This is a genomic window from Paenibacillus sp. FSL R7-0652 (assembly GCF_038595045.1).
Lineage (GTDB): Bacteria > Bacillota > Bacilli > Paenibacillales > Paenibacillaceae > Paenibacillus.
In genome coordinates this window covers 5027000-5142342 of record NZ_CP152001.1, presented here as the reverse complement: position 1 = coordinate 5142342, position 115343 = coordinate 5027000, and the positions used below count along the sequence as shown (strand labels likewise).

General features: G+C 47.8%; 92 protein-coding genes, 1 pseudogene and 1 riboswitch (2 of these 94 running past the window's edge). Of the genes and pseudogenes, 77 read left to right on the top strand and 16 right to left on the bottom strand.

Going from position 1 to position 115343, the window contains the following annotated elements; all coding sequences use genetic code 11:
• The 10 genes from MKY97_RS22490 to MKY97_RS22445 all read left to right on the top strand — a co-directional run.
• Positions 1-99, top strand: the 3' end of a protein-coding gene (locus tag MKY97_RS22490) for a hypothetical protein (protein ID WP_342552484.1). 348 nt of this gene lie to the left of the window's left edge; only the last 99 of its 447 coding nucleotides appear in the window; its start codon lies beyond the left edge, outside the window; its stop codon occupies positions 97-99.
• A 950-nt stretch (positions 100-1049) separates the two neighbouring features.
• Complete coding sequence (gene hisS / locus MKY97_RS22485) at positions 1050-2315, top strand: histidine--tRNA ligase (RefSeq protein ID WP_342552483.1); 1266 nt, start codon at positions 1050-1052, stop codon at positions 2313-2315.
• A gap of 71 nt (positions 2316-2386) precedes the next feature.
• Entirely contained in the window at positions 2387-4165 is a 1779-nt protein-coding gene (gene aspS, locus MKY97_RS22480) for an aspartate--tRNA ligase (RefSeq protein ID WP_342552482.1), read from the top strand.
• An 18-nt stretch (positions 4166-4183) separates the two neighbouring features.
• On the top strand, positions 4184-4942 hold the full coding sequence (locus tag MKY97_RS22475; protein ID WP_342552481.1) for a tRNA threonylcarbamoyladenosine dehydratase: 759 nt from the start codon (positions 4184-4186) through the stop codon (positions 4940-4942).
• A gap of 216 nt (positions 4943-5158) precedes the next feature.
• A complete protein-coding gene (locus MKY97_RS22470) occupies positions 5159-6457 on the top strand; it encodes an NCS2 family permease (protein ID WP_342552480.1) in 1299 nt (432 codons plus the stop codon).
• 38 nt (positions 6458-6495) lie between these two features.
• Positions 6496-8307: an ABC transporter ATP-binding protein gene (locus MKY97_RS22465; protein WP_342552479.1), complete on the top strand. Its 1812-nt coding sequence runs from the start codon at positions 6496-6498 to the stop codon at positions 8305-8307.
• A 191-nt stretch (positions 8308-8498) separates the two neighbouring features.
• Entirely contained in the window at positions 8499-9161 is a 663-nt protein-coding gene (locus MKY97_RS22460) for a TetR/AcrR family transcriptional regulator (RefSeq protein ID WP_342552478.1), read from the top strand.
• Between the two features lie 2 nt (positions 9162-9163).
• Complete coding sequence (locus MKY97_RS22455) at positions 9164-10081, top strand: DUF4097 family beta strand repeat-containing protein (RefSeq protein WP_342552477.1); 918 nt, start codon at positions 9164-9166, stop codon at positions 10079-10081.
• Between the two features lie 13 nt (positions 10082-10094).
• Positions 10095-10265 carry a hypothetical protein gene (locus MKY97_RS22450; RefSeq protein WP_342552476.1) on the top strand — a complete coding sequence of 57 codons (171 nt, stop codon included), beginning with the start codon at positions 10095-10097 and terminating at the stop codon, positions 10263-10265.
• Between the two features lie 184 nt (positions 10266-10449).
• Complete coding sequence (locus MKY97_RS22445) at positions 10450-12630, top strand: UvrD-helicase domain-containing protein (RefSeq protein ID WP_342552475.1); 2181 nt, start codon at positions 10450-10452, stop codon at positions 12628-12630.
• A gap of 174 nt (positions 12631-12804) precedes the next feature.
• On the opposite strand, the gene MKY97_RS22440 is transcribed toward MKY97_RS22445, so the two are convergent.
• Complete coding sequence (locus MKY97_RS22440; protein WP_342552474.1) at positions 12805-13755, bottom strand: DMT family transporter; 951 nt, start codon at positions 13753-13755, stop codon at positions 12805-12807.
• The gene (locus MKY97_RS22435) at positions 13752-14495 is read right to left on the bottom strand and encodes an SDR family NAD(P)-dependent oxidoreductase (protein WP_342552473.1); all 744 of its coding nucleotides are present in this window, start codon (positions 14493-14495) and stop codon (positions 13752-13754) included. Before MKY97_RS22435 ends, MKY97_RS22440 begins: the two co-directional genes overlap by 4 nt.
• A 217-nt stretch (positions 14496-14712) precedes the next feature.
• On the opposite strand from MKY97_RS22435, the gene MKY97_RS22430 reads away from it, so the two are divergent.
• The 4 genes from MKY97_RS22430 to crcB all read left to right on the top strand — a co-directional run bounded on the left by MKY97_RS22430 (position 14713) and on the right by crcB (position 17763).
• The gene (locus tag MKY97_RS22430) at positions 14713-15594 is read left to right on the top strand and encodes a LysR family transcriptional regulator (protein ID WP_342552472.1); all 882 of its coding nucleotides are present in this window, start codon (positions 14713-14715) and stop codon (positions 15592-15594) included.
• Positions 15595-15655: 61 nt separating this feature from the next.
• Positions 15656-16963, top strand: a complete 1308-nt coding sequence (locus MKY97_RS22425; RefSeq protein ID WP_342552471.1) for a replication-associated recombination protein A — start codon at positions 15656-15658, stop codon at positions 16961-16963.
• Between the two features lie 42 nt (positions 16964-17005).
• Positions 17006-17407, top strand: a complete 402-nt coding sequence (locus MKY97_RS22420) for a CrcB family protein (RefSeq protein ID WP_342552470.1) — start codon at positions 17006-17008, stop codon at positions 17405-17407.
• A complete protein-coding gene (gene crcB, locus MKY97_RS22415) occupies positions 17404-17763 on the top strand; it encodes a fluoride efflux transporter CrcB (RefSeq protein ID WP_342552469.1) in 360 nt (119 codons plus the stop codon). The genes MKY97_RS22420 and crcB overlap by 4 nt, the downstream gene beginning before the upstream one ends.
• A gap of 142 nt (positions 17764-17905) precedes the next feature.
• Here crcB and mnmA read toward each other — a convergent pair whose 3' ends face one another.
• On the bottom strand, positions 17906-19030 hold the full coding sequence (gene mnmA / locus MKY97_RS22410; protein WP_342552468.1) for a tRNA 2-thiouridine(34) synthase MnmA: 1125 nt from the start codon (positions 19028-19030) through the stop codon (positions 17906-17908).
• Between the two features lie 353 nt (positions 19031-19383).
• Between mnmA and MKY97_RS22405 the strand changes: the two genes are divergently transcribed.
• The 16 genes from MKY97_RS22405 (at position 19384) to MKY97_RS22330 (ending at position 36769) form a co-directional block, all read left to right on the top strand.
• Positions 19384-19803 (top strand): Rrf2 family transcriptional regulator, encoded by a 420-nt coding sequence (locus MKY97_RS22405; protein WP_342552467.1) that lies wholly within the window; start codon positions 19384-19386, stop codon positions 19801-19803.
• Positions 19804-19944: 141 nt separating this feature from the next.
• Entirely contained in the window at positions 19945-21096 is a 1152-nt protein-coding gene (locus MKY97_RS22400; protein ID WP_342552466.1) for a cysteine desulfurase family protein, read from the top strand.
• 163 nt (positions 21097-21259) lie between these two features.
• Entirely contained in the window at positions 21260-21781 is a 522-nt protein-coding gene (locus MKY97_RS22395; protein WP_342552465.1) for a PRC-barrel domain-containing protein, read from the top strand.
• Positions 21782-21791: 10 nt separating this feature from the next.
• Entirely contained in the window at positions 21792-22001 is a 210-nt protein-coding gene (locus MKY97_RS22390) for a hypothetical protein (protein ID WP_090915543.1), read from the top strand.
• 348 nt (positions 22002-22349) lie between these two features.
• Positions 22350-23417, top strand: a complete 1068-nt coding sequence (locus MKY97_RS22385; RefSeq protein ID WP_342552464.1) for an AI-2E family transporter — start codon at positions 22350-22352, stop codon at positions 23415-23417.
• A 494-nt stretch (positions 23418-23911) separates the two neighbouring features.
• Positions 23912-26533, top strand: coding sequence for an alanine--tRNA ligase (alaS, locus tag MKY97_RS22380; RefSeq protein WP_342552463.1), 2622 nt, complete (start codon positions 23912-23914; stop codon positions 26531-26533).
• A 129-nt stretch (positions 26534-26662) separates the two neighbouring features.
• Positions 26663-26923, top strand: coding sequence for an IreB family regulatory phosphoprotein (locus MKY97_RS22375; protein ID WP_036616950.1), 261 nt, complete (start codon positions 26663-26665; stop codon positions 26921-26923).
• Positions 26924-27049: 126 nt separating this feature from the next.
• Positions 27050-27466, top strand: a complete 417-nt coding sequence (gene ruvX / locus MKY97_RS22370; protein WP_184186045.1) for a Holliday junction resolvase RuvX — start codon at positions 27050-27052, stop codon at positions 27464-27466.
• 12 nt (positions 27467-27478) lie between these two features.
• Positions 27479-27778, top strand: coding sequence for a DUF1292 domain-containing protein (locus MKY97_RS22365; protein ID WP_090915532.1), 300 nt, complete (start codon positions 27479-27481; stop codon positions 27776-27778).
• Positions 27779-28093 (top strand): DUF1292 domain-containing protein, encoded by a 315-nt coding sequence (locus tag MKY97_RS22360; RefSeq protein WP_342552462.1) that lies wholly within the window; start codon positions 27779-27781, stop codon positions 28091-28093.
• A 75-nt stretch (positions 28094-28168) separates the two neighbouring features.
• Complete coding sequence (mltG, locus tag MKY97_RS22355; protein WP_342552461.1) at positions 28169-29209, top strand: endolytic transglycosylase MltG; 1041 nt, start codon at positions 28169-28171, stop codon at positions 29207-29209.
• Positions 29210-29223: 14 nt separating this feature from the next.
• Positions 29224-30153, top strand: coding sequence for a peptidase U32 family protein (locus MKY97_RS22350; RefSeq protein WP_342552460.1), 930 nt, complete (start codon positions 29224-29226; stop codon positions 30151-30153).
• A gap of 17 nt (positions 30154-30170) precedes the next feature.
• Complete coding sequence (locus MKY97_RS22345) at positions 30171-31499, top strand: U32 family peptidase (RefSeq protein ID WP_342552459.1); 1329 nt, start codon at positions 30171-30173, stop codon at positions 31497-31499.
• 54 nt (positions 31500-31553) lie between these two features.
• Positions 31554-32324 carry a pentapeptide repeat-containing protein gene (locus MKY97_RS22340; protein ID WP_342552458.1) on the top strand — a complete coding sequence of 257 codons (771 nt, stop codon included), beginning with the start codon at positions 31554-31556 and terminating at the stop codon, positions 32322-32324.
• A gap of 245 nt (positions 32325-32569) precedes the next feature.
• Positions 32570-34852 carry a methyl-accepting chemotaxis protein gene (locus MKY97_RS22335; protein WP_342552457.1) on the top strand — a complete coding sequence of 761 codons (2283 nt, stop codon included), beginning with the start codon at positions 32570-32572 and terminating at the stop codon, positions 34850-34852.
• 108 nt (positions 34853-34960) lie between these two features.
• Positions 34961-36769: a penicillin-binding protein 2 gene (locus MKY97_RS22330; protein ID WP_342552456.1), complete on the top strand. Its 1809-nt coding sequence runs from the start codon at positions 34961-34963 to the stop codon at positions 36767-36769.
• Here MKY97_RS22330 and MKY97_RS22325 read toward each other — a convergent pair.
• Complete coding sequence (locus MKY97_RS22325) at positions 36748-37896, bottom strand: AI-2E family transporter (RefSeq protein WP_342552455.1); 1149 nt, start codon at positions 37894-37896, stop codon at positions 36748-36750. The genes MKY97_RS22330 and MKY97_RS22325 overlap by 22 nt on opposite strands.
• 172 nt (positions 37897-38068) lie before the next feature.
• Here MKY97_RS22325 and MKY97_RS22320 point away from each other — a divergent pair, with 172 nt between their 5' ends.
• Positions 38069-39487: a polysaccharide deacetylase family protein gene (locus tag MKY97_RS22320; protein WP_342552454.1), complete on the top strand. Its 1419-nt coding sequence runs from the start codon at positions 38069-38071 to the stop codon at positions 39485-39487.
• Between the two features lie 187 nt (positions 39488-39674).
• Here MKY97_RS22320 and ilvD read toward each other — a convergent pair whose 3' ends face one another.
• The 3 genes and pseudogenes from ilvD to MKY97_RS22305 form a co-directional block, all read right to left on the bottom strand.
• Positions 39675-41360: a dihydroxy-acid dehydratase gene (gene ilvD, locus MKY97_RS22315; protein ID WP_145332657.1), complete on the bottom strand. Its 1686-nt coding sequence runs from the start codon at positions 41358-41360 to the stop codon at positions 39675-39677.
• Positions 41361-41688: 328 nt separating this feature from the next.
• Positions 41689-41931, bottom strand: a pseudogene (locus MKY97_RS22310) (general stress protein); the annotation flags it as partial.
• A 120-nt stretch (positions 41932-42051) separates the two neighbouring features.
• Positions 42052-43092, bottom strand: a complete 1041-nt coding sequence (locus MKY97_RS22305; RefSeq protein WP_342552453.1) for a fucose 4-O-acetylase — start codon at positions 43090-43092, stop codon at positions 42052-42054.
• Between the two features lie 232 nt (positions 43093-43324).
• Between MKY97_RS22305 and MKY97_RS22300 the strand changes: the two genes are divergently transcribed.
• The 6 genes from MKY97_RS22300 to mgrA all read left to right on the top strand — a co-directional run bounded on the left by MKY97_RS22300 (position 43325) and on the right by mgrA (position 48718).
• Positions 43325-44290: a sugar kinase gene (locus tag MKY97_RS22300; RefSeq protein WP_342552452.1), complete on the top strand. Its 966-nt coding sequence runs from the start codon at positions 43325-43327 to the stop codon at positions 44288-44290.
• Positions 44291-44380: 90 nt separating this feature from the next.
• Positions 44381-45046 carry a bifunctional 2-keto-4-hydroxyglutarate aldolase/2-keto-3-deoxy-6-phosphogluconate aldolase gene (locus MKY97_RS22295; RefSeq protein ID WP_342552451.1) on the top strand — a complete coding sequence of 222 codons (666 nt, stop codon included), beginning with the start codon at positions 44381-44383 and terminating at the stop codon, positions 45044-45046.
• Between the two features lie 88 nt (positions 45047-45134).
• A complete protein-coding gene (locus MKY97_RS22290; protein ID WP_342552450.1) occupies positions 45135-45902 on the top strand; it encodes an alpha/beta fold hydrolase in 768 nt (255 codons plus the stop codon).
• 27 nt (positions 45903-45929) lie between these two features.
• Positions 45930-46697: an HAD family hydrolase gene (locus MKY97_RS22285; RefSeq protein ID WP_342556427.1), complete on the top strand. Its 768-nt coding sequence runs from the start codon at positions 45930-45932 to the stop codon at positions 46695-46697.
• Positions 46698-46757: 60 nt separating this feature from the next.
• Complete coding sequence (locus tag MKY97_RS22280) at positions 46758-47501, top strand: NAD-dependent protein deacylase (RefSeq protein ID WP_342552449.1); 744 nt, start codon at positions 46758-46760, stop codon at positions 47499-47501.
• Positions 47502-47701: 200 nt separating this feature from the next.
• On the top strand, positions 47702-48718 hold the full coding sequence (gene mgrA / locus MKY97_RS22275) for an L-glyceraldehyde 3-phosphate reductase (RefSeq protein ID WP_342552448.1): 1017 nt from the start codon (positions 47702-47704) through the stop codon (positions 48716-48718).
• A gap of 166 nt (positions 48719-48884) precedes the next feature.
• Here mgrA and MKY97_RS22270 read toward each other — a convergent pair whose 3' ends face one another.
• Positions 48885-49787, bottom strand: coding sequence for an AraC family transcriptional regulator (locus tag MKY97_RS22270; protein ID WP_342556426.1), 903 nt, complete (start codon positions 49785-49787; stop codon positions 48885-48887).
• A 252-nt stretch (positions 49788-50039) separates the two neighbouring features.
• On the opposite strand from MKY97_RS22270, the gene MKY97_RS22265 reads away from it, so the two are divergent.
• From MKY97_RS22265 to ptsP, 11 genes are all read left to right on the top strand, one after another.
• The gene (locus MKY97_RS22265; RefSeq protein ID WP_342552447.1) at positions 50040-51221 is read left to right on the top strand and encodes a galactokinase; all 1182 of its coding nucleotides are present in this window, start codon (positions 50040-50042) and stop codon (positions 51219-51221) included.
• Between the two features lies 1 nt (position 51222).
• A complete protein-coding gene (gene galE / locus MKY97_RS22260) occupies positions 51223-52212 on the top strand; it encodes a UDP-glucose 4-epimerase GalE (protein ID WP_342552446.1) in 990 nt (329 codons plus the stop codon).
• A gap of 14 nt (positions 52213-52226) precedes the next feature.
• Positions 52227-53825, top strand: coding sequence for a UDP-glucose--hexose-1-phosphate uridylyltransferase (locus tag MKY97_RS22255; protein WP_342552445.1), 1599 nt, complete (start codon positions 52227-52229; stop codon positions 53823-53825).
• 272 nt (positions 53826-54097) lie between these two features.
• Positions 54098-54685: an MSMEG_1061 family FMN-dependent PPOX-type flavoprotein gene (locus MKY97_RS22250; protein WP_342552444.1), complete on the top strand. Its 588-nt coding sequence runs from the start codon at positions 54098-54100 to the stop codon at positions 54683-54685.
• A 92-nt stretch (positions 54686-54777) separates the two neighbouring features.
• Positions 54778-55941 (top strand): iron-containing alcohol dehydrogenase, encoded by a 1164-nt coding sequence (locus tag MKY97_RS22245; RefSeq protein ID WP_342552443.1) that lies wholly within the window; start codon positions 54778-54780, stop codon positions 55939-55941.
• 274 nt (positions 55942-56215) lie between these two features.
• Positions 56216-56752 carry a protease gene (locus MKY97_RS22240; RefSeq protein ID WP_342552442.1) on the top strand — a complete coding sequence of 179 codons (537 nt, stop codon included), beginning with the start codon at positions 56216-56218 and terminating at the stop codon, positions 56750-56752.
• 84 nt (positions 56753-56836) lie between these two features.
• Complete coding sequence (locus MKY97_RS22235; protein WP_342552441.1) at positions 56837-58393, top strand: flotillin family protein; 1557 nt, start codon at positions 56837-56839, stop codon at positions 58391-58393.
• Positions 58394-58556: 163 nt separating this feature from the next.
• Positions 58557-59411 (top strand): PRD domain-containing protein, encoded by an 855-nt coding sequence (locus MKY97_RS22230; protein WP_342552440.1) that lies wholly within the window; start codon positions 58557-58559, stop codon positions 59409-59411.
• 288 nt (positions 59412-59699) lie between these two features.
• Entirely contained in the window at positions 59700-61754 is a 2055-nt protein-coding gene (gene ptsG, locus MKY97_RS22225; RefSeq protein ID WP_342552439.1) for a glucose-specific PTS transporter subunit IIBC, read from the top strand.
• A 78-nt stretch (positions 61755-61832) separates the two neighbouring features.
• Entirely contained in the window at positions 61833-62108 is a 276-nt protein-coding gene (locus MKY97_RS22220) for an HPr family phosphocarrier protein (protein WP_036617010.1), read from the top strand.
• On the top strand, positions 62101-63813 hold the full coding sequence (gene ptsP, locus MKY97_RS22215) for a phosphoenolpyruvate--protein phosphotransferase (RefSeq protein ID WP_342552438.1): 1713 nt from the start codon (positions 62101-62103) through the stop codon (positions 63811-63813). Before MKY97_RS22220 ends, ptsP begins: the two co-directional genes overlap by 8 nt.
• Before the next feature lie 344 nt (positions 63814-64157).
• Here ptsP and gcvPB read toward each other — a convergent pair whose 3' ends face one another.
• From gcvPB to gcvT, 3 genes are all read right to left on the bottom strand, one after another.
• Complete coding sequence (gcvPB, locus tag MKY97_RS22210; protein ID WP_342556425.1) at positions 64158-65675, bottom strand: aminomethyl-transferring glycine dehydrogenase subunit GcvPB; 1518 nt, start codon at positions 65673-65675, stop codon at positions 64158-64160.
• Between the two features lie 86 nt (positions 65676-65761).
• Positions 65762-67117, bottom strand: a complete 1356-nt coding sequence (gene gcvPA, locus MKY97_RS22205; RefSeq protein WP_342552437.1) for an aminomethyl-transferring glycine dehydrogenase subunit GcvPA — start codon at positions 67115-67117, stop codon at positions 65762-65764.
• Positions 67114-68256 carry a glycine cleavage system aminomethyltransferase GcvT gene (gene gcvT, locus MKY97_RS22200; protein WP_342552436.1) on the bottom strand — a complete coding sequence of 381 codons (1143 nt, stop codon included), beginning with the start codon at positions 68254-68256 and terminating at the stop codon, positions 67114-67116. The genes gcvPA and gcvT overlap by 4 nt, the downstream gene beginning before the upstream one ends.
• Positions 68257-68546: 290 nt before the next feature.
• A riboswitch (glycine riboswitch) is annotated at positions 68547-68670 on the bottom strand.
• A gap of 346 nt (positions 68671-69016) precedes the next feature.
• Here gcvT and gcvH point away from each other — a divergent pair.
• The 5 genes from gcvH (at position 69017) to MKY97_RS22175 (ending at position 75049) form a co-directional block, all read left to right on the top strand.
• Positions 69017-69406, top strand: coding sequence for a glycine cleavage system protein GcvH (gene gcvH, locus MKY97_RS22195; protein WP_342552435.1), 390 nt, complete (start codon positions 69017-69019; stop codon positions 69404-69406).
• Between the two features lie 443 nt (positions 69407-69849).
• Positions 69850-71295, top strand: coding sequence for a PTS mannitol transporter subunit IICB (locus tag MKY97_RS22190; protein ID WP_342552434.1), 1446 nt, complete (start codon positions 69850-69852; stop codon positions 71293-71295).
• 67 nt (positions 71296-71362) lie between these two features.
• Positions 71363-73471 (top strand): BglG family transcription antiterminator, encoded by a 2109-nt coding sequence (locus MKY97_RS22185; protein WP_342552433.1) that lies wholly within the window; start codon positions 71363-71365, stop codon positions 73469-73471.
• Position 73472: 1 nt separating this feature from the next.
• The gene (locus MKY97_RS22180; RefSeq protein WP_342552432.1) at positions 73473-73907 is read left to right on the top strand and encodes a PTS sugar transporter subunit IIA; all 435 of its coding nucleotides are present in this window, start codon (positions 73473-73475) and stop codon (positions 73905-73907) included.
• A complete protein-coding gene (locus tag MKY97_RS22175; RefSeq protein WP_342552431.1) occupies positions 73904-75049 on the top strand; it encodes a mannitol-1-phosphate 5-dehydrogenase in 1146 nt (381 codons plus the stop codon). The genes MKY97_RS22180 and MKY97_RS22175 overlap by 4 nt, the downstream gene beginning before the upstream one ends.
• Before the next feature lie 215 nt (positions 75050-75264).
• Here MKY97_RS22175 and MKY97_RS22170 read toward each other — a convergent pair whose 3' ends face one another.
• Positions 75265-75513: a cysteine-rich CWC family protein gene (locus MKY97_RS22170; protein ID WP_342552430.1), complete on the bottom strand. Its 249-nt coding sequence runs from the start codon at positions 75511-75513 to the stop codon at positions 75265-75267.
• Between the two features lie 233 nt (positions 75514-75746).
• Positions 75747-77798 carry a DNA mismatch repair protein MutS gene (locus MKY97_RS22165; RefSeq protein ID WP_342556424.1) on the bottom strand — a complete coding sequence of 684 codons (2052 nt, stop codon included), beginning with the start codon at positions 77796-77798 and terminating at the stop codon, positions 75747-75749.
• 532 nt (positions 77799-78330) lie between these two features.
• On the opposite strand from MKY97_RS22165, the gene MKY97_RS22160 reads away from it, so the two are divergent.
• The 16 genes from MKY97_RS22160 to MKY97_RS22085 all read left to right on the top strand — a co-directional run bounded on the left by MKY97_RS22160 (position 78331) and on the right by MKY97_RS22085 (position 104079).
• Complete coding sequence (locus tag MKY97_RS22160) at positions 78331-80667, top strand: helix-turn-helix domain-containing protein (protein WP_342552429.1); 2337 nt, start codon at positions 78331-78333, stop codon at positions 80665-80667.
• A 304-nt stretch (positions 80668-80971) separates the two neighbouring features.
• Positions 80972-81925, top strand: coding sequence for an ABC transporter permease subunit (locus MKY97_RS22155; protein ID WP_342552428.1), 954 nt, complete (start codon positions 80972-80974; stop codon positions 81923-81925).
• 45 nt (positions 81926-81970) lie between these two features.
• Positions 81971-82843: a carbohydrate ABC transporter permease gene (locus MKY97_RS22150; RefSeq protein ID WP_342552427.1), complete on the top strand. Its 873-nt coding sequence runs from the start codon at positions 81971-81973 to the stop codon at positions 82841-82843.
• A gap of 167 nt (positions 82844-83010) precedes the next feature.
• A complete protein-coding gene (locus tag MKY97_RS22145; RefSeq protein WP_342552426.1) occupies positions 83011-84510 on the top strand; it encodes an extracellular solute-binding protein in 1500 nt (499 codons plus the stop codon).
• Positions 84511-84533: 23 nt separating this feature from the next.
• Positions 84534-85637: a glycoside hydrolase family 88 protein gene (locus MKY97_RS22140; protein WP_342552425.1), complete on the top strand. Its 1104-nt coding sequence runs from the start codon at positions 84534-84536 to the stop codon at positions 85635-85637.
• A 121-nt stretch (positions 85638-85758) separates the two neighbouring features.
• The gene (locus MKY97_RS22135) at positions 85759-87288 is read left to right on the top strand and encodes an extracellular solute-binding protein (protein WP_342552424.1); all 1530 of its coding nucleotides are present in this window, start codon (positions 85759-85761) and stop codon (positions 87286-87288) included.
• A 352-nt stretch (positions 87289-87640) separates the two neighbouring features.
• A complete protein-coding gene (locus MKY97_RS22130; RefSeq protein WP_342552423.1) occupies positions 87641-88906 on the top strand; it encodes an S-layer homology domain-containing protein in 1266 nt (421 codons plus the stop codon).
• 620 nt (positions 88907-89526) lie between these two features.
• Complete coding sequence (locus tag MKY97_RS22125) at positions 89527-91851, top strand: DUF5704 domain-containing protein (protein WP_342552422.1); 2325 nt, start codon at positions 89527-89529, stop codon at positions 91849-91851.
• 667 nt (positions 91852-92518) lie between these two features.
• The gene (gene ltrA / locus MKY97_RS22120) at positions 92519-94312 is read left to right on the top strand and encodes a group II intron reverse transcriptase/maturase (protein WP_342556423.1); all 1794 of its coding nucleotides are present in this window, start codon (positions 92519-92521) and stop codon (positions 94310-94312) included.
• A gap of 187 nt (positions 94313-94499) precedes the next feature.
• Positions 94500-95192 (top strand): hypothetical protein, encoded by a 693-nt coding sequence (locus MKY97_RS22115; RefSeq protein WP_342552421.1) that lies wholly within the window; start codon positions 94500-94502, stop codon positions 95190-95192.
• Positions 95193-95594: 402 nt separating this feature from the next.
• On the top strand, positions 95595-97691 hold the full coding sequence (pulA, locus tag MKY97_RS22110; RefSeq protein WP_342552420.1) for a type I pullulanase: 2097 nt from the start codon (positions 95595-95597) through the stop codon (positions 97689-97691).
• 274 nt (positions 97692-97965) lie between these two features.
• Positions 97966-100845 (top strand): type I pullulanase, encoded by a 2880-nt coding sequence (pulA, locus tag MKY97_RS22105; RefSeq protein ID WP_342552419.1) that lies wholly within the window; start codon positions 97966-97968, stop codon positions 100843-100845.
• Positions 100846-101126: 281 nt separating this feature from the next.
• A complete protein-coding gene (locus MKY97_RS22100; protein ID WP_342552418.1) occupies positions 101127-101759 on the top strand; it encodes a 50S ribosomal protein L25 in 633 nt (210 codons plus the stop codon).
• 147 nt (positions 101760-101906) lie between these two features.
• Positions 101907-102425, top strand: a complete 519-nt coding sequence (locus MKY97_RS22095) for a hypothetical protein (protein ID WP_342552417.1) — start codon at positions 101907-101909, stop codon at positions 102423-102425.
• Between the two features lie 288 nt (positions 102426-102713).
• Positions 102714-103691 carry a transcriptional regulator gene (locus tag MKY97_RS22090; RefSeq protein ID WP_342552416.1) on the top strand — a complete coding sequence of 326 codons (978 nt, stop codon included), beginning with the start codon at positions 102714-102716 and terminating at the stop codon, positions 103689-103691.
• A 34-nt stretch (positions 103692-103725) separates the two neighbouring features.
• Positions 103726-104079 (top strand): HIRAN domain-containing protein, encoded by a 354-nt coding sequence (locus MKY97_RS22085; protein ID WP_342552415.1) that lies wholly within the window; start codon positions 103726-103728, stop codon positions 104077-104079.
• Positions 104080-104102: 23 nt separating this feature from the next.
• Here MKY97_RS22085 and MKY97_RS22080 read toward each other — a convergent pair whose 3' ends face one another.
• On the bottom strand, positions 104103-105206 hold the full coding sequence (locus MKY97_RS22080; protein ID WP_342552414.1) for a glycosyltransferase family 4 protein: 1104 nt from the start codon (positions 105204-105206) through the stop codon (positions 104103-104105).
• A gap of 212 nt (positions 105207-105418) precedes the next feature.
• Between MKY97_RS22080 and MKY97_RS22075 the strand changes: the two genes are divergently transcribed.
• From MKY97_RS22075 to msrA, 6 genes are all read left to right on the top strand, one after another.
• Positions 105419-105733, top strand: coding sequence for a DUF3817 domain-containing protein (locus tag MKY97_RS22075; RefSeq protein WP_342552413.1), 315 nt, complete (start codon positions 105419-105421; stop codon positions 105731-105733).
• 273 nt (positions 105734-106006) lie between these two features.
• Entirely contained in the window at positions 106007-106828 is an 822-nt protein-coding gene (locus tag MKY97_RS22070; RefSeq protein WP_342552412.1) for a TerC family protein, read from the top strand.
• A gap of 749 nt (positions 106829-107577) precedes the next feature.
• Entirely contained in the window at positions 107578-109029 is a 1452-nt protein-coding gene (locus MKY97_RS22065; protein WP_342556422.1) for an RtcB family protein, read from the top strand.
• A 20-nt stretch (positions 109030-109049) separates the two neighbouring features.
• On the top strand, positions 109050-110333 hold the full coding sequence (locus tag MKY97_RS22060) for an AAA family ATPase (RefSeq protein WP_342556421.1): 1284 nt from the start codon (positions 109050-109052) through the stop codon (positions 110331-110333).
• A gap of 280 nt (positions 110334-110613) precedes the next feature.
• Positions 110614-110871 carry a GlsB/YeaQ/YmgE family stress response membrane protein gene (locus MKY97_RS22055; RefSeq protein WP_145406117.1) on the top strand — a complete coding sequence of 86 codons (258 nt, stop codon included), beginning with the start codon at positions 110614-110616 and terminating at the stop codon, positions 110869-110871.
• A gap of 223 nt (positions 110872-111094) precedes the next feature.
• Entirely contained in the window at positions 111095-111610 is a 516-nt protein-coding gene (gene msrA / locus MKY97_RS22050; RefSeq protein ID WP_342552411.1) for a peptide-methionine (S)-S-oxide reductase MsrA, read from the top strand.
• Between the two features lie 77 nt (positions 111611-111687).
• Here the strand turns inward: msrA and MKY97_RS22045 are convergent, their stop codons facing one another.
• Positions 111688-112962 (bottom strand): hypothetical protein, encoded by a 1275-nt coding sequence (locus MKY97_RS22045; protein ID WP_342552410.1) that lies wholly within the window; start codon positions 112960-112962, stop codon positions 111688-111690.
• A 240-nt stretch (positions 112963-113202) separates the two neighbouring features.
• On the opposite strand from MKY97_RS22045, the gene MKY97_RS22040 reads away from it, so the two are divergent.
• Both MKY97_RS22040 and MKY97_RS22035 read left to right on the top strand, forming a co-directional pair.
• Positions 113203-113793, top strand: a complete 591-nt coding sequence (locus tag MKY97_RS22040) for a restriction endonuclease (RefSeq protein WP_342552409.1) — start codon at positions 113203-113205, stop codon at positions 113791-113793.
• Positions 113794-113945: 152 nt separating this feature from the next.
• Positions 113946-114221 (top strand): hypothetical protein, encoded by a 276-nt coding sequence (locus MKY97_RS22035; protein ID WP_342552408.1) that lies wholly within the window; start codon positions 113946-113948, stop codon positions 114219-114221.
• A gap of 60 nt (positions 114222-114281) precedes the next feature.
• Here MKY97_RS22035 and fabV read toward each other — a convergent pair whose 3' ends face one another.
• Positions 114282-115343, bottom strand: the 3' portion of a protein-coding gene (gene fabV, locus MKY97_RS22030) for an enoyl-ACP reductase FabV (protein WP_342552407.1). Its footprint extends 135 nt past the window's final position; 1062 of the gene's 1197 nt are visible here — the last part of the coding sequence; its start codon lies beyond the right edge, outside the window; its stop codon occupies positions 114282-114284.

Sequence of the window (115343 nt, the reverse complement as noted above, 5' to 3'; positions counted from 1 at the left end):
CTGCATTATGTTCTGTCTGCCAAAGTTAGCGATGAGGACTATGATGCCATTGTTCATAAACTCCGCTCCAACCATGCTTACGTGGAAGAATTGGATTAACATATAGATACGAGTATGCCCTTACACAGCCTGATATCATTATCAGACGGTGTAAGGGCTTTTCGATATATCATTTTTCAATGGTTAATGCCAAATAAACTGACGAAGAACCGAATACAATGTAAAAATATAAATTTTTAAAGCGCTATCATTTTTGTAATATTACTGTAATATTAGTAACACAAGCCTTTAACATACTGCGTTTATAATAACACACATGACCCCCTTTTTTTATATATCCTTTGAACCTGCACACCGTGTGCAGGTTATTTTTTTTCTATCTTTGCATGTTAGCCCTTGACTTTAGTACTGCGGTTCATTACAATCAGAAAATAATACGTTGACTATAGTCAACTAAAGTCGTTTTTTGAATAATATGACTGATTTGATGACGGGACCAAGTACTCCGTACCCACGTGACTAGAGAGGAATCCCTTAGGCTGCAAGGATCCCCATGATGAGCGGATGAATGACTTCCCCGAGAACAGACGGCGAACAAGGCAGAGAGAATCTGCGGATAATAGTAGCCGGCCTGCGCATGACGTGCGTTACACGTAGAGCGGAAGAGCTGTCGACATGGGTGCATTCTTGAATCATCCTGAACGAGCAGACCAACCTGAACGGCTATAGGATCAGGCTTCCGGAATGTGGGTGGTACCACGGGTGAATGTCTATACAATCTCTCGTCCCTTTGTTTGCTGTATATGAGCAAACAGGGCGAGGGATTTTTTTGTTTTTCAAGTTGAGATATCAGATTACACGAAGAACGGAGAGGACAGAAAGAACCTGGAAAAGCGAAGTGCTCGCCTTTATCACCGAATTTTATACATTTATAAATGTAGATCAGAAAAATTCGGGGATAACAGCGATTGAAAGGTTTTCTGTCCGCGTAGTGGGACTCGTGGAATATCTTAACGTTTACAAAGAAAATCAATGCTGGAGGGATACAGATGGCTTTTCAGAAACCAACAGGAACGCAGGATTTGCTGCCTGGAGTAGTCGAAAAGTGGCAGTATGTAGAAGAAAAAGCACGTGATCTGTGCCGTCGCTTTAATTATCGCGAGATTCGTACGCCGATCTTCGAGCAGACATCCTTGTTTGTACGCGGAGTAGGAGAAACCACGGATATCGTTGAGAAAGAAATGTACACCTTTGATGACAAAGGCAACCGCAGCATGACACTTCGTCCAGAAGGCACAGCGGGTGTGGTTCGGGCTTACGTGGAGAATAAACTGTATGGCGAACCCGATGTGAGCAAGCTTTATTACATCGGACCGATGTTCCGGTATGAACGTCCGCAGGCGGGGCGGCAGCGTCAGTTCCACCAGTTCGGTGTTGAAGCTCTGGGTGCGGTTGATCCGGCGATCGATGCAGAAGTTATTGCACTTGGTTACCAGTTATGTGTAGAGCTTGGCCTGAAAGACGTTAAAGTGGAAATCAACTCGGTTGGTAATGCGAAGAGCCGGGCGGAATACCGCGAGACACTGCTTGGGTTCCTCAGACCCATGAAGGACACGCTTTGTAAGGATTGCCAATCCCGGATGGAGCGTAATCCGCTCCGTGTACTGGATTGTAAAGTGGATCAGGACAAATTCGTGGGTGCTCCGTCCATACTGGACAGCCTAGACGAGGAGTCATTGAGCCATTTTGCCAAGCTTCAGAGCTATCTGGACGATTTCGGTGTCGATTACGCGGTGAATAATCGCCTGGTGCGGGGGCTGGATTATTACACCCTGACTGCATTTGAGTTGAAGGCCCAGGGCATTGGCGCTATCGATACCGTTGGCGGCGGCGGCAGATACAACGGTCTTGTCGGCGATATTGGCGGACCGGATCAGCCGGGGATCGGCTTTGGAATCGGTCTGGAGCGTATTCAGCTGATTCTCGAGCACCAGAATATTGAAGTAACAACACTGGCTCCGCTGGATGTGTATTTTGTCGCTCTGGGTGAAGCTGCGGATCGGGAAGTGAATCGCCTGCTCTTCAAACTTCGTCAATCCGGGTTATCCGGTGAACGCGATTATCTGGGCCGGAAGATGAAAGCACAGATGAAATCGGCAGACCGCTTTAAAGCCCGTTACACAGCAATCCTTGGGGATGATGAACTGGAACGCGGCGAGATTGCACTGAAGGCAATGGATACAGGTGAACAGCAAACCGTGAAGCTGGATGATCTCGTGACAGCGGTACGCGGGAACAACGAAATGTATAAATAACCGGGATCGTGTTAGAAAGGGCATCAGCCTGACTGCACAGAACGGAAATTCACATATTGAGGAGATTAATTATGAAAAGAAGTCATCATTGCGGCGCATTAACAAACGCACATATCGGTGAAACAGTAACATTGAACGGCTGGGTACAGACTCGCCGTGACTTGGGAGGCGTACTTTTTATCGATCTGCGGGATCGCAGCGGTATTGTACAAGTTGTTTTTAACCCGGCTTACTCCGGTGAAGCTTTGCAGATCGCAGATCGTGTACGCAGTGAGTATGTCATCGCGGTAACGGGCAAAGTAGTTAAACGTGATGCAGAGACTGTAAATAAAAACCTGCCAACAGGCGAGATCGAAGTTCAAATTACGGAAATCGAAGTGCTGAATGCAGCGAAAACACCTCCGTTCTTTATCGAAGACGGTGTTGAGGTGGACGAGTCCCTTCGTTTGAAATATCGTTATCTGGACCTGCGTCGTCCGGAGATGTTCGAAACATTGAAACTGCGTTCCAAAGCGTCTAAAGTATTCCGTGACTTCCTGGACGGAGAAGAATTTGTTGAGGTGGAAACACCAATCCTGACCAAGAGTTCCCCGGAAGGTGCACGTGACTATCTCGTACCAAGCCGTGTGCATGAAGGTGAATTCTTCGCCCTGCCGCAATCCCCGCAAATTTATAAACAATTGCTGATGGTTGGCGGACTTGAGCGTTACTACCAAATCGCACGTTGTTTCCGTGACGAGGACTTGCGTGCAGACCGTCAACCGGAGTTCACTCAAGTCGACATCGAGACATCCTTTTTGCAACAAGATGACCTGTTGCCGATGATGGAACAGTTGATGGCAAAATTGCTGCGTGAAACAAAAGGTATTGAGCTGGAATTGCCATTCCAACGGATTACGTATGCTGATGCAATGGGCAAATACGGTTCCGACAAACCGGATCTGCGTTTTGGCATGGAACTGGTGGAAATGAACGATATCGTTGCAAACAGCGGCGTGAAGGTATTTGCTTCCGTCATCGAAAAAGGCGGCGAAGTGAAAGTACTGAACGCCAAAGGCTGTGGTACGTGGAGCCGTAAAGAGATCGACGACCTCGGACCATTCGCTGCCCGTTACGGCGCTAAAGGTCTGGCGTGGATTCAAGTAAAAGACGGCGAGTTCAAAGGGCCAATCGTGAAGTTCTTCACGCCGGAAGAGATTGAAGCTGTTAAAGAACGTACAGGCGCTGAAGAAGGCGACCTGCTGCTCTTCTCCGCTGACAATAAAAAAGTGGTTGCTGACGTTCTCGGTGCTCTGCGTCTGAAAATCGGACGTCAACTGGGCCTGATCGATGACAGCAAGTTCAAGTTCGCTTGGGTTGTGGACTTCCCGCTGCTCGGCTATGATGAAGAAGCGAAACGTTATGTGGCAGAACACCATCCGTTCACACGTCCCAAAGATGAAGATGTACATCTGTTCGACACGGACCCGGGTGCAATCCGTGCTCAGGCCTATGACCTTGTGCTGAATGGTTATGAAGTCGGTGGCGGTTCGATGCGTATCTACAAACGGGATGTACAGGAAAAAATGTTTGCTGCACTTGGACTTACACCAGAAGTGGCTAACGATAAATTCGGTTATCTGCTCGAAGCATTCGAATATGGTACACCACCACATGGCGGTATCGCCTTTGGTCTGGACCGTCTCGTGATGCTGCTGGCAGGACGCACGAATCTGCGTGAAACGATTGCCTTCCCGAAAACGGCAAGTGCAACTGATCTCTTGATGAATGCACCTTCCGAAGTGGATGGATCACAGCTTGAACAGCTTCATATCCGTGTAGCCCGTAAACCGGTCGCGGAAAAGAAATAAAGGAGGCATCGATTCTCAATGCTCCATCAATTTTCAAGAACAGAGCTAGCGATCGGACCTGAAGGTCTGAATACGCTCAAAAATAGCACGGTAGCCGTACTCGGTATCGGCGGTGTTGGCGGGATTGCTGTAGAAGCGCTTGCCCGCAGCGGTGTTGGCCGCATCATCCTGATTGACAAAGATGTAGTTGATATCACGAACATTAACCGGCAGATTCATGCACTTACCACCACGGTAGGTCAGAAAAAGGCCGACTTGATGGTAGAGCGTGTGAAATTGATTAATCCGGAATGTGATGCCATCGCGCTCAACATGTTTTATACCGAAGAAACGTATGAGGAATTGTTTAAGTACGATCTGGATTACGTGCTGGATGCATCCGATACGATTATCTACAAAATACATCTCATTAAAGAGTGCCTGAAACGCAAAATTCCGATCATCTCAAGCATGGGCGCTGCCAACAAAATGGACCCGACGAAGTTCCAGGTTGCGGATATTTCAAAAACCTCCATGGACCCAATTGCTCGTGTGGTTCGCACCAAGCTGCGTAAAGATGGCATTAAAAAAGGGGTGAAAGTGGTATTCTCCACGGAGGAGCCGCTTAAGCCGCGTGCAGACGTGACGCAGAAAATCGTTCCTGAGAATGCGCCCGAGATTCGTAAAGCGAAACAGCCGCCAGCTAGCAATGCCTTTGTTCCCCCAGTAGCCGGATTAATTATGGTCAGCGTAGCTGTGAAAGACCTGCTTGAAAAAGCAGAGAAAACACAGGCATAAGGGGAACAAAACCAACAACATGGTATAAGCTCTACGCATGAAAGCGCGGGTGCATATGTGCACCTGCGCTTTTTGCTGTATAATATTGCGTATATGCTGTGATAACCGAACTGAAGTGCTGTGGATATATCATCACTATGTCATGTACTTCACTTTAAAAACGGTGTAAGATATGGGGTGGTGCGTGAATCGCAGTCAGAGAGGGGAACAGAACGAATGAAACACGGATGGTTGTCCAGACAGCTGGGCATGGAACCAGAAGATCAGTGGAAAAAGGAAATTGTTGCGGGAGCAATTTCTTATTTTGCTGTTGTATATATCGTAATGGTTAATGCAGCTATTCTTTCCGATGCAGGAATGCCGCTGCAGGCGGCTATGGTGGGCACACTGCTCACGTCCATTGCAGGATGTCTGCTCATGGCATTTGGCGGTAAATCCCCAGTTGTGGTGGTACCCGGCATGGGGATTAATGCTTTTTTTACATATACACTCGTGCACTCGATGAAACTGACATGGCAGGAAGCGTTGGCTGTGGTAGCTGTTACAGGCCTGCTGTTTGCTGTTGTCGCTTTTACATCATTATATAAAATGATCAGTGAAGCCATTCCGAAAAATCTGCAGCACGGCATTACCGTCGGGATTGGACTATTTCTTACCTTTATCGGTTTGCAAAAAAGCAGTATTGTAATCGCTCACCAGACAACCTTTGTTGCAATCGGTCATTTTAATGACCCCAATGTAATTACAGCCTGTGTAACACTGGTATTGTCTGTTATTCTATTTATCCGAAATGTGCAGGGCGGACTGCTCATTAGTATTCTGATTGGAACAGGACTTGCTTACATACTCGGTGCAGTGCATCCCGGGGAAGCCGTATCTGCGATGGATGCACTGCGGCAGTACAGTGGTTTGTTTGGCCAACTGTCTCTCATGAAGCTGGCAGACATCGCGTTCTGGATTGCCGTGTTCCTGCTGCTGTTAATTGTGGTATTCGAAAATATCGGACTCATTACCGCCCAGACGAATATGATTGGCCGTCCGGCACGGTTCAAGGGCAGTCTGCGCGCACTATCCATCAGCACGGTGCTGGCAGGGGTTTTCGGCAGCAGTCCGCCAGTGGCGGCGGCGGAGACAACAGCAGGTATTGCGGCAGGCGGGCGCACGGGATTGACCCCGCTTGTGACAGCTGTGCTGTTCGGAGCAACTTTTTTCTTCATTCCGCTGCTCGGGTATATTCCCGACAGTGCTATTGCTCCTATTTTGATTATCATTGGCGGTTTGATGGTGCAGGGTGTTAAGGATATGGATTTTAGCGATTTTACCGAGGCATTTCCTGCTTTTTTAATTATGGTCATGATTCCTTTTACTTACAGCATTGTGGATGGCATGGCTTTTGGATTCATAGCATATCCGCTGGCAAAACTGGCTGCAGGGAAAGGCAAGCAGGTACCGCTGGTCATGTATGGCATTTCCATTCTGTTTCTGGCTAACTTTGTCCTGCATGGTATGTTGTAAAACAAATACGAAAAGATCGAGAACGGGAGGAATGGGGAATGGAAGAACAGATGTTAGAGTCTAATGAGCCAAAAGTAGGGAAAAAGGGGTTTAAGGATTTTGTTAAACTGATTGCCTCCACGAACCCGCCAAAACTGATCCTGATCCTGGCTCTCATTCTGACGTTGATTCAAACGACGGCAGGGTTGATTGTGCCTTTGATGACCAAAGGTTTGATTGACGGGCTGACCGCTTCTGCATTGAACAAATCTGTTATTTGGCTGCTGCTTGGTGCTTTTGTTATTCAAGCGATCGCTTCCGGTATCAGCATCTATATGCTGAATTATGCGGGACAGCGTGTCGTGGCGACCCTTCGCACGAAGCTGTGGAATAAAGTGTTATCCCTGCGCATGCCTTATTTTGACCGTAATCGCACAGGGGATACGATGAGCCGGATCACCAATGATACAAGCCAGATTATGACGCTGATTGCAGATTATCTCGTATCATTTGTCTCTAACATTGTGGCGGTGGTTGGCGGTGTAGCACTGCTCTTTTATCTGGACTGGGTGATGTCACTCATCATTCTGAGCTTGGTACCGCTGACGATGCTGATTCTGCTGCCAGTGGGCAGAAAAATGTACAAAATCTCCAAGAGGCAGCAGGACGAAATGGCCGGGCTTACATCTGTGCTTAGTCAGGTGATCAGTGAAATTCGTCTGGTTAAAGCATATGGAACCGAAAAGCAGGAAGCGGAGGCGGGCGATTCACGCATTCGTAAAATGTTTGCTTTTGGATTACAGGAAGCGCGTATTCTCGCGTTGATCGGACCGTTATTTTCCTTTGTTATGACGGCTGTATTGGTTGTAATTCTTGGTGTCGGAGGTATGCGCGTTGCTTCCGGTCTATTATCACCGGGGGAGTTGGTTGCGTTCATTCTGCTGCTGTTCCAGGTCATTATGCCGATGGGGCAGTTTACAACTCTGTATTCACGTTTGCAAAAAGTAGTCGGTGCCACCGAGCGCATTCAATCGATACTGGCAGAAGAGGAAGAACCCGATCACAGCACGAAGCCGGCTCCACAAGGGAATGAGACGATTGCATTTCACAATGTACATTTCTCTTATGTCACAGGGGAAGAGGTTCTTCACGGGATCAATTTAACGGTTCCTACGCGCAAAGTGACGGCTATTGTTGGTCCAAGCGGCAGCGGCAAATCCACGCTGTTCTCGCTGATGGAACAATTTTATCTTCCCGATTCGGGTCACATTTCGTATGGAGGGCAGGACATAGCGGAGTATTCGCTGTCCTCATGGCGTAACAAGATCGGTTATGTATCACAGGAAAGTCCGTTGATGGCCGGTACGATTAAAGATAACATTACTTATGGTTTAAATCGGGAAGTGACAATGGATGAAATCAGGAAAGCTGCTGAAATGGCATATTCCGCTGATTTCATTAACAAGCTGCCGCAAGGCTATGACACGGAAGTAGGTGAGCGAGGCATCAAGCTATCCGGCGGACAGCGCCAGCGAATCGCCATCGCTCGTGCACTGCTGCGCAGCCCTGACATTCTGATGCTGGATGAAGCAACCTCTAGTCTGGACAGTACCTCGGAACACGAAGTACAGCAGGCGTTGTCCAACCTGATGGAAGGCAGAACGACCATTGTTATTGCACATCGATTATCGACGGTTGTGGATTCTGACCAAATTGTTGTGCTGGAGCATGGGCATGTTACCGGAACGGGGACTCACACCGAGCTGATCAGCACTCATCCGGTATACCGCGAGCTGGCGCAAAAGCAGTTCGTTGCACAGGACGGAGAAGACGTCTCGGTCACTCATCATAACATACAAGACGAATCATAATTATTTGCTCTCTTACGCTTATAAAACATAATTGTTGTAACTTGATGTGTGGAAGGGTTTCAGTCATTGCCTGTACGGGGAATGAGCTGAAACCCTTTTTATTTCCTTTCAAATCCCTCATATTGACAGTAAGACTATCCTATTCTATATTATAGATACCGACCGTTGGTATGTAAAAGGGGGTTCAAATCATGGCTAGGAACAAATATCCCGAGCAGACACTGGATCAGATATTAACCGTTTCAGCACAGATGTTTACCCAAAAGGGATACGAGAAGACCAGCATTCAGGACATTATCAATGAGTTAGGCATGTCTAAGGGTGCAGTATATCATCACTTCAAGTCTAAAGAGGATATTCTCAGTGCAGTCATGGAGAAGGAGCTTGGGCGGGCTGAAGAGATGTTTATGGAATTGATTCAAAATACATACGCTCCAAATGCAAAGCAGAAACTCATCAGCATATTGGAAAATATTGTTGTTGATCCTGGTATTCAATCGAACTCGATGGATCAGGTTCTGAGCACTCAGATCAAGAATCCGCAGTTTGTTCTTGGTGGAATCCAAAAAGGAGTTCTGAAGGATGCTCGCATGATTGCTGAACTGATGGAGCAGGGCATTGAGGACGGATCTATTTCCGCTGCATATCCGCTGGAGTGTGCTGAAATTTTCATGCTGCTCGTCAATATCTGGGTTAATCCACTTCTCTTTGGACGTGATCAGGCACAGACAACGGAAAGACTCCGGTTTTTGCAGCATATGATGCGTCTCCTAGGGGCAGATATCGTAAGTGATGAGCTTATTCAACGTATTATCAATAGGCACGCCAGTACAGGAAGTTACGTGGATAATTAACCATGCTGCTGTTCAACGGATTTTCAGGGGAGCAGCTTCGTTTTACTTATGATTTCATCGGATCTGCATGCCGGCTTTTTGGTGATGACCTAATGTCAGGGAGGGAAATGATGTTAAAGCACAGTGAACTCAGCCTCTGTAAAACGCTTGATGTGGACCAGCCCATAAATGATATTGATTTGGATTGGCTGTCGGGGGGGATCCGATTGCTTCCGAGTACTGATGAGATGATACATGTCATGCAGTATGCCAATAAGCATTATTCAGAGCGTAAGCTTATGCAGACCGGTATTAATGGGGATCGATTATGTATCACTGATGGACGAAAAAGGAGAGGTTTCATCGGATTGAATATCGGTCGGACGCTCTTGGAGCTGCACATCCCTCGGCGTGTCTTAACCTCTCTTCAAGTAAAATCAACAGGCGGACAGATGGAGATACATGAGATTCTGGCCAGCCGCTGTCAATGCAAAATCATTTCTGGCAGCATCGTGATATCTGGAAAAATGGAGGAACTTGAGGTATATGCAGCGGCTTCACAGATTGTTGGAAGGCATCTAAAGGCAGACACACTTATGCTGCACTCCAATTCATCGAAGGTCAAAATCTCGGGAGAATTCCGGCATGTGGAATCCAAGACCACCGGGAGAGGGCTTTATATGGATTGTCTTCGGATTCCAGATTATCTTGGTTCTATATCGACGGGAATGAAAGCCGTAGTGTCGATCCCGGATCATGAAGGTTTTGAAGTCCATCTTCAGGAGAGAGCCGGCACGTTAAAAAGTGATTTTGAACTGACACCTCTGCATGGGAAGGTGGGATATTTCTCATACAAAAACGGAAAGAAGCAGTTTCAAATTGAAATTCGTGGGGGAAGTTTTCATCTGAAGCAAAGCAGCGGAACAGTCCATCGATACTGAAGGAGGCACGCAAATGGCAGGCTGGATTGTAGGTATAACCTTTTCCATCATCATACTGATCATTGGAATCTATGGTGTAATCAACAGCAGACACAGGCGTGTGAGCACCAAGTGGGCGTGGTGGTTCGTTTTGTTCGGATGCTGCGCACTTGTCAGTGCTGTGATTAATTATCAATTCAGATGACAAGGGTTGACGATGTAGAGACGAATAAGTCGAAGTCAATGGCATATCAAGAAGTGAAATGAGGTCCGGATCATAAACCGGGTGTGGCTTTCGGGTTCCCTATGTGATATATTGGATATCCTTTTGTATTGCACGATCTACAGCGATGCAGAGCAAACATATATTCTTAGGAGGTAACTGAAACATGTCAGACAGCTTTCAAAGTGCCTATCAAGAAGAAGAGCACAGGTTAGAGCGAACGATGGAGGAAGTGGACCGCCAGCTGGAACGGCTGCGGAATTTCCCGGTGTATACCGGCCATGACTTCACGGAACAAGTGCTGGAAGCCGGGCGCGAAGAACGCCGGAATGCCTTGTCCAAGAGCGCGCAGCAGCCCTATTTCGGACGCTTGGATTTTGAAGAGCAGGGCAGTGGTGAACGGAAACCGCTGTATATTGGCAAAATCGGCGTAGACCGCGAAGAGGTCGGTGAGCATCCACTTGTCATCGATTGGCGTGCTCCCGTTGCGAGCCTGTTTTACTCTTTTACGGGAGGCGAGGCCTCCGCGACGTATGAAGCCCCCGAAGGGCTGATTGAAGGTCTGGTGTACTTGAAACGAAATGTGGTGATTCGTCAGCGCATATTGGAGCGAGTTGCAGATACCTATAATCGGGACAGTGACCAGCCCGCCGTATCGGATGAATTCCTCGTGTACCGCCTTGGCGAGAACAAAGACAACAAGCTGCGGGATATCGTATCCACGATACAGGCCGAGCAGGATCAGATCATTCGTGCGGCGAGAAACACCGCGTTAATCATTCAGGGGGTCGCCGGATCGGGAAAAACAACGGTTGCCCTGCATCGCCTTGCCTTTTTGCTGTATCAGTATAAGGAGCAGGTATCGGCCGAGAAAATGGTCATTTTTGCACCCAACCATATGTTCCTCGATTATATCTCGGATGTGCTGCCGGAACTGGGCGTAGGGGATATTCAGCAGCAGACATTCCCGGATTGGGCTATGAACCTGCTGGGGCTGGATATGCCGCTTGCAGATGCGTCAGAAACGCTGCACACGTGGTTTGAAACTCCCGCTGCACGGCCTGAACTGAATGATGATGTTCCAGGACGTTACAAAGGATCAATCCGTTTCATGGAGCTGATTCGTGAGTGGTTATCGGGGATGGAAGAAGCGTCTGTGCCGGATCTTGATTTTAGTCCATGGGACGGTGCTGTGCTCAGTAAAATGGAGATCGAGAACTGGTTTGGTACAGAGTACAAACACTATCCGCTGGCCAAACGCAAAGAGCGGGTGATGGCACGTATTCACCGCTGGATTGAGATGGAACTGAAAAAACCGATGCCGGAAGCGCTGCGTAAAGAACGTAAGAAGAAGGCTGCCACCCGGGAGAAGGCCTATGCCAAAAAGTGGCCTGAGTATGATCCGCTGATGCTGTATAAACAGCTGTTCAAAGCGGTGAAAGGCGGGGCGGTACCTGTTTCGTTAGCCAATCTCATTCCCAAACCGATCATGAAACAAACGGGTGCTGATCTGAAACAGGATATCATTCGAGAGGAAGATCTTCCTGCACTCGTATATATCCATACGCTGGTTCATGACATTGATGGATCAGAACGTTTTGATCATGTTGTCATAGACGAGGCACAGGATTTCTCTCCATTTCATGTTGCGCTGCTGGATCACTTTGTGAAAGGGCATTCCTTCACCATTTTGGGAGACTTGTCTCAAGGTATTCATGAGTATCGCGGCGTTCATACATGGGAAGAGATGAGCTCGCTTTTTCCGAAAGAGCAGCAGGCATACTTTGCTTTGACCCGAAGTTACCGTTCCACGATGGAAATTATCGATTATGCCAATACCATTCTGGAGCAGGGTGTGAAGAGCGGGATTACGGCCATTCCGGTGTTTCGGAGTGGTGATCCTGTGCGTACGCTTATGTATGGAAGGGAAGGGAGAACGGGCAGTTTGGAGCGAGCACTGAAGCTGCTTACCTCTAAAGACTACCGGACAGTCTCGATCTTGACGCGAACTCTGCATGAAGCCGAGGAGCTTCATCGTGAGCTGCAGACTGCGGGCTGGGATTTAAACCTGATCGATGGCGGCAAAAAGCAGTACAGCGGTGGACATTCCATTTTGCCCGTATATCTGTCGAAAGGGCTTGAATTTGATGCTGCTGTTGTAGCTGATGTTGATCCGTATCATTATTTGCCTGGCTCGGGCGATGCGAAACTGCTTTACGTCGGCTGTACACGTGCGCTGCATGAGTTGTGGTTATTCCATGATGGAAGTATGCCGGTGTATGCAGCGGCAGCGCATAATCCAGAGGGAGAACAGATTACAACCCAAGGTTGGCCGGACGAGGCATAAGTCTGCCCTATAACTCGATTTGAACCTGCCAAGTACGAGCGCAGACAAACGGACGATTACTATTACAGGGAGAACTGATCCATTATTGCTTCCCTTCATGTATATATGGAAAGGCATGACGTTTAGGGCTGTCCCTATACGTCATGCCCTTTTTGTGTTAAGAACAGGATCGGGCTAGACTTGATCATGATCCGAAACCCCAGGGAGTGACGCGGCTTGTTTCTTCCGTGCTGGACGGCGGTTTACCATATAAATGCCTGCGCCAATCATTAAGCCTCCTGCTCCGGTAAACCAGTAGACCTGCTCTCCGAGCAGAATCCAGCTTGAAAGCACACCGAAGAATGGTGCGAGAAACAAATAGGAACTGGTCTGGGCGGGATCACTATGCTGTAATAGATAAAACCAGAGGGAGAACTGTAACATGGAGCAGGCAAATGTCAGCCACAGTAAAGACACAACGGAAACTGCGGTTATTGTAAAATGAGGCCGTTCCGTCCACAGACTGAGCAGAAGCAGTGCTGCGCCTCCAGCAAGCATCTGATAAGCCGTCAGCACAAATGGTTCAAAATCATTACCCCAGCGCTTAATAAGCAGTGTAGACACGGCAAAAGATATCGCGCCCCCGAAACCGATCCAGGTTCCGGGTGTGAGGCTCATATGCCATCCAAAAGTGAGCAGGATACCTGCAAAACCTAAAGTTACACCAATCCACTGGCTTAAACGATAGCTCAGACCGTATAGAACTGCACTGAGAACAATAACGATCAGCGGATTCGTAAATGTAAGGATGGCCGATTCACTGGATGAAATCCAGTTCATACTGTAATAGGCACAGCCCATCACCCCAGCAGATTGAAACAATCCAATGAGAATAATGCGGCTCCAAGCCCGCCATCTTTTGGGTAAAGGACGCTTACGCAGTAATAGGGCCATCAACCCTCCTGCCAGGATGTAGCGCAGTCCCATGAGAAGGAATGGAGGTGCATACGCCATACCTATCCTGCCTACAGGAAAAGAAGTACCCATAATGAGCGTCGTTAAAATAACCAATAAGGCAGCTTTAGCTGGAGTTAAAGCAGTGGAGGCGCTTGTTTTTGGTGCAGTGCTGCCAATCGCCTCGCTCATAATGTCTGCCCGCCATCGACAGTAATAAGCTGCCCTGTCATGGATTGCTGCTCAAGAGCAGCACAGATCATGTGAGCGATGTCCTCTGGCGAAGCGATGCGCTGCAGCAGTAATTGTCCGCCAAGTTGGTGCATCCGCGCTTCATTGCCGGCCCACCAGCGCGTTGCAGCGGCTCCGGGAATGATGGCATTAACCCGAATATGAGGAGAGAGTGCATGAGCCAGTGATAACGTCAAGCCGTGAACTGCAGCTTTGGATACAGCATACGGAAGCGATGAACCGGAACCTGTACTGCCTGCAATGCTGCCTAGGTTCACAATGGCCCCGCCTCCAGCCTGCCCGATCCCTTCTTTTACAGCACGAGCGGAGTGAAACATGCCTTTCACATTAACATCAATGAGTTCATTCCAGACATCATCGGTGACCGAATCCAAATCATGTAAAGGAATGTGATAGGTCATTCCGGCGTTATTGACCAGATCCGTAATGGGGCCATACATTTCGGTTACCGCGGCGACCATTCGGCGTACCTCTCCATCACTGGCAATATTCGCCTGAATAGAACATGCCTGCCCGCCTAGTGCGAGTATGTGCCGAACGGTTTCTTCTGCGGCCTGCTGTGAGCGGGAGTAATTCAGGATCACCTTTGCTCCTCGTTCAGCAAGCTGTATACCTGCAGCCCGGCCTATGCCTGTGCCCCCACCTGTTATTAAAACAATCCTGTTTGTCCAGTATCTCATGCTGTACACTCCTTCTTTGTATTAACTTTTGGAGATCGGTGATTGGAGATTATATCCTGTAATGATCATGTGTGGTCTGATATGCAGGTAACAGGGATTAAGTCTCAATGAAATAAGCGCAATAAATCTAATGTCATTGTAGTCGCTTTTGTATATGGCGTATAATGATTACTAATGAACTGGACATCATTTTGAGTGATGTCAGAGTGGAGGCGTGATGGAAAGCGGGGATCTTCGAATATTTCAATGTGTTGCCCGGGAAGGGAATCTGACGAGAGCTGCAGCGAGGCTCGGGTACGTTCAATCCAACGTTACGGCACGCATACGGCATTTGGAGGCTGAGGTGAATACGCCCTTGTTCATCCGGCATAATCGGGGAATGACACTTTCTCCGGCGGGAGAGATGCTGCTGGCTTATGCCGATAAGATTATTGGTCTGCTGAATGATGCTTCCAGGGCACTTCAGGCTGCCAATACGCCATCCGGCCCTTTGCAGATTGGGTCTATACAGACAGCTGCCGCGGTGAGGCTGCCGCGTTTGCTTGCGAAATACTACAGCCAGTACCCGGATGTTGCGCTGGCGCTGGCATCAGGTCATTCACAGATGCTTATTGATCAGGTCATCGGGTATGAATTGGAAGGAGCATTTATCGGCTGCGCCTGTGACCATCCCGATATTAAATCTGTGGATGTATTCGATGAGGAACTATTTATTGTCTCGGCTCCAGTCCTGTCAGCGGATGAACTGGAACGAAAGCCGATTTTAGTGTATAGTCTGGGCTGCTCTTATCGTAAAATTCTGGAGGACTGGATGCTTCTAAGAGGTGTTCATCGCCCAGTCATTTTGGAGTTCGGGACATTGGAGGCGATTATCAGCGGCGTGACCTCGGGCATGGGGATTTCGCTGCTGCCTGAAATCGTCATTCATCAGCAGGTCGAAAACGGTCTGCTCCGCAAACATTCTCTTCCTCCCGGAATGAACCGTATGATGACACGGTTTATTACACGTAAGGATGTGTTTGTCAGCAGTGCGCTTGGGGCTTTTATGGAAATGCTCCCGCAGGAATGTGGTATGATAGGGAATGGAGATTTAATTTAAAATCTCCATTAATGTTATAACTGAGCAGAGATCGGTAATCCGTTAAGGAAGTGAACTATACATGGATTTATTTTCGTTTCAACAGGATACACAGCCGCAAGCCAGACTGCTGGCAGACCGTATGAGGCCTGAGCATCTGGATGAATATATCGGACAAGAACATATTATTGGACCCGGGAAGCTGCTTCGCCGAGCCATTGAGGCTGACCAGATCTCATCCATTCTGCTGTATGGCCCCCCGGGATGCGGCAAGACAACCTTAGCCCACATTATCTCTCAGCACACGCAGGGACAGTTTGTGCGGCTTAACGCCGTGGATGCCTCGGTTAAAGACGTACGCGAAGTGATTGAGCAGGCACAGACGAACAAACAGCTGTACGGCACCAAAACGATTCTGTTCCTTGACGAGGTACATCGTTTTAACAGCTCACGCCAAGATGCGCTGCTGCCCGCGGTAGAGAAGGGCACCATTATTTTCATCGGGGCGACAACAGAGAACCCTTTTCATTATGTAAATGGAGCCTTAATGAGCCGTTCTACTCTGTTCCAGCTTGAGTCGCTGACCAAGGAGCATTCACTGGTTGCCATGCGCAGAGCGCTAAGCGATGCGGATAAAGGGCTTGGTTTTATGGAGCTGCGAGCAGACGATGAAGCTTTGGAACACATTGCAGCAATGGCCAACGGCGATATTCGCCGCGCTTTGAACGCACTGGAGCTGGCTGCGCTCACTACACCGCCTGAGCAGGATGGAACGATTCACGTCACGCTGGCTGTTGCGGAAGAGTCCATTCGCCGTCCCATCGTAAAGGCAGACGAGTCCACGCAGTATGATGTCTTGTCTGCTTTTCACAAAAGCATCCGTGGTTCAAGCGATGCAGCGCTGTTCTGGTTTCTGTATGCGGTCGAGAAGCTCGGCATGGACCCGATGACGTTCATTCGCCGCCTGATTGCAGCAAGCAGTGAGGATATTGGACTAGCGAATCCGCAGGCGATGACTCAGGCGATCGGTGCGCTTGATGCGTATCGGAATAACGGCTGGCCTGAAGCCAAGCTGAACATTGCGCAGGCTATTTTGTTTGCGGTGGAAAGTCCGAAATCCAATGCGGTGTATACGGCCATTTCCAAGGCAATGAGTGCAATAGACGAGGTCAAATCGGCTGAAGTGCCGCTGCATCTGAGGGATACACATTATTCGGGAGCTGCCAAGCTGGGACATGAGGGATATCAGTACCCTCATAACTATCCCGGACATTATGTGAAGCAGGAGTATTTGCCCAAACAGCTGTCCCGCAGAGTCTTCTATGAAGCCACAGAGCAGGGGAATGAATCAAAGATCAGGTTGAATCAGCAGCGGCGAAGAGAGCTGTAGCCGCACTTGGATTCTCAAGCCTGAAGCAGGAGATGGACACAGATGAAAGAGTTCGTATATATTGGAGCTGGCGGTTTTCTGGGCACATTAACCCGTTATACCATCCAGCTTCTGATCCCCTCGGCCAATACAGGTTTTCCATGGGCAGTGCTGCTGATCAATGCGATCGGCAGCCTGTTTTTAGGTTGGTTCTTTACCATTGCCATTCCCGAAAAAGTAACACCGCAGCTTCGTCTTGCCATCGGTACAGGCTTTACCGGAGCCTTCACCACCTTCTCCACATTCACACTGGATATCGTTCGTTTATCAGAGGGCGGAGAATGGCTGAAAGCTGCAGCGTATCTCCTTTTTAGTGTGGCAGCCGGACTGCTGCTCTGTGCCTTCGGCATCAAGCTTGGAAACCGAATGCTCGCTGTCTCTCCAAAAGGGAGTGATACCCGATGATCGTGTGGATCGGAGCAGCCGGCGTATTAGGTGCGCTTGTTCGTTACAGTCTGGGGAAGGCCGTCTCCGGCAAACTGGGGACTTCGTTTCCTTGGGGCACCTGGATCATTAATGTCAGCGGTTCTCTTCTGCTTGGCATGCTGTATGGTGCGCATCAGGCCGCGATGCTGTCAGACTTCACGTGGATCGTGTGGGGAACCGGCTTCTGCGGAGCGTATACCACCTTCTCCACCTTTGGCTACGAAACCTTAACGTTAATGGGGCAGCGGCGATACGGCAGAGCAATTCTTTACGTGGTGAGTTCTGTTGTGGTGGGTGTGTTAGGTTGTATGACAGGTGTTTGGCTTACTGCATAATTGAAATATTTAAATTTTTTTGTGAAAAAAGCAGGAAAAAAGCCTTCCTTCATGGTAATACATGAAAGACGGCTTTTTTTGTAGGAATACATGGAATTGGCTCCATCACCGTCTGAGCGAAGGATACAAGCCCGAAGTACTTTTACTGCATTGCCGGTACAGGTACTTTCTGCACCTGATCAATCGTACCACCGCCGAGGCAGACCTCTCCATCATAAAAAACAACGGCTTGTCCCGGTGTGATCGCTTTTTGCTGCTGATCAAACTGTACATCTACGCTGCCGTCTTCCTGCCAAGTCAACGTAACGCCTTGATCCGGTTGACGATAACGGAATTTGGCTGTGCAGCGGAAAGGTTCTTTCGGTGTATGCTGCGCACCTGCAATCCAGTTGACACCTGCTGCTGTCAGACCTGTGGAGTACAAGCTGGCGTGAGCATCGCCCTGCACGACAAGCAATTGGTTTTTCTCCAAGTTTTTGTCAGCGACAAACCAAGGCTCGCCGCTGCCGGAACCGCCAATGCCAAGTCCTTGACGTTGACCAAGGGTGTAGTACATCAGACCGTCATGACGGCCTTTGACCTCACCTGTCACAATATCAACCATGTCTCCGCCTTTGGCTGGCAGATAGCCGCTCAGGAACTCTTTGAAGTTGCGTTCGCCGATAAAACATACACCTGTGCTGTCTTTTTTCTTAGCCGTATACAGACCGGCAGCTTCAGCAATTTTACGAACTTCCGGTTTGGGCAGATGACCAATCGGGAACATTGCTTTGGAGAGCTGCTTTTGATTAAGAGCATTCAGGAAATACGTTTGGTCTTTATTGTTATCTACACCGCGCAGCAGCTTAAATGTTCCATCCTCTTCAATGAGGCGTGCATAGTGGCCTGTAGCTACATAATCTGCGCCGAGATCCAGCGCTTTGTTCAGAAATTCACCAAATTTGATCTCACGGTTACACATGACATCCGGGTTCGGCGTGCGACCCGACTTATATTCATCAAGGAAATAGGTAAATACTTTATCGAAGTATTCTTTCTCGAAGTTGACAGTGTAGTACGGAATGCCGATCTGTTCGCACACCCGGCGCACATCCTCTGAATCTTCTTCAGCAGTGCAGTGGCCGAACTCGTCTGTATCATCCCAGTTTTTCATGAAAATGCCGATGACATCGTAACCCTGCTCTTTCAGAAGCAGTGCGGTAACGGATGAATCCACACCTCCGGACATGCCAACGACGACCCGTGTGTTTTCATTAGCTTTGGACATCGTTATCACCATTTCTATATATAAATGTGTTTCGTTACTATTCTAGCATAACCCGAACGAACTTACGATACACCCGGCCAATTTTGGATAGTGTCCACTCCAGGCGTACATTTCGGGATATCGTCAATCTTTCTTTTCCATAACACATGCAGATATGTTAACATTACTTGAGGGTTATGATCGGAATACGGAGGATTAGAAGGTTGAGACCTGTTCTCCCTGAAGTTCGCCTGGCGGAATCACGGAATTAACGGTCATGAACCACTTTGAGAAATACCATAAAGAACAGCGATGCGAACAATAAACCATGATGTTCCGCCTTGTTTTTTTGAAAATTGAAAGAGGTGACTCCTTTGAAAATATCGACAAAAGGCCGTTACGGCCTCACAATCATGATGGAGCTGGCTGCCAGAACCGGCGAAGGCCCCACATCACTGAAAAGCATTGCCGAGCGCAACCAGCTCTCGGAGCATTATTTGGAGCAGTTGATTGCACCGCTGCGCAATGCCGGATTGGTCAAGAGCATCCGCGGTGCATATGGCGGTTACATTCTGGCCGGAGACCCTGCAGCAGTAACGGCAGGGGATGTTATTCGTGTACTGGAGGGACCCATTTCACCAGTAGACTTTACCGAGGAAGATGATCCCGCGAAGCGTGATCTGTGGCTGCGCATCCGTGACGGCATTGCGGAAGTGCTGGATTCGACAACGCTGAAAGACCTGATTACATTTGAAGATCAGGAGAAGAAAGATAGTTATATGTTCTACATTTAGGAAGAAATTAGATGATCATCCAGAGGACACACTAAAGCCCCCATATTGGGGGCTTTAACCATGCCAACGGAGAATAAAGCTTGCTTTTACTAATGATTTGAACATAAAAATGAAATCCAACAACCAATGAGGTGACAAACTATGAAACGTATATATCTGGATCACGCCGCTTCGACACCCATGCATCCACGCGTCGCTGAAGTGATGATGAATGTCATGACCAATCAATACGGTAATCCGTCCAGTATCCACGCCTTTGGGCGAGAAGCCAAACGGACGGTTAGTGGAGCAAGGGACTTTATCGCAGCGTCTTTGGGATGCAGCCCCGATGAGCTTGTTTTTACGGGCGGTGGAACAGAGAGTGACAACCTGGCCATATTTGGCGCAGTGGCTTCCAGAGCAGAGAAGGGAAAACATGTGATCACTACGGCGATTGAACATCACGCTGTGCTGCATTCGTGTCAGGAACTAGAGCGGCAGGGATATGAAGTGACCTATCTGCCTGTGGACGAATCGGGGCGCATTAATCTGGAACAGCTGCAAGAAGCCGTTCGACCGGACACTGTGCTGATTACGATGATGTATGCCAATAATGAAGTAGGGACGATTCAGCCTATCCGTGAAGTTGGAGAACTGGCACGCCAGCATCATATTTTATTCCACACGGATGCAGTTCAGGCGCTGGGCAGCCAGCCGATCTCCTGCAAAGACCTGCCTGTGGATCTCGTCAGCTTCTCGGCACATAAAATTAATGGACCGCAGGGTGTTGGTGCATTGTATGTCAGACGCGGCGTTACATTGGAAGCCAGATCTCACGGTGGATTGCAGGAACGACAACGTCGTGCAGGCACGGAGAACATGGCTGGGATTGCCGGGTTTGCAGAGGCACTGAAATGGATCACGGAACAGGGAGACGAGCATCTGCAGCATGCCTTGGAACTGCGAAAGCTGCTGCTTGATCAGCTTGCTGTTCATGTGGGCGCAGAACATTTTCATGTCAACGGACATCCGGAGCATACTCTTCCCAATATTCTTAATATCAGCTTCCCCGAGGTATCTACCGAAACGATGCTGATGAATCTGGATATGGAGGGTATAGCCGCAGCCAGCGGTTCGGCCTGTACTTCAGGTTCGCTTGAAGTATCCCATGTGCTGAAAGCAATGAATTTACCAGAGGCATTTTTACAGACTGCGATTCGATTTAGCTGGGGCTTGGGTAATACTACAAAAGAAATCATCACAACCGCCGAAAAAATTGGAACCATTCTTGAACGGCTGCGTAATAGACCTTAAGGGGCTCTTTACGCATGGAACAAAAGGAGGGAAGAAGTTCCATTTCATCGGTTGGATAGAAGCGGTTTGATGACCGGCGTTTGACTGCCACTCATCAACTTTGGGCATACCTAGCAATAGCGCCGCGCCTATACAATGTGAAGAAGATGAGGGGGACCCAGCGATGAAGCTTCAGGAAATGATCGGACTTGCCGTTTTTGATGTTGAGGATGGGAAGCAGGTCGGTAAAATCCAGGATTTCATTGTGAACGATGATTGGGAGATTGAAGGCATTGAACTTGAGAATAAAGGCCTGTTTACCAATCATGTGAAAATAGTGCAATGGGAAGATATCGTTGCCTATGGCGAAGATGCCGTCATGATCCGTAATCAACAGGCTGTCCGCAAGACGGGGGCCGACGACATAAAATACACGTACCTCCTCGGTCGTTCGAAATTAAAGGAGATGTCCGTGCTCACCGAAGAAGGATTGCTGCTCGGACGAGTCTCTGATGTTTATTTTGACCAGGAGTTGGGAAATACAATAATAGGGATTGAAATTACGGACGGTTTTGTGTCCGATCTGATCGAGGGCCGTAAATGGCTGCCATGTACAAGTGATATGTCTATCGGAGAAAGTGCCATAATGGTGCCGCCGCTGAGTGAACAGCGCTTGGAAAATGCCATTCATTCTGTTAACGGATAGGTGAATGAATATGAAATGTCCAAATTGTAGTTCGAAAGATATCGGAAAAATTGGCTCCCATCAGTTTTACTGCTGGGGATGCTTTATTGAATTAACGGTAAATGGTGAGAAAATGTCTGTGTACCAAGTGGAAGAAGACGGCACATTAAGCTCTCTGGATGATTTGTTCTTTGGAGAAGAGCTGCCGCAGGATTTTCCTCACATTCATGCTTCTTCTTAAAGAAGCAGTTTAACTTCCTCTATATGCGGTTTTGTGACAACAACTGTCATTTTACGCTGCTGCATTTTGCTGGCAGATGGATATAGATGTGGTTACATAGCGGTCAGGAAGGACATGTATAATTAAATATATGATTTACTGATCCGTAAAATGCGCTTTCCTCTTTTCGAAGAGGGGAGCGTTTTTTTTGTTTTGACCTGAAGAGCTGTCTCCTTTGCTCCGACCGACTCTTCTTCCACAGCTTATCTCTGTTTTTGAAGTTAATAAAAATCCCCTCGCCTACATATACTGATTCTCAGAGCCAGTCCATATACTGAACTTTAGAGCCAGTTCAAAGGGGAGATCGAAGTGGAGCAGCTAACTAAAAATAAAATATTTCGTTATGCGATCTGGCTCCTGCTCGGATTGATCATTCTATATTTTATCTGGCTGCTGCGGCCATTACTTTTACATATTTACGGTTTCTTGAAAACGGTACTAGCTCCATTCATCGTCGCACTGATCATATCCTATGTGCTTAATCCAATTGTGAGCATGCTTGGCGGACGGAAAGTCCCGCGGTCCATTGCCGTTCTGTTAATCTATGCTTTTTTTCTGACCTGCATCGGAGTCATATTAATGAATGTCATCCCTGTCCTGATTGAACAGCTCGAAGAACTCAATGAGCATATGCCGGAGCTGTCCATGAGGGCGCAGAATCTGATGAATAACATGGACCATAAATTGATGCCGCCAAGTATACGAACAGGTATGAACAGCTGGTTTTTTCAGATGGAGGATCGACTTACGCAGGGAATTACCGTACTGATGGACAATATTGGAGCCACGATTAATGTGCTGTTTAACGTATTTATTGTACCGTTTCTGATTTTCTATATGTTAAAAGATTTTGATGTGTTCGAACGCACTGTCGTGGCCTATCTGCCTCGTGCCCGCCGTAAAGCAATTGTTTCCGTGATGAAAGAAATTGATACTGCACTCGGAAATTATATTCGTGGTCAATTTATCGTGTGTGTCATCGTGGGCATCTTCGCATATATCGGATACATCGTGATCGATATGCCCTATGCGCTGCTTCTGGCGAGTATTGTGGCTGTATTTAACATCGTTCCATATCTCGGGCCTTTTCTGGGAGCTGCACCTGCGGTGGTGATGGCTTCAACGGTTTCTTTTAAAATGGTACTGCTGGTCATTGCCGTGAACACACTCTGTCAGGTGCTGGAGAGCAATGTGGTTTCCCCGCAGGTGGTAGGTCGAACGCTGCATCTGCATCCGCTCTCGATTATCTTTGCGCTGCTTGTTGGCGGTGAGCTGGCAGGTGTTGTGGGACTTATTTTGGCAGTGCCTGTCTTTGCCGTGTTAAAGGTCATTGTGCAGCATTTTTTCGCGTATTATATCAAACGGAGGACAGAGTGACTCCATCCCTGCAAAAGTGGATCCAACTCTCCATGAGCCGTTCACAAGGCTGTACTTATGCCCTTCGCAAGGCGCGTTGACACTCGCAGACTCTATCGATATAATGAGGGTGTATGTTTACATGATAAAATCAATGATGAAATGAAGTATGCCGAGGGTTCCTTTCCTCAGAGAGCAGACTCCTTCGAATTCAGATAAGTTCTGAGTTCGCTGGCTGGAAGAGTCTTGAAAGTTGAAGCGGCAGAAAGCTGATTTCGGAGTGCAGGACAACCCTGCCGGGCGCGACCGTTACTCGCTTAAACGAGGAGATTGTTTGTTCATCCGTTGATCTGCGGGAGAAGAACAATAACCAGGGTGGTACCGCGATAACATCGTCCCTGATCATTTCAGGGGCGTTTTTTGTGTTTATTTTTAACACAGGTTATATCCAGATTTTCGTTAACCAACCGGGGCGATTTCGCTGCGGAACTTATAATTTAATGGGGGCAACCAGTATGAAAGCTAGTGAAATCCGTTCCAAATGGATCGAGTTTTTTGCAAGTAAAGGACACAAAATTGAACCAAGCGCATCACTCGTGCCGCATAACGACCCTTCCCTGCTGTGGATTAATGCGGGTATGGCACCGCTGAAACCTTATTTTGACGGACGGGAGAAGCCGGAGAATCCGCGTCTGGCGAACTCGCAAAAATGTATCCGTACCAACGATATTGAGAATGTCGGCAAAACACGCCGTCACCATACGTTCTTTGAAATGCTGGGTAACTTCTCGATCGGTGATTACTTCAAAGAAGAAACGATTACCTGGGCTTGGGAGTTTCTAACGAGCAAAGAGTGGATCGGATTTGATCCGGATCGCCTCTCTGTTACGGTTTACCCGGAAGATGAAGAAGCATTCAAGCTGTGGAATGAAAAAGTAGGACTGCCGGCTGAGCGCATCATCAAGCTGGACGAAAACTTCTGGGATATCGGCGAAGGCCCATGCGGTCCATGTACCGAAATCTTCTACGACCGCGGTGAAGCTTACGGAAACGATATGAATGACCCGGAGATGTACCCAGGCGGGGAGAACGAGCGTTATCTGGAAGTTTGGAACCTGGTATTCTCGCAATTTAACCATAACAAAGATGGCAGCTACACACCGCTTCCGAACAAAAACATTGATACAGGCGCGGGTCTGGAGCGTTTTGCTTCCATTCTTCAGAATGTAGATTCCAACTTTGACACAGACCTGTTCCAGCCAATGATTCAAAAAACAGCTGCACTCGCAGGTGTGAAATATAATGAGAGCGTTGAAATTGACGTTGCGCTCAAAGTTATCGCTGACCATATTCGTACGGTAGCATTTGCTGTTGGTGACGGCGTACTGCCGAGCAACGAGGGACGTGGATATGTTATCCGCCGTTTGCTGCGTCGTGCGGTTCGTTACGGTAAAGTATTGGGTCTGGATCGTCCGTTCCTCTATGAGCTGACCACAACCGTTGGTGAAGTGATGGGGATGTACTATCCGGAAGTTGTAGAAAAGCAGGAGTTTATTGCCAAAGTGATCAAAACCGAGGAAGAGCGTTTCCACGAAACGCTGTCAGACGGGCTTGCGATTCTGGCTGATATTAGCGGTACAGCGAAATCCGAAGGACGCACCGTAATTAGCGGACCGGAGGCATTTAAATTATATGACACGTACGGATTCCCGTTTGACCTGACAGAGGATTATGCGGCTGAGCATGGTCTGACAGTAGATCGTGAAGGCTTTGATGCATCTATGCAGGAGCAGCGTGATCGCGCCCGTGCGGGACGTCAGGAGAACGAAAGCATGAAGGTTCAGGGTGGACCGCTGGCGGATCTGGAGGTTAAAAGCGAGTTTGTTGGATATACTGACCTGTTGACGGAAGCAAAAGTAGTGGCGATTGTTGCGGGCGATGCTCTCGCAGATTCCGTAGGAGAAGGGCAGACAGCTCAGATCATTCTCGATAGAACACCGTTCTATGCGGAAAGCGGCGGTCAAGTGAGTGACCAAGGCTTGCTGCGCGGCACAGGTGCTGCGGCAAAAGTCCAAGGGTTGTTCAAGGCTCCGCAAGGGCAGCATGTGCATATGGTAACGATTGAGTCCGGTGAGCTTCGTGTGGGCGATGTGATCCAGGCCGAAGTAGACCGGGAGAAACGCGGCGATATCATTAAAAACCATACAGCTACACACCTGCTGCACAAAGCGCTGAAGGATGTGCTGGGAACGCATGTGAATCAAGCGGGTTCCCTGGTGGAACCGCAGCGTCTGCGTTTTGACTTTTCTCACTTCGGCAGCATTACACCGGAAGAGCTGACTGAAATTGAACGTCAGGTGAATGAACAAATCTGGAATCGCCTGAACGTTAATATTGAACTGAAGGGCATTGATGAAGCGAAGGAAATGGGTGCAATGGCCCTGTTCGGAGAGAAATACGGCGATATTGTACGCGTTGTTCAAATTGGTGATTATAGTTTGGAACTTTGCGGCGGCTGTCACGTAAATAATACTTCAGAGATTGGAATCTTCAAATTGGTCAGCGAAAGCGGAATTGGCTCTGGTGTACGCCGGATTGAAGCTGTTACGGGTCGCGGTGCATATCTGTATGTGGAAAGCCAGCTGGAGCTGCTCAAACAGTCCGCTGCGCTGCTTAAAGCCAATGTGACCGATGTGCCGAAGCGGATCGAAGGTCTGAATCAGCAGCTGAAAGAAGCGGCGAGAGAAACGGAATCGCTGCAGAGCAAACTGAGTGCGATGGAAGCAGGTCAGCTGACTGACCAAGTCGTACAAGCAGGGAACACACAAGTGCTGGCAGCCCGCGTAGATGCACCGAATATGGATGCACTGCGTACCGTTGCGGATGAACTGAAAGTAAAACTGCCGGATGCTGTTCTCGTACTCGGAGCACCAGCAGACGGTAAAGTGAATTTCGTTGTCGCCGTACCTGCTGCACAGGTGAAACAAGGTCTGCATGCCGGTAAAATTGTCAAGGAAGTTGCTGCAGTTTGCGGCGGCGGAGGTGGCGGACGCCCGGATATGGCGCAGGCTGGAGGCAAGGACGCAAGTAAGCTGGATGAAGCGCTAAAAGTGGCTGTTTCCATCATTAGCCAGTAAAGGACAAGCAAAAAACACAATTGCCTTATCCTTTGTGTACTTGTGGCAGTCAGAATATGTTATTATATAAACAGAAATCAATTCGGCAGGACATGGTCCCCATGTCCATGCAGGAGCGAGGTGTCATCAATGGACTCCATGGATAAGACGGTTAAATTCAATGTGAAAGGTGACGAGCAGGAAGCATCCTCGAAAGAGATTCTGCTCACGGTATATGACGCGCTGGTCGATAAAGAGTATAATCCCATTAACCAGATCGTTGGATATCTGATATCCGGCGACCCCGCGTATATTCCGCGTCACAACAACGCACGTAGTCTGGTCCGGAAAAAGGAGCGCGACGAGCTGATTGAAGAGCTTGTACGTTCTTATCTGGCCAATCACCGGTAATGTACGCCGCTTCCGTTTGTCTGCAGCTGTGCAGGCAGGCGGACAATGAACCGACAGAAGACAGACTGAAGTCTGAACAGGCGGTAGGAATATCGTTCTGAACAGGCCGCAGGATGGGAGAGCATGATGAAAAAATTAGGTTTGGACTATGGGGACCGCAGAATCGGGGTAGCAGTGAGTGACGCCTTCGGTTGGACTGCCCAGGGATTAGAAGTGCTTGAACGCCGCCGGGATGAAGGTGAGTTCACACGAATTGCGGAACTGGTGCGGGAGCACGAGATCAGTGAAATCGTAGTGGGACTCCCCAAAAACATGAACGGCACCGTAGGACCGCGTGGTGAATTATGCATTGCGTTTGCTGAGCGCCTGCGGGGCGAACTGAATTTACCTGTTCACCTTTGGGATGAACGGCTGACAACGATGGCAGCCGAACGTACGCTGATCGAAGCGGATGTCAGCCGCAAAAAACGCAAACAGGTCGTGGACAAAATGGCCGCCAGCCTGATTTTGCAAAATTATTTGGATGCCAATAGTACAAGGTGAGGGGGATCAACAATGGCTGAAGATCAACTGGGTATGGAAGAAGAAGCTGAGATCATTTACATTGCAGATGACGAGGGTAATGAAGAGGAATTTGAAGTCATCATGAAATTCGAAGTAGACGGTTCGGAGGCCAAGTATATGATGGTTGCTCCGGTTGAACCTGAAGATGGCGAGACGGATGTGTATGCATTCCGTTATGAAGAAGATGGCGATGATATTAAACTTTTTGTGATCCAAGATGATGCCGAGTGGGATATTGTCGAGGAGACCTTTAATACATTTCTTGCTGAAGATGAAGAGGAAGCGAACTAAATGACGGAATATAATCGCAAAGACCTGAAATGGACAGATTCGCTGCGTCTGGCATTCGGTGCTCATGTGGAGCTCGAGGAAGAGAACGGTAAATCACATCCGTATGAACTGCTCGCTGAATTTGAGGTACACGGGCAGCAGTACGCGGTGCTCCGCAGTTCATTGCGTCCGTATGACGAGGTTGAACTGCTGCGGGTTGTACCTGGCAGTGAGAACCAGGTCATGCCGGAATTAGTTACGATTGATGATGACGATGAGTGGGAGAGCATCTCGGAGCTGTATGATGAGTGTACACTCCCGATTGACGAGGATTAATCAGCTTCAAATCGAAAAAACCGGAAGGGCGGAGAAGTCCGCTCTTTTTGGTTGTGTAAAGGAGTTGTGTCTCTGTTGAAAGGCAAAGTCATAGGTATCCTGCTTCTCGTCCTGTTCATTCTGGCTGCAGCAGCTGGCGGGTATGTATGGAGCATGATGCGTCCGATGCAGGCTTCTACCGAGCCTGTTGTATTCGAAATCAAGAGTGGATCGGGAATTTCGAAAATTGCGGATCAGCTGCAGCAGGAAGGAATTATTCGAAACAGTCTCGTTTTCAAGGGATATTTAAAGTGGAATAAGCTGGGCAGCAATTTTATGGCGGGGAAATATGCCATGAATCCGGGGGTAACGTACGATGAGATTATTCATAAACTGAGCAGCGGCGATGTCGTACCTGAGGAGATGGTGAAGTTCACCATTCCAGAAGGGTATACGGTTCTGCAGATGGCGGACAAGCTTTCAGCAGATGGCATTGTGGATAAAAAAGAGTTCCTGAAGCTGGCTAATGACCCATCGGCCTTCGACGTGGATGTCATCAAAAATATCCCGGTAGATGAAGAATTGCGCTATGTGCTGGAGGGGTATCTTTTCCCGGAGACGTACGAATTAAAAAAAGGCAGCACTACTCATGAGGTAATGCAGCGCATGTTAGAAGAGTTCCAGACTAAAGTGAACTCCATTCCGGATTTGCAGGCAAAGCTGGAGCAGCGGAAACTGTCACTGCATGAATTGCTGACGATTGCATCACTTGTGGAACGAGAAGTAGTTGTGGACAAAGAGCGTGCACTGGTAGCAGGTGTAATCTACAATCGGATCAAAGAGGATATGAAGCTGGAGATCGATGCGACGGTGCAGTATCTGCTCGACAAACCGAAGGCTCGGCTGCTCTTTAAGGATCTGAAGGTACAGAGTCCATATAATACGTACTTGAACAAAGGGCTGCCGCCGGGGCCGATTGCCAGTCCGAGTCTTGCATCCATTGAAGCGGCACTGAATCCGGAAGCCTCAGAGTACCTGTTTTATGTAACCAAAAAGGATGGGACTTCAGGACATCTGTTTGCCAAGACATACAGGGAACATCAGCAAAATATAGCCAAAAGTAAGGCTGCGCAATAAGCGGAGGGGATTAGATGAGTAAGAAACATGAACTGCTCGTGACGGCGGCAAATGTAAAAGAAGCAGAAGCCATGCTTCAGGCCGGAGCGGATGCTTTATTGATTGGAGATGATCGCTTTGGCATGCGCCTTCCGGGCAGCTTCAGCGTGAAAGAAACAGCAGCGGTAGTGAACTTGGCTGCCAAACACGAGGCGCGAGTCATCGTATCCATGAATAATTTGATGTCTAATGAATTACTGAAAGAACTGCCAGAATATGTGCAGGCTTTGGGCCGAATTGGTGTTGACGCCGTCGAGTTTAATGATCCGTCCGTGCTGGCTGCGATCAAGGAAATTGCACCTCAGATTCGTCTGCACTGGAACGCAGAGATGACGTCTACAAACTATGCCACGGCCAACTACTGGGGAACCAAAGGGGCGAGCCGGGTTGTGCTTGCTCGTGAGCTGAACATGGATGAGATCACGGAGATGGTTCCCTTTTTAAAGGTTGAGGCGCAGGTTCAGGTCCACGGGATGACGAACATATACCACTCCAAGCGCAGTCTGGTCCAGAGTTATATGGCTCATCAAGGGCGCCCCGTAGAAGGACATCTTGGTAAGGAACGCGGGTTATTCCTGATCGAGGCGGAGCGTCGGGATGAGAAGTTCCCGATCTATGAGGATATCAACGGTACGCATATTATGAGTTCAGAGGACATCTGCATTCTCGAAGATCTTCATTTGATGATGGAGGCAGGTGTACACAGCTTCAAAGTGGAGGGAATCCTCAAGCCCGTGGCTTACAACGAAGCTGTTGTTCGTGCATATCGCAAGGCTATAGATCTGTATGAAGCAGACGCAGAGGCTTATGCATACGACGAAGAATGGCTGCGTGAGGTTCGTGAGCTGCAGGACCCTGAGCGGGAATTGTCATTTGGATTTTTCTACAAAGAACAAGTGTATTAATAGAAGAGGTGAACAAGATGGAAACAGTGGCGGTCAAGCGGAAGTTTTCCGGTAAACGTAACCGTCTGGATAAACCGGAGCTGCTGGCTCCGGCGGGTAATCTGGAAAAATTAAAATTTGCGATTCACTATGGAGCAGATGCTGTATATATCGGCGGACAGGCTTACGGACTTCGTTCGAACGCGGATAACTTCAGTTTTGAAGAAATGCGTGAAGGTGTAGAATTTGCGAAAAAGTACGGGGCCAAAGTGTTTGTAGCTACAAATATTTATGCCCATAACGAAGATGTGGCGGGAATTGAAGCGTATTTGCAGAATCTGTATGATGCAGGCATCTCGGCGGTTATTGTTGCCGATCCGGCCATTATTGAAGTGGCTTTGCGTGCGGTTCCGGGTCTGGAGGTGCATCTCAGCACCCAGCAGTCCACATTGAACTGGCAAGCCGTGAAGTTCTGGAAGGACGAAGGACTGCCGCGGGTTGTACTTGGTCGTGAGACGAGTTTTGAAGAGATTGAAGAGATCAAGGCGAACGTGGATATTGAAATCGAAGCTTTCATCCACGGGGCAATGTGTTCATCTTATTCGGGCCGCTGTGTATTGTCCAATCACTTTACAGACCGGGATTCCAACCGGGGGGGCTGCTGTCAGTCCTGCCGCTGGAAGTATGATTTGTTCGAGGATGCGAGAGAAGATACGGTCTGGGTAAGCGAGGAGGAAATGCAGATGAAGGCTCCTGCGCCATTTAAGCTGGGAGATAATCAGCTGCCCCTGTTCCAGGAACAGGATAATTCTTTCTCCATGGGCTCCAAAGACCTGTGCATGATCGGTCATATCCCTGAATTGATTGATGTGGGTGTGGACAGTTTCAAAATTGAAGGACGTATGAAATCCATCCATTACGTAGCAACGGTTGTCAACGTATACCGTCAGGCCATTGATTCGTACATGGCTGATCCTGAAAATTATGTGCTGAAACCGGAATGGGTAGAAGAAATGAACAAAGCGGCGAATCGTCCGCTCAATACAGGGTTCTTCTACGATACGCCTGATCATGAAGATCATATCTATGAGCCGGAAGAGAAGGCAGTGCCTTACGACTTTGCGGGCCTGGTTATGGATTACGATACAGAAACAGGAATGGCAACGATTCAGCAGCGCAATCACTTCAAGCCGGGCCAAGAGATTGAGTTCTTCGGTCCGAACGGTACCTTTTTCAAACAGGTGGTAGGGGAAATTCAGGATGCAGAAGGCAATGTGCTGGATGCTGCGCGTCATCCGCTGCAGCTGGTGAAGATGAAAGTGGATCAGCCGGTTTCCTACTTTGACATGATGAGAAAAAAGAAATAGGTTTATATAAAAGTTATGCTGTGCGTTCTCATCATATATGATGGGGGGATCGGGATGAGAAGACTTGAGTCTGGTATGTCAGCAGACAATGAATTATTTTCGGATATAGTTAGGTATGAACACGAAACGATAAGTGAAACGACCGTATCAAACTCGAATGTGGGTTCACCTATATTTTGGAGCTGTACCCTGCATCATCTTGTATTTGATACCTGTGATCTTACGAATGCGAGATTTTTTGCCGGTAGTACAATAGATCACTGCACATTTGTTCGTTCCGACCTGCGCTCTGTCGGCATTGGCAAAGATGAAGCTGTGTTTACCAATTGTGAGTTTTCCTCCTGTGATCTGAGAGGCATGACATTGGAAAACGCTGCGTTTATCAACTGTACTTTTGCTAAATGTAGATTTAATGACCGGGTTTTACAAGCAGCGAATCTCGTCAATTGTACTTTTACCGGCAAGCTGGTGGATATTACGTTTGAGGGAAATGGCAAACAAAAGCTGATCGCCAATTTGGAGAACTGCATCCTTGACGGTGTTCGTTTTGTGGGCTGTGACCTGACGCAGTGCATCCCGCCAAAATCCAAAAACCATCTGTATGTTGAACAGGTATCCGCACGTGTGAAAAATGCCCTGCAGAAGATAGAACATAACGCTGATCTATCTGAAGATGAACGAAAAGTCCTGGTACGCAGTCTGCGCAAGCTTGAGCAGACGGATCAATATATTTTTAACACGGCGCATATGAAGAAAATATATAGTGAAGATTTTGTTGAACGATTTTTCAGCAGTCTGGGAATTAGTCCCGATCTTAGAGGCTAACAAAAAGTCATCTCCAAAGCACTCAGAAATGAGGTGAAGGAGTGACTTTTTGACAAATCAAATTTATGAGAAAAAAGACCCCTGTATATCGGCATATAGAGGTCTTTTTTTTATAGAAAAATAGGAAAAAAGTTGTAATATATTTCTGAGAAATTGGAGGGAAAGCAGGAAAGCTGTCGAATACTACATATTTATAGGGGAGAGATTAAAGAGTTAACAAGAATACTACTGGCAGGTGAATGAGAATGGTTCAAAAGAAGGATAAGGACAGTGGGGAAAACATGAAACAACCCGAGCAGGCTAAGCCTGATAAGACACAAAAAGAGAAGAAAATGAAAACGATTAAAATTAAAAAAGAAGGGGTACATAAAAAAACACTCAAATTTGATCGCAGCAAAATCCGATGGGATTGGATCAAGATGGATCGGATCAAAGAGAAACTGAAAAATAGAGAGTGGAAGGAGCTTGGCGGCACCTCATTCAGACAGATCAAGAAGGTGAACCCGGTCAAATCTGTAGGTGTTAAGCTTTTCTTAATCTTTTTCTCGGCTATTATGATTGTGGTTATTAGTTTGGGGCTAATATCCTATTCAAAGGCTAAAAACACGATTGAGGCGAACGCATCCAGAGCCAATCAGGAGACGATCGACCAAACCAAGCAGAAGCTTGATATCATTCTGGAACGATTTGTGGATACGTCTACACAGATTTTCTTCGATCCAGAGATGCAGTCTCTGCTGCAGAAGATGTCAGATCCGAATCTGACGGCATATGATACTTTCGTCAATTCGAGTTCAATCAATAAACAGTTATCCAATGTAGCTTTTACTAATAAATCCATGGAAGCGATTTATTTGGTGCCTACGGATGAATCCAAATCCGTTATGGGCACAGGAAACAGCAGTTCGAGCATGGGAAGCATCCGCCAGGAAGCTTGGTATACGGACCTTATCACAAAAGGGGGTTACCGCTGGCTGCCCACAGAGGAGAAGACAGACGGGACAGCGTCAACCTTCCGAATTGCACGTTCCATGAAGAATCTGCAGGGTACAACGCAATCTTACGTGCTCATCATTGAGTTGAAGCTGGAGGTGCTGGAGGAGCAGTTGAAGTCACTGGATCTGGGGGCTGGATCTGTACTTCAATTGATTGCCCCGGATAACAAAGTGGTTGCCTCGTCCGTTGCAGGACGTTCAGGTAAAGAGACGGATCTTGGCTTTGTGAAAGATTTAAAGGAACCAGCGGGAAGCACAAACACCGAATATGATGTGGATGGCAAATCGACCAACATGCTGGCTGTTTACAGTACGCTGGATTCATCTGCCTGGAAGCTGATCGGTATGGTTCCCACTTCAATGCTGGTTAAGGACGCTCAAGGCATCCTAACAATAACATTGTGGATGGCCCTTGCGTTTGCAGCACTTGCTGTGTTGATTGGCGTCTGGATGGTTCGCATGATTGCTCGGCCGCTTAGCAAATTGAAAGATCTAATGCAGGATGGTGCAAAAGGAAATCTGAAAGTACGCACGCCGTATAGCTCCCAAGATGAGATTGGACAGCTTTCATCTGCATTTAATACGATGATGGAGCAGATTACCAAGCTGGTGGAGCAGACCAATCGTTCCGCACAGGAAGTGTTGGATACAGCTGCAGAACTGAGCAGTGCTTCCAAGAAAACAGCGGTATCCGCTTCTGAAATTGCGGTAGCCACGGAAGAGATTGCCGGTGGTGCAGGCAGCCTGGCGACGGAAGCTGAACGTGGCAATGAACTGACCGATAACATCTCGCGTCAGATGGAAAGTGTAATTGCCGCCAATGAAGAGATGGGGGATTCTGCCCGCCACGTTGAGAAGTCCAGTCAGACCGGAACGCAGCATCTGAATCAATTGATGACCAAAACGCAGAAGACAGAAGAGATGATCGGAGCATTGGTCAGCAAAGTGGATTCGTTAAAAGAGAGCACATCTTCTGTACTAAAAGTGCTCGATGTCATGCAGAATATTACGAAACAGACCAATATTCTGTCTCTTAACGCAACAATTGAAGCAGCGCGGGCAGGCGCGGCTGGACGTGGTTTCATGGTCGTCGCTGATGAAGTTCGCCAGCTCGCTGCGCAGTCCAGACAGTCCATCGATATGGTTGGGGAGATCACAGACAAAATTATGACAGAAATGAACGAAACGGTTAAAGCGCTGTCCGACGCTTATCCATTGTTCAAAGAACAGATGGATGCGGTAAAAGATACAAACGTGATTTTTGCTTCTGTGCAGGATCAAATGGGTGCTTTCGTGGAACGTCTCGGCATGGTAACGGGTTCCATTGGAGAGCTCAGCAAATCACAGGCAACGCTGTCTGAGGCGATGAGCAACGTCAGCGCTGTTGCTGAAGAGTCCTCCGCCACTTCAGAGGAAGTAGCTTCACTGAGCAGTGAACAGCAAAATATCAGCAATCAGCTCGTTAGTCTGTCTGGCAAGCTGGAAAATGTATCGAGTGAACTGAAAGAAACACTCTCGCGTTTCACAGTATAATCCCTACTAACAAACCTGTCTCTTCGTTGAGGCAGGTTTTCTATATTTTCCGGGTAATTCCAGAGAGGTTGACGCATAATACATGAAAAAGGCAAGGGTGGAATATTTGTGAATCTGCGGCTTGTATGGAAACGCCGTATAGCGATAATCAGTGCAGGTTTGACGCTCGTTTTTGCCGTGCTGCTCCTCAGACTTGGCTGGATTCAAATGGTCCAGGTAAACCGGACTGTTCCTGGAGACCAGCGAAGTATGAGAGAAATGTCTGTACTGCAGCGTGAACGGGGTGTAATGCTCGATTCCGGTCGTGGACAGTTTACAGATGTCCATGGACGTCCCTTAACCGGTAAGCTGCAGTGGGGTGTTGTACTTTTTCCACAAGAACATTCTTCGAAAGGAAACAGGAAGGAAGGCGAACTCAGCCAAATGGCATCGATCCTGCATACGAATACAGATCAGCTGAGGGAGGAGTGGGAGAAAGAAAAAACTCCGCATTTATGGACAGGAGGTCAATCAGAGCCTGTGCTGTTAAACGATAAGCAGCGTGAACGCTTACGTGAGCTTCATATACAGGGAGCTGATGTATATCCCGTCATGACGAGATATTTCCCTAAACCCGCTGGCAGCCAGTGGCTGGGTTACCTGAATGAACAGCCAGAGCCTGCAGGACGATTGAAAGAACATCAAGATGAGGTAAGACAGCCCTTTGCAATGAAATCGGGAGCAGCGGGGCTGGAACGAACGCTAGAACCTTTGTTAAGAGGAATAGGACCTACATTGGTGACGCGGATGGTATCGGGCAGCGGGCAGATCATTCCTGAAATAGAGCCGCGTGTGATTGCGCCTGCCAATGTTCATTATCCATTAACAGTGGAAACAACGATTGATGCGCGCCTGCAGCAGGGAATAGAAGAACTGACGCAAGCTTCCGTGCTGCAGGAAGGAGCCGTGGTTGTGCTTGATGCTGCGAATGCGGATGTACGCGCAATGGTATCACGTCCTTTTTATCAGCCGCAGCATGTAGATCCAAGGCAGCAGTCCTCCTGGGGGAATCGAGCCGTACAAGGTGCTGTACCAGGTTCTATTTTCAAAATAGTGACGGCTGCAGCAGCACTCGAAAATCGGGTCGCTTCTCGCGAAGAGAAATTCCATTGTGAAGGAGCCTATGGAAAGTATGGCTTCTCCTGCTGGAAGCATCATGGACATGGTGAACTGAATCTCGAAGAAGGATTTGCGCAGTCATGCAACATTGTTTTTGCTGAAACGGCTCGCAGACTGCGAATGGAACAGTTGGAACAGACCGCTGACCGTCTTGGACTTGGGCGTATGGTTGGCTGGCAGGCACAGCAGGCTGCGGGTATGCCGGTGTTAAAGCACTTTGATCATGAAGAATCGGGGCGTATTCAGACAGAGGCTGTAAAGTATTCAGATGACGAAGGAGCCAGGATACAGACCGCGATCGGACAGCGGGATGTACTGGTCACCCCGCTGCAGGCAGCTAACCTGATTGTCACACTGCTGCATGACGGAAAGGTGAGTGCTCCCCGGCTTGTACAGCGAATTCGATATGCGGATGGAGACACGATGCTGGACATGCCTCTGCATGACTCTCGTTCGGCAATAGGACAGATTTCTCCAGCCACAGCGCATCTGCTGTTAAGCTGGATGAATACAGTTGTACGGGAGGGAACAGGAAAATCCCTGCAGCATGCAAAATGGCATACTGCAGGGAAGTCAGGCACGGCTCAGGTCATGCAAAAGGGAAAGCCTAAAAACCACCAGTGGTTTATTGGCTATGGTCCCGTAGAAGAGCCGAAATATGCAGTCGCTGTGCTCGTTCAGAACGTCTCTCCAAACAGCTCGCATCAGGCAGCGGCCTTGTTTCGAAAGGTGATGGATTACTTGGCAGCCTCGTCGTGAGCGGGATCAGATATAGGCGTGTCCATCACTAACGGTGAAGACTCGAATTCGTCATTGGGCAGATGAATCCATTTTTGCAGATAGCCCTGCTGCAGCAGTTCTTTTAACAAAATCAGAAGAACGGGTGAAAGCACGACACCTGCGAGGCCGAAGATTGATAGGGAAATCAGCATAAACGACAGCATCAGATAAGCAGAAGAAACACCGATAGAGTTTCCTGAAATTTTCGGTTCAAGCAGCTGCCGCGTCAGCATGGTCACGGCCAAAATAACGATTAAACCGATGGCAAGTGTACTGTTACCCACGATAAATAGATAAACAATCCACGGAATAAAAATAACGGGCACACCGAGCAGCGGCACCAGATCAAAAATGGCGCAGACGGCTGCGATTGTAAAGGCATTGGAGGTTCCAAGAATCAACAACCCCGCATATATCAATACAAATGTAATCAGCATCATAATCAATTGTGCTTTCATGTAGGAACGAATTGTCTTGAACACATGGGTACGCATGAACGCATTGGCTGTCTTTAGTGTTTTGGGTGTCTTGGCACGAGCGAATTTGCGCCATGATTCAATCTCAATACTAAGGAAAAATGCCAGAATGATTGCGATACCGAAATTGGTAATAAAAGTAGAGAAAGAGCTGAGAAAACCGATGATAAATTGTGCCCCGCCGGTAACCCATTTGGACAGGATTCCAGACAGTGTGGCAAAGTATTCATTCACCTTTTCGAGCATCCCGTCGGGAAGGGCATTGGACTTGTCCTGTATAAACACGACCAGATTGGTGAATTCTCGCTGAATCATCTCGATATATACCGGGAAATTGAGCTGCAAATCTGATATTTGCGAGATGATGAAGAAACCTGCACCGAAAAATCCTGCGACAATCAGTCCTAGAAACAGCAGAACAGATATGGCGGTACCCAGTGTTTTGGGCAGGCCTTTTCGATGCAAAAATTTGGCCAAAGGCTCAATCATCCAGAAAACAATAAACGAAAGGAAAACGGGCGCGGCGATATGATACAACTTGCTGAAAGCAAACATGATCACATACACGGTTAACAGGAGTAGAGCGATATCAAAAACCGTACGCCCGTATTTTTTATAAAGCGGCAGCATGGACATAGACTCCTTTACAGGCAGAAATTAGATTGTATTCATTGTACATGATAGCGGTGTCTTGAGGAAACAGCATTTCATAAAAGAATGAACTGTGATAAAATTAAAGGCGGTTTATTTTAGAAAGTGCCTTATAGCTGTAAATTAGCAGAAGAAGTGGGGAATTCACATCATGACAACGATACTTCAGAGTATTTTACTGTGGTTATTGTATCTGTCCTCTTTTTATGCTTTTATTCCAAGTCTGATCAGCAGATTGTTCGGTTTCCGGGTGTTCAGAAGGGGAAAAAGTGATACTCAATATGCCCTGACTTTTGACGACGGGCCAGATCCTGATTACACCCCTCGGCTGCTCGATCTGTTACGTGAGCACGAGGTTAAAGCCACTTTTTTTGTGGTCGGAGAACATGCTGCAAGTCATCCCGACTTAATCAGACGAATGCATGAAGAAGGACATTTGATTGGCATTCATAACTACATTCATAAAACGAACTGGCTGATGCGTCCGCGTACGGTTCGGGATCAGATCGAGCGCACAGGTCATATTATTCAGGAAATTACAGGTGAGAAAACCTGTTATTACCGTCCACCCTGGGGCATTATGAATCTGTTTGACTTTTTCAGTAAAAAAGATCGCAAAATCATTCTGTGGTCCGCCATGTTCGAGGACTGGAAATGCAGTGTGGGTGCGGAGCAGCTGAAACAGCGTATGCTGAACAAGTTAAAGGGCGGTGAGGTGCTGCTGCTGCACGATCGAGGCACAACCCTCGGGGCAGATGCACGAGCGCCCGAACAGATGCTTGAGGCACTCGAAACTGTGCTGCAGGAAGCCCGGCGCAGAGGGCTGGAAAGTGTACGTGTGGATACGTTAATGACCGGCAGCGCTGTGAATGGATGGCGGTCTAATGTAGGCCCAGTACAAACGGCAGCCCGCCCGAAGCTGAAACTGTGGAAACGAGCTGTGGTTGCTTTGTGGTTAGGCTGGGAAAAGCTGTTTCACTGGGTTTATCATCTGCGGACGGCTTCATCGGAAGATCCCATGCTTCATTTCCGTTCCCGTGTATACCACGGTGCGCGAGTAGAGATGGAACATGGTCATGTGATGCAGAACGGTGATCCGATTATCGAACTGCATTTTGATAATAAGAAATTGTTCGAACTGGGTGTTACTTCACGCTCAACCATGCATTTGGCTATTCGTATGATTCGTACGATGGAGCAGCAGCTGCCTGACCTGGCACAGCTTGTGGCTTCAGAACCTGAATTACGCTCAGCCAAAGCAATTTACGGGGTGAGCATGATTAACCGTGGACCTGAAAAATTCGGTTTCACGGTGCAGGAGTTGGCCCCAGGTCCTTTCAGTATGGCCTCGAAGTTATATCTGAAGCTGCTGCTTCGTGTTATCCATCCTTCAGGCAAGGAGCGTTTGAAGCAGCGTACAGATCAGCTGGTGCCTAAAATGATTGTGATGCCCGTGGAGGAACTGCTGAAACGTTACGGACAGCATCATAAGCTTGTATCAGCCGCAGTGGAGGAAGAGAGAGACGAGTCTCTTATGATCGAAAACGAGATTTTGCCTGAGCGAAACTAAGGTACAGCTTCAGCTTTTCTATGACAGCGGCTTTATTATGGAATTATTATAATGTTAATTATGGATTACAGATCATCCAACCTATCCGAATTTCAAACGAAAAGAAAGGATGCGCTCTGCCGGTGAGGCAGGACGCATCCTTTTTTAATCCTGATATGTTCAGTACTATATCAGCACTTCATCCGTATTAAATTTTCAGTACGCCACCGTTGCTTGCATTGGTAACAAGCTTGGAGTAGCGAGCCAGCAAGCCGGTTTTGACTTTTGGCTCAAAACCTTTCCAGTTCGCACGACGTGCTTCGAATTCCTCGTCGCTAATTTGCAACTCAATAGTACGGTTGTTCAGGTCGAGTTCGATGATATCTCCTTCTTCAACAAAGGCAATCGGGCCGCCTTCCGCTGCTTCCGGAGAGATATGGCCGATACTGATTCCGCGGGATGCGCCGGAGAAACGTCCATCCGTGATCAGACCAACTTTGGCACCAAGTCCCATACCTACGATCTGGGAAGTTGGCGCGAGCATTTCAGGCATTCCAGGTCCGCCTTTTGGTCCTTCATAGCGAATAACCACGACATGTCCTTCTTTAACTTTACCGTTAGCAATACCCTCAAGTGCTTCTTCCTGAGAGTCGAAACAGATGGCAGGGCCTTTGTGATATCCGCCAACTGAAGCATCAACCGCGCCAACTTTAATGATTGCACCTTCTGGCGCAAGGTTACCGAACAATACAGCCAGTCCGCCTTTTTCGGAGTGCGGGTTGTCCAGCTTGTGGATTACGTTGGTATCTTTAATTTCCTGACCTTCCACGTTTTCACGGATCGTTTTACCTGTTACGGTAATGCAGTCTGCGTGAATCGCGCCTGGTTTTTTGAGCAATTCATTCAGAACCGCGCTTACACCGCCTGCATTGTGAACATCTTCGATGTGCAGGTCAGAAGCAGGTGCCAGTTTCGCAAGGTGAGGAACACGGTTAGCAACTTCATTGATACGCTCGATCGGGTATTCAATGCCGGCTTCGTGTGCCAAAGCCAGTGTGTGCAGTACCGTATTCGTAGAACCACCCATTGCCATATCCAAAGCGAACGCATTGTCGATCGCTTCTACCGTTACGATATCGCGTGGTTTCAGATCCAGTTTGATCAATTCCATCAATTGTTTTGCTGATTGTTTAACAAACTCACGGCGCTCAGGTGCTACCGCCAGAATCGTTCCGTTCCCCGGCATAGCCAGACCCATAGCTTCTGCAAGGCAGTTCATGGAGTTAGCAGTAAACATACCGGAGCATGAGCCGCACGTTGGACAGCCGAACTGTTCAAGCTCAAGCAAGCTCTTGTCGTCAATTTTACCGGCCTGGAAGGCACCTACACCTTCGAATACGGAAGTCAGGGAGAGAGCTTTACCGTTGCTGTCACGGCCTGCTTTCATCGGTCCACCGCTTACAAATACAGTAGGGATGTTGCAGCGCAGTGCGCCCATCATCATACCCGGTGTAATTTTGTCACAGTTCGGGATACAAACCATGCCGTCGAACCAGTGTGCAGAAACAACCGTTTCTACGGAATCCGCAATAATGTCACGGCTTGGCAGGGAGTAACGCATACCGATGTGTCCCATCGCAATCCCGTCGTCAACCCCGATCGTGTTGAATTCGAACGGAACGCCGCCGGCTTCGCGAATGGCATCTTTAACAATTTTACCGAATTCCTGCAGGTGAACGTGACCAGGTACGATATCGATATACGAGTTACATACCGCAATAAACGGCTTGCCGAAATCCTCTTCTTTTACGCCCGCTGCACGGAGCAGACTCCGGTGTGGTGCGCGGTCAAACCCTTTTTTGATCATATCGGAACGCATCTTATTGGCTGACATGGTGTATTCCCCCCAAATATATAATATTGAGCAGCATGAATGGAAAAATAAATGGCAGTACATCTGTCGTTTAAATTCATCCGTACTCTAAAAAATAGACCGGTAATCCGGTATCGAGCTTCCCGTAGTTTGTGAAATTCTCTGCTGCTTTAAACCCGTGAACACCCGGTTTTTCTATAGAGTCTATCACAACCATCGTCATATTTCTACAATCAATAGACAATAGAAAAGAAGCCTCGTCCCATTTTCATGGAGTTTGGCTTCTAATTAAGTGAAAGTGGTGTATACCGTAAAAGGGAGATGACTGCCCAAGTTAGGTTTAACTGCTTCCGCCCTTACGCCCAATTTCGCGATAGAATTCCTTGCTGTGATTTTCCGAAGTGGCTTCACCGCCCTTGCGGCCGATCTCTTTGTAGAAATCTTCATTATGAGCATCTGAAGTGGCTTCACCGCCCTTTTTACCAATCATCTGGTAGAAGCTGCGGTCATGATTTCTCGATGTGGCTTTCCCGCCTAACCGGCCAGCTTCCTCTCTGCTCATCTTGCGTTCTGGTGTTTGCCCTCGTGCCATTACGAATCACTCCTTACCCTGATAAGTTGTTTCTGCAGCGTGTATCTTGAATTACCACATTATTTCCAGCCTGAAACAGGATAAATGGAAGCCGCTGGGTGTACAGGATAAGGCAGAGAGTTACAAGGAACGTTTAAATATACCTGGTCGATGAAGTGAAATTCGTGAAATATCCGGTTCGATCAGAGCCTTGAAGGCATGACGTACAAGCGGGTGAGCCAGTGTAACCGAGAACAGCACAGCAGCGGCTAGGATAATCGGGATGAACAATGCACTTCCCATGTAACCGTATACTCCTGACCAGATTGCAAGGCGTACAAGAAAGCCGTGCAGGAGGAAAACGTACAGTGTACGACGTCCCATATCTGTAATTTTGGAGGTCAAGTTCGGCACCCAGGCAAGGAATAAAACTGCCGAAGTGATTTCCAAAAGGTATACACCAAGCCGGTAAATTCCGGCAAACCACTCCTGATGCCCCAGTTCAGCATACGTTTTGCTGCCAAGAAGCCATCCTTGTGGAATATTCAAGCCGCCGTACGCAATATATAACAGCAGGGCAGCAGAGAGAACCGCAGCAGCTCTGCGGCCCCAGCCTGGAAGGAGCCGAGCACGAATGGCTGCCCCGTAATCATACCCAATGACGAAGAATGGCAGAAATACGAAGGTACGGCTGCAGCTGAGCCAAAAACCGTCGACTGGCAGATAACCGGCAATAACACCCAGAGCGATTGAAGCAATCAACCGATATACCGGTTTCCAGGAGATGGTGAACCGAACCAGTAACCGCCAGCAGAAATGGCTGGCAAGGAACCAGAGAAGCAGGTAGGGTGCAAAGAAGGACAGCCGCATATGAGGTGTATGGAATACGGTCGCGTCCATTAACGCATACAGCGTCTGGAACAGCAGGTACTGTAACGCGATCTGCTTCAGCACGCTGCGTCCGGATGTGCCCTGAATCGAAGGTCTGGCAAAATATCCGGTGACCCAAACGAAAAGCGGCATATGAAACGTGTAAATCCATAGAAACAACGCTTCCGCTCCGGCAAAGCGGGTAATCAGCGGTTCAAGTGCATTCCCTGCCAGCACGCAGACAATTAACATAAAGCGTAAGTTGTAAAAGAAAGATTCCTGATCATCCTGAATCAGTATCTGGTTTCTCATGATGCAGCCCCCTCAAAACATCCTTAAAAGTTGTGTATGTGCAGCCGTTATACCTCTGTAATAAGGTTAATATGGATTTGCTTTGATCATTGTGATTTAATTCACATTGGTAAGCGTTATCTTTTCTCAAAGATGTGACAACAAAAAGAATGCTTCGGGATTGACAACGGTTGCATACGGGATGACAATGGTAGAAGAAGATGAGGTAGTCAATATTAAGGAGGAAGGCAGCATGTCAACGAGTCCCTTTCAGAGCCCTGATATTATTACATTCGGGGAGAGCATGGGGTTGCTGACGGCCAGAGATACAAGAGGGCTTGAATATGCAGCTTCACTGGACAAGACATTTGGAGGAGCTGAGAGCAATCTGGCCATCGGCGTATCACGCCTTGGACATACCAGCGGCTGGTTTGGGCGTCTCGGCAGCGATCCGATTGGAAACATGATTCTGAAAGCCATTCGCGGCGAAGGCGTGGATGTATCCCGGGCAAAATTAAGTAATGATGAGCCTACAGGTCTGATGATTCGTGAGAACGCTTCCGGGAAAGCCTCGGTGCATTATTATAGGAAGTTATCTGCTGCAAGTGCAATGACACCGGATGATCTCGATCCGGATTATATTGCGGGAGCCAAAATTTTGCATGTCACAGGTATTACTGCAGCCATCAGCGAATCCGGACTTGCCACGGTGGAAGCGGCCATACATATTGCCAAGCAGGCAGGGGTTAAAGTGAGCTTTGATCCGAATCTGCGCCTGAAGCTGTGGTCGGTGGATCAGGCTCGGCCTGTGCTGCTGCGGTTGGCTGAACAGGCCGACTACTTTTTACCGGGCCTGGACGAGATGAAACTTTTATATAACGAAGAAAGTGATCAAAAGGTGCTTGAACGATTAACAGCATTGAATGCAGTATGCGTCGTCAAAGGCGGTCCTGATTTGACCTATGTACTTGCGGATGATACCCTAACGGAAGTTCCGTACTTTAAAGCAGATCAGGTTCTCGATACCGTTGGGGCAGGAGATGGATTCTGTGCGGGTTTTTTAGCGGGTCTGCTAAAAGGATACACACCGCAGGAAGCGGCTCGTCTCGGTAATCTGACAGGTTCGATGGTGATTCAGGCCGTTGGGGATTGGGAAGCACTTCCGACTTGGGCTCAGGTTGAGGCCAAGCTGAATAATGCTGCACACATCGAGCGTTAAGTTCCGTTAAAAACAGGATGACTCATCTTCGTTCTTCAAATGTAAAGCTTGTATATACACAACCACCACATGGACAAGGGAGAGAATGAAATGAAGAAGCTTCAACTGCTGCAAAAAATGACGGACAATGGTGTGGTGGCGGTTCTGCGCGCAGATTCTGCCGATCAGGTCATTGCAATGGCTGAACAGGCAATCGCAGGCGGGATCAAGGTAATCGAAATCACGATGACCGTTCCAAGCGCACTCAAAGCGATCGAAAAACTAAGCCGTGTATACCATTGGAATACGCAGGATCCGGAGAAATTCGCTATCATTGGAGCCGGAACCGTGCTTGAGGCGCAAACGGCGAGAGCCGCAATTATGTCAGGTGCAGAGTTTGTCGTAGGTCCTTCTCTGAATCCCGAAACGGTGCAAATGTGTAACCTGTATCGCGTACCCATTCTGCCGGGTGTCATGACGATTGCTGATGTGCAGCGAGCACTGGAGCTTGGTGTCGATATTATCAAACTGTTCCCGGGCAATTTGTATGATCCTTCAATTATCAAAACGATGAAAGGACCTATGCCGCAGGCGAATTTTATGCCGACAGGCGGTGTGTCTCTGTCCAATCTGGGTGAATGGATCAAAGGTGGAGCTGTAGCCGTAGGGATCGGTTCTGATCTGACGTCAGAAGCTGTGAAAACGGGAGATTTGACTCACGTTCGCCGTAAAGCCGAACAATATATGGAAGCTTATCGTAAAGCCAAGGCTGAATAGTGTTTTTTGAATATGGAAGGGAGTCTGGTATAAGCAGGCTCCCGCTTCCATAAGCCGCGGCATCCGCGGAAGCAAAGAAAGGTGATTGATGTTGAGAAATCGGTATAATACGGGGCGCAAGAAGAGGGGCATTGGCAAGTTTCTGCTCGTACTTCTGGCGCTCATTGTCATTGGATGCGGCTACGTTGCATGGAAGCTGTTTACGCCTTATGGACCTCAGGAGGCAGCTCAGGCAGCGATGAAGACATCTGATGGCGTTGAAGTCAGCGAGCAGGAAAACTGGATTGATTTCAAGCCGGATAAACCTGTTGGCAAAAGTATACTTTTTTATCCCGGGGGTCTGGTTAAACCACAAAGTTATGCCCCTCTGGCTCATGAACTTGCAGCAGCCGGTCATCATACGATTATTGCTAAAATGCCCGTTAATCTGGCTGTAATCAAGCCCAATCTGGCAGATGATATATTGGCAGCATACCCGGACGAACAGTTTGTCATGGGAGGACACTCGCTAGGCGGATCGATGGCGGCTCGTTATACAGCTGCACACCCGGATGCACTTAAAGGTATTTTTTTCCTGGCATCCTATCCGGATGAAAAAGGAAGCGTGCAGAAGCTGGACATTCCGGCGTTATCCATTCTGGGTACCAATGATGGAGTCGTGAATATGGCCAAGTATCAGAACGGACGTATGTATTTGCCACCGGATACCGTGTATTACACTATTAAAGGAGGAAACCACGCTCAATTTGGCGACTATGGTCATCAAAAGGGAGATGGTGAGCCGGAAGTCAGTGAAGAAGATCAACTGAAGCAGACGGTTAAAACGATGATTTCATGGTTGGATACCATCAAGTAGTCCCGATAATCTTTGGAGGTGGTCATTCTGGCAGTGCTGCAGGTGCAGGGAGACGAAATCTGCTGTAGGGCAATTCTGTTTGACAAAGATGGAACTTTACTGGATTTCTTGCAGCTGTGGGGGCCCTGGGCAGAGAGTATGCTTGAGCAGCTGCAGGGGTGGATGCATGAACGATCAGCTTCCTTTACGGTTGAGCTGGAAAAGGTGCTGGGCACCGTTCACGATCGGCACGGCCGCCTTATCGGGTACGATGTGCAGGGGCCGCTGGCTATAGCTGCGATAGATGAATGTAACGGCTGGCTTGCAGGGCAGATCTATGCAGCCGGTACACCGTGGAATGAAGCGATAACGACAATACGTCAATTTTCGAGTGCAGCGATGAAGTCTGTACGAGAGCGGAAATCGGCTGAACCTATGCCCGGATTGCTGGAACTGCTGCAGCGCTGCAGGGAAGCACAGATTCCGCTGGCTGTAGTCACATCTGACAGCACGTCAGCAGCGGAAGCACACCTGCAATGGATGGGCATCCGTTCCTTTTTCACTTCGATTGTTGGCTGTGACCGGGTAACTCGCGGCAAACCGGATGGCGAATCGTTCCAGTTGGCTTGCCAGGAGTTATCGGTTGAACCGCATGAGGCGGTAGTCATTGGAGACAGTAACGGCGATATGCAGATGGGGCGTTACGCAGGAGCAGCATATACGCTTGGATACTGTCCGCAATTGGATCAGGTAGTGCATCTGCATGATGCTGATGCTGTTATTCGCCATTATGATGAGCTGCGCGTCATGTTATAGAGGCTGCGCTGCGTCTCATATGTATCTTATGAATAGGGATATATCAAAGGAGGAGAGAGGATGAATGCAGCAGAGCAGCTGGCTGCCTGGATTCAGGAAAGCTCACGCATTGTTTTTTTCGGAGGAGCCGGAACTTCAACGGAAAGCGGGATACCCGACTTTCGCTCGGCCGCGGGGCTGTATCAGACGGAGCAGCACTCCCCCTATCCTCCTGAGGAACTGTTAAGTCGTCATTTTTTTGATCAGCATGCCGATATTTTTTATGACTTTTACCGGGGGAAGATGCTCCATCCCGATGCAGAGCCTAATGGCTGCCATCGTTTGCTTGCCCGACTTGAGCAGGAAGGGAGGCTGCACGCTGTCATTACGCAGAACATTGACGGACTTCATCAAAAGGCAGGCAGCAGTCATGTGCTTGAACTTCACGGTTCGGTTCATCGCAACGCGTGTATGGACTGCAAACAATTTTATTCACTGCATGATATTATGCATTCCAAAGATGTTGTACCTCGCTGCACCTCATGCGGCGGCGTAATTAAACCGGATGTGGTGCTGTATGAAGAGGAACTGGATCAGGCAACGCTGTACCATGCGATTGATGCCTTGTCTTCTGCAGATTTGCTGTTGGTTGGCGGAACGTCGCTGACCGTATATCCGGCAGCTCAATTAATTACCTATTTTCAGGGAAAACATACCGTCCTGCTCAATGCCACACCTACGGCTTATGATCAGCGAGCAGACTTGTTGATTACAGAGCCGATTGGCGAGGTAATGAAGAATGTGGACCAGCTCTTGGTTAATTAAAGAATGTGAACGAGCTTTTGCCTAAGTGAAGAATGTGGAACAACTCACTGCATAATTGAAGAATGTAAACCAGTTTATCGTTTCATTTGAAGTTTTGGCTCTGCTTTTTGGTGCAAACCTTGGATGGAATTATGGCATCCTCTAGCTGAGGCTGGACCTGGATATGGGATGCCCGAACCTGTGGAAAGAAGGGATTCTTGATGGTCTACGTAGCTGCTGAAACACGTTACGAAACGATGAAATATAATCGCGTTGGACGTTCAGGTCTGAAGCTTCCGGCAATTTCACTTGGACTGTGGCATAACTTTGGCGGGATCAACAGTTTTGAGAATGGACGCAGCATGATTACCCGCGCATTTGATCTCGGGATTACACATTTTGATTTGGCAAATAATTACGGCCCGCCTCCAGGCTCGGCGGAGCAGCTGTTTGGCCAGGTACTGGCTCAGGACTTGAAACCATACCGGGATGAATTGATTATCTCCACCAAAGCCGGTTATTATATGTGGCCAGGACCTTACGGTGAGTGGGGTTCCCGCAAATATTTGATTTCCAGTCTTAATCAGAGTCTTACTCGAATGGGACTGGACTACGTGGATATATTCTATTCTCACCGATATGATCCGGATACGCCGCTGGAAGAAACGATGATGGCACTGGACCACATTGTTCGATCAGGCAAAGCACTTTATGTGGGCATCTCCAACTATCCTGCGGAGCAGACAAGACAGGCTGCCGACATGTTGAAAAGTCTGGGCACGCCGCTGCTGATTCATCAACCAAGGTATTCCATGCTGGATCGCTGGATTGAGGATGGGCTTCAAGATGTGCTTGATGAGTACGGTGCAGGCAGCATAGCGTTCTGTCCATTGGAGCAGGGAGTGCTTACGAACAAATATTTGAATGGCATTCCGGAAGATTCTCGCGCCAAAGGCCCTTCCGTATTTCTGAATGAAAATAATATCTCTCCAGAGACACTCCGTAAGGTACGTGCCCTGAATCAGATTGCGGCAGCCCGTGGTCAGAGTCTTGCTCAGTTTGCACTGGCTTGGGTACTGCGGAACGGAAAAGTTACTTCTGCGCTGATTGGTGCAAGCCGTCCGTCTCAGATTGAAGAAAATGTCGCTGCGCTTAACCAACTGGAGTTTTCTTCAGATGAACTGGAGCGAATTGAATCGATTCTGCGACCGGAGTCTACGAACAAAAACAAGGATTAGAACCTGCCCTATACGTGAGGGAGCGTTCTGAAATAAATCACACACAAAAAGTGCATCTTAGCCATAAAGGCAGGATGCACTTTTTTAGTTTGCATACGTGACCCTAACCCCGTTGCTCAAGTCCCTAGTCTTGAATACATTTCCTGGCGAAGTAATGTTCAGCTGCTTATTGAGATGAATGATCCGCCGTACTTGTTGAATGTGACGGACGCGCGAGCAGTTTCTCGCGATAGAGGCTGGGGGCTTCTCCGTGGAATCGTTTAAACTGCTTCGAGAAATATAGTGCGTCGGGCATACCGACCGAGGCAGATACTTGTTCTATAGACAAATCCGGGCGTTCACGCAGCAGCTGGCGCGACTTGTCGATCCGCAGTTTCAGTAAATAGGTCACAGGTGTAAGTCCAGTTTCCTGTTTGAAAATACGTGACAGATACGCACGGTTATATCCCAGGCTTTCGGACATTTGTTCAATGGATACGGGGTAGGCATATTGAGTCGACATATACTGAATCATTTGTTTGACAGTCCGCCGGATTGAAGATTCGCCGGAAGTTAAGGTTTGTCCCTCCGAAAGGTGATTTTGAGCCTCGGCCAAAATCAGATATAACGTGCCGAGAGAAGTGAAATGAGCGCTCTCTTTACGTTCGGCAAATGCACCCTGCATAACAGCCAGCCAGTTCGATAGGTCGCCTGAGGTTCCGGCATGAAAAACGGATTTTTCTGGCCGAAATCCGGCTTCTTCTACATGCTGTGCGGCTTGACTGCCTGTGAAGGCAATCCAGCGATACTGCCATGGGTTACGTGCATGAGACTTGTAACTGACGAGCTGACCCGGGTGAATGAGAAAACAATCACCTGCATAGAGGTCGTAAGTATGCAGCTCGGTACGAAACGTACCTGCTCCCTTTTCTACATAATGTAAAAGATAATAATCATACAGCTTCGGCCCGAGCGCATGTCCGGGAAGGGTCTGGCTTGCACCAGCAAAGAGGACATGCAGCCTACCCTCGTTATAATAGACAGGGTTGGAAGCAACCGAATAACTGAGTGCGCCGCTCTTGGTTCCCATGGATTCCTGCGCTGATCGGGGAATACACGAATCTGTTGTACTGCGAGATGATGCTTGGGGCACAGGGCTTATTTTGGATTCCTTCATCTATGATCCTTCTTTCCGTTTTTCGTGCTTTAATGATTATAACCATTATAGAATGAAAGGTCACATTTATCCATATGAATCACACATGGGTTCATTTCAAGCGTGATCGCTTCCTTGTATAATAAGCTTAAGAAAACCACAACAAAGAGGCGAGGTGCATCAGCTTTGAATGTAACTGATTTGCAACAAAAGTTTATTGAGAAGTACGGAGAAAGTGGAGCGGACATCCGTGTATTTCATGCCCCTGGGCGTGTGAATCTGATCGGTGAACATATCGACTACAACGGTGGTTATGTGCTTCCGGCCGCGCTTGAGTTTGGCACAACGTTGCTCATTCGTGAACGTACGGATAACAAGCTGCATCTGGCTTCCACAAACATGGCTTACGAGGGAACGCTGGACACAGGTTCGATCGGCCAGGAGAAAACGGGAGAGTGGACGGACTACGCGGTAGGCGTCATGGTTGGACTGCAGGGCAAAGGTGTCCAGGTGACGAGAGGGTATGATTTTCTCTATCATGGCGAAATCCCGAACGGAGCAGGACTCTCTTCCTCTGCATCTCTGGAGGTACTTACCGGCTATGCCGTTCAATCCATGGAAGGGATATCAGCCATCGATACCGTAGAGCTTGCGCTGTTGTCCCAGAAAGCGGAGAATGAGTTTGTTGGTGTCAACTGCGGCATTATGGATCAGTTTGCTGTAGCGAACGGTGCCAAGGATCACGCAATTCTGCTCATGTGTGATACGTTAGAGTACGAGAAGGTTCCGTTCCGTACAGGTGCGTACAAACTGATTATCGGTAACACTAATAAGCGCCGTGGTTTGGTCGATTCAGCATACAATGAGCGGCGCTCCCAATGCGAGCAGGCACTTGCCGTACTGAAGGAACAGCTGCCTGCACTGAAATACCTGGCTCAATTGAAGCCGGAACAGTTTGACACATTACAGGATCAGATCAAGGATGAGAAAGTCAGACAGCGTGCCCAGCACGTTGTGGAAGAAAATGCGAGGGTGCTGGCTTCTGTAGAAGCATTGCGAAACAATGATCTCGAAGCGTTTGGACAGCTGATGAACGCTTCGCATGAATCGCTGCGTGATCTGTATGAAGTAAGCTGCAGTGAGCTGGATGTTATGGTTGAAGAAGCACGGCGGATTCAAGGTACATTAGGTGCACGTATGACTGGCGCAGGTTTTGGCGGATGTACAGTATCTCTGGTACACGAGAATGATGCTGACCGTTTTGTGAGTGAAGTGGGTGCGGCGTATGAAGCACGCACGGGTCTTAAAGGTGATTTCTATGTATGTGGCGTAGGCGAAGGCGTTAACGAACTCAAGGAGGCGAAGTAAAATGGCAATTTTGGTGACAGGTGGAGCAGGATATATCGGTTCTCATACGGTGGCAGCATTGCTTGAACGCGGCGAAGAGGTTGTTGTACTGGATAACCTGCAGACAGGACATCGGGAGGCGCTGCTGGGCGGTAAACTGTACGAAGGTGATCTTCGTGACAAGGAGCTTTTGGCGAAACTGTTTGCGGAAAATTCAATTGATGCCGTCATTCACTTTGCAGCGAACTCGCTGGTTGGGGAAAGTATGAAGGAGCCAGCGAAGTACTACGACAACAACGTATTCGGTACACTCTGCTTGCTGGAAGCAATGAATGAAGCCAATGTACGCCGCATTGTCTTCTCTTCAACAGCAGCAACTTACGGTGAGCCTGAGAAAGTGCCGATCGAAGAGAGCGACCGTACCGAGCCTACCAATGTTTATGGAGAAACCAAATTGATGATGGAGCGCATGATGTCCTGGTTCGACAAAGTGCAGGATATCAAATACGTTTCCCTGCGTTACTTCAATGCAGCTGGCTCACACGAAAGCGGCAAAATTGGTGAAGACCATCAGCCGGAGAGTCACCTGATTCCGCTTGTGCTGCAAACCGCATTGAAACAGCGTTCGCATATCGCCGTATTCGGAGATGATTATGCAACAGAAGACGGCACATGTATCCGTGACTATATCCATGTTAGCGATCTGGCGGATGCGCATCTGCGTGCCGTAGATTACCTGCGCAAAGGGGAGAACAGCAACGTATTTAACCTAGGTAACGGTACTGGCTTCTCGGTAAAACAAGTGATTGAAACCGCGAAAAAAGTGACCGGTTTGGATATCCCGGTTGTTCAGGAACCACGTCGTGCGGGTGACCCTGCTGTGCTGGTGGCATCGTCTGCAAAAGCCAGATCCGTTCTGGGCTGGAACCCGAAATGGACAAACCTCGAAGACGTGATTCAAAGCGCATGGAACTGGCATCAATCCCGTCCAGAAGGCTACGGAAAAAACTAGGAGGCGAACATCTAATGTCACAGACTCAACCTGGAGCAGAGGCCACAGAGCGTACACACGAGCAGCAGGAAGCACTGCATGCCATTGAGCGTCTGGTCGCATTTGCCTTACAGAAAAAGCTGATCGAGGAAGCAGATTACGATTACAGCCGCAATCTGTTGATGGAACAGTTCGGCTTCTCAGAACCGTACGCCGGTGAACCGGATGCAGCCATTCCTGATGGTCCACAGACGATGCTGGATACCCTGATTGATTATGGATACACAATTGGACTTATTCCTGAGAACAGCGACACGTTCCGTGATCTGCTGGATGCAAAAATTATGGGTCATCTGATGGCGCGTCCATCGGAAGTTATCCGTGCATTTCGTCATACCGAACAGACTGAAGGCATTGAGGCGGCAACATCGCAATTTTACGACTTGTCCATTAACTCCAACTATATCCGGATGGACCGTGTCTCCAAGAACGTCTACTGGACACAGGATACTGCTTATGGCGAGATGGAGATTACGATTAACCTGTCCAAACCGGAGAAAAGCCCAAAGGAAATTGCTATGGCGAAGCTGCTTCCACCCCCGGTATATCCAAAATGTCAGCTGTGTCGTGAAAATGTAGGTTATGCTGGTCGGGTCAATCACCCGGCCCGCCAGAACCTGCGTGTCATTCCGCTGCAGCTTAACAATGAGCCGTGGTTGTTCCAGTACTCGCCGTACGTGTACTATAATGAACACTGCATTATTTTCCATCATGATCATGTGCCGATGAAACTGACGAAGGATACGCTGCGCAGACTGCTTGCATTTGTTCAGGAATATCCGCATTATTTTATCGGGTCTAACGCCGATCTTCCGATCGTAGGCGGTTCGATTCTGACTCATGATCACTTCCAAGGTGGACGTCATACGTTCGCCATTCAAAATGCACAGCCTGAGGCGGTTTTCCGTCACGCGGGTGCACCTGGGTTGACACTCAGCCTTGTTAAATGGCCGATGTCTGTGATGCGTCTTCATTCGCATGATCCTGCGGAACTGCTCGAAGCGGGTAATGCCGTTTACGAAGCTTGGAAAGTGTACAGCGATTCTGCAGTAGAGATCGAAGCATTTAGTGAGATCGATGGGGAAAAGGTGCCTCACAACACGGTAACGCCGATTGTTCGCCGCAGTGCGGATGGCGGTTTTGAGATGGACCTTGTTTTGCGTAACAACCGTACAGATGATGAGCATCCGGAAGGCATTTTCCACCCTCACCGGGAAATGCATCATCTGAAGAAAGAAAATATCGGTCTGATTGAAGTCATGGGACTTGCTATTTTGCCGGGTCGCCTGAAGCAGGAGCTGGACGGCATTGCCGACATTTTGGCAGGAAATACACAGCTTGCAGAAGCTGCTCAGGCGGCAGATCATGAGCTGAACAAACACTTACCGTGGACAGAAGCGTTGAAGCAGGAACATGGCTCCAGCTTGACGAAGGAAGAAGCGGTTGCCCTTGTGCAGAAGCAGGTTGGCTTGAAATTTTCCGAAATTTTGGAGCACGCAGGTGTGTATAAACATGATGAAGCTGGGCGTCAGGCATTCCGCCGTTTCGTAAGCAGCATGGGATATACAGAGTAATTGAGCTGTATAGGATTTGAAAAGTTCGCTCATTACCTTAACACCTCGACGTACCAGGAGTTTGCGGCAATAGAATGAATAGCAGGCATCCGTTCGATGATGAACGGATGCTTTTTATGCCCGTTGTTATAATGCGATAAACTACGAGCTGCGTTGTAACAGATGCTGTCTTTTTAGACTTTTTCCCACTTGCGGGTCATGTATAATGGAGAAAAAGGATAGAATCTCCACAGATAAACAAAAAAACTACATATTGAAATGGGGACGATTTAGTGGAAAAGCAGCCGCTTAACCTTCCATTGATCTCGGATGCCAAGGAACTCAAAAGCATGGTAGGAGAATCGAGCGAACGCGTACGTAACAAAGTAATCCCATTTGTTGATTCGCATGTTAAGAAGTTTATCGCTAAGTCACCTTTATTTTTCTTGTCCACTTCGGATCAGAATGGGAAATGTGATGTATCACCCCGCGGGGGAGACCCTGGATTCGTCCATGTAATGGACCCCTACAGACTGGTTTATCCTGAACGCCCAGGGAACCGCCGAATCGATTCCTTATTGAACATTTTATCGGACCCGGGTGTAGGTATGCTGTTTGCAATTCCGGGATTAAACGAGGTGCTGCGCATTAACGGAACAGCATGTATCACGAAGGATGAAGAATTCATTGCAGGTATGAACTGGAGTGGTAAAACGATTGGAGCAGCCGTCATTGTGGAAGTGGAGGAATGTTTCATTCATTGTCCAAGGGCCTTCAGTCAAGCCGGGTTATGGGATACTGAAACATGGGCAAACTCAGAAGATTTGCCATCCGTTAGCGAGCTGCTGCAGGCGCATCTTCAGATCAACGGGTTGAACTAAAGTGAGCGGCTATCGATTTGTTTTTCGATAAAAGGGGTACTATAATTGAGGTTGCACTAAAAATTAAACTCCCTTGGAGGCGATTATAGATCATGAGATCTTTTCAATTTTATAACCCAACCCGTCTGATCTTCGGTAAAGGCCAGCTGGAAGCACTGAAAACGGAAGTGCCGAAATACGGCAAACGGGTTCTGCTTGTATACGGCGGTGGAAGCATTAAACGCAGCGGACTGTATGAGCAAGTGCTCGGTTTGCTTCAGGAAATTGGAGCAGAAGTGACTGAGCTGGCAGGAGTTGAGCCTAATCCGCGTCTATCCACTGTACACAAAGGCGTAGACCTGTGTAAAACGAATGATATTGAGCTCATTCTAGCCGTTGGCGGCGGAAGTGTACTCGACTGTGCCAAAGCTATTGCTGTTGGAGCTAAATATGATGGGGATATGTGGGACTTTGCGCAGCGTAAAGCCGCTGCACAAGATGCACTTCCGCTGGGCACCGTGCTGACCATGGCAGCTACCGGTTCAGAGATGAACTCGGGGTCCGTTATTACGAATCAGGAAACTCAAGAGAAGCTGGGCTGGGGAAGCGCATATTCCTTCCCTGCATTCTCCATTCTTGATCCTGTAAATACATACACGGTACCGAAGGACCAAACGGTATACGGTATGGTGGACATGATGTCTCATGTATTGGAGCATTATTTCCATCTCGACCCGAACACGCCTGTTCAGCTGGGTTTCTGTGAAACCATTTTACGCACCGTAATGGAAGCAGCCCCACGATTGGTGGAGGACTTGGAAAATTACGAACTACGCGAAACGATTTTGTATTGTGGAACGATGGCGCTTAACGGTGTGCTGAACATGGGGCTGGCAGGAGACTGGGCAACCCATAACATTGAACACGCAGTGTCTGCGGTATATGATATCCCGCACGGCGGAGGACTTGCGATTCTGTTCCCACACTGGATGAGACATAACCTGGATGTGAAGGTAGATCGTTTCAAACGTCTCGCGATTAATGTGTTTGATGTGAACCCTGAGGGTAAATCAGACAGACAGATTGCCGAAGAAGGAATCGATGCGCTGAGCAAGTTCTGGACGTCCATTGGTGCACCGAACCGATTGGCCGATTATGATATCGATGACAGCCAGATTGAAGTTATGGCGGATAAAGCGATGCTGTTTGGACCTTTTGGTAACTTCAAAAAACTGCAGCGTGAAGATGTAGTATCCATCTACAAAGCTTCTCTGTAAGTGGGAGCTGAAATGCTCGCCCTGTTTAAATACGTTTAAAATAGCAGTAAAAAAACGCAAGCTTCTATCTGGAGGCTTGCGTTTTTGTGCTGCTCTGAATACGCGCGAGAGAGGGAAATGGAGCATTCGTTAAGATTGTCATGATAATACCCATTAGCGGCTTCTGAATACAGCTTAGGAAAGATTTTGAAACATTTTGCCTGGAAGTACGTATTTATTTACATGTGGAATGCACAGTTGGGAGAACACGCAGCGCAGAGAGGAGGAAGAGGGGATGGAAGCAATTTATTGGGGATGTCTCATCGGAGGCGCCGTTTTTGCTATTGTAAGCCTTGTACTGGGTGATTTGATTGACGGGCTGCTGGATGGTGCCTTTGAAATGCCTGGTGTTGATTTTTTCAAACCTGTTGTACTTGCAGGGTCCATTACTGCTTTTGGCGGTGCAGGTATTCTGCTAACGCGGTACAGCTCACTCAGTGTGATGTCGAATCTAATCTTATCCCTATTGATCGGTATCGCTGCAGCCATGCTGGTATTCTTCGCATACATTAAACCGATGCGTAACAGTGACGTATCCATTGGTTTCTCGATGAAGGAGTTGTCGGGAAAAATCGGAGAGATCACGATTCCGGTACCTGCGAACGGATTTGGTGAAGTGATGATTCGTTTTGCATCCGGTAACACCATTCAGACCGCATCCAGCTTTGAACAGCTCCCCATTGCGGCGGGAGCACGAGTGGTTGTCATTGATGTGGTGGATGGCGTGCTCCGTGTATCCGAATGGGAGAAAGATGTACTTAAGGAAGTGTAAAGGTCAGCAGGTTTAGTTATACGATTATGGATCGCTGACAATCTAAGAGATTCAAGTACTTACGAGATAAGGGGAGAGATGTGAATGACAGCTAATTTGGATTGGGATGTATTGTTGATACCTATCGTGGTTGTGGGTGTTATTTTGATTTTGGGATTGGCATTTTGGGCGAGATACAAGACGGTTGGTCCGGATGAAGCCATGATTGTGACAGGTTCATTTCTGGGAAGCAAAAATATTTCAGAAGATGAATCAGGTCGTAAAATTAAAATCGTGCGCGGCGGCGGTGCGTTTATTCTGCCCGTGTTCCAGCAGTCCGAATTTATTTCGTTACTGTCACACAAGCTGGATGTATCTACACCGGAAGTGTACACCGAACAGGGTGTTCCGGTTATTGCAGACGGTGTGGCAATCATCAAGGTTGGAAGCGCTGTAGAGGACGTTGCCACAGCTGCTGAGCAATTTATCGGTAAACCGGTAGATTCACTGAGAGGTGAAGCACAGGAAGTGCTGGAGGGGCATTTACGGGCCATCCTGGGTACGATGACGGTGGAAGAGGTATACCGGAACAGAGATCGTTTTGCACAAGAGGTGCAGGGCGTGGCAGCCCGGGATCTGAAAAAGATGGGTCTGCAGATTGTTTCCTTCACCATCAAGGATGTTCGCGACAAGCAGGGGTATCTGGATGCGCTCGGTAAACCGAGAATCGCAGCTGTAAAGCGGGATGCCGAGATTGCCGAAGCAGAAGCAATGCGGGATGCTCGAATTCAGAAGGCAAACGCAGAGGAACAAGGACAGAAAGCCGAATTGCTGCGTGACACCAACATTGCTGAAGCAGCCAAAGAGAAAGAATTGAAAGTAGCAGCCTTTAAACGTGATCAGGATACTGCCAAGGCGGAAGCCGATCAGGCGTATCATATCCATGAAGCACGTGCGAGACAAACAGTTGTTGAAGAGCAGATGAAAGTTGAACTCGTACGTAAAGAGCGTGAGATCGACCTGCAGGAAAAAGAGATTACGGTTCGTGAGAAACAATATGACGCAGAAGTGAAGAAAAAAGCGGAGGCGGATCGTTATGCCGTTGAGCAGGCTGCGGAAGCGGACAAAGCAAAACGGATGCGTGAAGCCGATGCAGTTCAGTACTCTATCGAGACCCAGGCCAAAGCAACAGCCGAGCAAAAGCGGCTTGAAGGTCAGGCCATGGCGGATGCAGAACGGGCCAAAGGTACAGCCGATGCAGAAGTTATTCGTCTGCGCGGTCTTGCAGAAGCGGAAGCCAAGGAAAAATTGGCTGAGGCGTTCCAGAAGTTTGGCGAAGCTGCAGTACTCGATATCATCGTCAAAATGCTGCCTGAGCTGGCTGGTAAAATTGCTGAGCCAATTTCCTCCATTGACAAGTTGACGGTGGTTGATACAGGTAAAGGTGAAGGGGCTGCACGTGTCAGCAACTATGTAACGGAACTGATGTCGACGGCACCTGAAATGCTGAAAAGTGTATCCGGTATCGACGTGGAGCAGCTGATCAAAGGGCTGACCAAAACGAAAACACCTGCACCAGTGGCTGTCCATTCAACCGAACCTGTGAAAGCAGCTCCGTCAACGATCGACAGCATTGTGGAAAGAAGCGAAAGCAAAGAGTAAGGAATGGCATTGTGTTCCAATGCTCGTCTATTGACCTTAAGGCGGATTTTTGTTACTTTTTAAGCGAGACGTCCGGCGCGGTTTGCCCGCTCCGGATGTTTTTTGGTTTGTAACAAAGATGTGTGCAGCACATCCAAGATGGTGTGAAAAAAGAGGTGCAAAAATGAGCAGCCTGCATGTAGATAAAGCGCTAAATAATAATGTAATTATTGCACAGCATCCTGAGCACGGCGAAGTTGTGGTGATCGGCAAGGGTATCGGCTTTAACCGGAAGCCGAGTGATGACATCCCACTGACCGCTGTGGAGAAGATGTTCATTTTGAAAAACCAGCAGGAACAGGAGCAGTATAAGCAGCTTCTTCCGCAGGTGGATGAAGCTTTAATCGAGATTATTAACGAAGTCATCACGTATATCGCAGAGCGTACGGATGTTCCGCTCAATGAACATATTCATATTGCTTTAACGGATCATATTTCTTTTGCGTTGAAGCGCAAAGAGCAGGGCATTGTCATTCAGAATCCATTTTTATATGAAACAAGGGAAATTTACCCGGACGAATATCGGATGGGCGAATATGCGGTTCGCTTAATTAAGGAAAGGTTAGGCGTGGATCTGGGGCAGGATGAGATTGGTTTTGTTGCGCTGCATATTTACAGCGCGATGACGAACCAGAATATATCCCAAGTGCGCGAGCATTCGCAATTAATTACGGACTTGGTAAATCTGGTTGCGGACCAGCTGGATTATTCTTTTGAAACGCAATCCTTGGACTACTCCCGTCTTTTAACTCATCTTCGGTTTGCCTTGGAGCGCATACGCCGGGGAGACAAGGTGGAAGAGCTTCATAAGCTGGATTCTCTGCTTAAATTGGAGTATCCCGAAATGTACTCGCTTGCATGGAAGCTGACCAAAGTGATGGAAAAACGGTTGAAATTACCCGTTTATCCGGCAGAGGTTGGTTATTTAACCATACATCTGCAGCGGCTGAACCAGCGGAAAGAAGAAGAGAATAAGTGAAATCATATCAGAAATTTTAGCGAAATCACGTTTTTTTCTGTAAAGGCTTGCAATGCATCTAAAGTGGTGCTACAATGGTGACCGTAATCAAGCAACTGAATAAACATAAGCGACGTGTTACTGACTCGATCAGGCATGAGTTAATTAGAGTGTGATTGTTCTACCTTTTTAAGGGTATGCTATACCCTGAGGTTGGCACAGTTCACTTTTATTAGTTCATGCCTTTTTTGTGTTCCCTTGCTTGCATCACGACATACAGACTCATTATGAAAGGAAGAATACGACGCGATGTTTAAAAAGCTTTTTGGTGTACTGCAAAGAGTAGGTAAAGCTCTCATGCTGCCTGTAGCGATCTTGCCAGCCGCAGGTTTGCTGCTCGGAATCGGTAACATGCTGGTAAATGAGGACTTCCTGCAATATGCAACTGCGCTCGATACCCCTTGGGTAAACTCGATTGCAACCATCATGATGAACGCAGGTCAGATCGTATTTGATAATCTGGCATTGCTGTTTGCGGTCGGTGTAGCCGTCGGGCTCGCTGGCGGTGAAGGTGTAGCAGGTCTTGCAGCGATCATCGGTTATCTGGTCATGAACGTGACTTTGGGTTCCGCAGTAGGTGTCACACCTGCCATGATTGGCAAGGTGCCGGGTTATGCAAGTGTCCTGGGTATTCCTACATTAAGCACAGGGGTGTTTGGAGGTATCATTATCGGTATCGCCGCAGCACTGTGTTATAATCGGTTCTTCAAAATTGAACTTCCGTCTTACCTTGGATTCTTCGCAGGTAAACGTTTTGTTCCGATTGTCACGTCAGTAGTCTCTCTTCTGTTAGGGCTGCTGCTTGTAGTCATCTGGCCGCCAATCCAGAACGGATTAAATACGGTTTCTCACTTCATGGTAGATACCAGCCCGACCTTGTCGGCCTTCATCTTCGGTGTCGTAGAGCGGTCACTGATTCCGTTCGGGCTGCATCACATTTTCTACTCCCCATTCTGGTTTGAGTTCGGTGAGTATGTGAACAAAGCCGGCGATGTGATTCGCGGAGACCAGAAGATTTTCTTCAGCCAGCTGCGTGATGGCGTTGCGTTGACTGCGGGAACGTTCCAAGTGGGTAAATTCCCGTTCATGATGTTCGGTTTGCCAGCAGCCGCACTTGCGATGTACCATGAAGCAAGACCTGAGCATAAAAAATATGTGGCAGGTATCATGGGTTCAGCTGCACTGACATCGTTCCTGACAGGGATCACTGAACCACTTGAGTTCTCATTCTTGTTCGTAGCACCAATCTTGTTTGCTGTACACTGTATCTTTGCAGGTTTGTCTTTCATGACTATGCAGCTGCTTGATGTTAAGATCGGGATGACCTTCTCCGGGGGCTTTATTGACTTCCTGATCTTTGGTATCATTCCAAACCGCACGCCATGGTGGGACGTTATTATCGTCGGTCTGATCCTTGCCGTGATCTATTACTTCGGTTTCCGATTAATTATCCGCAAGTTCAATCTCAAAACACCAGGACGTGAGGAAGCATCTGCGGAAACGGCATCCGGCGGTTCTTCAGGTTCCACGGACGATCTGCCTCACAATATCCTTGAAGCCTTTGGCGGCAAGGAGAACATTAAACATCTGGATGCATGTATCACTCGTTTGCGGATTGAAGTCAATGAGAAATCCAATGTGCAGAAAGATCGTTTGAAACAATTGGGTGCATCTGGTGTGCTTGAAGTGGGTAATAATGTTCAAGCCATCTTCGGAACACGTTCCGATACGATCAAATCCCAAATGCAGGATATCATTGCAGGGCGTACGCCTGCACCGACTCCGGCTGCTGATGTTAAACCGACTCCTGAAGAGGAGAAAGCAGAAGGAGAACAAGGTGAACGCATTGTGGCAGAGGATATCGTCATGCCAGTCAATGGTGAGCTGATGGATATTACGAACGTACCTGACCCAGTCTTCGCTGAAAAAATGACAGGTGACGGGTTCGCAATTCTGCCACATGACGGAACGATTACTTCCCCTGTGTATGGTAAAGTATTTAATGTATTTCCAAGCAAACATGCCGTAGGTATTATGTCAGACGGCGGCAAGGAAGTGCTTGTTCACATAGGAGTTAACACGGTGAAACTGAAAGGTCAAGGTTTCAACGTGCTGGTTCAGGAAGGTGACCTTGTATCTGCAGGCCAACCGATTATGGAAGTGGATCTGGAGTACGTGAAAGCAAACGCTCCGTCCATCATTTCTCCAGTGATTTTCACCAACCTGCCAGAAGGCTCCACCATCACGCTGAAGAAGAGCGGCGTGCTCAAAGTTGGCGATCAGCCGATCATTGAGATAAAATAAGAACTGTTCCAAGCGATGGCAAGCAAGTGTAAAAATATGCAATGCCTAAACCAAACTACTGAAAGCGAGATGATTGTAATGCAACAAACATTCAGAATTACAGACGAAGATGGTATCCACGCACGTCCAGCGACAGCTTTGGTGAATACAGCAAACAAGTTCAAAGGTGCTGAATCCTTCGCAGAAGCTAACGGTAAAAAAGTAACATTGAAATCGATTCTGGGCGTTCTTTCCCTCGGTCTGGAGCAAGGTGACACGATCAGCATTATTGTTGAAGGTGAAGGCGAAGCAGAAGCACTTCAAGCTTTGACTGACGTTATGGTTAACGAAGGGTTGGGCGAAATTAATGCTTAATGTTTCCGGGATCGCGGCTTCGGCGGGTATTGCTATCGCCAAGGCGTTTATCTTGGAGCATCCTGACTACTCTGTAGAAAAACGCCAAATCAACGACGTTGACGCAGAGATCGCCAAACTTGACTCAGCTCTGGGTAAATCCCGGGCTGAGCTTGAGGCGATCAAAGAGCGTACTTTACAAGAGCTTGGCGAGAAAAAAGCTGAAATTTTTGCCTCACACTTGCTCATTCTGGATGACCCGGAACTGATTGATCCGGTGAAATCAAAAATTGCCGATGAAATGGTGAATGCAGAGTTTGCTCTGAATGAAACAGCTTCCCAATTTATCTCCATGTTCGAAAACATGAAGAGTGCATACCTGCAGGAACGTGCAGCGGATATGCGTGACGTAACCAAGCGTGTGCTAAATCACTTGCTTGGCATCGACTTCATGAGCCCGGCTGAGATCAGTGAAGAAGTGATCGTGCTTGCGGAGGATTTAACACCTTCCGATACAGCTCAATTGAACCGTCAATATGTTAAAGGTTTTGCAACCAACATTGGTGGACGTACTTCTCACTCTGCCATCATGGCTCGTTCCCTTGAAATTCCGGCTGTTGTCGGAACCAAGGACATTCTGGCTCAAGCGAAACAGGGTGACCTGATTATCGTTGATGGCCTGGATGGGCATGTTCTGGTTAACCCTACAGACGACGTCGTTGCTGAATACCGTGCCAAACAGGAACAGTATGATGCACAGCGTGCGGAATGGAGAAAACTGCGTGACGAACCAACCGTAACGGTAGACCATGTTCATGTGGAACTGGCTGCAAACATTGGTACGCCGAACGATGTAACAGGGGTATTGGAGAATGGCGGCGAGGCTGTAGGCTTGTACCGTACCGAGTTCCTGTACATGGGCAGAGACAAGCTTCCTTCCGAAGACATTCAGTACAATGCTTATAAAGCCGTACTTGAAAAAATGGAAGGCAAACCGGTTGTTGTGCGTACGCTCGACATCGGTGGAGACAAAGAGCTTCCTTATCTCGATCTGCCAAAAGAAATGAATCCATTCCTCGGCTTCCGCGCAGTTCGTCTGTGTCTGGACCGTCTGGATATTTTCCGTACACAGCTGCGTGCTTTACTGCGTGCAAGTGTACATGGAAACTTGCGTGTCATGTTCCCTATGATCGCAACACTGGGTGAATTCCGTGAAGCCAAAGCTGTCCTGCTCGAAGAGAAGGAAAAGCTTGTCGCTGAAGGGATTGCTGTTTCCGACAGCATTCAGCTCGGGATCATGGTCGAAATTCCTTCAACTGCTGTAATGGCGGATCAATTCGCCAAAGAAGTGGACTTCTTCAGTATCGGTACTAACGATCTGATCCAGTACACGATGGCTGCTGACCGGATGAATGAGCGCGTATCTTATCTGTATCAGCCTTACAACCCAGCCATTTTGCGTTTGGTTAAAATGGTTATCGATGCAGCGCATCGTGAAGGTAAATGGGTTGGCATGTGCGGTGAGATGGCAGGAGACGAAACAGCAATTCCACTGCTGCTTGGTCTTGGACTGGATGAGTTCAGCATGAGCGCAACTTCCATTCTGCCAGCGCGCAGCCAGATCACCAAGCTGTCCCGTGCGGCCATGCAGGAACTCGCTGCCAAAGCTTTGGAAATGCAAACCGCTGAACAAGTGGTTGAACTGGTTCAAAGCATTCAAGCGTAATTTTGCCGGAGTTTCCTCCGGATTTAAGGTCTTCTTTTTCCGATAAAGGGCTGCTTCCATGCAGCAGTATTGCCGGTTTCCACGAGTAGTGGGGGCCGGCTTTTTTTGTTATGCTGCGCGTGAAACGATAGTTGGTGCTGCAGGTTAAAACGATAAAATCCCCTTGTAAGAAAGGAGATGGAAGCTCTCTTTCCTTACAAGGGGAGTACATGGAGTAAACCCACTAAAGGATTTTAATATCACGTTGGCTATTTTTTACACTTGAACGGAGTCAGAGTCATGGAAAAACTTATAGTGAATCTATCCACCCGGGTGGGCTTGGTATAATCTCTCGTTCAAGTTGTTTAGCTGCAGGCGCAGTTTAATACAGGTTTACGTGCTGCGGTCGTTTCATCCAGACGAGTAACTGGTGTACCATAAGGAGCGTTAAGCACCAATTCAGGTGTTTCTTCCGCTTCTTTGGCAATGCGGATCATCGTATCAATAAATCCGTCCAGCGTTTCCTTACTCTCGGTTTCAGTAGGCTCAATCATAATACACTCTTCCACATTAAGCGGGAAGTAGATTGTTGGCGGATGATAACCAAAATCGAGCAGACGCTTTGCCACATCCAGCGTGCGCACACCATACTGTTTCAGGCCGCGGCCTGACATAACAAATTCATGTTTGCATACACCCGGATACGGAATCTCGTAGTGAGGCGCCAGACGGGCCATCATATAGTTGGCATTCAGCACGGCGCATTCGGATACACGGCGCAAACCTTCCGGTCCATAGGTTCGAATGTAGGCATAGGCACGTACCAGAATGCCGAAGTTTCCATAGTAGGCTTTCACGCGGCCGATGGATTGATCTCCTTCGTAATCCAGAGCGTACACACCTTGTTCATTCTGAACAACCATCGGTTTAGGCAGGAACGGGATCAGACGGCTTTTCACGCCGACAGGCCCGGCGCCTGGTCCGCCACCGCCGTGAGGGGTGCTCATCGTTTTGTGCAGGTTTAGATGTACAACATCAAATCCCATATCTCCGGGACGCGTAATGCCCATTATGGCATTGGAGTTGGCTCCGTCATAATACAGCAGGCCGCCAGCTTCGTGCACGATGGATGCAATCTCTTGAATATCCTTCTCGAACAAACCGAGTGTGTTCGGATTCGTCAGCATCAGAGCCGCGGTATCCGAACTAACGGCTGCACGCAGCGCTTCCAGATCGACCAAACCGTCTGCACGCGAAGGAATTGTCACCGTTTCGAATCCGGCAACGGCTGCACTCGCCGGATTGGTACCATGCGAGGAGTCAGGTACGATTACTTTCGTACGCAGTTCCCCGCGACTTTCGTGATAAGCCCGGATCATCATCAGCCCGGTCCATTCTCCGTGAGCTCCGGCAGCAGGCTGCAGCGTTACGGCATCCATACCTGTTAGACCTGCAAGATCATTTTGTAAGGTATAGAGCAGTTCAAGCGCACCTTGAAGGCTGGATTCATGCTGATACGGATGTATTTTGGCAAAACCGCTGTATCGTGCTACATCTTCGTTAATCTTGGGATTGTATTTCATCGTACAGGAACCGAGCGGGTAAAATCCGTTATCTACCCCGAAGTTGCGGCGGGACAATGCAGTGTAGTGACGAATGACGTCAACTTCAAACACTTCGGGCAGGGCCGCCGCTTGGGAGCGAAGCATTTCCCGGGGAATCAGCGTATCAGCTTCCTGACGGGGAACATCACATTCAGGCAGGGAATAAGCCACGCGCCCAGGGCTGCTCAGCTCGAAAATCAATGTCTGCTCGGGAGCGTCAGATGGCGTTGACGGCACGGCTTGGGAACTGCCCGTGCTTTCAGGAGCTTGTGAGTCCATGCCATTCTGATGATTCACTGCCTGACTTGTTTTAGGCGTTTCAGATAAGCCGCCGTCAGCCGCTGCTTTTGTGGTCGTATTTTGAGTCACAGTGATCCCTCCAATGCACGTGCGAATTCGTCAATCTCTTCTTTGCTGCGTCTTTCAGTAACCGCGATGAGCATATGTCCCGCAAGCTCCGGGTACTCTCGGCCCAGTTCATATCCTCCGATGAAGCCGGCCTTCAGCAGTTTCAGCTGGAGGGCATCCAGATCCAACCCTTCAGGAAGCTGAATGACGAATTCGTTAAAAGTAGGAGCAGTAAAAGTCAGGTTCACGCCTGGAATGGCTTTAAGCGTATTCCGTGCATAGTGACTCTTCTGCAGATTAAGATCGGCGACATCAATCATGCCCTGTCTCCCCATGGTGGACATATAGACCGAAGCACTGAGCGCCAGCAGCGCCTGGTTCGAGCAGATGTTGGATGTCGCCTTTTCGCGGCGGATATGCTGCTCGCGGGCCTGCAGTGTCAGGACGAAGCCGCGTTTGCCGTTACGGTCAGTCGTCTGGCCGACGATCCGGCCGGGAATCCGGCGCATGTGAGCCTGAGACACGGCGAAGTATCCGCAAGTCGGTCCGCCGAGCGAAGCGGCGATCCCAAGGGGCTGCGCATCGCCTACAACGATGTCGGCACCCAGCTTGCCTGGAGCTTCCAGCAAACCAAGCGACAGCGGGTTGGCGCTGACCACGAGCAGGCCTTTGTGCGCATGCACAAGGTCGGCGGCCATTTTTACATTTTCCACAGCACCGAAGAAGTTGGGACTCTGAATCATCACTGCAGCGGTATCATCCGAGATGGCTGCCTGCAGAGCATCCCAGTCCGTCACACCGTCCTTATAATCAATCTCGACAATCTCCAAGCTCAAGCCATGCGCATAAGCCTGCAGTACCTGACGGGATTCGGGATGAACGGTGCGGGATACGATCAGCTGTTTGCGGCGTGTGGCTGCTGCAGCCAGATTGCCTGCTTCTGCAAATGCCGTTGCACCGTCGTACATGCTGGCATTCGCCACGGCCATGCCTGTCAGCTCACAGATATAGGATTGAAATTCAAAGATCGCCTGCAGCTCTCCTTGACTGATCTCGGGCTGATAAGGGGTATAGGCAGTGTAGAATTCTGATCGGGAAATGACATGGTTGATGACAGAAGGGATGTGATGGTCATAAATCCCTGCGCCAAGGAAACTGGCATGTGTCTCAAAGTTGGCATTGGAGCCAGCCTGCTTCGACATATGGCGTGTTAATGCGTATTCGTCCAGCTTGGAGGAGACAGGCAGCTCGCCCTGATAACGAATCTCTTGCGGGATATCCTTGAACAGATCTTCGAGCGTATCCACACCGATTGTGTCGAGCATCGCGCTCTGGTCCTGTTCAGTCATGGGAATGTAGCGGTGCTTGCTCATGCTTGTTCAGCTCCTTGGATGGGGGTCTTTGACGGACGCGGCCGTTTATGAAAAGGGGTTCTGACGACCTCGGCTTTGAGCTTCTTGCCGCGAATCTCGATTTCCAGTGGTGTACCGAGTACAGCATATTTGCTGTCAATCAAGGCGAGGCCGAGATTACGCTTCAATGTTGGTGACTGCGTGCCGGTTGTGACTTCGCCAATCTGTATCCCATCGGCATAGATCGGATAGTGCGGCCTCGGGATACCGCGTTCCAGCACCTCAATGCCAACCAGCTTGCGGGCAGGACCGTCCTTTTTCTGCTGTAACAAAGCTTCATGTCCGGTAAAAGGCCCGGTCTCAAGTTTCACAAACATGCCTAAACCAGCCTCGAGTGGAGAGATCGTTGGAGACAGCTCCTGACCATACAATGGCAGCTTGGCTTCAAAACGCAGCGTATCACGTGCGCCCAGACCGGCCGGGATTAATCCCGAATCAGCACCTGCTTCCATCAGCCCGTTCCAGATGACAGCAGCCTGTTCAGCTTTGACATACAGTTCAAACCCATCTTCACCGGTATATCCAGTGCGTGACAGCAGCAGTTTGACTCCGCATACCTCGGCATTTTGGATAAAGCGGAACGGTTCAATGGAGTTTGCATCTGTATTTGTGGCTGTAACCTTGCTTATAATCTCGGCGGACAGTGGACCTTGAAGTGCCAGCAGGGCCGTTTGCTCCGAATCATTAGTCATGTTCACACCAGGAACGATATGTTCCTGCAGCCATGCCCAATCCTTGTCGATATTGGAGGCATTAACAACCAGCATGTAGTGCTTCTCTGCGAGTTTATAGATAAGCAGGTCATCTACGACACCGCCATCCGGATAACACATCAAGGTATACTGTGCCTGACCTGGTACAATTGCAGTCACATCATTCGTCATCATGCTTTGTAAAAAGGCTTCTGCCTGTTCGCCGGTTACAGTGAATTCGCCCATATGGGACACATCAAACAGACCGGCACGCTCACGCACTGCCTCATGCTCTTTCTGAATGCCGCTGAACTGCACCGGCAGTTCCCAGCCTCCAAAATCAATGCAGCGTACACCTTCATACTGCGCATATAGGGGGAACAGTGGGGTTCTCAACAAATCGGACATCTAATCACCTCGTCATAGGCCGCATTCGGGCCGAGTATCGTGAAATGTACGTAAGTATTTGATCCATAGATTATGAAAAAAACGGCCAAGGCAGTCGATTCTTGCTTCCTGTGTTTCTTTTTTGGGGAAAAAGGAAAAGGACAGGCCAAAGAACCGGCATGCCTTATAGCACGCTGTATTCTTAGGCTCTGTCCCTTGTACCTGAGAGTTACCCCGCCGTGTATTCAGGCAGGTTTCCCCTTGGGTGATCATAACGTCCATACCGGACGATTAGATGCTCTCCAGAGTTGCGTCCTGTAAAAGTCCTTTTGCCTGAGAGATTCACCTCCGCTTGTCGGCAGGTTTACTCCTTCGGCGCCGCTTTGTGTACATCCCCGAAACGGGCGTACAGGCAGTCTCTCCCTTTACATTCATCCGCGGTTCGTACGTAGTTCTAATGGACTTCAGTTGCTCCTTTCATTAAAACGTGAATCTGATGGCGATGTCAAGAACAATATCATGCAATTTATTTCAAATACGAATATTTTATATTGAGAATAACTTAATGTTCGTTTATTTTAGAAGAGTGCGCTTACTATGTTAATATTCACCATTATATGTAGAAAGAGTGCTGCTTTGTTACAAGAGTTAAGGCAAGGATTTCAAATAAATTGTGAGCTATCTTGACATTTGAATCCGAAATATCTTACGCTGTTGTTTGGGGAAAAGGTGAAGGTCAAAGATCGCATGCACTCATTAATGAAAAGCGAGGCGGATATCGATGAGCGAATTAAGAAGTGATTTCCTTTACAGTGAAGAGCACGAATGGGTGCAGACCGTAGGGGAGGATACCGTACGTATCGGCATTACCGAGTTCGCGCAGCATCAGCTGGGTGATATTGTGTTTGTTGAACTGCCTGATCTTGAAGCGAATGTTAAAGCAGAAGACAGCATCGGTACCATTGAATCGGTAAAAACAGTGTCAGACCTGTTTTCGCCAGTCAGCGGTACAATTATTGCAGTCAATGAAGCACTGCAGGACTCGCCTGAACTGGTAAACAGCTCTCCTTATGAAGAAGGCTGGATGATTGAAATTCGTGTTGATGGCGATGTATCCGCTGCTTTATCTGGACTGCTGAATTCAGATGCATACCGTAAACACATCGAGTAGAAGATGAGTTTTTATTGAATTGGTTTGTTTGTACTTATTAACATATACGTCATCACATAATCATAGAAAGAGTTGTTCTCCAGACCTGCGTAAGCTGTTCAGCTTATGCAGGTTTTTTAGTGTTTTTTCGGGTGGATCGGGAGGGGAATCCAGCAGCAGCTGCTTAGATTCAGAATGAAATAACGGTAACAGAAGAAGCAATTATGTCTCTTTGTGAGCTGTATATGAACAAAAACATTAGCAGTTAAACCCTTACATATCAAAGGTTTAAACAGATATTCCAAAATAAAAACGATTACATAATCTAATGCTGTCATCATTGTTCATGACGAAAGTACGCTTTCATTTGATTGAACAGGAGAGGTTTCTCGCTTAGGATTACAGCAGGGATAAGTGATAGCCCTTTCATATGAATAACGACTTGATTCAAGGAGGATAAACCAATGAGCAATTTGGACCAAACGTCCAATTCCAAAGGTGGGTTACGTGTCGGCGTGCAGCGTTTTGGACGATTCCTGAGCGGCATGGTCATGCCTAATATGGGAGCGTTTATCGCTTGGGGATTAATTACTGCCATGTTTATTAAAACAGGATGGTTCCCAAATGAGACATTAGAGCAGCTTGTAGGCCCCATGATTAATTATTTGCTGCCGCTCTTGATCGGTTACACCGGAGGTACAATGGTGCATGGAACACGGGGCGGGGTCGTCGGGGCGATTATGACCATCGGTGTAATTGTGGGTAGTGACATTCCAATGTTTCTCGGGGCCATGATTGCGGGGCCATTCGGGGCATGGGTGATCAAGAAGTTCGACAAATCGGTTGAGGGCAGAATTAGAGCCGGCTTTGAAATGCTGGTCAACAATTTCTCGGCAGGAATCATCGGCGGTATCTTAGGCATCATCGCTTTGTTAGGTATCGGACCTGCCGTGGAGGCGATCAGTAAAGTATTGTCTGCAGGCGTACAAGGTTTGATGAATCTGGGCATGCTGCCGCTGGTCAATCTGATCATCGAACCGGGTAAAGTGCTGTTCCTGAATAATGCGATTAACCATGGAATTCTGACACCGATCGCTACGGATCAGGCCAGAGAATTAGGTCAGTCAGTGCTTTACATGCTGGAGTCTAATCCAGGACCGGGGCTGGGGATTTTGCTGGCATACTGCTTCTTCGGACGCGGCATGGCAAGGTCATCTGCACCTGGTGCGGTAGTGATTCATTTCTTCGGCGGGATTCACGAAATTTATTTTCCATACATCCTGATGAGGCCGATTCTGATTTTGGCTGCCATCGCTGGAGGTGTAGCGGGTACATTAACTTTTATGCTGACAGGAGCAGGCTTGGTATCGGCACCTTCGCCGGGAAGTATCATCGCTTATTTCCTTTTGACACCAAAAGGGGGGTACATCCCGATGCTCGCAGGGGTTATCGTGGCAGCCCTTGTTTCCTTCCTGATCGCATCGCTGCTGCTCAAAACGGGCAAACAGAAGGATGAAGATCTGGATGCGGCATCCAGCCGGATGAAAGACATGAAGAGTCAAGGAAATACAGCAAATGCGGCCATTACATCGGGTAACCGTGAAGCGGACACAGCAGCAGCTTCGACTGTAAAAACGGATGTGAGCAAGATTGTTTTCTCCTGTGACGCCGGAATGGGTTCAAGTGCGATGGGGGCTTCGATTCTTCGCAAAAAGATGAAAGCCGAAGGCATCGACGTTACCGTAATCAATACGGCGATCAGTGAAATTCCACAGGATGCAGATGTTGTTATTACACAAAAAACATTAACAGATCGAGCGCGTACAGTTGCGCCGAATGCAGAGCATATATCCATTGACAACTTCCTAAAAAGCCCGGAATACGATGCGCTTGTTGAACGTTTGAAGTAAGCAGGAAACAACCTGCAATCCAGCTTCAAACCGGGCCAGCCGTTTTCCAAGAGCCGGAGGCTGAGACATGAGTATTACCAAAAGACAACGTGAAATTGTGGAATTCCTGCTGGAACATCCCCATGAGGTCACAGCCGGCGAAATCGCCGTTGAAGTAAAAGTGAGCACCCGTACGGTTCATCGTGAGCTGTTAATGATTGAGCAGTGGCTTGAACCGCTCGGAATGCGATTGGAAAAAAAGTCGGGAACCGGAATCCGTATTGATTCCGGTTCAGATGACCTCAGTACACTGCGTCAGCAGCTGGAAGGTCATGAATATATAGAATTTACGCCGGAGGAGCGTAAGCTCTTCATGCTCTGCATCCTGCTGGATGAGGCCGAGCCGGTCAAGCTGCTGGCACTAGCTTCCGATCTGAAAGTGACCGTGTCCACGGTCACCAATGATCTGGATGATCTGGAGTCACGCATACAGCAGGCAGGGTTGAGGCTTGTTCGAAGGCGAGGGTACGGCGTCAAAATTACCGGAAGTGAAGCGATTTATCGCAGAGCCATTGCAGCACTTGCGATAGAAGTTCTGGATGAGTCGGACCTTTTTGGCAGACAGCCTGATCAAAGCAGCTCCATTGTTAACCAGAAGCTTCTCAGCATGATTGGTCACGGTGATGTGCTTACGATTGAGAATGCCTTATGGCAGCCGGATATTGAATGGCTCGAGAAGATACCTGAACGGCAGTATATGAAGCTGCTCATCCAGTTATCAGCAGCGGTCGTTCGCATTCGTAAAGGTTTTAGTATAGGACGCTCCTTGTCAGGACCAAGAATGAATGCAGCTGCTGGTCAATCGGCGGAGCAGGTTGAACCGCGAGTACCTGGTTTTATGGCTTCCCGTTTGTGCAGCGTATTATCCTCGCAGCTTGAAGTGTCGTTCTCCGAGGAGGAGCAGGCTTATTTTCATCAATTACTGGTGGACACGGAGCAGCTGCTTCATTCTTCGCGTCTGCTGCCGATTGATGATCTGATTTTGATGGACAGAGTGCATTCACTTATAGATCAGATGCAGGAAAGAACAGATTATGCCTTCCAAGAGGATCGCTTACTTCGAGAAGGATTAATTGCACATATGGTGCCTGTGATGGAAAGGCTTGAGGGACATCAGGTCATTCGTAATCCGCTGCTGCAGCAGATTCGCAAAGATTATGACCTTCTTTTCGAACAAGTCAAAAAGTCAGTGCTGCAGGCCTGGCCCGGAGCAGATGTTCCGGATGAAGAGATCGGTTTTCTCGTCATGCATTTTGGGGCATCGATCGAACGGCTGCGTGCTTTAAAGCAGGAAATCCGGGCGATTATCGTGTGCAGCAGCGGCATTGGTTCCTCGCGCATGCTGTCCAGCCGGCTGTCCAAAGAGTTTCCCGAAATCCGGATTATAGACAGCGTCTCTTGGTACGAAGCTGCTCGAATGCCAGCCGAAGAATACGATCTTGTTCTATCCACCGTCGATTTGCCAATGGAGGAAGAGCAGTATTATAAGGTCAGTCCGCTTCTGACTGCAGAAGAGAGTGAACGGCTCCGGCATTTTATTAAGACAAGAACATTACGGCGACAGCATCACAAAGCGCATGCTGGCAGGAGGAACGAGACAGCGGAGCGTTATTCGGACTCTGACGGCATGGAAGCGACACTGCTTGAAATCGTGCGTATTATTGGTCAATTTCAGGTGTATGCACTGGACAATGCTCATCTTGATTTTGCCCAAAGTGTGCTTGCCATGTGTACGTCTGCTCATCGATCGGGTGTATTGAAAGACCCAGGAGAGGTTGCCAAGCTGCTTGAGGTGCGTGAGGCGATGGGAAGTCAGAAGATCCCCGGTACTCGGCTGGCCCTGTTTCATACACGGAGTGAGAGCATCTACAGGCCATCCATCCATCTGTTCCAGCTGGAGGAACCGCTGCTTCGGACCATGGATGATCCGGAGGGAGTGAGCGAAGTACTGCTGATGCTTGGTCCAAAGGCATTGTCGAAGGAAAGTCTGGAGGTTCTCAGCGAGATTAGCGCACTGCTGCTGCAGGAAGAGATGGTTTCGCTGCTGGGCAGGGGAAACAGGGATGATATCATTCACTACCTGTCTCGGGAACTGGTTGGATTTTATCGCAGTAAAAATGAAATGGGAGGGCAATAAGATGAGTATGTTAACAACAGACAAAGTCATCATGAACGCGACGGCTCAGGATAAATACGAGGCAATTCGCATGGCAGGACAGATGTTGAAGGATGCTGGACATATTACGGCAGAGTATATTGACAAAATGCTGGAGCGTGAAGAGATTGTATCCACTTATGTTGGTAACGGACTCGCCATTCCTCACGGTACGAAAGAGTCCAAAGCTTTCATTCTCTCTACCGGAATATCGGTGATTCAGTTCCCGCAGGGGGTTGATTTTGGAGAGGAAAAAGCATATATGGTGATCGGTATCGCAGCTCAAGGCGGAGAACACATGGAGATCCTGACGAGTATTGCGGTGATCTGTGCCGAAGAAGAAAATATGGAAGCGCTGCGTCATGCAAAAACAGCATCAGAAGTCATTACGATTCTGGAAAGTGAAATGGAGTTATGAAGGCTCTACACTTTGGTGCAGGCAATATTGGACGTGGATTTATCGGCTTGATTTTGTCCCGTGCCGGATATGCGGTGACGTTCTCGGATGTGAATCAGGAACTGGTGAATGCTCTTCAGCAGCGTGGTGAGTATACTGTCGAGCTTGCTAACGAGAATAAGGATCAGGAGATGGTATCCGGAGTAAAGGCAATTGATGGACGTGAACTCCAGACCGTCGCTGAGACAGTGGTTGAAGCTGATCTGATTACAACCGCAGTGGGAGTAACTGTGCTGAAGCGCATTGCTCCAGGCATTGCCGAAGGTCTGGAGCAAAGAAGACGTGCAGGTCCTGTGCAAAAGCCGCTGCATATCATCGCTTGTGAAAATGCGATCGGTGGAAGCGCGCAGCTGAAAGATCATGTATATGCTTTGCTGGATGAGCAGGCACGGGCGTTTGCCGATCAATATGTTTATTTTCCGAATTCAGCCGTTGACCGGATTGTGCCGATTCAGAATCATGAGGACCCGCTGCATGTTCAAGTAGAGCCTTTTTATGAGTGGGTAGTGGATCGCTCCCAGATGGCGCCTGCTTTTAAACCTATAGATGGTATTATCTATGTGGAGGATCTGGAACCCTACATTGAGCGTAAACTGTTTACCGTAAATACGGGTCACTGCGCTGCGGCATACATCGGTTATGTGAACGGATATGATACGATACAAAAGGCCATTACCGATGAAAACGTGAAATCGGTTGTCTACGGGATACTGCAGGAAACAGGCCGCGTGCTGGTGAAACGATTTGGCTTCAACCCCGAAGAACATGAGCAGTATATTGTGAAAATATTGGGGCGGTTCGTTAATCCTTATCTGACCGATGAGGTAACTCGTGTAGGACGCTCGCCGATCCGCAAGCTGTCTCCGAACGACCGGCTTGTCCGCCCGGCACTTCTGGCGCATGCGGAAGGCATGGAGGTGACTTATCTGGCTAAGGCCATGGCGGCAGCGTGCAGATTCAATGCGGCTGATGATCATGAGGCTGTCGAGCTGCAGAGCATGATTCGGGAAAAAGGTGTCACGGCTGCGCTGCAGCACTACACCTCCCTGGATGAGGGACATCCGGTGTTGGTGGAAGCGGTAAAGCAGTACCATCAGATGTAATTCCAGCGTCACAGATTGTGATATTACAGATTATGGATCCGTAAGGGGATACAGGTTTAAAATGCGCAGCAGTCAGATCTTAATTATCTGTTTATATAGAATTATAGATATACGGATTTAATCATGGATCAATGAATATATGATGAAAAAGAGCGAATGATTGCGGCAGCTGTATTAAAACGAATGGCTTTCAACAGAGCGGTTTGTCACCACAGTTAGGTCTGTTCGCGAACGAAGCTGTCCAAACAACGCTGGCAGATGCATGATTTACGACGCTGTTCAGCTGGAATACGCTCAAACACACCTTCTGGGAATGAAGCATGATTGCACCAGCATTCCGAATGCGGCTTACCAGCGGCGTAGGCGCAGCCGTTGCGATCCCCGCAGAGTGGACAGACAAGTACATGGACTGGTTTACTTTGATGGCTGCCTTGTTGGTTATATACGCTCGTTTGCTCAGGCATGGTCTGTTCCCCTCCTTCATATGTTCAATCTGGACGACGATAATCAGATGTGTTCAGTATACCAGACATAAGCATCAAACCAATACTGTTATAGACGTATGCGCGAATGCAGCCAGGTTTTTAGATATACCACCGTATCAAGACTTCATCGTAAAAGCAGCTAATCATATGCTCGATCTCATCTTATAGAATCAGCCTAAATGATACATCCATTTAGGCTGATTCGTGTTATTTCATTCTTCCGGTGGCAGTTCAATCTGCAGACCTTCGACATGTTTGCGTCCCATCAGTTTTCGCTTTTTACGGTTTTCCTTACTTTCGAATACGATGTCCAGATCATATTGTTCTGGATACAGCATATCAGCGGAGATGTGCAGCCTCAGGCGTTTCTTGTGAATCTTGACTTTGCGCCCCCGAATCATAACCCCGATCTGACCTCGGTTGTCCTCTTCATCACTTACAATGCCGGCTTGATCCAGATAGGCTGCATAAACACGATCCCCTTTACGAAATGCCCGAACTGGGACTGGTGCCGTGTTCGCGTCGGAAGACGTATCTTCCGTAGGAGTGCTGTGTCCTTTAGAAGCATCGGTAACTCCCTCAGGCACAGCACATTCCTTTGGAGCTTTAAGCTTATTAGAATTATCCTGCTGTATACTGGCGGGGTTAGGATTGGTTATTTCGTCGTTATTCTGTGACTGTACCTCTTTCTGTTCGGTTTGCAGGCGATTTTTGCTCCAACGTTGATCTGCTGCAGCCTTCGAACGATCGATGATATGCTTGGGCATGCCGAGCTTCAGTGCGATGGAATAAGCGTAGCTCTCCCCGGCTTCCCCGATTCGAAGGCGATACAGGGGCTGCAGGGAGACGGTATCAAACTCCATACGTGCATTTTCAAAACCTGGTGTGGCTGCCGCAAAATGCTTGATTTCTCCGAAATGCGTTGTAGCTGCAACCGTGGCTCCGCGGCTGTGAAGTTCCTCCAGCATGGCGATCGAGAGCCCAACGCCTTCTCCAGGATCTGTGCCTGATGCCATCTCGTCAATCAGGACAAGCGTAGAAGAATTTGCCTGTTCCAGTATTGCAATCATATTCCGAATATGTGCGGAGAATGTGCTGAGAGCCTGTTCAAGACTTTGACCATCCCCAATATCCACGGCGATTTGCTCATACACAGCCATTTCACCGCCTTCGTCTACAGGAACCAGCAGTCCGGATTGCATCATTAGCGTGAGCAGCCCCAGTGTCTTGAGAGCAGCGGTTTTGCCGCCTGTGTTCGGACCCGTAATGATAAGTGATGAATAAGAGTATCCAATGGAAAAATCAAGTGGAACCATCGACGCCCCCATCAGGGGGTGTTTCGCTCGCCGCAGGTTAACCCTGCCGCTGCTGTTAACACGTACGGATCGCCCGTCTATGGCCGCTGCATACTTGGCTTTTGCAAATAGAAAATCCAATATGCCGACGGTTTCCGTATTAAGTGAAATCTCGCGGCTGTAAGATTCAGTCAGAGAAGTCAGGTCACCAAGGATTTTCATCTCTTCTCTCGATTCCTCAGCTTGCAATAGAGTCAGTTCCATCTGCAGACCTGCCAGCTCGGCGGGTTCAATATATACGGTTTGGCCGCTGCCCGATTCATCGAGTACACTGCCTTTGACATGTTTGCGGAATTCTTTTTTGATGGGCAGTACGGTCCTTCCATTACGCTGGCTGACGACCTGCTCCTGCATAATCGAACGGTGTCTGCTAATTAAAGCATCCAGTCTGCGCTTCATCCGTTCCTCATTCACACTTATTTTTTTACGGATTCGGACGAGTTCTTTGCTGGCTTGATCCTGTATGCGTCCGCTGTGGATACAGCGTTCGATCTCGCCTCGCAGGGTGTCGATGAGCATCATGGAAGATGAATATCGACTGACAACCGGAGCGATGCCGGATTTGCTCTCCATATACTTCATGAGCTGCGCACAACTGCGGATAAATTGGGCGAGATGACTGAAGTCACGTTCACTGAACAGATATCCGGTACCGAGCAGATCGATGATATTTTCCATGCCCTCCAGTGAAGGGATCGGCACACTTGCCCCAAAACGGACAAGAGCCGCCGCTTCTGCGGTTTCGTCCAATCGCATCTGAATCAGATGAGCATCGTTCATCGGTTTGAGTTCCCCTGCGTAACGTTTGCCCAGATAGGAAAGGGCATAGTCTGCAATGTTTTTTTGAATATGATGGAAGCCAAGAGTGGTTAAGGTTTGTTCGTTTGAACTCTTGATATCTGTCGCCATGTTATGGTTGTTGTTCACGTCTAAATCTCTCCTTCATGTAAAATGTTTTTTTGCTTTATTGAAAAATATTCCTCATTGAAAACACAAAAAGGGCGGAGAATGAACAAACGTCATTCTCCGCCCTGTACGTATGGGAAAGCAGAGTCCATATAGGGTCTATACCAAAAAAATCCGCGCTGAACACAGCGCGGAAATAGACCCGGACATAGGCAATCCCGGAGGCGATGTTTGATTCCGCTGTTCTTAACTAAGTACAGGGATCTGGCGCATCATGAAATACACATATGCCATATGGGCACAAGCGTCATGAAAGGCCATACTCCTGAATATGAAACTTGATTAGTTAAGAACGCTCACCGACATCAAAATCTCTCCTTCGACCTGAGGAATTATAGTAGTAATATAAACTGGAAATCACTTCAAGTCAATGGTTCAGAATAAAGATGTAGACTTGATTAAGAATGGGTTTTAAAATAACAATAGTAATTTAATCCAATGAAAGCGATTTTATTAGAAAAGGGAGATGCTCTGCTTGCCTAAATATTTACTGCGTCTGCTCTGCTTTACGATGATTCTTGGGGCCCTGCCGGTCATTGTGATTGGTTCCGTTTCCTATACGATTGCTTCGCGTGATATCGAACAGAAGGTGCGGGAGAGCAATCTTCAAATATTACATCAGACCCAGATGCGAGTGGAACAGGTATTACGAAGCTTACAGCTGTCCGCGATCCAGTACGTCAATTCACCCTTGGTGCTGCGGTCAATGAAGCAGCCGCTTGACAGCAGCGAATTTCAGGAAATTCGTGATCTGACATCTGGGTTCAACAACCTGCAGGCCGTGACAAGCATCGATCAGGCTTACCTCGTGAATCTTGATGAGGACTGGGTCGTATCCATGCGTTCATTTGGCAGGCTGAATGACTTCAGCATTCGAGACCGGATCGGAACTTATCTTACATACACCAACAGTTTGTTCTGGGTGACTCAAAATAAAAGTTCATCCAAAGAGAGTGTACCTGTATCGGCAGGCATGGGAGAGGCTTTAACAGAACAGGCGCCAGCCATGATCTCTTCTGATAATGTAGTCAGCATGGTTTTTAAAATTCCAATGGTTCCGACAAACGTTAAACCCAAGGGGTTTCTTGTCATCGATATTGCAGATGCCGAGCTGAGCAGCTTTTTGAGTCGAAATCCGAATTCAGGTGATCTGTATGTTCTGGACAAGGATCAAAGATATTTTTTAAATGACACGAATTATGGAAATAAATACGACCTGCTGAACAAAGATATTCAGGAGACGGTTCGGACGACAGGGGAAGCACAAGGTTTTTTCAGTGCAGAAGTGGAGGACAAACCCGTAGCCGTCAGCTATAGGCAGTCGCCGCTAAATGGCTGGTTATATGTATCGGTTGTATCCCTTGGCCAGATCACAGCCCAGTCGCAAAAAATTGCCGTGGTCACCGGGGTGGCCACGTTGATTATGTTATGTGTCACAGGGCTTGTAGCGATATACGGCAGCCGGCGCATGTATTCACCGATCTCAAGACTGCTGCAGTTTACGAAAGCGCTGGATTCACCGCTTCCTCCATCAGGACGCCGTCAGGATGAGTTCATCTATATCGAAGAACGATTATCGACACTGTTTAGTTCAGAAAAAACGATGCGTGAGCAGATGAAAGGGCAGCATGTCCACCTTCAGGAGTTTTTTATGACCAAGCTGCTGACAGGCAGGATATCGGAAGAGGACTTCAGATACCAGAGCGACGTGTACGATTTTCCGACGGGTTGGTCCCATCTGGGTGTACTGATGCTGCAGATCGATACACTTGAAGGCACGAGGTATGAGGAACAGGACCGGGATTTGCTGCTGTTTGCGGTCAACAACATGGTCGGTGAGCTGCTGCCTTCTGCAATCCGGTTTACACCTGTCATGCTGGATGATGCGCAGGTTACTGTACTTGCTTCTGAACTGGACGATGAAGTGCAGCTGAAGGAGTGGATGCATACACAGGCGGATTGGATTCGTGAACGAATCGTAACATATCTGAACCTGCCGGTAAGCATAGGCATTAGCCGGGCATACTCCCGCATTGGAGATACGCCTAGAGCGTATCAGGAGAGCAGGCAGGCTCTGCAGGGAAGAGTCAGCCTGGGCAGCCGTATCATTTTACACTACGAGGATATCCAGCCAAGAGGTCAGATGGAAGCTGCGCTGTATACGCAGCTGCGAATGATCGAAGATCAATTGGCCTCTGCACTCAAACAGGGGGACGAAGAGAAAACAGATACCTATTTCACACAATATTTAGGGCTGCTTGCGGACAAGAAACTTCATTTCAGTGAGTATCCGGTCATCATGGTACAGCTGTTGTCACGAGTATATCAATTGGTTCAGGAGCAGGGCGGGGATGTGGCGGAAGTGCTGGGAGAGAAGGCTTCCATGGCCTATCTGCTCAAGCTGTCTACTTTAGACGAGATGACGAACTGGTTCCGCAAGCGATTATTTCGGCCTGTGATTCGTTTTTGGAAAGAGCAGGAGGAGTCACAGTACATGAATATCGCCCGCCGGATGATTCGACTGATTGAAGAGCGGTATGACCGGGACCTGTCACTGGAGGCCTGTGCGGAAGAACTGAACTTCCATCCCGTCTATTTGAGCCGGGTATTCAAGAAGGAAGCAGGCGTTAATTTTACCGAATATCTTGCCGAGTACCGGATGGAAAAAGCCAAAACATGGCTGCAGACAACCGATCTGAAAATAGCGGAAATCGCCGAAAAATTAAATTATACGAACCCCACGGCATTTATCCGTACATTCCGCAAAATAACAGGAACAACTCCCGGCAAGTACCGGGAGCAGCAGCGATAGAGCAAAAAACCACATGGCCTGCTCTGCCCACCACGGCAGGCAGGCTTTTTGGCATTCGGCTTGAGGGTGTTCCAGACGAAGCGTCTGTTCAAAAGGCTGAGTTAAACCGGGAACATCCAGGTTAAAAGCGGTCCATTATGTGTAATATCCTGCACTCAGAAAACGCTGAAACCCTTGATAGCCAAAGGAAAACAAGAAGCTAAAACGAGATGATAGCCAGTGATTGCATTTATCCGCCACAATGGAGACATGAATTCAGGAAGTGATCTTTTGTAATCGTTTCCAACGTGGGGAGGAAGACACTATGAAAGCCGAAACGGCGGCTCGGACACGTCCCGCTGCCCGCAGTGACAAAAACCTGCTGTGGAGGGACATCATCAAAAATCGGTGGCTGTATATTATGCTGCTTCCGGGAGTGCTTTACTTTGTTATTTTTAAATACATACCGATGTATGGCATCACGATGGCTTTCCAGGATTATACGCCGTACAAAGGCATTCTGGGGAGCGATTGGGTAGGATTCAAACACTTCCAGCGTTTCTTTGGAGAACCGCAGTTCTGGACATTGTTCCGAAATACGTTTTTGCTTGCGATCTACAATCTGGTTTTCTTTTTTCCACTGCCAATCGTACTTGCCTTGATGATGAATGAGGTCCGGCGGGAGCGATTCAAACGATTCGTACAGACATTGGTTTACGTGCCGCACTTTGTTTCCTGGGTTGTTGTAGTCGGTGTGTTCTACATGCTGTTTACGACCGAAGGCGGCGCAATCAACGAACTGCTCTATAATCTGACGGGACAAAAAATTGCTTTCCTGCTTGAACCGGGATGGTTCCGCACGATGATTGTAGGACAATCCATCTGGAAAGAGGTAGGGTGGGGTACGATTATCTTCCTGGCTGCACTCTCTGGCGTAGATACACAGCTCTATGAAGCTGCCCGCATTGACGGGGCTAACCGCTGGCGCCAGACCTGGCACATTACGCTGCCGGCCATTCGCAGTACCATCATTATCCTGCTCATTTTGCGTCTGGGTCACTTCCTGGACACAGGCTTTGAACAGATCTTTCTGATGCTGACACCTACCAATCGTGATGTCGGCGAGGTGTTTGATACCTACGTGTACACGAAGGGTCTTACTCAGGCACAGTACAGCTATAGTGCTGCTGTCGGATTGTTTAAGTCGGTTGTCGGTCTTGCGTTGGTGCTTGGTGCCAATACGCTGGCCAAAAAATTCGGGGAGGAAGGCGTCTATTAACGCAGCTTAGGCAGACGCTCTTCATCAGACAGGAGTGAACATTAGATGCAGCAGGACAAAACATGGGGCAACCGAATCTTTGATTTTATGAATCATGGTTTCCTGTTATTGATTGGAATCGTAACTGTAATTCCTTTTATTTATATTTTGGCTGTTTCGTTTACCAGCCCGCATGAGGTGGCTAAAGGCGGATTTATTCTTTTTCCAAAAGAGTTCTCCTTGGCCGCTTATCGTTACATTTTTTCCACGGATACATTGATACGCAGTCTCGGTGTGTCGATCTATATTACGGTTGTTGGCACACTGATTAACCTGCTTGTTACGTCACTTATGGCTTACCCGTTGTCCAGAAAATATCTGCGCGGACGTCAGCCGATCCTGCTGGGAGTGCTGTTCACAATGCTGTTCAGCGGCGGTATGATCCCAACGTATTTTGTCGTAAAATCCCTGCATCTCACGGATACACTGTGGTCTCTGATGCTGCCAACGGCGATCAGTGCGTTCAACCTGATTGTGCTCAAAAACTTCTTCCAGGCCATCCCGGACGAACTGGAAGATGCCGCTAAAATCGACGGGTGCAACGATGTCAGCGTATTGTTCCGCATTGTGCTTCCGCTGTCGATGCCAGCGATGGCCACCTTCTCGCTTTTTTATGCGGTAGCACATTGGAACAGCTTCTTCAGCGCCGTCATCTACATCAACGATAGTGAAAAGTGGCCAGTCCAAGTCTGGCTGCGTGAGATTGTTATTCTTGCACAGAGCCGGATCGGGGATACCAGCATTGAGGAAACCGAAATCCAGCCGCTTACCATCCGCATGGCCGTTATCGTGTTCTCTACCATTCCGATTATGCTTGTCTACCCATTCCTGCAGAAGCATTTCGCCAAGGGAGTGATGCTTGGTTCGGTAAAAGGTTAACATGGGGCAGTCCACCGGCATGAAGTGCTTTCGAGAAAGCAAAGAGATGCTGCTTCCTGTGGTGAGGACTGAAGAGCTGCAGGAACGGAGAACGGACATATGTTTTAAATTCTGAAGCTGCAGTTGTATGTCAATGCGATTGTATATCAAAGGGAGGTTTTCATGAGATGAGAGCAGTAAAAAAGAAAGCCGTGGCTGTTTTGAGTATACTGGCTCTAGTGAGCGGGTTGCTGGCAGGATGCGGATCGGATGAAGGCCAGGCCGCCGAAGGCGGCATGCAGAACGTATCCATTGCTATTGCACAGGTAGGTGACGTGCCAAGCAAAGGCAATGAAGTTCAGAAAAAAATCGAAGAGTATACCAACACCAAGCTGGATATCCAGTGGATTCCGGCCTCGGCTTACAATGACAAAATCAATGTTATGATTGCCTCCAGCGACATGCCCAAAATCGTCAAGGTGCAGTATAACCCAACGGTGACCAGTGCAATGCGGAATGACGTGTTTTGGGAAGTAGGACCTCTGCTGAAGGATTACAAAAACCTTTCTGCCCAAAATGAACGTTTCTTCAACAACATCAAGGTTGAGGGTAAAATCTACGGCGTGCCTGTATTCTCTGATATTGCACGGGCAACGGTTATCTACCGTAAGGACTGGTTCGATAAGCTGAATCTGAAAGTACCAACAACACCGGATGAGTGGTACGAAACGATCAAAACGCTGTCCACTTCCGATCCAGAAGGCGACGGGCAGGCGAATACTTTTGGACTGATGCTGTTTAAAAAGTATAACGAAGACCAGTATTCCTTCACGACACGGCTTGGTGTAAGTTTCGGTGCGCCGAATAAGTGGAAGGTTGAGGATGACGGCAGCTTCACCCCTGAATTCATGACACCGGAATATATGCAGGTGCTGGATCTGTTGAAGCGGCTGTATGAAGAGAAGCTGCTCAACCAGGATTTTGCCGTATTCGATTCAACGGAAGCGGAGAAAAAGTATGATTCCGGCGTAGTTGGTATGCGAGTGGGTGTGGCGCAGAACGGTAAAAGTCAGCAGGAACGTCTGTCCAAAAATAATCCGGATGGCGTAGTGGATATTGCGGGTCTGCTTGGACCAAACGGTGACCGGGTAGCTGGACAGACAGGTAATTCAGGCATCCTGGCATTCCCGAAAGCAGCAGTGAAATCAGAAGAAGAGCTGAAAAATCTGCTTTCGTTCATCGATAAACTGATGGACCCGGAGATGGCCACGCTGCTGATGCGTGGTGTGGAAGGCAAGCATTACGCTAAAGTTGGAGATAACGAGGTGGAAATGAGTGACTTTGATGCCTTCCAGCGTGAAGTGAAACCTTATCGTGACAACTTCCCTTATATTGAAGGCTACAATGTGCCTAAACTGAAAGATACCGAGCTTGGGGAGAAAGGCACAGCACTGGTGAAAGAACTGGCAGAACATGCTGTACCCAATCCTGCTTTGACGCTGTATTCCCCAACATATGGTGACCGCGGGGCAGACCTGGATCAGATGATTGCCGATGCACAAACCAAATATATCATGGGCAAGATCGATCAGAACGGCTGGGAAAAGGAAGTTGAGAATTGGGCTAAAGCAGGCGGAAGCAAAATTCGCGAGGAATACGCTGAAGATTACAAAAAACAGGCTCAATAAGGAGCGAAACCGGAGGTTAAATCATGAAGGAAACGCTGCAGCATACACCTATGCGTATGGCTGACCAATATATGGAGAGTTATCGCAGCCATGAGCTGTATACGACTTGGCATTATGAAAATGGCTGTCTGCTCAAAGCACTGGAAGAGCTCTACGCTCGTACAGGCGAACAGAGATATTTTGATTATATCCAGGAGCTTATGGATCATTTCGTTCAGGAGGACGGGTCGATTCGCTCCTACACGGTAGAGGAATATAATCTGGACCAGATTAACCAAGGAAAATCGCTGTTTTTTCTGCTGGAGAAGACGGGTCAGGAAAAGTATCGCAAAGCATCCGAACTGCTGATAACGCAGCTGAAAGGACAGCCTCGTACAAGTGAGGGCGGGTTCTGGCATAAGAAAATCTATCCATTCCAGATGTGGCTGGATGGATTGTATATGGCGACACCTTATTTGACTCAATATGGAGCCGTTAATGGTGAAGCAAAGTGGTTTGATAAAGCTGCGCTGCAGCTGCTGCTGGTGGAAGCACGCACTCGTGATCCGCGCAGCGGGCTGCTCTACCATGCCTGGGATGAGAGCAAAGAGCAGCGCTGGAGTTCCGGCGAGACGGGATGTTCGCCGCATGTTTGGAGCCGGGCTGTGGGCTGGTATGTGATGGCGGTTGTTGATACGCTGGATTATCTCCCGGTCGATCATGAGCAGCGCGGGCAGATTATCGGTATTTTCGAGCGGCTCGCCAATGCGCTTGTTCATGTGCAGGATCAGCAGACCGGTTTGTGGCCGCATCTGCTGGATCAGCCGGGGCGTGAGCGGAATTATCTGGAAGCCTCGGGCACCTCGATGTTTGTTTACGCATTGGCGAAGGGCGTGCGCAAAGGGTACTTGAGCGGAAAGTTCAAGGCGATCGCGGAAAAAGGATATCAGGGTCTGCTGCAGCATCTGCTGCAAACAGATCAGGAAGGTATACTTTCCCTGACACAGTGCAACGGAGGAGCAGGCCTTGGGGGAACACCTTACCGTGACGGATCTTACGAGTATTACGTGACCGAATCCATTCGTATTAATGATCCGAAATCGGTTGCTCCGTTTATTTTGGCGGGAGTAGAGATGGAGCTGGCGTAACGCTGGTTCTTTTCTCAAAAATATTATGATAACGCATACATTCTGAGTCGGAGGCATCTGTGAGTAAGGAATGAGGGCAAGTTCGCTGAACAATAGGCTTATCCAAAAGGAGAGATGGTTCATGAGTCCAAAAGGTCCAAAACGTTCAAGAAGCTCTATGTTTCGCGTGGGAAGCTTTATTATCGTTGGTGCTGTATCTGCTGGTCTCCTGGCAGGATGCGGAGTAGAAAAAGCACCAGCTGCGGGGGAAGGCAGGCTGCCGATTTCCATCTCATTGATGCAGGTAGGTGATGTGCCCAGCAAAGAAAATGCAGTGGAGAAGAAGATTGAGGACTACACAAATACCGATGTAAACGTGCAGTGGATTCCGCAGTCGGCATTCGACGACAAGGTGAATGTGATGGTGGCATCAGGGGAGATGCCAACGATTATGCGTGTCAATTACGTGCCAACCACATTTAATGCCGCAAGGACTGGACTGTTCTGGGAACTGGGACCTTATCTGAAAGATTATAAAAACTTGTCTGCCCAGTCAGAGGCCCATTTTAACAATATCAAAATCGAAGGGAAAATTTACGGCATCCCGAACTTCCGGGATATTGGCCGGACGGCTATCGTTTATCGTAAGGACTGGTTTGATAAGCTGAAACTGGATATTCCGAAATCACTCGATGATTGGTATGAGGTTATGCGTTCTGTCCGCAAGGACGATCCGGATGGTAATGGCAAGGAAGATACGTACGGTGCACTGCTTTTTAAAAAATATAATGAAGGTGTCTCTTCACCCCTGACCAGGATTGCTGTAAGTATTGGCGGAGTTAACAAATGGGGTGTGGACGATGCCGGGAAATTAACACCAGAGTTCCTAACACCGGAATATGTGGATACGATGAAGCTGTTCAAGCGTCTGTTCAATGAAGGGCTGATTAATAGTGATTTCCCTGCACTGGACCCTTCGGATGCAGACAAAAAAATGGATTCGGGTCTCGTGGCCATGAAACTGAACGGTGTCGCCCAGAACGGAAAATCATCGCAGCAGCGGCTTACACCTAATGCACCGGATGGTGTCATTGATGTAGCGCCATTTCAAGGTACGGATGGCATTCGTATTGCTGGTGAGCCAGGAAACTACGGTATGCTTGTCATTCCGAAAGCCTCTGTCACGGACGAGGAGCAGCTGAAAAAAGTACTTACATTTCTGGACCAACTGATGGATGAAGAACTCAGCACGCTGCAGCTGCGTGGATTGCTGGATGTGCATTATACCAAGACCGCTGACGGTAAGACGGAACTGAAAGATTTCGATGCTTACCAGCGTGAGGTCAAGCCGTACCGTGATAATCTGCTGAGTGTTGAAGGATATAATGTGCCTGAACTTGTCGATGTTCCAATTGGTATGAAAGGCACGAAGATGGCTCGTGAAAATGAACAGTATGCGGTTGCTAATCCTGCACTTACCCTTTCCTCTGAAATCTACACGGAGCGCGGTCAGGAACTGGATCAAATGATCTGGGACGCACAGACCAAATACATTATGGGCAAGATTGATGATGCGGGCTGGGAGCAGGAAGTTGGCAAGTGGAGAAAAGCAGGTGGTGACCAGCTCATTACGGAGCTGGAAGCTTCGTATAAAGAGCTGAACGGAAAATAAATGAGGGTGAAATAAAAAGACTTGATTTTATGTGATGAAAAGGTTTAATCTATAAAAGAGTAAATATTCCAAAATTTTATAAGTGAGACCGACCTTAAAGCATAAGGCTGTGAATCTGCGGATTCATGGCCTTTTTTGTGTATTCAGGGTGAGAAACGGGTCTTCGGAAGGAGGGATACTAACCTTAGAATAAGGGGGGAGAGTTATGAAAATATACCATATTACTAGATGTCCGTGGTATAATATTAACTATTATACCAAATTTAGGATTTTACGTTCTTTATGACAAGAACAAAAAAAGGTCGTGTAGATGGAGCAACCCCAAACTAAGGTACATAGGAGCGTGAACAAAGTGAAGTTGAAGCAGGTGGGACAGGGGAAGAAGAAAAACGCTGTTGGTTTGATTGGAATGTTGACTGCCGTTTTGATGGCAGGCAGTTATTTTTCCTTTGGAGCGGAACCCGGGCAGTGGACGACGACAGCGAGTGCGGCAAGTGTGAGTGATAATGCGATAACCCAGTTCAAGGATATTAAAGGCCATTGGGCTCAGGCCGCGATGGCCAAAGCGTACGAGAAAAAACTGATCTCCGGTTACCAGGATGGAACATTCCGGCCTAATGGCAGGATCACCCGCGGGGAATACGCGGCGATACTGGCTCGTGCGACCAGAATTGAGAGTGTTGAGGGGCAGGAAGCAGCTCCTTTTCCCGATCTTCAGGGCCATTGGTCTGAACCGGCAGTTCGTCAACTGGTCGGACAAGGTTTCATTCATGCTGGTGATTATGCAGGCGGCTTCAAGCCGAATACGGAGCTGACGCGGTACGAGATGATGAAGTGGATTGCAAACGGATTGATCCAGTCAGACCGTAGTTTTCAAGATGCTTTTAACGATACGAAGAATACGCTGCTGCCTACACCAGAAGTAAATCGTGGAATGATCCGTGATGAGCAGATTCCATACCTCGCTCTTGTACGCGGAACAGGCATTGTAAGTGGATTTCAGGATGGGACGTTGAAACCGGCAGATACAACCACTCGTGCAGAAATTGCGTCTATTATACTTCGATACATGGAAGTGGAGGGCAAAGATGCTTCGAAATACAGCGAGCTGAACGAGTTACGAGAGGTGGGAACAACTGGTACAAATTTAACGACGATTAGTAATTATAAGTATAGTTCTGGATCAGCCACAATTTCAGATTTATCAAGTGCTGACATTAGCCTTAGTAACAAGTCAGGAATATTACAAATTCATCGATTAATCGTTGTGGATGCCACTCGAAGCAAACCAAAAGGTATTTATGCTAGATTCTTTGTGCCTGATAAGTATGCGAGTGGCTCGTATAGAACCTTTGCAGATATTTCCTTCACGTCTAATCTGGAAAAATCAAATTTAATTACCTTTAACAAGGGGTTATCGGATTCACTGATACAATTTAATCGTATTAATTTGGATTTAGCTAAAGAACAACATAATGAAACGATACCTATGGATTCAGATCTTCTTATTAAAAAAGGAATTAAAAAAAGGTTTTGGATAACTTCAACTTTGAGGAATACATCATGGTCTTATTTTCTGAAATCTGATCATAAAGGAGAATTTAAAATTCAAAGGTAGTTTTGTAGGATGGTGAGTAATTTGTAATGAAAAAAGTGATATTATCTTGTTTAAATGTACTATTAGGATTATTGGTATTACAAATGTTGATTTTAACAGATGTACCATTAAACACGGTAAAAGCTGCTGCAAACGAATATGGCCCTAAATCAATGAAAAGTCCCCAGAAAGTAACTATTTTGGCTACCCCTACCGTAGGGAATCCTGGAGTGTACTGGTACCAAGAAAATAACGGACAGTTTAGAGCAGATCATTCAGGAGGTCCAACTTACGCAAATAATGTAGGTAGCTGTTCAAATCCATTTCCTGCAGCTACGGAAGTTCCTGATAGTGTAGATTTTAGTAAATGGCCACCTAAAAACTGGCCTGATTATAATAACAACCAAATCAATGCTTCTCAGATTCATAATGTACGTATTCATGATATTAGTTATCAAGGAAGATCAGATCAAGATTCATACACTGGAATAGGAGAAATAAGACCGCCTTTTTCTTCAACAATAGTAGGCATAAGAACAATTACTGGAGGGTATCATGTACCAACAGAAACAGAACCATTTAAAAATGGTGGGAAAACAACATCTGGTTGTCCAAAATATAACGTTGTATACTACACTCCGATGGATATTATCTGGGAGGGTGACTTAATCGAAGAAAAAGAAATTGACGTCACACCTGATGCTGCGCTGAAGATTGGTCAAACGAAGCAGATGACAGCCAAAGTGAAGACGAAAAACTATGGTTCCACAGCTTGGGGTGAAGGTGTTGATGTGTCTGGCAGGGAGGCCGAGATTAAGTGGTTTACTTCGGATGAGACGGTCGCAAGTATTGAATTGAAGACGGGGATGTTAAAAGCTAAAAGTCCGGGTACCGTTACGGTACGTGCAATCTGGAACAACGGGACCTATCTTATCTCTGATACAGCCACCATTAAGGTTACGTCCGAGCCGGGATTGGTGGTGAATCTGCCTAATGCATGTAAGTCGTCAACGACACTATTGCAGGCAGAGGCTGTTTTGACTAAACCGGATGGGAGTATCCACAAGGTCACGGCACATCCCAAATTAACTTGGTACAGCTCCAATTCAGCAGTTGCGGTGATCGGTGCCGATGGCAAACTGACGACTAAGGGCATTGTGGGCAGCACGATGATTAAAGCTCATTTCCGGGATAGCGCCCAGCGTCTGGATGAGCAAGCTGAACAGGAGCTTGAGGTCAAGGATTGTTCGGATGGTGGAGGTACAGAAGGTGAAGGCCCAGGCGGTAATCCGCCGAATGCCTGTCCTGTCGGCATCAGTCCGCCAAGTAGAGGTGCAGTGATCGAGGCTAAGGTGATGGATCCTTCAGTTCGGGGTGTACTTCAGGCAGATACTCGGGGTGCAGAGAAGTTTGATGTCATTCAAGGAATCCCTACGTCGGAAGACTTGTATGCAAACGTGATGACCAAAGGCTACCTATTCCAGCACCGATGGGTGAATATGACTGGCACGGTCACTTATACGGTTAATGTCAAGAAAATGTACCATAAAACATGGACAATTCCGGGGCGTGCATCAAGTGGAAAAGATGATCCAGGAACAGAAGCGGAGCCCAAAGAAGTGGACGTGCCTATAGAGCTTTCTATGCAGGTAACAAGGACATACAGCTACTGGCAGATTGACCAGTTGGAGGTTTACAAACTGAATGAAGCGAGCATATCAAACTATGCGCTGGGCGGGTTTGGCGGTACCGTCACATTATCGCCAAATGCATATACGCCTCCAGCGTTACAGGCTGCAGCAGACCCCGAGGTGACCAGCCATGTCAAGGCGGCCAAATGCCAAGAACTTGATCTGGGTACCGAATCTGTTCCAGGTGGCTCCAAGGAACCGCCTACACCTGATGAAACTGCCCTGTTTCAATCTGAAGCTGAGGCTGAAGTTGGCGAAAATACCGTAAATAATGACAATGTGATTTTTGATGATGCAGTAGTTATGGATGCGGGTCCGGTTCAAAAAGAAGCCCCTAGGCCTGGAGTGATTCCAGAGCCGTATACGATTGGGGACGATGTGCTCTACCGGAGCGGATTAACGATCCAGAATACATTAATGAACAAAGCCGATCAGGCAACTACAGGTGTGATAAATTATGGTTTGCTGCCTGGAAACGTAAATGGTGGACAGAATCAGCGTTTTCCGATTCCAGGAATCAATCCGGTTACGGTACATACACCTGTCGTGAATTATTCATGGGTGTCTGATGACCAGGCGCATAATCAGAAAACGAACCCTGATCCCATGCGAGCTGCATTGATCCTGGAGCGTGAATTCCTGGTGCGCATCCCTACCACTGGACAGCACTTGGATACAGCGCGTTATCCGGGGTACGGTGATCGTGATTACGCAAAGTATTTTCGAAGTAAACAGGTGCGTTTTCCGTTTGATGTTTACACGGCTGACCGAAACCACTACATTCCAGCCGATACCTGGATTGATATTCCTATCCATCAACTGGACACCACCTTCGTACTTCCCGTGTGGGTCGATGAAGGAAACTATCAGATTGAGTTTTGTAACACTGCAGAGAATGCACCCATGAATTTCACAGAGCAATCGGATGCCAATACGAACCTGAACCATCATGCAGCTGTAGATACCATCGCTGTGGAGGTCATTGGCAGGCTGTACGATTTTCAGATAACGGATATCGCAGATTATAACTGGGAGAATGTATTTCGCAAACGACCGGGTAGTCCTGAAGCAGCAGGCATAAGTTACTGGACGGGTACCAACAAAATTGATGGTGATCCGCGAGGTAATTCAGCTCCATATGTTCTGCCGATTCGGCCAGGAAGTCATCCCGTGCAGGGATTTCGTAATGCTGCCGTAAAGACGGGGTACCATTTCAAGTTTGATGTAAAGACCAAGGGCAATATGTGTGCGACTTGTTTTGCTATAACTGAGTAAAGCCAGGAAAAGCAAGGACTTTTAAAAGTCTAACTTTCTATCCGAGGACAGGAATGAGGAATCCATGTTTTCCGAAACTGTCCCGTTGAGACTCCTACATGCATCCTCTTTAGCAGGAATAGTATGTATGAAGCTAGGTGAAGTCGGCAGAAAGAAGGCTAGAGCCACCTTTTCAAGGAAGGTATGCCAACTGATATGCCGGACGGCTGAAAAATTGCTTATGGTGAGAATGTTCATATGGGAACTGACGAAACTCCGAATGTACGAATCTAAATGCCTACCTCATGGAAACATGTTGACCAACAAATGTTGGGGCAAGTGGCGTAAAGTACGATTACATGTTAGGAAATACGCTATATCGGACGATGGCGATATCAAACTTGCAGGTTCAAAGGAGTCACCTAAGGGCAATATGGATAGCTAGGATAGAAGGAACAAGGAAAGCAAGGGACGTCGCAACAAGGACTGCTATCCAAGACGGCTGCCATAAGGAACTTTCCCAAAGGCACTTGTCCTTGTGAGAGTAAGGGCGCGACCTGTGAAGCTTCTGTAATGGAAGTGGAGGAACAGCCCTGAGTCTTACTACTATGACTATCAACTTTCCAACAGTGAACTGTATCGGTCGGGTATGAATGTGGGGACAATCTCTGCAAAGGAGGTTGCCACAATACAGGCTCTTCGTTATTGGGATTACTACAACTTAACTGATACCTTTACGGATTTACACGAACGAGCTAAGCAGAATGGGACATTTATCCGCCTTTATGAACTAATCATTTCAAGGGAAAATATCCTTCTTGCTTATCGAACAATTAAATCCAATAAAGGATCAAAAACGGCTGGGACAGATGGCAAGACAATTGAGAACCTTAAAGTAATGAAGGAAAACGAGTTAGTGAGTCTTATTCAAACAAAACTGGAGAAATACCATCCTAAAAAGGTTAGACGCGTCTTTATTCCAAAACCTAACGGTAAGACAAGACCGTTAGGGATTCCATGCATCATGGATAGGATAATTCAGCAATGCTTTAAGCAAATACTTGAACCAATCGCAGAAGCTCATTTTTATAAACATAGCTACGGGTTTAGACCATTACGTTCAACCCACCACGCATTGGCAAGAGTTCAGTTCCTGATTAATAATGGAGGCCTTCATTATGTTGTAGATATCGACATAAAAGGGTTCTTTGACAACATTAATCATTCTATTTTATTAAAGCAGATGTGGAATTTAGGAATACATGATCGTAAAGTTCTACGGGTTATCAGTCGAATGCTGAAAGCCGAAATTGAAGGCGAAGGCATTCCTGATAAAGGAACACCGCAAGGGGGAATCTTATCCCCGTTGCTTTCCAATATTGTACTACATGACCTAGACATATGGGTTTCTGGACAATGGGAAAATTTCCAGACTAAGCACTCATACACACAGCGTAATAAATACAATGCCTTGAAAAAATCAAGGCTTAAAGAAGGATTCATCGTAAGATACGCTGACGATTTTAAAATCCTTTGTCGTGATTGGAAAACAGCACAAAAGTGGTTCCACGCCGTTAGACTCTACCTTAAAGACCGCCTAGGCTTAGAAATCTCTCTTGATAAGTCGAAAATCTTGAACCTTCGGAAACAAAAATCCGAATTTTTAGGATTTACAATTAAGGCGACTATGAAGGGAAAGAAGGAAGTTGCACATACCGGTGTGATTGAAAAGAAAAAGCAACAAATAAAACTGCAATACAAAAAACTCATTCAAAATATTAAACAATCACCTTCGGCCGGTAATGCGCACCGTTTTAACAGTTTTGTTCTTGGGATTCATAATTACTTTAAGAAAGCAACGCATGTATTTATTGAGTTCTCACGACTTGCCTATGACCTGAAAAAGTTCACCTATAATCGTCTAAAGCAGATTGGCATATACGAGCATCCGAATAATCCACCTCCTACATATAGGAAATTCTATTCAACAAGTTATCGAACATTTAATGTTGATGGGATATACCTGTATCCAATAGTGGATGTAAGAACCTCCAAAAATCTGAACTTCAGTCAAGAGCTAACACCATTCACAGTGGAGGGACGGAGCCTCATCATCAAAAAGCTTAGTGGGCATGTACAAACAGAGATCATCAAATTGATGAAATCTGACAATCCACAACGAAGCACTGAATTTCTTGATAATCGGATTAGTCGGTACAGTATGGTAATGGGGAAATGTGAAATTACAGGCATGTTCCTTTACGCGGATGATGTACACTGTCATCATTATGTACCAACTTATCTCGGTGGAGATGACAAATATAATAACTTGCGTATCCTTCATCGAGATGTCCATACATTGATTCATGCTACGAATGAACAGACGATTATTGGACTCAAGCGTATGCTTGGTTTAACAGAACCTATGCTGAAAAAAGTTAACCAATACCGCAAAATGAGTAACTTGGAAACAGTTGATTAGAACATAGTAGCAAGATGGAGCGCCGTGTGCGGTGAAAGTCGCATGCACGGTGCGGAGGTGGGGAAAAGGTAGCGACGTAGTTTAGTCAAAGCCTTACCTATACCTATTTGGTAAACAGGATGGCATCCGAATTACGCCAACCTTTTATCATATACGCAAGGACGGTTCCAAGAGACAGGAAGTGGACTTGTATTACCATCGGGGGCAGGAGCGGCTGATTCAGATCGGTTCTGCACAAGATGTGGAGAAACGTTACGTAATCCTGAATGCCAGATTGCGGAACGTGCCAGGGATGGAACTCGGTGATACCGCGCGTTATCAGTACAATCATGAATGGACTGCGGAAGAGCGAAGGAAATATACTATGGAACAGGCGATGGTTCGGTTCGTAAATCAGACTTCGCACAGCAAAACATGGACAGGTCGTTACAATTGGATGATCCTTCCGTCGCAGATTCGAACACTCATCGGTCCTAAAACAGAGATCCCTCCTGATGTGGATGCAGACCGGGCAAATGCTTCCATCCAGCGCTGGTACGGTGAATACAGCTTGCCGGCCGATGTATACGCTGTGCCCAAGGGAACGAATCTGGAACGTTTGGCACGGGAAACGGCGCTGGATGATAAGGCTGCTGTATTTCTAAATGATGGTTACATCATCGTGAATTTCAACTTGGAGACGCTGCAGCATGGAAACACCCTGGCTCCGCATCTGCAGTATATTCAGGCACCTTTGATGAATCAATGGCAGCTGGAAGGGTTTAATCCCAGTCCGCTGCATGAAGAAGGAAGAAATTGGCCAATGAAGGACGGCGATGTGGTATTCTATCATGCGGATCAATCCAGTCGTGATGATTTTCAATCGCAAGTCCCTCACTAAAGCCTTATTCAAACCGCATTGAAGTTTAAATAGACGATTGATCCTCGTAACCTCTTAAGAAGCAGTTGTGGCGTTAATCCACGCAGAGCTGCTTCTTTTTTGTGTTAACCTATTATGCTTGGTCCGAGGAACGGGTATAAAAGGTAAGGAGCACTCATTGTAATTCACATTGACCATACATGATGCAATTCACCATTCTAGCGGATGTCTGAAAGCGCTGAAGGAAGCCGATCCTGCCGAAATTTTTGATCCAAGCCATGGAAGTTACCGAAGCCGTGCCGGTGCACGTCATGGGAAAATGAAGCAGCAGGGGTCGAAAAGGGGTAATAGATGCACTTCAGTGGGGTGCAGGACATGCCTAATCACATTACGTTCATACTACGCTCTGAGAGGGGATTCACTATGATTGATGATATGCAGAAAAAACAAACAGCCGAGAGCACGAGTACAGTTTCGATGGACAGTACATATACAGGAAGAGATCTGGGTGTTACAACCGGACCGAATGTTTGCTGTTTCAAGGTATGGTCTCCAGCAGCTGTTCAAATGGGGCTCGTCTTGTATCCTCCCTTAACGGGTGGGAATCCCGAGCAGACTCCTAATCAGTTGAAACAAAGCATCCTGTCAATGCATCCGGATGAACAGGATTTGTGGGTTTTAGATGTGGAAGGGGACTTGCGGGGCTATCGATATATGTATAAATCAACCTTCGCAGATGGAACGTCAACAACAGCGGTTGATCCATACGCTCGGGCGGTAACGATGAACGGAGAGATGGGTGTCATTGTGTACATGGAAGAGACTCATCCTGAAGGATGGGAGCAGGATATCCGTCCAGAGTGCAGTCATCCTACGGATGCGGTTCTATACGAACTGCATGTCCGTGATTTCTCCATCCATCCTTCTTCCGGCATTGTGAATAAAGGGAAGTATCTTGCATTTACGGAGACCGGGCTGCGTGATGCCGCAGGTAATAAGCTGGGGATCGATCATTTGGCTGAGCTGGGCATTACCCATGTGCATCTGCTGCCAGTATTTGATTTTGCAACGGTAGATGAGTCGAATGCAGATAATGATCTGAAGGATGCATCCAACTATAACTGGGGCTATGATCCGCTGCATTACAATGTACCGGAAGGTTCATATGCCACGCGTGCAGATGATCCCGAAACGCGAATTCGTGAATTCAAGTCTATGATTCTTGCGCTTCATCGTAAAGGTATAGGTGTTATTATGGACGTGGTTTATAACCACACGTTTGATACTGCGGAGAGTTCGTTTGAAAAGCTGGTTCCAGGGTACTATTATCGTCAGCACGCAGACGGGACGTACAGCAATGGATCAGGCACAGGCAATGAGACTGCATCGGAACGAGCGATGGTTCGCAAATTTATTATTGATTCGGTTCGCTTCTGGGCAGAGGAATATCATGTGGACGGTTTTCGTTTTGATCTGATGGGACTGATCGACATCACCACGATGAAACAGCTAGCATCAGAGCTTCATCATCAGGTGTCTCCCTCCATCTTGTTATATGGCGAACCTTGGGCAGCGATGGACTCGCCTTTGGGTGATGAGATGACCGTGAAAGGAACACAGCGCGGTGCAGGTTTTGCAGTGTTCAACGACGATTTTCGCGGCCTCATTAAGGGAGATAGCGACGGAGACGGCAAAGGATTTGCAACCGGCGAAAATGGGAAGGAAGATCAGTTATGGACAGGTGTACAGGGATCAATTCATGATTTTACAGAAGGCCCGGCCGAGACGATTAACTATGTAACGGTTCATGACAATCTTAATCTGTGGGATAAGGTGGCACGAACACAAGGGCTGCAGGATACGCTGGGCTTTCTGGTTTATAACGAGGATGGAAGTATACGAGGGTTTGACAACGTGGAAGAAGCCGTTCGGAAGGCTGATCCTTATCTTCAGATCGATCCAGACAATGTGCTTGAGAACGAAACGGTCAGACGCTGCCTGCTGGCGAACGGCATTGTACTCACATCACAAGGTGTCCCGCTGATTGCGGCTGGAGATGAGATGCTGCGCAGCAAATTTGGCGATGCAAACAGCCATGAGAGTGGAGATATAGTCAACGCCATCCATTGGGATCAGAAACAGCGTTTTAAACCGGTATTTGACTATTATCGGGGTCTAATTCAACTGCGACGGGAGCATCCGGCCTTTCGAATGCGCACACGTGAAATGATTGAGCAGCATGTCCGTCTTTTACACAAAGAACAAGGTCTGCTCGTATTCGAGCTGCAGGGTGAGGACGTTCAGGATACGTGGAAACGGATCATTGTAATCTTTAATGCTTCCCCAAAAACACGTTCTGTCTCCATCCCTTCAGGCAGATGGAAGGCAGCTGTTGAAGATGGGTGTGTACATGCAGATTCGCTGGGCACAATGGAGAACTCCAAAGACCACCAATACAGTGATAACAGCCAGGTGCAGGTCAAGAGATTATCCATGACCGTGTTATATTCTGAGTGCTGAAGGGCAGGGTTCTCGTAGGTAATCAACAATCGCAATCTAACACAATGGCAGCACTCTCTTTAATATCCAAGGGAGTGCTTTTTTTAGTTCCGCAGGTACAGACGCTGTCAACCACAGCGCTTGTTTACATAAGATATAGATGAAAGCGATTGCTCATGAAATGCTTCGCTCTAGCCGATATGTTGAGTATTGACAACCCCGGGTTGACAAATAGCGTCCCGCTTCGTAACATCGGGACAATACGAATTCAAAGGATATAAAGGCGGTGGGAACGATGCCCGAATGGACTTCTTTTCGTTATGAAGGCAGCGATCTTGGTTTAACGTATACCTGTGCCGCGAGTACGTTCAAAGTATGGGCGCCTACGGCACAGCTGGTTCATATATTGATTTTTGAAGATGAAGGCGAGTACAACGACCTTGGCATTGTAACGAATCATGATAACGGTCAGGCATATGAGATGAAGCGTGATACTGATGGAATCTGGCAGCTGACCCTTTCGGGAGACTGGGCCGGTTATTATTATATGTACCGCATCGTTCATCAGGACCAGCGGGTGGAAATCGCAGCGGACCCTTATGGCAGAGCTGTGACGGCCAATGGGCAGCGAACAGCAATCATAGATCTGGACACAACCGATCCGGAGGGTTGGGACCAGGATGTGAAACCGTCTTTTCTGCACCCGGTTGATGCCATAATCTATGAACTGCATGTACGTGACTTCTCTTCTGACCCTCAGGCAGAACTTCCTTACAAAGGGAAATACCTGGCTTTTACGGCTTCAGGACTTACCGACAGCGCCGGCAATCGGATCGGGATCGATCATTTGGTTGAACTCGGTATTACTCATGTACATTTACTTCCTACAGCTGATTATCAGACGGTAAATGAGCTTGGTGCAGCGCATGCCGAATCCAATGTCAAAGCACCGTACAACTGGGGTTATGACCCGCAGCATTACAATGTTCCTGAAGGATCTTATGCAACGAATCCACGAGAGCCGGCTGTTCGCATCCGTGAATTTAAATTGATGATTCAATCGCTGCATCGGCAGGGTATTCGCGTTGTCCTCGATGTCGTCTACAATCATACGTACAGCGTTGAAAAGGGTCCTTTTGATCGTATCGTGCCTGGTTATTTCTATCGATCTTATGAAGATGGTACACGCAGCAACGGTTCGGGAGTTGGCAATGAACTTGCAACCGAACGTCCGATGGTACGAAAATATATTTTAGATTCACTGCGCTTCTGGGCTGCAGAATATCATATTGACGGGTTCAGGTTTGATCTGATGGCACTGATTGATCAGGATACGATGAGTGAGCTCACCCGTGAATTAAAAGAACAGTTCGATCCTGCATTTCTTATCTATGGAGAACCATGGATGGGCGGAGATTCACCGCTAATGCGTCCAACACTAAAGGGAACACAGAAGGGGCAGGGCTTTGCTGTATTTAATGACCACTTTCGCAGTGCGATCAAAGGGGATAGCGACGGCAGCGGCAGAGGATTTATCACGGGTGCGGGAGGTCTGGAGTACGAGATCTTAAAAGGTGCTGCGGGAGCGATCGATGATTTCGCCACTTCTCCGGCGGAAACCGTCAATTATGTAACTGCTCATGATAATCTGAATCTGTGGGACAAAATTGCAACCTCCCTCAATCTTCGTCATGATCTGGGCTTTCCCGTATGGAAAGACGGACAGCCCGTGGGGGGCGGCAGTGCCGAGTCAGCGGTCAAGGCAGCCGATCCTTATCGGTATGTGGATGAAACGAATGTAATGGATCATGAGATGGTTCGCCGCTCGCTGCTTGCATCAGGCATCCTGCTGACGTCCCAAGGTATACCGTTTCTGCATGCCGGGGATGAGATGTTAAGGTCCAAGGTTGGAGATCATAACAGTTATCGAAGTGGTGATGCCGTGAATATGATTTCTTGGGCGAACAAGGAACGCTTTAGACCCGTATTCGACTATTATCGCGGGCTGATCCAGCTAAGGCGTGCACATCCAGCGTTCCGTATGATGGAGGCAGGGCAGGTTCGCAGTCATCTTCGCTGCCTGCGGATGGACGGAAACGTTATTGTTTACGTGCTCGAGCATGGAGCGAATGAAGATGCGTGGAACCGGATCGTCGTGATTTATAATGGCTCGGACGAATCTCAGTCCATACATCTGGAGGCGGGGGAATGGAAGATTGTCGTGAATCATCATAAAGCTGGAACGGACGTCATTGAAACCGTCACAGGCGAAGTTCAGGTGGAACGGTGGTCGCTCATGGTTCTATACGATATGGAGCGTGCTGTTGAAGCTGATCCTGCTGCGCTGGAAGTCAGTGCGCCGCGCCGGGTATTCGCTCCACAGGAGACTTCAATCCTGCGGGCCATCGTGAAAGACAGTACTGGCAATATTCTGGAAGATATACCTGTCGTATGGAGTTCTTCCGATCCGGATATTGTAAGTATGGAAGAAAATGGTACATTCCATACCCTGGCTCGAGGTGCGGCTTCCATCACTGCGCGCTGCGGTCCGATTATGACCTCCTGTACCATTCAGGTCGATGTTCGGTATGCTGACCGAATCGAAATTGTAGGGGAACCCGTACTGTACACAACGCGAATTAGCCGTTTCCGCGCGCTGGTGTTGGATCAATACGGGCAGCCCCTTACAGATGCAGATATTCGCTGGAGCTCCTCTCACACGGATGTGGCAGCTGTAAGTCACACGGGAATGGTTAGGGCGCTGACTTCAGGCAGCTCAGTAATCATCGCAGAAGCTGGATCAGTACGGGCAGCCTATGCCGTCACCGTCCACAGACATATGTCACGAACGGTAACGATTCGATACGAGCGGTCGGATCACTGCTATGATGGCTGGGATGTTTGGGTGTGGGGAACAGGTATGGAGGATGGTGCCGTTCGATTAGAGCGTGCTGGCAGTGCTGCAGAAGCCCGGTTTCGCGTGGCTCCGGGTCTGCATCATCTCGGCTTTATCATTAGGCTTAACGAGTGGGAGGCCAAAGATACTTGCGGAGACCGTTATGTGGATATTGCACCTGAGGATGAGGACGTGCAAATTATCGTGAAAAGCGGATCAGAAGAGATGCAGATTGTGCGCGAAAATGATCGTGAAGCCGATGACCGGAATAGTGCTTGATTTTTAATCTTTGCTTACGCTCATTGAACTTAATTTAACAGAACGAATTGCACAGCCGGAACGAAATTCGGCTGTTTTTTTATGTGCATAAAAAAGCATATGTTAGTAAAAAAAGGTTATAAAAATAAGGATTGATGTTTTAGAAGCTGGATCATTGGGGTAAATATAGATATGGCCCAACATATGGCCTCAGAAAAAAGACCTTTTTTGGTCTACGAGAGAAGCCGCAGAGCTTGCCAACAAAATCAAAGTAGGGATCCCTTGAAGGAGGATGTTCAATCATGAAATCCAACGGAAAAATGGCTCAACTTACAGCAGCACCAAGAACAGAAAAGAAAGGCGCGGCTTTGCGCCTGTTAAGACAAGGTGGACGAGTACCCGCCGTTGTATACGGACCGGGACAAGAAGGTGCCGCCATACATGTGGATGAAAAAGAAATGCTAAAAATGGCTCGTACAGGCCGCTCGGAGATGTTTAACCTCAACGTGGAGGGTGGCAAAACGATCCCTGTACTGATCAAGGATCAGCAGGAGCGTAACGGGCGTCTGCTGCACGTTGACTTTTTGCAAATTTCCAAAAACAAACCGATCAGTGTCAGCGTAGCGATTGATTTTCAGGGTACGGCCGCAGGTTCCAAAGCAGGCGGTGTATTCCAGACCCAGGAAACGCAGCTTGAGGTTGAAGGGCTGCCTGCAGACCTGCCAACTTCAATCGAAGTGGATGTCAGCGGTCTGGAAATCGGTGATCGCTTGACGGCAGGCGACATTAAATTGGATAAAGGTTTAACGCTTGTTACGTCACCGGAATCCATCGTTGCTTCGGTTATGCCGCCGCAGGCTGTTGAAGAGGAGCCAACCGCTTCTGCTGATGAGGCAGCACCAGAATCGGAAGATGAGCAATCCAAAGAAGAATAGACGACGCTGGAATCCAGGAAGATTCCTCGTAGAGCTTGTCCTAGCCCAGTCCACTCCTTGTGGGCTGGGCTTTTTCATTTGCGTTGGATTCTAGATCCCATTTGTGGTACAACGGGAAGATAGATGAAAAAGAAAGCAGGTTGCTGTATGTTTGATCCCACCATATACGATAATCTAAAAGTAGCCATTGAGAATGTTCTGTATGACCTGGATAATCTGGATGAGTGCATTCAGATCACCGGGCGAAGAGATCAACTGGAGATGGCAAGCATGTCCAGAGAGTTTGGTTTGCAATTCTGTCTCAGAGAACAAGCAGGCGTTACTGCTGAAGTGATCCTGAAAAGTTCATTGGAGACTATTGCAGCAGAGATTTTAGAAACACCCGGAGTGCCAGCGGGCTGTGAACTTGAACTCCGTTTTGCATTCACAACCAAAGAACCGGAAGCATGCTGTCATGATATTCAAGAGGTGATGCAGGAAAATTGGCCTGATCAGCTTATACTGCAGCATATTCATTATATTTTTGGAGAATCGCCGATGTCATTTCACGTTTCCGCCAATATTTATTTCGGCAGGCATGTGAACGAGGAACAAATGCATGATATTCCAGTGTTATGTGACCGAATGATTCATGTCCTGAACAAGTTGAAAGAAATACACGGATAGATCTGAGAAGCAAATAGAATTTTTCGAAGCCTTGTCTCGTTTGGAGATCAGGGCTTTTTTGTATTTATTTTAGATTTTTGTATAGGCTTTCAGGCTTAGTAAAATCGGATTATGGGTTATTAATTTACGCAAGCAAGTAAGAGAATGTATATTTAAAGAGGGGAAAAGTGCAATTGTACTATAAATAAAAGGTGAATTTGCGAAAAAAATACTTGGGACTAAAGATTTATATATGAACTAAAGGAACTAGTTTTCCTTGCCGATAAAATATCGAAGGGGAGAAACTACATGACAGAGAAATTAATTCGTCTGCTGCGTATACTTCAGGCTATACAAGCTAATCCCGGAATCTCTGCCAAGGAATTGGCACTGAAATGCGGTACAACTGTGCGCACAATATATCGTGATCTCCGAATTTTGGACAGGGTAGCCCCCATAATGAACGAAGGATACGGAAAGGGTTATCGCTTTATTGGCGATTTTGCCATGTATCCACTGGACTTTACCGAACAGGAAGCCATGCTCTTCTGCATGATTCCAGCCTTGGTCGATACATCTCAATTACCGGCTGAATTTGATTCTGCTTTTGATAAGGTAATATCGACTCATACCAAACTAAAAACAAGGAACCGTGAAATTGTGGAAAATATTGCAGGCATTATTCGAATGGGGATACCTGCTTACCGTGAAGAAGGAAAAGACCCCAACTTGTTAATTCCCATTATCGAAGCGATTTTAGACGGGCATACAATACAGGCTCAATATCATACGCTCACGGACAACGAAATTACGGTTCGGCATATTGACCCATATTATCTTATACCGCGCGACCAGCGTTTTTATCTGATAGGGTATTGTCATCTGCAGCAGAAAGTTCAAATGTTTCGTATAAGCCGTTTTCTCGATGTAGTAAGAACCAATGCTGTATTTGACATGGGCGACTTCAACATAACCCAGTATATGAAGAACACCTGGTCCGTTGACCGTGGTGACGAACTTATACATTTTAAGGTGAGATTCTCTGAAAAGGTTGCCCCCTACATAAAAGAAGAAGAGCTGTTTGTTCGCCCGCGAATGACAGATCTTGTGGATGGCGGATTGTTATTCGAAGTAACGCTGAACAGCAGTCGTGAATTTTTACAATGGTTATATCAGTTTGGCCCGGAAGCCGAGGTGCTTGAACCTCGTGAGTATAGGAAAGAAATTCGTAAACAACTTTTGGCATGGCTGGACCACTATGGAGATGAAGAGGCCCTGCAGCTGTAGACCAAGGAATATAGTTATAAAAAGGAGCATGTATATGAGTATCAAAATTTTTGCCGCCATGATGGGCATGGATAATTATCAAGGAGCACAGGCTCTGCATGTGGGGGATACGATTTATCTTGTAAAGGACCCGGACAATCGCCTGGATCACCAAGCCATTAAAGTCGTTATCCCACCGATTGGTGAGGTAGGTTATATCATAAATCACGCTGCAGAGGTACCTCACGGCTGCTGGACTGGATCTGGATTCTATGATGCTTTCTACCAACAGACCTGTGCAAAAGTGAGATTTATGATGAAGGAAATGGTCATTATTGAATTAATTGAAATTACACGTGTACCGATATCTCAGAAGGACTCGATCATTGCAGATTGGCAGTATCGTTAGAAAACTTGAACAGGAAATAAGGCTCATGAGCGAATGAGCCTTGTGTACACAGCTTCCAAGTGTAAGGCAGTCCTTGCCCAACCGAAGTTTGAAAATGCTGTTTCACGGCCGCTTTTCCCCATGGACTGCACAAGATCGGGACTGACAGCCAAATGGCGTAAAAAGGAAGCAAACTGCTGCGGCTTTTTGTAACCAGAGATCAGGTATCCGTTTATTCCTGAATGAATAATTTCACGTATACCGCCATTATCCGAAGCGATGACAGGTATTCCGGAAGCCATAGCCTCCACATTGACCAGGCCAAAGGCCTCGTGATTTTGCGAAGGGCATACCAGGCAGTCAACGCTTCGATAGAGCTGGTCGATCTGCTCATGATTCATCTGACCCAGAAAGACAGCATGCACGTCATGTTTCTGCGCAAGGTTACGAAGGGAACGTACATATTTCGGAGGTCCTTTGCCCGCAATAACCAGTTGTAAAGGGATTTGCTTCTGCGCTGAAGCAGCTGCGCGTATAAGAATATCTACCCCTTTGCCAGGGATCACTCGCCCGACATACAGGACAGCGAAATGTTCGGTAATACCGAATTTCTCACGCAGGTGCTGACGCTCTCCGCTGCTGGCCGCTGGCCGGAATCGATCAAGGTCTGTGCCAAGTGGGATCACGTTCAATCGTTTCTTTACAGCAGGGAAACGGCGGCTGAGTCTGCGTTTTAACGATTGGCTGTTCACTGCAATACAGTCGGCTTTTTTTAGTGAATTCATTTTTCCCGGTCCAGGTTGTGCGAAGGTGAGTGAGTGGAGATATAGGATAACAGGGGTTTGGGGAAAGGCCTGTTTGATCGCCGCCATACTGTAAGGTCTGTTGTCTACTTGAATGACATCACAATCAAGTGCACGGAGCAAACGAATGGCTGAACGGGTATACCCCGCAGCGTTAGAAGCAGGGATTCGCCGAATCGTTATATCATCGATCTGTTCAAGCGCCGGGAGTCCTTTGACACTACGGCAAATAATGGTTACCTGATGGCGGAGGGCAAGCTCGCGTGCGATCCCCAATATACAGATTTCCACTGAACCATTGCCCGGCAGAGGCAATTTCTCCGGTGCAACCATAACAATATCCATGAATCCGCTCCTTCTTGTCCGATATCGGTAATACCTCTTGTCATTCATTGTATGTATGAGTAATGCGTTTGGCTCCTGTGAGACATATGAATCAAGTTAATGCATGAAAGTGGAATATTCTACTGCCGTACTGAGTGCGGATGAAGACGGCTTTTGTGATATACTGTGAAGGACACAACTTACGTTATTGCATAGAAGCAGGAGGAAAGAGGATGTTACGTTCAATGCTGGGGCGTTTCCGGCTGATGTTATGGTTACAGGGAGTTTCATATGTATTGCTGCTGTTCGCTGCGTTTCCCCTCCGGGATGCGGGAATTATGCCTCAAGCGGTCACTTGGTTCGGTAACTTGTATGGTTTTCTGTTCCTGATGTACCTCTTGTTTATGGTATCTTTATATACGGTCCAGAAGTGGCGTTTGCGCCGTCCCATCGCGCTGTTTTTCATTTCTTTTGTACCGCTGGGAAATATGATTTATGATTTTTTTGTTTTTCGAAAATTGTATCGTGACGCCGGAAATAAAGCTTGACTTTATTTTGTGTTATGAAATATGATGTTTACAAGCTATTAATCCGTTTCAACTAAAACTACATATTCCTGTTAAAGGGGAGTAGCTTTTACAGTAAAGTCGTCAATTCGGGATCACATCCCCGGCTTTATTGGCAGCGATTGTTGTTAGCGAGACCTTTACCAAGTCTATTGATGCTCGGTAAAGGTTTCTTTTTGTGGTTATAAAAGGACCTTACCAGTGATGGTAAAGGTCCTTTTTTTTGTACATCATAAGTTTAATAAGGAGGAGTCAATGTTGGAACCAGCACTATTATTAGAATACGGGTGGGTACTCGTGGTCCTGGTGGTTCTTGAAGGATTACTGGCAGCAGATAATGCCTTGGTACTCGCGATTATGGTTAAACATCTGCCTGAGGAGAAGCGTAAAAAGGCCTTATTTTATGGTCTGATGGGTGCATTTATTTTCCGTCTGGGATCATTGTTCCTGATTTCATTCCTGGTGGATGTGTGGCAGGTTCAAGCAATCGGGGCACTGTATCTCCTGTACATTTCGATAAATCATATCGTCAAAAAGATCATGAGTGGCCGGAATAAAACAGACGAAGCAGTCGACGATGCACCTAAAAAAGCGAAGAAACAATCCGGTTTCTGGATGACGGTGTTCAAGGTAGAAGTAGCGGATATTGCTTTTGCAGTAGACTCCATTTTGGCAGCCGTAGCTTTGGCGGTTGCTTTGCCACCGAGCGGCCTGCCGCCGATTGGCGGATTGGATGGCGGACAGTTTATCGTCATTTTCCTTGGCGGTTTCATCGGACTTGTCATCATGCGTTTTGCAGCTTCATTTTTCGTGAAGCTGCTTCATTCCCGCCCCGGCCTTGAAGTTGCTGCTTTTGTGATTGTAGGTTGGGTAGGAGTGAAGCTGTCAGTCATTACACTGGCACACCCTTCCCTGGGTGTTCTGGATGAGCATTTCCCTGAAAATAAAATATGGAAAATCGGTTTCTATATCGTATTAATCACGATTGCTGTATGTGGATGGTTTCTATCCTCCAAAGTACCTGCCAAGGAAGACGAAAACCCTGTGAAGGAACTAGAGAAACAGGCAGATTTGTAAAGACAACGAAGTTCTTTGGCGCTGTATGAACTGCTTAAAGGTACAGCGATGACTGTTGGATCAGAACTGGAAAAAGAGGAGGCTGCCCAAGGGCGGCCTCCTCTTTTTTTAACTTCTTGGAAAGTATAGTGGTATTGAATTTCCAAGAAAAGGGTTGACATTTGAAAAGATGAGCCTTTAATATATACATATCAATGATGAAGGGAGGCCGAAAGACATGACGTTAGGTTATGATTTGAATCCAAAGCACAGCAGCACAACTGCATATCCGGCTCATCGTCTTTTTGGCCTCATACGGACGACATGAAAGAACGGGCATATTGTTTAAGGCATAGACTATTACGTCTTTAGACAGTATGTGTTCTTCGCTATATCAAGCGATGGATGACAGGTACAAACTTGATTTGTCCTGTTATCCATTATTGTCATGCAGTATAAGCCATGGACGATATGTCCGTGGCTTTTTTTATATTGTTTTACACCGAAACGAACGGAGAGGACAGAACAAACGAAGAAATCAAATGGGCCGCCAAAAGGAATTTTGAAAGAAAGCTGCTTCGCAAACATAGGCTTATCACCGGTATTTCCTTTAACAAAAAGGAATAAAAAAACGTAGTGATACCATTGATTGGACGCTTATTCTGTCATCGGAGTCTCCGTTCAGACATCTTTAAATCAACAATATATCCCATTAAAATGAAATTTGCTGAACGCACAGGAAGGAATTAAACTTAGATATGAATAACAAGATGAATGGTTTTGAAAATGTAAACGAGTTGACAGAGGGGTACCGTCATCAAGTCAAATTACCAGCAGGGGAACTTACCGTTTATGCAGCACAGCAGCTGTTCTCTTCACTGGATTACAAAGTTTTTGAGATGGCTAACAATAATTTGCAAATACCGGGCATTTCGTATATGGGCTATACCCCAGACGTGCATGTCGGTGTAGGCACATGTATTGGAACGACGGCGGTCTGGGAGGCGCAGAGCGGATATGTGTCGCCCTCGATCGTGGGCAGTGATATCGGCTGCGGCATGAGAGTACATCTGACCAATCTGCATAAGGATGACCTGAAAGAGGTAAAGCTGCGCCGTAAATTAGTTAAAGCGATTGAAAAGGTGCTGCCAATGGAGGCCAGCCAGCGGGGACATTTCTCGGATATAAGACTGGAGCACATTGTACGAAAAGGACTGCACGGACTGCCGAAAAAATACATTCCAGACAGTTACACTCCGAAGAAATCTACTTCGCTTACACATGTGGAGAGCAGTAAGTTCACATATGATGAAAATGTATTAAACCTTGTCCCGGATATGACCTGGCACCGGTCTCATCGTCAGCTAGGCACACTGGGCGGAGGGAATCACTTTGCCGAGATTCAGGCTATTGAGATCGCTGAGGAAAATCGTGAAACAGCCGAAGCATGGGGACTTTACGATGGACAGATTGTGGTCATGATTCACTCCGGTTCACGGGCATGGGGCGGGTATGTAAGCCAGACCAGCTCGTCTGCGATTGCCAAAGTAATGCAGCGGCTGGGACTCGGAACTTCCGATCCCAGATTGGTATTTGCCCCGCTGGAGCATGCGGAAGGCCGTCACTACGTGAATATGATGTACTCTGCGTTGAATTATGCTGTAGTAAATCGTCATCTTATCGCCTATGCCATGCGGGAGGCCTTCCAGGACGTGTTCGGACCGAAATGTGAATTCCGTACACTATACGACCTGATGCATAATTATGCTTGGGAGGAATCCCATGCAGCGCGAGGTTCTGTTTTTGTACACCGTAAAGGGGCAACCCGTGCTCTGCCTGCAGGTCATCCGGATAATCCAAAACCTTATATAGCTACGGGCCATCCGGCACTGATTCCGGGGTCTATGGGCACGGCTTCATATATCATGGTCGGTCAGCCTGAAGGAGCAGACAATTATTATTCAATATGTCATGGTGCGGGCCGGATTCGGTCGCGTACAGCGACCAAACGCCTGGTGACCGTAGACGATTTTGCGGCAGCGCTGGGCGTCGGAACAGAAGACGAGATTGTAGTCAACCAGCGGTCTTTGGAGTCTATTATTGATGAATCACCCCAGGCTTATAAAAATGTCGATGAAATTATAGATAGTGTTACCGGCGCGGGACTGGCTCAGGTGGTAGCCAAATGCAAACCGCTTGCTGCGGTAAAGGGAGCGAAATAATGAACGAAAAGGATAAAGAAATGACTAGAGCAGAAGCGATCTACACCTATGATGAGCAGCATGATACTCGTATTCGGGTGGAAGGGTATGCCGTATATTCCAGACTGATTCGCGGCATTGGCGAGGCTCTTTTGAAGCGTTACGGCGTAGAATACAAGCTGTATTCAAGCTCTGATCCGAACAATGAATATTGGGAACTGCTGCGAGAGGATTTGCAGAATGGCAGTGCTGATGTCGAGCTTGTAGCCCGTATCTTCGAGGATCTTGAGCTTCAGACACTGCATTACGAAGATGACGGAGATGTGCCTACATATGGCGTACATTACTCCATTCGTAATAACGTATTTGCGTATCCCAAATGGGGCGTTGCCCTCGTGCGGGTACCCTTTTTCCGCGAGAACGGAATCTACAGTGAAGATTTTGTATTTGCTGTAGGGGACGAAGAGATGAAGCAATTTCTGGGAAGTGTCCGGGAACGGGAGCGTCAGCAAAATATGAAAAAAGTAACGGTGTACACGGATGCCCGCAATGGCAGTGATCGGCATGTGGAGTCGATCACCCGTTCGGTAAGCAGAGAAGATGTGGTTCTCTCTGCACAGATTAAGCAGGATATTTTCCGCTCACTGGACCAGTTCTTCGAAGCAGACCGCTCCTTTTACCGGGATTACGATATCCCTTACAAACGCGGCATTTTGCTCTATGGCCATCCGGGAAACGGAAAAACAACACTTGTGAAATCCATCGCAGGAAGTATTCCCGGGCCGGCCGCTTATTGGCAGATTACGGAATACACGAACAGTGAATCGGTGCGTGAAGTATTTGATGCCGCAAAACGACTGGCACCGATGGTGCTGATCATTGAGGATATCGACTCGATGCCGGATGAAGTCCGTTCCTTTTTTCTAAATACGCTGGATGGCGCGACGTCCAAAGAAGGAATCTTCCTGATCGGTACGACAAATTATCCGGAAAAAATTGATCCCGGCCTCATGAATCGTGCGGGACGATTCGACCGTGCTTACGAAATTCCGCTGCCTGACGAAGCTTTGCGGCTGCAGTATTTGCGGCAGCGTGGATTCAGTGTGTTTGCGGGTGAAGAAGGAACCCTGGAGGCGGCTCGTCTTACAGATACGTTCTCGCTTGCACAATTGGGCGAATTATATGTCAGCGCTGCGCTGGAATGGCATCAAAATGGTCGGACGGATATCGTTCAGGTTATTCAGTCCATGCGGGGAGAGCTGGACAAGAGCCATAAGCATAATTGGCTTGCACAGCCGGGTAAAGGCCGGGCCGGATTTTATTGATCTGATTATAAAATATAAATTCACCTTAACTGGGTATACTAACCTTGTCTCTGCTAACATACAATGACATTCGGGAGGTCCAATCGCAGCCATGTGCTGATGAAAAGCAGGAAACTGACACGGCCTGTTGCCAAGCCTCACGGAATGCCTGTTTAGCAGAGAAGGATGCATGTTGACAATAGGTTATTTACTGCATTTTTTATGCCAATTGTTTAAATGCCTCCGGAGCGGTTAATAGTATGTCAGACGCAACAAAAACTTAAAATTAGAGGTGAATGATATGGGTTGGTTATGGTCATTAATTATCGGTGGTATCATTGGTTGGCTGGCAGGTCTGATTGTTGGTCGTGACATCCCAGGCGGCGTTATCGGTAACATCGTTGCCGGATTTATCGGTGGATGGTTAGGCGGAGTAATTCTTGGAGACATGGGTCCAGAAATGGGCGGGTTCCACATTGTACCGGCATTGATTGGTGCGATTGTGCTTGTCGCCATCGTTAGCTTGATTTTCCGTTCAATGGGACGAAGCCGCGGGTAAACTGCAGCATATCAAATGTCCTAATTGACAAGCTGGTGTACAGCTCCGAGCTGTCCCATAACATTGGTTTATAACTGCTTCCAAGTGAAGCTGAATGAAGAGGTTGATGAAGAGCCATTTCGGTGGCTTTTCATCAACCTCTTGTTGTTTTACAATATAAGAATGATTGCGTATCTAAGCTTATGCTTTCAATATAGTGTTTGGAACCAGAGGAGATGAGGAAATGGAGAAGGCAGTGTTTGCCGGCGGATGTTTCTGGTGTATGGTCACCCCTTTTGAGGAGCAGCCGGGAATCCACAGTATCGTATCAGGTTATACAGGCGGTCATGTCGAGAATCCGACATATGAGCAGGTAAAGACAGGGGAAACAGGGCATGTGGAAGTGGTGGAGATTACCTTTGATCCGGATGTATTTCCTTACGAACGTTTACTTGAGCTGTACTGGCCTCAGATTGATCCAACCGATGACGGAGGACAGTTTCAGGATCGGGGTTCGCAGTATCGTACCGCCATCTTTGTATACAATGAACGCCAGCGCCAGCTTGCGGAGCAATCCAGGCAGGAACTGGCGGCCAGCGGCCGTTTCAGTCAGCCCATTGTGACCGAAATTCGGGATGCTGTAACCTTTTACCCTGCTGAAGACTATCACCAAGATTATCACAAAAGAAACGAGAAGCATTACAAAGAAGATCGGGCGATGTCCGGAAGAGACGAATTCATTAACGAGAACTGGAAATAAGTGAAGCCGGAAAAGCCTGTCAGGGCTTTCCGGCTTCTTTTTACTTGAGTTAAAAGCGTATCAGGATAAAGGGGATATTACTTGGCTGACGACTTAAGTACAAATTTGGACAGCGCTTCATCCTTCATGGAATAGAAGACATCGTTGGTATAGGCCGATACACGATCTAATGAAGGAACGGCAGTGCTGACGGTATACACATGGACATCTTCCAGAGTCTGGGGATCAAGAATATATCCGGTTTTGGCAAAGTCAAGCTGATACTGCCCGTCCTGCGTTCGGTCAACATGCATGAGTACAGGCTTGGCATCCTGGAATAAACGCTCGGTTACTTTGCCTTTCATCGTATACAGTTCCAGCTTCGGACCAGTTAGAACGGTATATCCGCTGCCAGCCGTCTGAATGAAAGCATCACCCGCGATTGCACGTCCCCACGCGAGTTTGCCATCCGGACCAAATCCCATCAGACGATTACCTGTAGACTCAAAGTTGGCGCGCATCAGAACAGAGCCGTCGTCCAGAATCGCCAGAGACTCACCGCCACCATCGCCTTGCGTATTGGCATCTGCCGGGAATTGATAGAAGGACAGACGAGTTAACGAGGAATCATAGATTTCGATCTTGGGATTCGCTGCCGGCTGCCAGAAGCTGCCTGATTTTACCTGTTTGCTCGCATCCACCACGATCCGGCCATGACCTGCTTGAAGCACAGTCCCTGTAATCGCTTTTTCAGTTAACAGTTTACCCTTCTTGTCATACAGGGAGAGCGTTGAACGCACGGAACCGTTAGCCTGTACACCCTGACTGGCAGCGACCAGCAGATTATCATTATCCATCAGCGAAATGGATGCAGATGAGTTCACGGTTTTCACCCAGTTGGTTTTACCGGAAGTGTTAAAAGAATATATTTTTTTGCTTTTATCCGAATATTCCATGTATACATAGGCTGTTCCGTTACTCGTGTATAAAGAATTGGAGTATGTCGTATAAGGTCCACTTTTTTCATGGAAAATTGTACTCCACTTCAGCTGTCCTGTCTTGGCATCCAGTGCTTGGAGGGAATCGAGCTGCCAGTCCAGAGTTGTTTTGCTGCTGGTTTTGATGACAGGCTGCGAAGCGTGCACATACACCAGGTTTTTGGAAGGTACAGCGTAGATTTCCTTGATCAAGACATCTTTTTCCGTGTTGGCTTCGGTTAACATGAGGGAAGTAGAAGTCCATGCCGGTTTAGGGAAGGACTCTGCCGCCGCTGCTGCGTATCCTGTTGAATTCATGTTGAGAAGAAGCATGCCGCTGAGCAAAAGAACTGCCCATTTTGTTGACTTATGTTTGTGAGTGTTAAAAATATGCAAGTCATAAACCACCTTTCGTTTTCGGTCAAAAATGCAACCGATTGTAGAATTCTACCATTAAATTCTAGTGTAATTCAACCGAACACGCTGTAACCTTTTTGCACTTTGCGTGTGATGATGCAATGTTACAGGAAATGAAACAGTTACAAGGAATTCATCTTCTTTAGATGTTCACCGAAGTTTGATATATTAAGTGCTGTGACACGAGGATGAGGAGTAATCTAGACAAGGAGAACAGACATGAATTGGAGTGAGAATCTAATCTTATGGGCAGTCGCGGGAATCGTCCTGTTATTGCTGCTAACCTGGATTATACGCCGAATCGTTTATCGCGGACAGCGAATACGAAGCGAGGCGAATCCCCACAAAATTACGATTAAAGATATCGATAAAATGGAAGACGGGTCAGAGTTCGAATTATATTTATACAACCTGTTCAAGCGGCTGGGCTATGACGAGGTCCATAAAACGACGAGCAGCCGGGATTTCGGAGCTGACCTCGTTTTTGTAGATCGAATGGGCAGGCGCAATGTGGTGCAGGCCAAACGATACGGGGCGAATCATCCGGTTGGTCTCAGTGCGGTGCAGGAGATTTATACGTCGATGCGTTATTATGAGGCCGAGCGGTCCATCGTGCTGACGTCTGCCCGTTACACGGATGCATGCCGAACGCTGGCCGCAGTCAATGGGGTGAAGCTGCTGGACCGGGAAGACTTGATGGACCTGATCGTTTTGTTCAAATCGCGAAGGCTGGACGAAGCGATGGACCTGATCGAAGAGCAGGATCATGAACCGATCGAGACGTGGCATTCTCGCCCCAAGCGTACTTGATGTCAGTCAGATGTGCGGGCTTGAAGCACGGGCTGCATCGCTTTTCTTTTCTAAAACAGTGCAGCTCACATTCCCGGCTGGCTTTACCTTCACTTGTATCGATACACATGATATATTGGAAGTAGTTCAATCTAAGGAGTGTGTAAACCAATATGGCACGTACACAGACACAAAAAGCGCTGCGCAAAGCAGCACGATCAGGACAATGGTGTCCCGAGCAAAGCCGGAGAGTCAATGGAGATTACGGGGCAGTATCCCAGCATGTCCGCCTCACGCCGACGAAACAGGAAAAATTGCAAAAGTTCAAACACAAGAAGCAGATCATCCAGGATGGTGGTGCTTCTTTTTATTTTATCTTGGGACAGAGAGAATCGGGAGTAGAGACTGGAAGAGTGAACAGAAGAAGTTACCGAATGAATGCCGTGTGACAATAAAAAAGGAGAAGCTGTGCAGCTCCTCCATGAATGCAAAACAAGATCGATCAAATTCTAGGATTGAACGAGGTGGGGAACTTCCACGTTAGGGTCAACATCGGCTTCATAGTCGACACCATCGGTCTCAAAACCGAACAGTTGGAAGAACTCGCGGCGGTAGCCTTCGAGATCAGACAGGTCGTAGATGTTCTCTGTTGTCAGCTCGTTCCAGATCTTCGCTACTTCCTCCTGTACGTCTGCTTTCATCTCCCAATCATCGATTCGAATGCGCCCCTGCTCGTCTGTCGGCACATCACCGCCAGCATACAGACGATCTGCAAACAGCCGCTGCAGCTGTTCGATACATCCTTCATGCAGTCCTTTTTCCTTCATCACTTTGTACAGCGCGGAAATATACAGCGGCACGACTGGAATGGCAGAGCTGGACTGGGTAACAAGCGCTTTGGCTACGGTAACGTAAGCACGTCCACCTGTTTTGCTCAGACGCTCATGCATGCTGCGTGCAGATGCTTCCAGGTGAGCCTTCGCCTGACCAATGGAGCCATCGCGATAGATCGCATGCGTCAGCTCAGGTCCGATATAAGAGAAAGCAATAGTCGTTGCGTCGTCTGCAAGTACGCCGCCCTGCTGCAGTGCATCTATCCACAGCTCCCAGTCTTCGCCGCCCATTACGTTGACGGTCTGACGAATCTCTTCTTCCGTGGCAGGTTCGAGCGTAACCGAACTAATCTCGCCTGTATGGAAATTTACCGTTTTGTTCGTGTAGGATTGTCCGATCGGCTTCAGCACCGAGTTAAAAACTTCGCCTGTATTCGGATCCGTACGGCGCGCCGAAGCCACGCTGTATACGACCAGATCCACCTGACCCAGTTCGCTGCGGATCAGCTCAATGGCTTTTGCCCGGGTTTCATTGGCAAAAGCATCCCCCGTGATGCTGTATGATTTCAGGCCAGCTGCATCAGCAGCCTTCTCAAATGCCGCGGAATTATACCATCCTGCGGAAGCTGTCCGTTTATCCGTAGAACTGGAAGGGCGATAAATGCCGATTGTATTCGCTCCTGCTCCAAAAGCGGACACGATGCGTGAAGCCAGTCCATAACCTGTAGATGCTCCAAT

Coding starts and splice junctions, on each gene's coding strand:
- MKY97_RS22440 (WP_342552474.1), bottom strand. CDS start 13,755: ATGAGCGAGGCGATTGGCAGCACTGCACCAAAAACAAGCGCCTCCACT.
- MKY97_RS22335 (WP_342552457.1), top strand. CDS start 32,570: ATGGTTCAAAAGAAGGATAAGGACAGTGGGGAAAACATGAAACAACCC.
- MKY97_RS22065 (WP_342556422.1), top strand. CDS start 107,578: ATGAATGGTTTTGAAAATGTAAACGAGTTGACAGAGGGGTACCGTCAT.
- MKY97_RS22465 (WP_342552479.1), top strand. CDS start 6,496: ATGGAAGAACAGATGTTAGAGTCTAATGAGCCAAAAGTAGGGAAAAAG.
- pulA (WP_342552419.1), top strand. CDS start 97,966: ATGCCCGAATGGACTTCTTTTCGTTATGAAGGCAGCGATCTTGGTTTA.
- MKY97_RS22150 (WP_342552427.1), top strand. CDS start 81,971: ATGCAGCAGGACAAAACATGGGGCAACCGAATCTTTGATTTTATGAAT.
- gcvT (WP_342552436.1), bottom strand. CDS start 68,256: ATGTCCGATTTGTTGAGAACCCCACTGTTCCCCCTATATGCGCAGTAT.
- aspS (WP_342552482.1), top strand. CDS start 2,387: ATGAAAAGAAGTCATCATTGCGGCGCATTAACAAACGCACATATCGGT.
- gcvPB (WP_342556425.1), bottom strand. CDS start 65,675: ATGGACTCACAAGCTCCTGAAAGCACGGGCAGTTCCCAAGCCGTGCCG.
- MKY97_RS22090 (WP_342552416.1), top strand. CDS start 102,714: ATGACAGAGAAATTAATTCGTCTGCTGCGTATACTTCAGGCTATACAA.
- MKY97_RS22340 (WP_342552458.1), top strand. CDS start 31,554: ATGAGAAGACTTGAGTCTGGTATGTCAGCAGACAATGAATTATTTTCG.
- MKY97_RS22085 (WP_342552415.1), top strand. CDS start 103,726: ATGAGTATCAAAATTTTTGCCGCCATGATGGGCATGGATAATTATCAA.
- MKY97_RS22375 (WP_036616950.1), top strand. CDS start 26,663: ATGGACTCCATGGATAAGACGGTTAAATTCAATGTGAAAGGTGACGAG.
- gcvH (WP_342552435.1), top strand. CDS start 69,017: ATGAGCGAATTAAGAAGTGATTTCCTTTACAGTGAAGAGCACGAATGG.
- MKY97_RS22320 (WP_342552454.1), top strand. CDS start 38,069: ATGACAACGATACTTCAGAGTATTTTACTGTGGTTATTGTATCTGTCC.
- MKY97_RS22460 (WP_342552478.1), top strand. CDS start 8,499: ATGGCTAGGAACAAATATCCCGAGCAGACACTGGATCAGATATTAACC.
- MKY97_RS22435 (WP_342552473.1), bottom strand. CDS start 14,495: ATGAGATACTGGACAAACAGGATTGTTTTAATAACAGGTGGGGGCACA.
- MKY97_RS22365 (WP_090915532.1), top strand. CDS start 27,479: ATGGCTGAAGATCAACTGGGTATGGAAGAAGAAGCTGAGATCATTTAC.
- MKY97_RS22155 (WP_342552428.1), top strand. CDS start 80,972: ATGAAAGCCGAAACGGCGGCTCGGACACGTCCCGCTGCCCGCAGTGAC.
- MKY97_RS22470 (WP_342552480.1), top strand. CDS start 5,159: ATGAAACACGGATGGTTGTCCAGACAGCTGGGCATGGAACCAGAAGAT.
- alaS (WP_342552463.1), top strand. CDS start 23,912: ATGAAAGCTAGTGAAATCCGTTCCAAATGGATCGAGTTTTTTGCAAGT.
- gcvPA (WP_342552437.1), bottom strand. CDS start 67,117: ATGAGCAAGCACCGCTACATTCCCATGACTGAACAGGACCAGAGCGCG.
- mgrA (WP_342552448.1), top strand. CDS start 47,702: ATGGTCTACGTAGCTGCTGAAACACGTTACGAAACGATGAAATATAAT.
- MKY97_RS22185 (WP_342552433.1), top strand. CDS start 71,363: ATGAGTATTACCAAAAGACAACGTGAAATTGTGGAATTCCTGCTGGAA.
- galE (WP_342552446.1), top strand. CDS start 51,223: ATGGCAATTTTGGTGACAGGTGGAGCAGGATATATCGGTTCTCATACG.
- pulA (WP_342552420.1), top strand. CDS start 95,595: ATGATTGATGATATGCAGAAAAAACAAACAGCCGAGAGCACGAGTACA.
- MKY97_RS22425 (WP_342552471.1), top strand. CDS start 15,656: ATGGATTTATTTTCGTTTCAACAGGATACACAGCCGCAAGCCAGACTG.
- MKY97_RS22300 (WP_342552452.1), top strand. CDS start 43,325: ATGTCAACGAGTCCCTTTCAGAGCCCTGATATTATTACATTCGGGGAG.
- MKY97_RS22070 (WP_342552412.1), top strand. CDS start 106,007: ATGTTGGAACCAGCACTATTATTAGAATACGGGTGGGTACTCGTGGTC.
- MKY97_RS22360 (WP_342552462.1), top strand. CDS start 27,779: ATGACGGAATATAATCGCAAAGACCTGAAATGGACAGATTCGCTGCGT.
- MKY97_RS22450 (WP_342552476.1), top strand. CDS start 10,095: ATGGCAGGCTGGATTGTAGGTATAACCTTTTCCATCATCATACTGATC.
- MKY97_RS22390 (WP_090915543.1), top strand. CDS start 21,792: ATGAAATGTCCAAATTGTAGTTCGAAAGATATCGGAAAAATTGGCTCC.
- msrA (WP_342552411.1), top strand. CDS start 111,095: ATGGAGAAGGCAGTGTTTGCCGGCGGATGTTTCTGGTGTATGGTCACC.
- MKY97_RS22345 (WP_342552459.1), top strand. CDS start 30,171: ATGGAAACAGTGGCGGTCAAGCGGAAGTTTTCCGGTAAACGTAACCGT.
- MKY97_RS22295 (WP_342552451.1), top strand. CDS start 44,381: ATGAAGAAGCTTCAACTGCTGCAAAAAATGACGGACAATGGTGTGGTG.
- MKY97_RS22325 (WP_342552455.1), bottom strand. CDS start 37,896: ATGCTGCCGCTTTATAAAAAATACGGGCGTACGGTTTTTGATATCGCT.
- MKY97_RS22035 (WP_342552408.1), top strand. CDS start 113,946: ATGGCACGTACACAGACACAAAAAGCGCTGCGCAAAGCAGCACGATCA.
- MKY97_RS22230 (WP_342552440.1), top strand. CDS start 58,557: ATGAGCAGCCTGCATGTAGATAAAGCGCTAAATAATAATGTAATTATT.
- mnmA (WP_342552468.1), bottom strand. CDS start 19,030: ATGTCCAAAGCTAATGAAAACACACGGGTCGTCGTTGGCATGTCCGGA.
- MKY97_RS22430 (WP_342552472.1), top strand. CDS start 14,713: ATGGAAAGCGGGGATCTTCGAATATTTCAATGTGTTGCCCGGGAAGGG.
- crcB (WP_342552469.1), top strand. CDS start 17,404: ATGATCGTGTGGATCGGAGCAGCCGGCGTATTAGGTGCGCTTGTTCGT.
- MKY97_RS22125 (WP_342552422.1), top strand. CDS start 89,527: ATGGATATTATCTGGGAGGGTGACTTAATCGAAGAAAAAGAAATTGAC.
- MKY97_RS22100 (WP_342552418.1), top strand. CDS start 101,127: ATGAAATCCAACGGAAAAATGGCTCAACTTACAGCAGCACCAAGAACA.
- MKY97_RS22170 (WP_342552430.1), bottom strand. CDS start 75,513: ATGCCTGAGCAAACGAGCGTATATAACCAACAAGGCAGCCATCAAAGT.
- MKY97_RS22305 (WP_342552453.1), bottom strand. CDS start 43,092: ATGAGAAACCAGATACTGATTCAGGATGATCAGGAATCTTTCTTTTAC.
- MKY97_RS22270 (WP_342556426.1), bottom strand. CDS start 49,787: ATGGGAACCAAGAGCGGCGCACTCAGTTATTCGGTTGCTTCCAACCCT.
- ilvD (WP_145332657.1), bottom strand. CDS start 41,360: ATGTCAGCCAATAAGATGCGTTCCGATATGATCAAAAAAGGGTTTGAC.
- ptsP (WP_342552438.1), top strand. CDS start 62,101: ATGCTTAATGTTTCCGGGATCGCGGCTTCGGCGGGTATTGCTATCGCC.
- MKY97_RS22060 (WP_342556421.1), top strand. CDS start 109,050: ATGACTAGAGCAGAAGCGATCTACACCTATGATGAGCAGCATGATACT.
- MKY97_RS22095 (WP_342552417.1), top strand. CDS start 101,907: ATGTTTGATCCCACCATATACGATAATCTAAAAGTAGCCATTGAGAAT.
- ruvX (WP_184186045.1), top strand. CDS start 27,050: ATGAAAAAATTAGGTTTGGACTATGGGGACCGCAGAATCGGGGTAGCA.
- MKY97_RS22190 (WP_342552434.1), top strand. CDS start 69,850: ATGAGCAATTTGGACCAAACGTCCAATTCCAAAGGTGGGTTACGTGTC.
- MKY97_RS22455 (WP_342552477.1), top strand. CDS start 9,164: ATGCTGCTGTTCAACGGATTTTCAGGGGAGCAGCTTCGTTTTACTTAT.
- MKY97_RS22445 (WP_342552475.1), top strand. CDS start 10,450: ATGTCAGACAGCTTTCAAAGTGCCTATCAAGAAGAAGAGCACAGGTTA.
- MKY97_RS22080 (WP_342552414.1), bottom strand. CDS start 105,206: ATGGATATTGTTATGGTTGCACCGGAGAAATTGCCTCTGCCGGGCAAT.
- MKY97_RS22180 (WP_342552432.1), top strand. CDS start 73,473: ATGAGTATGTTAACAACAGACAAAGTCATCATGAACGCGACGGCTCAG.
- MKY97_RS22235 (WP_342552441.1), top strand. CDS start 56,837: ATGACAGCTAATTTGGATTGGGATGTATTGTTGATACCTATCGTGGTT.
- MKY97_RS22040 (WP_342552409.1), top strand. CDS start 113,203: ATGAATTGGAGTGAGAATCTAATCTTATGGGCAGTCGCGGGAATCGTC.
- MKY97_RS22135 (WP_342552424.1), top strand. CDS start 85,759: ATGAGTCCAAAAGGTCCAAAACGTTCAAGAAGCTCTATGTTTCGCGTG.
- MKY97_RS22395 (WP_342552465.1), top strand. CDS start 21,260: ATGAAGCTTCAGGAAATGATCGGACTTGCCGTTTTTGATGTTGAGGAT.
- MKY97_RS22175 (WP_342552431.1), top strand. CDS start 73,904: ATGAAGGCTCTACACTTTGGTGCAGGCAATATTGGACGTGGATTTATC.
- MKY97_RS22220 (WP_036617010.1), top strand. CDS start 61,833: ATGCAACAAACATTCAGAATTACAGACGAAGATGGTATCCACGCACGT.
- MKY97_RS22240 (WP_342552442.1), top strand. CDS start 56,216: ATGGAAGCAATTTATTGGGGATGTCTCATCGGAGGCGCCGTTTTTGCT.
- MKY97_RS22055 (WP_145406117.1), top strand. CDS start 110,614: ATGGGTTGGTTATGGTCATTAATTATCGGTGGTATCATTGGTTGGCTG.
- MKY97_RS22165 (WP_342556424.1), bottom strand. CDS start 77,798: ATGGCGACAGATATCAAGAGTTCAAACGAACAAACCTTAACCACTCTT.
- MKY97_RS22245 (WP_342552443.1), top strand. CDS start 54,778: ATGAGATCTTTTCAATTTTATAACCCAACCCGTCTGATCTTCGGTAAA.
- ptsG (WP_342552439.1), top strand. CDS start 59,700: ATGTTTAAAAAGCTTTTTGGTGTACTGCAAAGAGTAGGTAAAGCTCTC.
- MKY97_RS22145 (WP_342552426.1), top strand. CDS start 83,011: ATGAGAGCAGTAAAAAAGAAAGCCGTGGCTGTTTTGAGTATACTGGCT.
- MKY97_RS22400 (WP_342552466.1), top strand. CDS start 19,945: ATGAAACGTATATATCTGGATCACGCCGCTTCGACACCCATGCATCCA.
- MKY97_RS22350 (WP_342552460.1), top strand. CDS start 29,224: ATGAGTAAGAAACATGAACTGCTCGTGACGGCGGCAAATGTAAAAGAA.
- MKY97_RS22140 (WP_342552425.1), top strand. CDS start 84,534: ATGAAGGAAACGCTGCAGCATACACCTATGCGTATGGCTGACCAATAT.
- MKY97_RS22255 (WP_342552445.1), top strand. CDS start 52,227: ATGTCACAGACTCAACCTGGAGCAGAGGCCACAGAGCGTACACACGAG.
- MKY97_RS22290 (WP_342552450.1), top strand. CDS start 45,135: ATGTTGAGAAATCGGTATAATACGGGGCGCAAGAAGAGGGGCATTGGC.
- hisS (WP_342552483.1), top strand. CDS start 1,050: ATGGCTTTTCAGAAACCAACAGGAACGCAGGATTTGCTGCCTGGAGTA.
- MKY97_RS22280 (WP_342552449.1), top strand. CDS start 46,758: ATGAATGCAGCAGAGCAGCTGGCTGCCTGGATTCAGGAAAGCTCACGC.
- MKY97_RS22420 (WP_342552470.1), top strand. CDS start 17,006: ATGAAAGAGTTCGTATATATTGGAGCTGGCGGTTTTCTGGGCACATTA.
- MKY97_RS22075 (WP_342552413.1), top strand. CDS start 105,419: ATGTTACGTTCAATGCTGGGGCGTTTCCGGCTGATGTTATGGTTACAG.
- MKY97_RS22475 (WP_342552481.1), top strand. CDS start 4,184: ATGCTCCATCAATTTTCAAGAACAGAGCTAGCGATCGGACCTGAAGGT.